The 90,103-nt window shown below is 29.6% G+C and carries 92 protein-coding genes and 1 tRNA gene (1 of these 93 cut by a window edge); 36 read left to right on the forward strand and 57 right to left on the reverse strand.

The features are described from left to right. From HGPB_RS03140 to HGPB_RS03175, 8 genes are all read right to left on the reverse strand, one after another. A protein-coding gene (locus tag HGPB_RS03140) for a V-type ATP synthase subunit A (protein WP_019132237.1) crosses the window boundary here: on the reverse strand, nucleotides 1-526 show its start. 1,241 nt of this gene lie to the left of the window's left edge; only the first 526 of its 1,767 coding nucleotides appear in the window; its start codon is at nucleotides 524-526; its stop codon lies beyond the left edge, outside the window. A gap of 4 nt (nucleotides 527-530) precedes the next feature. Then, the gene (locus tag HGPB_RS03145) at nucleotides 531-1,145 is read right to left on the reverse strand and encodes a V-type ATP synthase subunit E family protein (protein WP_019132238.1); all 615 of its coding nucleotides are present in this window, start codon (nucleotides 1,143-1,145) and stop codon (nucleotides 531-533) included. A 4-nt stretch (nucleotides 1,146-1,149) separates the two neighbouring features. After that, complete coding sequence (locus tag HGPB_RS03150) at nucleotides 1,150-1,455, reverse strand: V-type ATP synthase subunit F (RefSeq protein WP_019132239.1); 306 nt, start codon at nucleotides 1,453-1,455, stop codon at nucleotides 1,150-1,152. After that, nucleotides 1,455-1,874 carry an ATP synthase subunit C gene (locus tag HGPB_RS03155; RefSeq protein ID WP_019132240.1) on the reverse strand — a complete coding sequence of 140 codons (420 nt, stop codon included), beginning with the start codon at nucleotides 1,872-1,874 and terminating at the stop codon, nucleotides 1,455-1,457. Before HGPB_RS03155 ends, HGPB_RS03150 begins: the two co-directional genes overlap by 1 nt. Before the next feature lies 1 nt (nucleotide 1,875). Next, a complete protein-coding gene (locus HGPB_RS03160; RefSeq protein WP_019132241.1) occupies nucleotides 1,876-3,822 on the reverse strand; it encodes a V-type ATP synthase subunit I in 1,947 nt (648 codons plus the stop codon). Then, complete coding sequence (locus HGPB_RS03165; RefSeq protein WP_019132242.1) at nucleotides 3,819-4,856, reverse strand: V-type ATPase subunit; 1,038 nt, start codon at nucleotides 4,854-4,856, stop codon at nucleotides 3,819-3,821. Before HGPB_RS03165 ends, HGPB_RS03160 begins: the two co-directional genes overlap by 4 nt. Continuing rightward, a complete protein-coding gene (locus HGPB_RS03170) occupies nucleotides 4,856-5,179 on the reverse strand; it encodes a hypothetical protein (protein WP_019132243.1) in 324 nt (107 codons plus the stop codon). Before HGPB_RS03170 ends, HGPB_RS03165 begins: the two co-directional genes overlap by 1 nt. Before the next feature lie 75 nt (nucleotides 5,180-5,254). Then, the gene (locus tag HGPB_RS03175; protein WP_019132244.1) at nucleotides 5,255-5,818 is read right to left on the reverse strand and encodes a glycoside hydrolase family 73 protein; all 564 of its coding nucleotides are present in this window, start codon (nucleotides 5,816-5,818) and stop codon (nucleotides 5,255-5,257) included. Between the two features lie 176 nt (nucleotides 5,819-5,994). Between HGPB_RS03175 and HGPB_RS03180 the strand changes: the two genes are divergently transcribed. After that, nucleotides 5,995-6,930 carry a restriction endonuclease gene (locus tag HGPB_RS03180; RefSeq protein ID WP_019132245.1) on the forward strand — a complete coding sequence of 312 codons (936 nt, stop codon included), beginning with the start codon at nucleotides 5,995-5,997 and terminating at the stop codon, nucleotides 6,928-6,930. A gap of 673 nt (nucleotides 6,931-7,603) precedes the next feature. Continuing rightward, nucleotides 7,604-8,050, forward strand: coding sequence for a nucleoside deaminase (locus HGPB_RS03185; RefSeq protein ID WP_019132246.1), 447 nt, complete (start codon nucleotides 7,604-7,606; stop codon nucleotides 8,048-8,050). A 63-nt stretch (nucleotides 8,051-8,113) separates the two neighbouring features. On the opposite strand, the gene ppk1 is transcribed toward HGPB_RS03185, so the two are convergent. From ppk1 to HGPB_RS03200, 3 genes are read right to left on the reverse strand one after another with little or no spacing between them, the layout of a single operon-like run. Further along, a complete protein-coding gene (ppk1, locus tag HGPB_RS03190; RefSeq protein ID WP_019132247.1) occupies nucleotides 8,114-10,222 on the reverse strand; it encodes a polyphosphate kinase 1 in 2,109 nt (702 codons plus the stop codon). Beyond that, the gene (locus HGPB_RS03195; RefSeq protein ID WP_019132248.1) at nucleotides 10,215-11,138 is read right to left on the reverse strand and encodes a Ppx/GppA phosphatase family protein; all 924 of its coding nucleotides are present in this window, start codon (nucleotides 11,136-11,138) and stop codon (nucleotides 10,215-10,217) included. The genes ppk1 and HGPB_RS03195 overlap by 8 nt, the downstream gene beginning before the upstream one ends. A 55-nt stretch (nucleotides 11,139-11,193) precedes the next feature. Then, entirely contained in the window at nucleotides 11,194-11,721 is a 528-nt protein-coding gene (locus tag HGPB_RS03200; RefSeq protein WP_019132249.1) for a phosphatase PAP2 family protein, read from the reverse strand. A 113-nt stretch (nucleotides 11,722-11,834) separates the two neighbouring features. Between HGPB_RS03200 and HGPB_RS03205 the strand changes: the two genes are divergently transcribed. The 6 genes from HGPB_RS03205 to HGPB_RS03230 all read left to right on the forward strand — a co-directional run bounded on the left by HGPB_RS03205 (nucleotide 11,835) and on the right by HGPB_RS03230 (nucleotide 18,370). Further along, nucleotides 11,835-13,580, forward strand: coding sequence for an ABC transporter ATP-binding protein (locus tag HGPB_RS03205; RefSeq protein WP_019132250.1), 1,746 nt, complete (start codon nucleotides 11,835-11,837; stop codon nucleotides 13,578-13,580). Continuing rightward, nucleotides 13,561-15,450, forward strand: coding sequence for an ABC transporter ATP-binding protein (locus tag HGPB_RS03210; RefSeq protein WP_019132251.1), 1,890 nt, complete (start codon nucleotides 13,561-13,563; stop codon nucleotides 15,448-15,450). The genes HGPB_RS03205 and HGPB_RS03210 overlap by 20 nt, the downstream gene beginning before the upstream one ends. Nucleotides 15,451-15,461: 11 nt before the next feature. After that, nucleotides 15,462-16,109 (forward strand): DUF1361 domain-containing protein, encoded by a 648-nt coding sequence (locus HGPB_RS03215; RefSeq protein WP_019132252.1) that lies wholly within the window; start codon nucleotides 15,462-15,464, stop codon nucleotides 16,107-16,109. A 69-nt stretch (nucleotides 16,110-16,178) separates the two neighbouring features. Beyond that, nucleotides 16,179-16,523 (forward strand): hypothetical protein, encoded by a 345-nt coding sequence (locus HGPB_RS03220; protein ID WP_019132253.1) that lies wholly within the window; start codon nucleotides 16,179-16,181, stop codon nucleotides 16,521-16,523. Further along, nucleotides 16,523-17,701: a cation:proton antiporter gene (locus tag HGPB_RS03225; RefSeq protein WP_019132254.1), complete on the forward strand. Its 1,179-nt coding sequence runs from the start codon at nucleotides 16,523-16,525 to the stop codon at nucleotides 17,699-17,701. Before HGPB_RS03220 ends, HGPB_RS03225 begins: the two co-directional genes overlap by 1 nt. 30 nt (nucleotides 17,702-17,731) lie before the next feature. Next, nucleotides 17,732-18,370, forward strand: coding sequence for a YoaK family protein (locus HGPB_RS03230; protein ID WP_281032446.1), 639 nt, complete (start codon nucleotides 17,732-17,734; stop codon nucleotides 18,368-18,370). 114 nt (nucleotides 18,371-18,484) lie between these two features. On the opposite strand, the gene rlmH is transcribed toward HGPB_RS03230, so the two are convergent. The 3 genes from rlmH to tpx are packed head-to-tail and all read right to left on the reverse strand — an operon-like array spanning nucleotide 18,485 to nucleotide 20,029. Next, on the reverse strand, nucleotides 18,485-18,961 hold the full coding sequence (rlmH, locus tag HGPB_RS03235) for a 23S rRNA (pseudouridine(1915)-N(3))-methyltransferase RlmH (RefSeq protein ID WP_019132256.1): 477 nt from the start codon (nucleotides 18,959-18,961) through the stop codon (nucleotides 18,485-18,487). Continuing rightward, on the reverse strand, nucleotides 18,958-19,509 hold the full coding sequence (locus tag HGPB_RS03240; protein WP_019132257.1) for an isochorismatase family protein: 552 nt from the start codon (nucleotides 19,507-19,509) through the stop codon (nucleotides 18,958-18,960). The genes rlmH and HGPB_RS03240 overlap by 4 nt, the downstream gene beginning before the upstream one ends. Before the next feature lies 1 nt (nucleotide 19,510). After that, entirely contained in the window at nucleotides 19,511-20,029 is a 519-nt protein-coding gene (gene tpx / locus HGPB_RS03245; protein ID WP_148497889.1) for a thiol peroxidase, read from the reverse strand. A 127-nt stretch (nucleotides 20,030-20,156) separates the two neighbouring features. On the opposite strand from tpx, the gene HGPB_RS03250 reads away from it, so the two are divergent. After that, nucleotides 20,157-21,329: a carboxylate--amine ligase gene (locus tag HGPB_RS03250; protein ID WP_019132259.1), complete on the forward strand. Its 1,173-nt coding sequence runs from the start codon at nucleotides 20,157-20,159 to the stop codon at nucleotides 21,327-21,329. 62 nt (nucleotides 21,330-21,391) lie between these two features. Here HGPB_RS03250 and HGPB_RS03255 read toward each other — a convergent pair whose 3' ends face one another. Genes HGPB_RS03255 through HGPB_RS03280 form a run of 6 tightly spaced genes read right to left on the reverse strand, consistent with a single transcriptional unit; the run spans nucleotide 21,392 to nucleotide 26,826 of the window. Continuing rightward, entirely contained in the window at nucleotides 21,392-21,655 is a 264-nt protein-coding gene (locus HGPB_RS03255) for a hypothetical protein (RefSeq protein ID WP_019132260.1), read from the reverse strand. Nucleotide 21,656: 1 nt separating this feature from the next. After that, the gene (locus tag HGPB_RS03260; protein ID WP_019132261.1) at nucleotides 21,657-22,850 is read right to left on the reverse strand and encodes a pyridoxal phosphate-dependent aminotransferase; all 1,194 of its coding nucleotides are present in this window, start codon (nucleotides 22,848-22,850) and stop codon (nucleotides 21,657-21,659) included. Nucleotides 22,851-22,860: 10 nt separating this feature from the next. Beyond that, on the reverse strand, nucleotides 22,861-23,832 hold the full coding sequence (locus HGPB_RS03265) for an ATP-binding protein (RefSeq protein ID WP_019132262.1): 972 nt from the start codon (nucleotides 23,830-23,832) through the stop codon (nucleotides 22,861-22,863). Between the two features lie 4 nt (nucleotides 23,833-23,836). Next, nucleotides 23,837-24,844 carry a DnaD domain protein gene (locus tag HGPB_RS03270; protein WP_019132263.1) on the reverse strand — a complete coding sequence of 336 codons (1,008 nt, stop codon included), beginning with the start codon at nucleotides 24,842-24,844 and terminating at the stop codon, nucleotides 23,837-23,839. After that, nucleotides 24,829-25,425: a GNAT family N-acetyltransferase gene (locus HGPB_RS03275; protein WP_019132264.1), complete on the reverse strand. Its 597-nt coding sequence runs from the start codon at nucleotides 25,423-25,425 to the stop codon at nucleotides 24,829-24,831. The genes HGPB_RS03270 and HGPB_RS03275 overlap by 16 nt, the downstream gene beginning before the upstream one ends. 30 nt (nucleotides 25,426-25,455) lie before the next feature. Then, nucleotides 25,456-26,826, reverse strand: coding sequence for an MATE family efflux transporter (locus HGPB_RS03280; protein ID WP_019132265.1), 1,371 nt, complete (start codon nucleotides 26,824-26,826; stop codon nucleotides 25,456-25,458). Nucleotides 26,827-26,988: 162 nt separating this feature from the next. Here HGPB_RS03280 and HGPB_RS03285 point away from each other — a divergent pair, with 162 nt between their 5' ends. After that, nucleotides 26,989-28,044 carry a DUF3048 domain-containing protein gene (locus HGPB_RS03285; protein ID WP_019132266.1) on the forward strand — a complete coding sequence of 352 codons (1,056 nt, stop codon included), beginning with the start codon at nucleotides 26,989-26,991 and terminating at the stop codon, nucleotides 28,042-28,044. Nucleotides 28,045-28,155: 111 nt separating this feature from the next. Here HGPB_RS03285 and HGPB_RS03290 read toward each other — a convergent pair whose 3' ends face one another. Genes HGPB_RS03290 through proC form a run of 5 tightly spaced genes read right to left on the reverse strand, consistent with a single transcriptional unit; the run spans nucleotide 28,156 to nucleotide 32,077 of the window. After that, nucleotides 28,156-28,932, reverse strand: coding sequence for a type III pantothenate kinase (locus HGPB_RS03290; protein WP_019132267.1), 777 nt, complete (start codon nucleotides 28,930-28,932; stop codon nucleotides 28,156-28,158). Then, nucleotides 28,904-29,674 (reverse strand): ECF transporter S component, encoded by a 771-nt coding sequence (locus HGPB_RS03295; RefSeq protein WP_019132268.1) that lies wholly within the window; start codon nucleotides 29,672-29,674, stop codon nucleotides 28,904-28,906. Before HGPB_RS03295 ends, HGPB_RS03290 begins: the two co-directional genes overlap by 29 nt. A 57-nt stretch (nucleotides 29,675-29,731) precedes the next feature. Further along, a complete protein-coding gene (locus tag HGPB_RS03300) occupies nucleotides 29,732-30,697 on the reverse strand; it encodes a P1 family peptidase (protein ID WP_019132269.1) in 966 nt (321 codons plus the stop codon). Beyond that, nucleotides 30,697-31,281 (reverse strand): DJ-1 family glyoxalase III, encoded by a 585-nt coding sequence (locus HGPB_RS03305; protein ID WP_019132270.1) that lies wholly within the window; start codon nucleotides 31,279-31,281, stop codon nucleotides 30,697-30,699. Before HGPB_RS03305 ends, HGPB_RS03300 begins: the two co-directional genes overlap by 1 nt. A 13-nt stretch (nucleotides 31,282-31,294) precedes the next feature. Then, on the reverse strand, nucleotides 31,295-32,077 hold the full coding sequence (proC, locus tag HGPB_RS03310; protein ID WP_019132271.1) for a pyrroline-5-carboxylate reductase: 783 nt from the start codon (nucleotides 32,075-32,077) through the stop codon (nucleotides 31,295-31,297). Nucleotides 32,078-32,187: 110 nt separating this feature from the next. Between proC and HGPB_RS03315 the strand changes: the two genes are divergently transcribed. Genes HGPB_RS03315 through HGPB_RS08450 form a run of 3 tightly spaced genes read left to right on the forward strand, consistent with a single transcriptional unit; the run spans nucleotide 32,188 to nucleotide 34,198 of the window. Next, nucleotides 32,188-32,754, forward strand: a complete 567-nt coding sequence (locus tag HGPB_RS03315) for a chromate transporter (RefSeq protein ID WP_019132272.1) — start codon at nucleotides 32,188-32,190, stop codon at nucleotides 32,752-32,754. Then, entirely contained in the window at nucleotides 32,744-33,313 is a 570-nt protein-coding gene (locus HGPB_RS03320) for a chromate transporter (RefSeq protein ID WP_019132273.1), read from the forward strand. The genes HGPB_RS03315 and HGPB_RS03320 overlap by 11 nt, the downstream gene beginning before the upstream one ends. Nucleotides 33,314-33,322: 9 nt before the next feature. Next, entirely contained in the window at nucleotides 33,323-34,198 is an 876-nt protein-coding gene (locus HGPB_RS08450) for a DUF975 family protein (protein WP_019132274.1), read from the forward strand. 144 nt (nucleotides 34,199-34,342) lie between these two features. Here the strand turns inward: HGPB_RS08450 and HGPB_RS03330 are convergent, their stop codons facing one another. The 16 genes from HGPB_RS03330 to dnaA form a co-directional block, all read right to left on the reverse strand. Next, nucleotides 34,343-35,842, reverse strand: a complete 1,500-nt coding sequence (locus HGPB_RS03330) for an alanine/glycine:cation symporter family protein (RefSeq protein WP_019132275.1) — start codon at nucleotides 35,840-35,842, stop codon at nucleotides 34,343-34,345. Nucleotides 35,843-35,937: 95 nt separating this feature from the next. Further along, a complete protein-coding gene (gene hypD / locus HGPB_RS03335) occupies nucleotides 35,938-38,301 on the reverse strand; it encodes a trans-4-hydroxy-L-proline dehydratase (protein WP_019132276.1) in 2,364 nt (787 codons plus the stop codon). Nucleotides 38,302-38,311: 10 nt separating this feature from the next. Continuing rightward, nucleotides 38,312-38,551: a hypothetical protein gene (locus tag HGPB_RS08895; protein WP_148497879.1), complete on the reverse strand. Its 240-nt coding sequence runs from the start codon at nucleotides 38,549-38,551 to the stop codon at nucleotides 38,312-38,314. Between the two features lie 8 nt (nucleotides 38,552-38,559). Then, entirely contained in the window at nucleotides 38,560-39,237 is a 678-nt protein-coding gene (locus HGPB_RS03340) for a glycyl-radical enzyme activating protein (protein ID WP_218915122.1), read from the reverse strand. A 239-nt stretch (nucleotides 39,238-39,476) separates the two neighbouring features. Next, nucleotides 39,477-41,072, reverse strand: a complete 1,596-nt coding sequence (pruA, locus tag HGPB_RS03345) for an L-glutamate gamma-semialdehyde dehydrogenase (RefSeq protein WP_019132277.1) — start codon at nucleotides 41,070-41,072, stop codon at nucleotides 39,477-39,479. A gap of 8 nt (nucleotides 41,073-41,080) precedes the next feature. Further along, entirely contained in the window at nucleotides 41,081-41,560 is a 480-nt protein-coding gene (locus tag HGPB_RS03350; RefSeq protein ID WP_019132278.1) for an Lrp/AsnC family transcriptional regulator, read from the reverse strand. Nucleotides 41,561-41,961: 401 nt separating this feature from the next. Further along, on the reverse strand, nucleotides 41,962-42,597 hold the full coding sequence (locus HGPB_RS03355) for an HlyC/CorC family transporter associated domain-containing protein (RefSeq protein ID WP_019132279.1): 636 nt from the start codon (nucleotides 42,595-42,597) through the stop codon (nucleotides 41,962-41,964). Between the two features lie 11 nt (nucleotides 42,598-42,608). Then, nucleotides 42,609-43,397, reverse strand: a complete 789-nt coding sequence (locus HGPB_RS03360) for a SigB/SigF/SigG family RNA polymerase sigma factor (RefSeq protein WP_019132280.1) — start codon at nucleotides 43,395-43,397, stop codon at nucleotides 42,609-42,611. 10 nt (nucleotides 43,398-43,407) lie between these two features. Continuing rightward, entirely contained in the window at nucleotides 43,408-43,755 is a 348-nt protein-coding gene (locus HGPB_RS03365; protein WP_019132281.1) for an ATP-binding protein, read from the reverse strand. Between the two features lies 1 nt (nucleotide 43,756). Next, nucleotides 43,757-44,062, reverse strand: coding sequence for an STAS domain-containing protein (locus HGPB_RS03370; RefSeq protein ID WP_019132282.1), 306 nt, complete (start codon nucleotides 44,060-44,062; stop codon nucleotides 43,757-43,759). A gap of 9 nt (nucleotides 44,063-44,071) precedes the next feature. Next, the gene (gene gyrA / locus HGPB_RS03375) at nucleotides 44,072-46,492 is read right to left on the reverse strand and encodes a DNA gyrase subunit A (protein ID WP_019132283.1); all 2,421 of its coding nucleotides are present in this window, start codon (nucleotides 46,490-46,492) and stop codon (nucleotides 44,072-44,074) included. Between the two features lie 9 nt (nucleotides 46,493-46,501). Beyond that, a complete protein-coding gene (gene gyrB / locus HGPB_RS03380) occupies nucleotides 46,502-48,421 on the reverse strand; it encodes a DNA topoisomerase (ATP-hydrolyzing) subunit B (protein ID WP_019132284.1) in 1,920 nt (639 codons plus the stop codon). A gap of 9 nt (nucleotides 48,422-48,430) precedes the next feature. Beyond that, nucleotides 48,431-49,519, reverse strand: coding sequence for a DNA replication/repair protein RecF (gene recF / locus HGPB_RS03385; RefSeq protein ID WP_019132285.1), 1,089 nt, complete (start codon nucleotides 49,517-49,519; stop codon nucleotides 48,431-48,433). A 2-nt stretch (nucleotides 49,520-49,521) separates the two neighbouring features. Beyond that, entirely contained in the window at nucleotides 49,522-49,710 is a 189-nt protein-coding gene (locus tag HGPB_RS03390; protein WP_019132286.1) for an RNA-binding S4 domain-containing protein, read from the reverse strand. A gap of 8 nt (nucleotides 49,711-49,718) precedes the next feature. Then, nucleotides 49,719-50,813, reverse strand: coding sequence for a DNA polymerase III subunit beta (gene dnaN, locus HGPB_RS03395; protein ID WP_019132287.1), 1,095 nt, complete (start codon nucleotides 50,811-50,813; stop codon nucleotides 49,719-49,721). 148 nt (nucleotides 50,814-50,961) lie between these two features. Further along, a complete protein-coding gene (gene dnaA / locus HGPB_RS03400) occupies nucleotides 50,962-52,302 on the reverse strand; it encodes a chromosomal replication initiator protein DnaA (protein ID WP_019132288.1) in 1,341 nt (446 codons plus the stop codon). Nucleotides 52,303-52,748: 446 nt separating this feature from the next. Here dnaA and rpmH point away from each other — a divergent pair, with 446 nt between their 5' ends. The 14 genes from rpmH (at nucleotide 52,749) to HGPB_RS03470 (ending at nucleotide 64,431) form a co-directional block, all read left to right on the forward strand. Then, nucleotides 52,749-52,883 (forward strand): 50S ribosomal protein L34, encoded by a 135-nt coding sequence (gene rpmH / locus HGPB_RS03405; protein WP_019132289.1) that lies wholly within the window; start codon nucleotides 52,749-52,751, stop codon nucleotides 52,881-52,883. Nucleotides 52,884-52,891: 8 nt separating this feature from the next. Continuing rightward, complete coding sequence (gene rnpA, locus HGPB_RS03410; protein ID WP_019132290.1) at nucleotides 52,892-53,227, forward strand: ribonuclease P protein component; 336 nt, start codon at nucleotides 52,892-52,894, stop codon at nucleotides 53,225-53,227. After that, the gene (gene yidD, locus HGPB_RS03415) at nucleotides 53,224-53,439 is read left to right on the forward strand and encodes a membrane protein insertion efficiency factor YidD (RefSeq protein ID WP_019132291.1); all 216 of its coding nucleotides are present in this window, start codon (nucleotides 53,224-53,226) and stop codon (nucleotides 53,437-53,439) included. Before rnpA ends, yidD begins: the two co-directional genes overlap by 4 nt. A gap of 11 nt (nucleotides 53,440-53,450) precedes the next feature. Next, entirely contained in the window at nucleotides 53,451-54,173 is a 723-nt protein-coding gene (locus HGPB_RS03420; RefSeq protein WP_019132292.1) for a YidC/Oxa1 family membrane protein insertase, read from the forward strand. Then, a complete protein-coding gene (gene jag, locus HGPB_RS03425) occupies nucleotides 54,170-55,009 on the forward strand; it encodes an RNA-binding cell elongation regulator Jag/EloR (protein WP_019132293.1) in 840 nt (279 codons plus the stop codon). The genes HGPB_RS03420 and jag overlap by 4 nt, the downstream gene beginning before the upstream one ends. 110 nt (nucleotides 55,010-55,119) lie before the next feature. After that, complete coding sequence (locus HGPB_RS03430) at nucleotides 55,120-56,166, forward strand: hypothetical protein (protein ID WP_019132294.1); 1,047 nt, start codon at nucleotides 55,120-55,122, stop codon at nucleotides 56,164-56,166. 14 nt (nucleotides 56,167-56,180) lie between these two features. Then, nucleotides 56,181-57,305, forward strand: a complete 1,125-nt coding sequence (locus HGPB_RS03435; protein ID WP_019132295.1) for a toxic anion resistance protein — start codon at nucleotides 56,181-56,183, stop codon at nucleotides 57,303-57,305. 112 nt (nucleotides 57,306-57,417) lie between these two features. Further along, nucleotides 57,418-58,797, forward strand: coding sequence for a tRNA uridine-5-carboxymethylaminomethyl(34) synthesis GTPase MnmE (mnmE, locus tag HGPB_RS03440; protein ID WP_019132296.1), 1,380 nt, complete (start codon nucleotides 57,418-57,420; stop codon nucleotides 58,795-58,797). Next, entirely contained in the window at nucleotides 58,782-60,716 is a 1,935-nt protein-coding gene (gene mnmG / locus HGPB_RS03445) for a tRNA uridine-5-carboxymethylaminomethyl(34) synthesis enzyme MnmG (RefSeq protein WP_036738059.1), read from the forward strand. Before mnmE ends, mnmG begins: the two co-directional genes overlap by 16 nt. Beyond that, complete coding sequence (rsmG, locus tag HGPB_RS03450; RefSeq protein ID WP_019132298.1) at nucleotides 60,694-61,389, forward strand: 16S rRNA (guanine(527)-N(7))-methyltransferase RsmG; 696 nt, start codon at nucleotides 60,694-60,696, stop codon at nucleotides 61,387-61,389. Before mnmG ends, rsmG begins: the two co-directional genes overlap by 23 nt. Nucleotides 61,390-61,529: 140 nt before the next feature. Continuing rightward, the gene (locus tag HGPB_RS03455) at nucleotides 61,530-62,276 is read left to right on the forward strand and encodes a ParA family protein (protein WP_019132299.1); all 747 of its coding nucleotides are present in this window, start codon (nucleotides 61,530-61,532) and stop codon (nucleotides 62,274-62,276) included. Between the two features lie 4 nt (nucleotides 62,277-62,280). Next, nucleotides 62,281-63,147, forward strand: coding sequence for a ParB/RepB/Spo0J family partition protein (locus HGPB_RS03460; protein ID WP_019132300.1), 867 nt, complete (start codon nucleotides 62,281-62,283; stop codon nucleotides 63,145-63,147). Beyond that, complete coding sequence (locus tag HGPB_RS03465; RefSeq protein WP_019132301.1) at nucleotides 63,134-63,997, forward strand: PhzF family phenazine biosynthesis protein; 864 nt, start codon at nucleotides 63,134-63,136, stop codon at nucleotides 63,995-63,997. Before HGPB_RS03460 ends, HGPB_RS03465 begins: the two co-directional genes overlap by 14 nt. 179 nt (nucleotides 63,998-64,176) lie before the next feature. Further along, on the forward strand, nucleotides 64,177-64,431 hold the full coding sequence (locus HGPB_RS03470) for a hypothetical protein (RefSeq protein WP_148497881.1): 255 nt from the start codon (nucleotides 64,177-64,179) through the stop codon (nucleotides 64,429-64,431). A 27-nt stretch (nucleotides 64,432-64,458) separates the two neighbouring features. Here HGPB_RS03470 and hutG read toward each other — a convergent pair whose 3' ends face one another. Further along, nucleotides 64,459-65,496, reverse strand: coding sequence for a formimidoylglutamase (hutG, locus tag HGPB_RS03475; protein ID WP_019132303.1), 1,038 nt, complete (start codon nucleotides 65,494-65,496; stop codon nucleotides 64,459-64,461). Between the two features lie 208 nt (nucleotides 65,497-65,704). Between hutG and HGPB_RS03480 the strand changes: the two genes are divergently transcribed. Continuing rightward, the gene (locus HGPB_RS03480) at nucleotides 65,705-66,034 is read left to right on the forward strand and encodes a phage holin family protein (protein WP_019132304.1); all 330 of its coding nucleotides are present in this window, start codon (nucleotides 65,705-65,707) and stop codon (nucleotides 66,032-66,034) included. 454 nt (nucleotides 66,035-66,488) lie between these two features. On the opposite strand, the gene HGPB_RS03485 is transcribed toward HGPB_RS03480, so the two are convergent. Beyond that, on the reverse strand, nucleotides 66,489-68,057 hold the full coding sequence (locus tag HGPB_RS03485; protein WP_019132305.1) for an SH3 domain-containing protein: 1,569 nt from the start codon (nucleotides 68,055-68,057) through the stop codon (nucleotides 66,489-66,491). A gap of 80 nt (nucleotides 68,058-68,137) precedes the next feature. Next, nucleotides 68,138-69,211 (reverse strand): pyridoxal phosphate-dependent aminotransferase, encoded by a 1,074-nt coding sequence (locus tag HGPB_RS03490; protein ID WP_019132306.1) that lies wholly within the window; start codon nucleotides 69,209-69,211, stop codon nucleotides 68,138-68,140. Between the two features lie 91 nt (nucleotides 69,212-69,302). On the opposite strand from HGPB_RS03490, the gene HGPB_RS03495 reads away from it, so the two are divergent. Next, a complete protein-coding gene (locus HGPB_RS03495; RefSeq protein ID WP_019132307.1) occupies nucleotides 69,303-70,313 on the forward strand; it encodes a threonine aldolase family protein in 1,011 nt (336 codons plus the stop codon). A gap of 8 nt (nucleotides 70,314-70,321) precedes the next feature. On the opposite strand, the gene HGPB_RS03500 is transcribed toward HGPB_RS03495, so the two are convergent. The 3 genes from HGPB_RS03500 to HGPB_RS03510 all read right to left on the reverse strand — a co-directional run bounded on the left by HGPB_RS03500 (nucleotide 70,322) and on the right by HGPB_RS03510 (nucleotide 72,859). Continuing rightward, nucleotides 70,322-71,215 carry a serine aminopeptidase domain-containing protein gene (locus HGPB_RS03500; RefSeq protein WP_019132308.1) on the reverse strand — a complete coding sequence of 298 codons (894 nt, stop codon included), beginning with the start codon at nucleotides 71,213-71,215 and terminating at the stop codon, nucleotides 70,322-70,324. A gap of 103 nt (nucleotides 71,216-71,318) precedes the next feature. Continuing rightward, nucleotides 71,319-72,065: a 5'/3'-nucleotidase SurE gene (gene surE, locus HGPB_RS03505; RefSeq protein WP_019132309.1), complete on the reverse strand. Its 747-nt coding sequence runs from the start codon at nucleotides 72,063-72,065 to the stop codon at nucleotides 71,319-71,321. Between the two features lie 8 nt (nucleotides 72,066-72,073). After that, complete coding sequence (locus HGPB_RS03510; RefSeq protein WP_019132310.1) at nucleotides 72,074-72,859, reverse strand: MBL fold metallo-hydrolase; 786 nt, start codon at nucleotides 72,857-72,859, stop codon at nucleotides 72,074-72,076. 148 nt (nucleotides 72,860-73,007) lie between these two features. Between HGPB_RS03510 and HGPB_RS03515 the strand changes: the two genes are divergently transcribed. After that, entirely contained in the window at nucleotides 73,008-73,946 is a 939-nt protein-coding gene (locus HGPB_RS03515; RefSeq protein WP_019132311.1) for a D-2-hydroxyacid dehydrogenase, read from the forward strand. Between the two features lie 12 nt (nucleotides 73,947-73,958). On the opposite strand, the gene HGPB_RS03520 is transcribed toward HGPB_RS03515, so the two are convergent. From HGPB_RS03520 to HGPB_RS03535, 4 genes are read right to left on the reverse strand one after another with little or no spacing between them, the layout of a single operon-like run. Then, nucleotides 73,959-74,810, reverse strand: a complete 852-nt coding sequence (locus HGPB_RS03520) for a two-component system regulatory protein YycI (RefSeq protein ID WP_019132312.1) — start codon at nucleotides 74,808-74,810, stop codon at nucleotides 73,959-73,961. Between the two features lies 1 nt (nucleotide 74,811). Next, nucleotides 74,812-76,161 carry a hypothetical protein gene (locus HGPB_RS03525; RefSeq protein ID WP_019132313.1) on the reverse strand — a complete coding sequence of 450 codons (1,350 nt, stop codon included), beginning with the start codon at nucleotides 76,159-76,161 and terminating at the stop codon, nucleotides 74,812-74,814. Nucleotides 76,162-76,169: 8 nt separating this feature from the next. Continuing rightward, nucleotides 76,170-77,951, reverse strand: a complete 1,782-nt coding sequence (locus HGPB_RS03530; RefSeq protein WP_019132314.1) for a sensor histidine kinase — start codon at nucleotides 77,949-77,951, stop codon at nucleotides 76,170-76,172. A gap of 1 nt (nucleotide 77,952) precedes the next feature. Beyond that, a complete protein-coding gene (locus HGPB_RS03535) occupies nucleotides 77,953-78,639 on the reverse strand; it encodes a response regulator (RefSeq protein WP_019132315.1) in 687 nt (228 codons plus the stop codon). A gap of 117 nt (nucleotides 78,640-78,756) precedes the next feature. On the opposite strand from HGPB_RS03535, the gene HGPB_RS03540 reads away from it, so the two are divergent. Beyond that, complete coding sequence (locus HGPB_RS03540) at nucleotides 78,757-79,494, forward strand: acetyltransferase domain-containing protein (RefSeq protein WP_019132316.1); 738 nt, start codon at nucleotides 78,757-78,759, stop codon at nucleotides 79,492-79,494. 42 nt (nucleotides 79,495-79,536) lie between these two features. On the opposite strand, the gene HGPB_RS03545 is transcribed toward HGPB_RS03540, so the two are convergent. From HGPB_RS03545 to sdaAB, 3 genes are read right to left on the reverse strand one after another with little or no spacing between them, the layout of a single operon-like run. Then, nucleotides 79,537-80,751, reverse strand: a complete 1,215-nt coding sequence (locus HGPB_RS03545; protein ID WP_019132317.1) for a dicarboxylate/amino acid:cation symporter — start codon at nucleotides 80,749-80,751, stop codon at nucleotides 79,537-79,539. A 1-nt stretch (nucleotide 80,752) separates the two neighbouring features. After that, nucleotides 80,753-81,631, reverse strand: coding sequence for an L-serine ammonia-lyase, iron-sulfur-dependent, subunit alpha (gene sdaAA / locus HGPB_RS03550; RefSeq protein WP_019132318.1), 879 nt, complete (start codon nucleotides 81,629-81,631; stop codon nucleotides 80,753-80,755). Next, a complete protein-coding gene (gene sdaAB, locus HGPB_RS03555) occupies nucleotides 81,632-82,300 on the reverse strand; it encodes an L-serine ammonia-lyase, iron-sulfur-dependent subunit beta (protein ID WP_019132319.1) in 669 nt (222 codons plus the stop codon). A gap of 136 nt (nucleotides 82,301-82,436) precedes the next feature. On the opposite strand from sdaAB, the gene HGPB_RS03560 reads away from it, so the two are divergent. Both HGPB_RS03560 and HGPB_RS09060 read left to right on the forward strand, forming a co-directional pair. Further along, entirely contained in the window at nucleotides 82,437-83,561 is a 1,125-nt protein-coding gene (locus tag HGPB_RS03560) for a dihydroorotase (protein WP_019132320.1), read from the forward strand. Continuing rightward, complete coding sequence (locus tag HGPB_RS09060) at nucleotides 83,543-83,695, forward strand: hypothetical protein (RefSeq protein ID WP_019132321.1); 153 nt, start codon at nucleotides 83,543-83,545, stop codon at nucleotides 83,693-83,695. The genes HGPB_RS03560 and HGPB_RS09060 overlap by 19 nt, the downstream gene beginning before the upstream one ends. 73 nt (nucleotides 83,696-83,768) lie before the next feature. Here the strand turns inward: HGPB_RS09060 and HGPB_RS03565 are convergent. From HGPB_RS03565 to hutI, 3 genes are all read right to left on the reverse strand, one after another. Continuing rightward, a tRNA-Arg gene (locus HGPB_RS03565) sits at nucleotides 83,769-83,845 on the reverse strand. 200 nt (nucleotides 83,846-84,045) lie between these two features. Next, complete coding sequence (locus HGPB_RS03570) at nucleotides 84,046-84,549, reverse strand: type 1 glutamine amidotransferase domain-containing protein (protein ID WP_019132322.1); 504 nt, start codon at nucleotides 84,547-84,549, stop codon at nucleotides 84,046-84,048. Between the two features lie 71 nt (nucleotides 84,550-84,620). Further along, nucleotides 84,621-85,883 (reverse strand): imidazolonepropionase, encoded by a 1,263-nt coding sequence (hutI, locus tag HGPB_RS03575; RefSeq protein WP_019132323.1) that lies wholly within the window; start codon nucleotides 85,881-85,883, stop codon nucleotides 84,621-84,623. A 272-nt stretch (nucleotides 85,884-86,155) separates the two neighbouring features. On the opposite strand from hutI, the gene HGPB_RS03580 reads away from it, so the two are divergent. The 3 genes from HGPB_RS03580 to HGPB_RS03590 all read left to right on the forward strand — a co-directional run bounded on the left by HGPB_RS03580 (nucleotide 86,156) and on the right by HGPB_RS03590 (nucleotide 89,964). After that, on the forward strand, nucleotides 86,156-88,186 hold the full coding sequence (locus HGPB_RS03580) for a urocanate hydratase (protein WP_019132324.1): 2,031 nt from the start codon (nucleotides 86,156-86,158) through the stop codon (nucleotides 88,184-88,186). A gap of 273 nt (nucleotides 88,187-88,459) precedes the next feature. Beyond that, nucleotides 88,460-88,966, forward strand: coding sequence for an ECF transporter S component (locus tag HGPB_RS03585; RefSeq protein ID WP_019132325.1), 507 nt, complete (start codon nucleotides 88,460-88,462; stop codon nucleotides 88,964-88,966). A gap of 116 nt (nucleotides 88,967-89,082) precedes the next feature. Then, nucleotides 89,083-89,964 (forward strand): DegV family protein, encoded by an 882-nt coding sequence (locus tag HGPB_RS03590; RefSeq protein WP_019132326.1) that lies wholly within the window; start codon nucleotides 89,083-89,085, stop codon nucleotides 89,962-89,964. Nucleotides 89,965-90,103: the final 139 nt, after the last annotated feature.

Below are 90,103 nucleotides of genomic sequence, written 5' to 3' on the forward strand. Positions count from 1 at the left end.
CTTTTGCAATTACTGTTTCTATATTGTAGGAACCATCTTCAAGAACTTCTACAACTTCTCCTTCTACTCCAATTGGTACAAGGATTTTATGTTCAATGATTTCTGTTTCTTGAACTCTTGCTATGATTTGTCCTTCTTCTACATGATCGCCTTTTTTTATAAGAAATTTTGTTTGCCAAAGTTTTTCTTCATCCAAAGAAATTAATCCTATTCCTTCTGGAATAAAGTTTCCATATTTATCTTTTATTTTTTCTAGTGGTCTTTGGATCCCATCAAATATATTTGATATTATGCCAGGACCAAGTTTTACAGATAGGGCAGATCCTGTTGAAATTATTTCTTCATCTCTTTTTAGTCCAGTTGTTTCTTCGTATATTTGTATTGTAGCAAGATCATTTTCAATTTTTACTACTTCACCGATTAGTTTTTTTTCACCAACTAAAACCATTTCTCTTAGTTTGAACTTTGCCATGTTTTTACCGATGACAACTGGTCCGTTTATGGATAAAATTTTTCCTTTTTCCATCTGCTCACACTCTTTCCTTTAGGGCAAATCTAAGCATTTTACCTATCTCATATTTTTTATCTTCAACTCTTGCTCTTAATGAGCAGTTTAGGTTGTAAGATCTAGCAATATCAGAAATTATAAATCCCCCTAGGTAAAATTCGTCTAGGCTTTTAAATTGAAGGTGGATGTCTTTTCTTTCTGCGATTTCTCTGAAGCCACTTTTTAATTTAACATCCCTATTTAAAACATAGACAATATATTCGCCCTCATCCATATCCGCAATAACTCTTGCGAATCTTTTTAATTCAAAGTCGATATATTCTTCTGTTTCAGAAAATTCTTCAAGCTTTTTATATAAATCATTTAAAAATCCAAGCAAGACAGATTCGTTTTTTTGAAGTTCTCTAATTCTTCTTTCTTCAGTTTCATTGCTTAGCATTTCATATGATTTTTGCTTAGCTAATTTAACTCTTCTGTCTATAATTTCTTGGCTTTTTCTTTCTATTTCTTCTGATTTTTCCTTAAGAATTTCCTGGCATTCTATTTTGTTTTTCTTTAATCTTTTTGCACATTCTTTTTGTTTATCTTGGTAAACAATCCTATTGAATATATCGATTTTATTTTCTAGTAATATCATTTGCTCACCCTATTTTTACTCCTAGTGCTTCTTTAACATATCTCAATAAGAAGTCCTTATCTTTTAAGCCATCTTTTCCAGGTATTGTAACTACAAGAGGCCTTACTGCATTTAGTTTTAAATAAGTAACCTCTTCTTCTATTTTTTCAAAATCTTCTTCATTAAGAATTATTATTCCAATATCCTTGTCTTTTGCTTTTTCTCTAAATGTAGATAAAAGACTTTTATCATCTACAATCTCTCCCTCAATACCTGCAAGTCTTAAGCCGGTAAGAGTGTCCATGCTTCTTGTTATCAAAAAAGATCTCATTATAATCTACCTAGGATCATAATTGAAATAATAAGTCCATAAATTGCAATACCTTCTGCTAGTCCAAGGAAAATCATTGATTTACCAAGTATTTTTGGATCTTCTGATACTGCTCCGATTGCAGAAGATCCTACACTAGAAACTGCAACGCCTGCTCCAAGTGCTGCAAGTCCTGTTGAAAGTCCTGCTGCAATAAATCCAAGTCCTGAAGAACTATCTCCTGCTGCTTGTGCGTGTACAAATTCTGGAACTATTGTTACTGCTATTAGTGAGATGATAGGAATAAAGAATAAAAGGTTGAGTCTAAGTACTGCTTTTAATTTTTTTCTGCTTGCTGGTGTATCTTTGTAGATACAATAAACGCCTGCAAATATAAGTGATAATACTTCTATGATTGATAATGTTAAAACAATTTTCATTTTAATTTTCCTCCAAAACAATTTTTTCTGTTTTAAATTCGTAACCTTCGCCTAAAAAGTATTTACTAAACATTTCATAATATTCAAGTCTTAAACTTTGAATAAATACTATTAGACCTTCTAGGGATATGATTACAATATTTCCAATAATTAATGCGACTATATTCCAAAAGCCTGATCCAGTCATTTGACCGACCGTTTTAAAGGCTAAAAACAAACCAACGTGGTTTATTGCAAAGGCTCCTACCCTGATAAAAGATATTATGTTACTTAGGATTGTAAGTAAGGCTTCTAGCAAAGAGAAGGCTCCTTGTATATAGTAACCTGTGGCATCTGAGTCTTCATAGGCTACTTTTTGTCCACTAAGTAGTTGATAGATTGGTCTTTTAAATATCATTAAAAGTAAAGCCATAAGCATCGCTATTGTTGCAATTTTATTTGGTAAAAATCCATTTCCACCCATAAAATTTAAACCTAGGTCTAGCATAGAAATAAAAACAACAAATCCTGCTAGACCTTCTTTTGAAAATAGGGCTTCTTCGTATTCCTTTATTCTTATCTTATTTATAAATCCGATAATATAAGAGAATACTAAAAGCACTAGACCAAATCCTATTGCATATACAAGGGTTTGATCTATAGTTTCAAAGGGTCTGATCCAGATGGCTGGTAAGAGTTTTTCGTTTCCAAAAACTGATCCATACATTAGTCCAAAAAAGGATGATGCAAGACCCATTCTCTTTAAGAGTTCTCCAAAGTCTTTATTTTTATTTTTCGCAAGGTAAAAACCAAGCAAGATAAATACCAGACCTTGTCCTAAATCTCCAAACATTGATCCAAAAAGTAACATATAGGATATGCCAAAAAAGACTGTAGGATCTACTTCGTCATAACTGGGTATCCCATACATTTGAACTAGTTGCTCGAAAGGCCTAAAAAAAAAGTTATTTTTTAATTTTGTTGGTGGTTTTAAGTTTAGGTCTTTAGGGTCTAAGAATTCTACTTTTAAGCCTTTATACTTGCTAAGTCTTTCCTTCATATCATCTATATCGCTTACTCCTATATAGGCTGATAGATAAAAGTAATTTTTAGATCTTAGCATATATTTTTTAACATTTTCTATATTTTCTTCTACTAGGGTTCTAGCTAGTATTTTCTTTATAATCTCGCTGTCATTTTTTATTAAATTATCTCTATATTCTAGAATATTAGCTTTTTTATCTTGTAAGAATTTCTTTTCTTTTTCAAAATTTTCTATTGTTTCTTTTAGGGTTCCGCTTCCACCCTTTAAAATGTCAACTTCCCTAAAGTTTACGGATTTCAAGATAGTCTCCATACTATTAGCTGCATCTTTTGGATAGATTGCCATGTAAATTTCGTCATCTCCAGAGCTGCTTACATGGAAGATTACAGATAAAAGGTTGCTGTAATTTTTCTTTATCCTGTATCTACCAGCCTTATCCAAGATTCCGAATTTTACATCAAAGTATTCAAGTCTTGAAAGTTCCGTTAAATCAACATTTATATTAGAAAATAGTTCATAATTTTTTTCTATATTTTCTAATTTACTTAGTTTTTCGTTAACTTCTTTTAGCTTATTAATTTTTTCTTTTAAATCTTGATAGAATTTGTCAAAATTTAAGTCTAAATCGACTTCTTCAAAATATTTATCGTCGAGTTTTTCTATATCAAAAAATTTAAGAAGCTCTTTTGCATGTTCTACATCTTCATATTTTTCCTTGTCCTTATCAAATGAAGAAATATAGTTAAGTTCAATATTTCTTTGTAAATTTTCATCATTATTTAAATCTACACTAAAAGCATCGATTTCAAGATCGGTTTTAGCATTTATAAGATTGACAGATTTTGATTTTAAAATATCAAGTATTGCATTGTTGATGTAGTTTAGATTTCCAACCACATTCATCAATTTTATTTTTTCTATCAAATTCTCACTTCCTCAATTTTTCTAATCATATATTTTATAGTTTGATCAAAAGTCAAATTATAGCGAATTGATTCCATCAAAGCACTTATGTCTTTTATTTGAAAATTAAGTAGTAAAACAAAGCTTAGATACTTGCCTATATCGTTGTTATTTTTGTGCATGTATTTTTTTGCTAGGTAATATAGGTATCTATCAGCCCTCCTATTTAAAAATAGGTCTGTGTTTTCTCCTTCAAATAAAAATCCATAGGAGCTCTTTTTAATTTTTTCTATAAATTTATCCATTTCTTCTGTGTAGCAAAGATCTCTTAAATCTTCGTAGGAAAATTCATATCCTGCAAATACACAAAAGTTTATTCTCTCTTCTGGTAATAATTTATAAAATTTATAGGACCTATAAAGCCATATTATGTTTAATAGGTCGATTTTTCTTCCTAATATTTCTTTTAATATCTTTTTATTGTGCTTGCTAAAATTTTTAGAAGTTTCCATAAGGTCTGTATAGTAGAGCCTGTCAAGATTCATTTCCATATAAAAAAGTATTACATCGCTTGATCTATCCTCGTACGGTTTCAAAACGTGGTAATACTTTGTATCCTTTATTTTTTCGATAAAGGCGGGGATGGAATAATCCAAATCTATATTGTAGGTCTTATCTCCTATGCCTAATTCCCTATTAAATTTACTAATTACATTATCTTCTGATCTTTGTAGTGATCTTAAAACTCTTTTTATATTGGTATTTTCATATTCTTCAAGAATAAATTTTGCAAATTCCTTATAAGAAGAGTCGAGATAATGGCTGAGTTTTTTTAGTTTGTTCTCCCTGTATTTTTCTAAAAGAGATGATACTTCATAGATATTTTCATATCCAGTAAAATATTCTCCAACCTCTAAATTATTTTTTAAATAATCTATTATTTCTTCTAGGCTATCCTTGTGAGCCATGTTTATAAAATCTTTATCACTTGCTAACTTTGCGGACATGGCTTGAATTTTTGCATTAATTGCTGAAAAATCTTTTCCTAAAATCATCAGTCATCATCCACATCTAATATAATGTCTTTAAAAACATCTTCTATTAATTTATCTTTTTTATCCAGATAGTTTTTTTCTATTCTCTCTAATTCTTTTAAATTAGAGGCTTTTCTATCTTCGATAATAGACTCTGCATCAGCTATAATTTTATCAAACTCTTGCTGAGCTTCTTTTTTTGCTCTTTCGCTTGATTCTTTTTCTAGCTTTGCAATATTGTCCCTTAGCACTTCTCTTTGTCTAGCAATTTCTTCTTCTGTGTTTGAAACTAGGGTCTTGGTCTTGTTATCGATTTCTATAATTTGATCAATGAGTTCCTTCATATTTAACCCCCCATCTGATTAAATAAAATATAACACTTTTTTTAAAAAATACTAGTCTTTTTTTAATTATTTTTTCTAAAAATCAAGCTCATATAATTCGTATTTTTCAATTATTGAAATAATTTTATCTGCATAGTTTGGGTCGGTTGCATATCCGCATTCTTGAAGACTTTTGCAAGCTTCTTTATAGTCGTTTGCCTGTCTTACTTTTTCATATCTTTTTGCCTTTGTGATTAATTTTGCATAGTCTGTAAATGAATCAACTTTTGATTTATATGATCTAAAGTTTTCATTGTAGACTCCTCCCTTATTATTTACATATTCTATAGTATCAAGTCTAACTCCATCATTTGAATTGGACTTTATCCCAAAATAATTGTTGTAAGTAGAACTAAGTTCTGAACTTCCGTAATTACTTTCTAGGGCGGATTGGGCAATTATTACTGATGGGAAAAGTTTATATTTCTTGGCGATTTTATTTGCCAAGGGTTTTGTCGTTTCTATGTATTCTAATTTTTTATCTGCATATTGGTGTTTATCGACATTATCATTTTTTGTTAAGAATATAAAAATAATAACTATAAATAAAAATATACAAAATAAAAATACAGTATTATTATTTTTCGATCTCCTTGCCATATTTTCTCCTCTTTTTATAAAAATCTTATCTTAATGAGAATATAATTTATTATTATGTAAAATGTATGAAATTGAACTAATTTATTACTTATTTATCCTAGTTTTAATATATTAAGCATTATTTAAAATAATGTTATAATGTATTAAAGATCTTATTTTTATGCTGGAGGGAAATTATGGCTACAGTTAAAATTACAAATAAATTTGAACAAGAAAGTTGCTCCAACAAGGTTAAATATAGTCTTATACATAAAAAAATACCCCTAGAAATAAGTCCTGAACTTATGAGGTCTATTGAGTATTTGCTTTGGTATGTGCCTGATATATCTTCAATCCAATCCCGAGATAATGAAATGGTATCAAATTATCTTTATGATGATTTTACTTTTGAAAATATAGCAGAATTTATGAATTTAAATGATGAAGATGTTTTATTTACAGATGAAATATCAAAAGGACTTGAAAATTTTTATAAATATGAAATATGTCCCCATAAACAAAAAATTATTATGACCAAGTCTAGCTCGGAAACAAAAACATCCGCTACTTTAAGACATATTAGAAATGCAATAGCTCATGGATCTTTTACAATTGTTGGCGATCTTTTAGTCGGTTTTGATTACAGGAATACTTTTGGAGAAGATGATGACGAGTGCACTGCTATATTTAAGATAGATCCAAAAAACCTTTTAAAGGCTTTAGAAAATTTAGACAGTCAACTAACTTCAGAAGCTCTTGTTAAAAGAGCCTTGGAAACTTGTGATTATACTGTTAAAAATTGGCAAAATAAAAAAGATAAAAAACACAGTTTTGATTTATTTGCAGAAAAAGGTGAAAATAAATTCGCAATTGAAATAAAAAAATATAAGTCTGATGTCTATTCTGAGGGTGACTACATAACTCAAAAGCAGGTTGAAGAACTTGTCGATAAATTTAAGGGAATTTTTAAAAATATAAATATGCTTTTAGTCATAAACACCTCTTTATTATCTGATGATAGCAAGGACTATTTGCTTAACCACTCCGTCATAATTATGGACCCAAAAAATATAAAAAAGCTCCTAGCTGGAAGAGATATACTAGGAGAAATAATAAGAGACAGAAAGTATTAAATCTTATCCACAGAATTTGCATTTTTGTTAAGATCTGTGGATATTTTTATATGAAAATTGGCAATAAAAAAAGATAGTGAACTAATATTTCTAAATCCACTATCTTTTATAAGCTATTCAAATCCATCCAAGGAAAATGTTTTGGTTCAATCACTACTCTATCAACCTCTGTTCTTAATTAAAATTTTAAAAAACTTTTAACATAAATTATCTTAAGCATTCGACAATCTAATTTTAATAAACTTATCAACTTCAATAAACTTACAATCTACAAAAATCAAATACTTTTAATTTTACATAAGCAAATAAATTCCGAACTATTTGCTAAACAATAAACTTAATCTTTAAACTAAATCTTTGCCTAAAAAATCATTTCTAAACTCATACTCCAAAATCCAACTCTTAAACTTTGGTAAGATTAAAAACAAATCTTAAGCAGATGCAAATAACTAGATGATATTACAAATACTACAAACTTTCGTACTATAAAAATCTTCCTGTATCTTACATCTATATAAACGCCTTGTTAGCGGTCCGAGACTTGGATGAATTTGTCAAGCTCCAACCAAGTTATATAATTTTTACTTGGTATTACTATATTACCCAGCTAAAACAATAATAAACATATTTTTTAAAATTTTTTATTAAATGTTAATATATATTTGGTGATTAGATGAAAGAAGAAAAATTTATGCAAAAGGCACTAGATCTTGCAAAAATATCTTATAAAAATGGAGACATTCCTGTTGGATGTGTGATAGTTAAAGACGGAAAAATTATAGGTCAGGGTTATAACCAGAAAGAAGAAAAAAATGATGCCAGCATGCACGCAGAAATGCTTGCTCTAAAAGATGCCTGCAAAAATTTATCTAGCTATCATCTAGAAGATTGTCAGATGTATGTAAGTCTTGAACCTTGTGCCATGTGCGCTGGTGCAATTATTAATTTTAGATTAGAAAAAGTCTATATAGCTACAGAAAATAAAAGATTCGGCTGCTGCGGATCAAAAATAAATTTACTTGATTACGGTTTTAACCACACTTGCCAAGTAGAATTTGGTCTTTTAAAAGATCAGGCTTCTAAATTAATTTCTGATTTTTTTGCTGAGATTAGAAAATAATTTTATATTTAAATCTTTGTAAATAAAAAAAGTTGATCTATCAAATCAACTTTTCTTTTTTGCTTATCTAAAAAGATTTTTAATTATATTAATAACAGATTTAAAGATTGATGATTTTTCTTTTTCATCTTCTACAAATTCTCTTTCTTCTTCCATAAAATATTCTTGAGCATTGATTTCTTCTTCGCCTTCTATTTTGTACAAATTTCCGTCTGGTCCAAACTTTCTGCCCTTTACATTATCTTTAAACTGAATATCCATATATTCAAGAATTCTTTTTCTGATTGATTCTTGGTAAATTGGACAAAGAATTTCAACCCTGTGTTCAGTGTTTCTTGTCATAAGGTCTGCAGATCCTATATATATTTTTGGATTTTCTCTGCCGAAAATATATATTCTAGCATGTTCAAGAAATCTACCAACTATTGAATGGGCTTGTATATTTTCAGTTTTTCCTTCAATTCCAGGAAGTATACAACAAATTCCCCTTATTATAAGTTTTACTTCAAGATCCTTATCTGATGCTTCTTTTAACTTATCGATAAAATCCCTATCTGTTAAAGAATTCATCTTAAAAAATATATAGCCATCTTTTCCCTTTTTAATTTCTTCATCCATCAATCTTAGTAGGGTTGGTTTTAAGCTTGAAGGAGATTGGAGGAGGTGTTTATAGGTTCCATTTAAATTTCCTGTTGATAGGTTTTTAAAAAAATCAACTGCATCTTTTCCTATTTCATAATTTGATGTCATAAGGGATAAATCACAATATCCATTGGCTGTTTGTTCATTATAGTTTCCTGTTCCTATTTGTGTTATGTAATTCCATGAATTTTTATCTTTTAAGGTTATTAAACAAATTTTAGAATGGACTTTAAAACCAGCCATGCCATATATAATGTTGCAGCCTGCATCAAATAAAATTTTTGAATAATCAAGATTGTTTTGTTCATCAAATCTCGCCCTAAGTTCCATTAGGACTAAAACTTCCTTGCCATTTTCTGCAGCCCTGCAAAGTAAATCTACTAATCTAGAGTTTTTTGCAAGTCTATATATTGTAATTTTTATACTAACAACTCTTGGATCTGTAGATGCTTGTTCTATTAATTTCAAAAAAGAATCCATGCTGTCATAAGGATATGAAAGTAGATAATCTCTTTTATTTAATTTTTCTATAAGATCATCTGTAAATCCAAATTTTTGTCCAAGTTTTGGCAAGTAATTGCTGTAAGAATTGTTCGCTATAAAGTCTTCACTTAGATAGTCCTTAAGTTCTGATACATAATCCATATCTAGTGGCGATTCGCTTTCTATTATTTGTATTGGGTCTATATTTAATTCTTGGCAAATTAGTTTTTCAAATTTTTTCTTAGCTTTTTTATCGACTTCTACCCTAACCGCTTGTAATCTTTTTCTTTTCTTAAGTATTTTTTTCATTTGTGACCTATAATCGACTTCATCATATAAAATCTCATCATCAATTGATAGGTCTGTGTTTCTTGTTACTCTTATTATTGTTTTTGATAATACTTTTGATTTAGGATAGCATTCTTCAACATATTCAAGGATTACTCTTGATGATCTAGTGTAATAATTACCTGTTGAACTAGGAAGCTTTATAATTTTTGAAATGAATTTTGGAACAGCAACTATTCCATAAGACATTGCATCTTCTTTTTCGAGTTCTAGTAAAATATATTCTGATCCATTTTCCATAAAAGGAATTGGTCTATGGCTATTGATTGTTATTGGGTTTAATATTGGCAACAAATACTCTTTAAAGTGTTTATAAAGAGCGCTCTTTTGTGCCTTGGAAAGTTCTCCGATTTCTAAATTATAATAGCCATTTTCCCTAAATTGTTTTTCTACTTTTTTAAATATTTGGTCTTTTTTGCCATAAAGGTCCATGCTTTGAATTGATTCAAAAATTAATTGCAATTGTTCTGCTGCTGTAAGACCACTCTTATTATCTTCTTGGCCTTCTTTTAGCATGCTCAAATCAGTGAGTCCACCAACTCTTACCATCATAAATTCATCTAAGTTTGAACAAAATATTTGCAAAAATTTTAGTTTTTCAAAAAGTGGAACACTTTCATCCAAAGCTTCTTCCATAACTCTTAAATTAAATTTAAGCCAGGATAATTCTCGGTTTTGCGTGTAACTATAATCAGTCATAGTCTATCTCCTTTAGTTTAAGATTCAAATATCCTTCTCTTACACCATTTTTTGATATATCTATGTCCTTTATGTCTAAAAGTTTCAAAACTCTTCTTAAAATTAACATTCCCGTTACTTGGGTGTGTATACGTTCTGGAACTATTTGCAGTGTTTTCTTTAAAAGATTTGGGTCATTGTTTATAAAACCTAAAATAAGCTTTTCAAGTTCTTGATCACTCACATGCTTATTTGTATCTTTTCCATAAAATTCTTGGGAAATATTTCCACTTGCACGTATAGTTCCACCAATTCCATAAAGTTTATCTACTTTTTCTATTTTTATTGGATATTCTTTCAAAAGTTTTGTAACTTGTTCTTCTATAATATAACTTTCTTCAAAGGTTGGAATTATTGATGCTACATTTTTCTTATAGATAGAAAGTGATCCTTCCGGAAGCGATATAGAATCTACATATTCACCGTCTTTTATATAAATAATTTCTGTAGAACCTCCACCTATATCAACAATATAGGCATCTTCTCCTTTTATATCCCTTTCCATCAAAAGTCCATGGTAGTCGCAAAAACCTTCCATCTTGCCACTAAGTAGGTCAAGTTTAAATGATGTTTCATCTTCTAATCTTTTGATAATATCTTTTGAATTTTTAGCATTTCTTATTGCGGCTGTTGCAAATACAAAATAATCTTCTATTTCAAATTCATTCATGATTTTTTTGTACTTTTTAAGTATTTTTATTGCCTTATTGATACCAAAGTCGCTCATTATATCGTCTTCTACGTAAGAACTAAGACCAGCAAAAGTTTTTTTTGTTGAAATTGTCTTATATTTTTTCTTGTTCATCTTATAAATATTAAATCTTATTGTATTTGATCCAATATCTATAACTGCATATTTTCTTATTTCTATAGACATAAAGACCCTCCAGCTCCTCTTTTATATCATTTAATAGTAAAATTTATGTAAAATCTTAGCATAATTTGTGTTTAAGTTTCTTATTTATATATTTATCCATTAATATATCTGCTAATTTATAACATATATATCCAAGAATTATGCCTCCTAATACATCTGTTGGAAAATGTACATATAAATATAATCTTGTTATTCCCATAATTATTGCAAAAACAAACATAAATTTTCCGAATTTTTTCATATATTTATTTACTGTAAAGGCAGTTGCAAATGCAGAAAAAGTGTGGCCCGATGGAAAAGAATAGTCCTTTAGTTCTTTTACTATAATATCTACATTATAGAGATCATAAGGTCTTATTCTTGCAAAAATTGGTTTTAAAAGTAAATTTCCAAGTAATAAACAAAATATAAGTGAAAGCAAGATATGAATGCCAAGTTGTCTGGTATCTTTTTTTATAAAAAAGAATAATCCAATAATAATAAAAACTATGCCGGCCTTTCCCATATAATTAAATGCCATGGCAATTTTGTCAAAGATTGGATTTTGAAAATTAGAAATAAAATCAAGTATAGTTTTTTCCATAATTACTCCTTTATATATTTTAAATAAGTTAAATTAATAAATTATTTTTATATTTTATATAGTATATAATAAATACATCATATAAATTAAATCTAATTTAGAAAAGGTGAACTATGCTTAAAAAAATTTTATCATATGTAAAAGAATATAAAAAATATGCCCTGCTTTCACCTGTTTTTGTTGTTGTGGAAGTAATTATGGACATTATTATTCCCTATCTGATGAGCTTAATAATAGATATGGGAATAGAGACTAAATCTCAAACTGCTATTTTAAAAATTGGCGGCCTTTTGATAATTTCTGTTCTTATCGCCCTTGGAACTGGAATTTTATCTGGCTATTTTGCCACAAAGGCATCAGCTGGTTTTGCGAAAAACTTAAGGCTTGGAATCTACAAAAAAATCCAATCTTTTGCCTTTAAAGATATTGAAGAATTTTCAACTGGTAGTCTTATGACCAGGATGTCAACAGATGTGCAAAATGTTCAAATGTCTTTTCAAATGTCGACAAGGCTGGCTATAAGATCTCCTCTTATGATAGCTTTTTCTTTATTTATGGCACTTAGGATAAATAGGGGACTTGCTTTTAACTTTTTAATTATTTTTCCTATTATAGGTTTGGGTATAGCCTTCATATTTTTTAATGCCTACCCAATATTTAAAAAACTTTTTAAAATTATAGACAAGATGAACACTATTATCTCAGAAAACTTATCTGGAATAAGGGTAGTTAAAAACTTCAACAAGATGGACCACGAAAGTGAAAAGTTTGATGAGACTGCCTATGATTTATATCTAAAAAGTAAAAGAGTTTCAAAACTTATGGCTCTGCAAAATCCTTTGATGCAATTTTGTATCTATATAGTTTCTTTGATTATTGCCTGGCTTGGAACCAAGTATATTTTAGTTGGATCTTTAAAAACTGGTCAGCTTTTAAGTATGCTTACTTACTCTTTCCAAATCCAAATATCACTTATGCTTTTATCTTTTGTCCTTATTCAAATTATTATTTCAGCAAACTCAGTGACCCGTATATATGAAGTCTTAGATCATGAGACATCAATGTCTGAAAACAAAGATGGGATAAAAGATGTTAAAAATGGAGAAATTATTTTTGATAATGTTAATTTTTCTTATATCGATGATGAAAATAAATGTGCTATAAAAAATATCAATTTAAAAATAAAATCTGGAGACAAGCTTGGAATAATAGGTGCTACTGGATCTGGTAAATCCTCTCTTGTTAGTTTAATTCCAAGACTTTATGATGTAAGTTCTGGATCTGTTAAGGTTGGTGGATTTGATGTAAAAGATTACAATCTAAAAGCCTTAAGAGATAGTGTTTCTATGGTTTTACAGAAAAACCAACTTTTCTCCGGAACTGTAAAAGAAAATCTAAAGTGGGGCGATGAAAATGCTAGCGATCAAGAAATAATCCATGCAGCAAAAATTGCCCAAGCCCACGATTTTATTATGGAAGCAGAAGATGGATATGACAGACCTGTTCAAAGAGGTGGAAGCAACTTCTCTGGTGGTCAAAGACAAAGGCTTTGTATAGCTAGGTCTTTACTAAAGGACCCAAAAATTCTCATCCTAGATGATTCAACATCTGCGCTTGATACGCAAACTGAAGCAAATATAATAAAAGAACTTAATAAAACTCGTCCTGATATGACAAGAATTATAATTTCTCAAAGAATCAAATCAATAAAAGATTCTGATTATATACTTGTCATGGACAAGGGAGAAATCATTGATATAGGAAGTCATGAAGATCTTATTAAGACTAGTCCTATTTATAGAGAAATAAGTGAAACTCAAAGTGAAGGAGGAGATTTTGATGAGCCAAAAAAAGACTAAAGCAAAAATCACATCTCCTGAAAATATTAAAGCTTTAAAAAAGATTATGAGCTTGTTTTTTAAAGAATCTAAGTTCAAATTTATATTTATAGTTTTTCTTGTTTTATTTTCAGGTTTTGTCGGCATTCTTCCGTCTATATTTTTAAAAATACTAATAGATGAATATATTATTCCAATGATGCAGATGGCTAATCCTAGTTTTGCTCCTTTATTTAAACTATTAAGTATTTTTGGTCTTATATATTTTGCAGGAGTTTCTGCAACTTTTATCTATTCAAGAATGATGATTAATATATCAGAAAATATATTAAAAGACCTAAGGTCAAATCTTTTTAGGCATATGGAATTTTTCCCAATATCTTATTTTGATAATAGGTCCCACGGAGATATTATGAGTGTTTATACAAATGATATTTCCACCCTGCAACAATTAATGACAAATACAATACCTGGTTTATTATCATCTATTGTTACTCTTGTCGCGGTTATTGTTGCCATGATAATAACATCTCCTGTCCTATTTATAGTAGTTATAGTTTCTGTAATAGTGCTTTTATATACTTTAAATAATGTTGGGGGTAAGTCATCAGAATATTATTTTAAATTGCAACAATCTCTAGGCAAGCAAAACGGCTTTGTCGAAGAAACTATCGACGGTCAAAAAGTAATCAAGGTCTTTTCTCATGAAGAAAATATTATAAAGGACTTCGAAAAAATTAATACTGAACTTGCAAAAAATACAACACTTGCAAATAGGTATTCTCTTTTCTTGCTTCCTATTGTATTTAATATAGGAAACTTGCAATATGCTTTTCTTGCAATTATTGGAGGTCTATTTGCAATCAATGGATCTTTTGGCATAACAATTGGTACAATTGCATCCTATTTACAATTATCAAAAGTATTTTCCGGACCAATAAGAAATATATCTCAACAGATGAACATGGTTGCATCTGCACTTGGTGGATCCATTCGTATCTTTGATATGTTGGATGTTGAAAAAGAAATTGATGATGGTTTTGTAGAACTTATATCTGCAAGATACGACCAAGATAATAATTTAGTAGAAGTCTTAGAAGAAAGTGAAGATTCTTTTAAGGCATGGAAAAATACAAAGACTGGTGAAATCAAAAAGTTGAGAGGAGAAATAATTTTTGACCATGTTTCTTTTTCATATGATGGGAAAAATACAGTCCTTCACGATATTTCTATCCATGCAAAGCCTGGACAAAAAATCGCCCTTGTCGGAGAAACTGGTGCAGGAAAAACTACAATCACAAATCTTTTAAATAGGTTTTATGAAATTGATTCTGGAAAAATAACTTATGATGGAATCGATATAAAAGATATTAAAAAGAAGGATTTAAGAAGCTCACTTGGCATAGTCCTTCAAGATATAAATTTATTTACTGGAAGCATAAATTATAACCTGGCTTATGGAGTTGGAAAAATAGACCAAGAAGAAATTATCGATTCAGCTAAAAAATCTCAAGCACATGATTTTATTTCTCTTTTACCAGATGGATATGACACAATGATATCTGGAACAAATTTAGATATTTCCCAAGGTCAAGCACAACTTCTTTCCATAGCTAGAACAGAGATTTATGATCCGGCAGTCTTGATTTTAGATGAGGCAACATCTTCTATCGACTCTCGTACTGAGAAACTTGTTCAAGATTCTATGGACCAAGTTATGAAAGGAAGAACTAGTTTTGTAATTGCCCACAGGCTTTCAACTGTAAAAAACTCAGATGCCATAATAGTTTTATCTAAGGGTAGAATTATTGAAAGAGGAAATCACGAAGAACTTCTTGAACAAAAGGGAGTTTATTACAAGTTATATACTGGTGGATTTGAAGATAATTAATTGGGTGAAATATGAATATAAAAACTCTTAATAATTTTAAAAAAATAATAATTTATTTGGCATTTTATATTATCTTAAGTGCCTTGATAGTATATTTTAATTTAAATAGAAGGTATTTAATTTTTAATCTGGGCTTAAGTTTTATAGCCTATATATTTTCAAACCTAGCCCTAATTAAAAAATACAAATTCTTGACACTATTTTCACTTTTGGCTTGCTTTGTCTTTTTTCCAAATGCTATTTATATGTTTACAGATTTTATCCATATAAAAACTGCTGAATTTTATCAAATTAACTCTGGAAAAGTCATTTACAATATGGATTATATAAATTGGATAAAGCTTGCCCTAGATAATCTTATGATTTTACTCTCCTTAGTTTTGAGTTTTGAAACTTTTGTAAATATTCTAAAATCTCTACATTGCTATGGCTATAAGTTTGCAAGTTTTGTTTTACTTTTATTTTTTAGTTTGGTAAATGGTTTTGCAGTCTATATTGGAAGGTTTTTAAGGTTTAATTCTTGGGATATTTTTAAAATCCATAAGATTATGCTAGGTCTTATTAATAATCTGACTATAAACGACTATTATCTTTTGGGAACTTTTTGTCTCTTCCAATTTCTTGTGATTATTTTGTTTGCAAACCTAAAAAGTAATTAATAGTCTCAATTATTTTTGATTTAGATGATATTAGTTATATAATGTAGTTAAAAGATAGGGAGTGATTATTTGGAAAAGAAAGAATTATTATTTATCATCTTAAATGACGAGGCTCATGTAGATGATCTTTTGATTGAACTTGATAAGGCTGGTATAAGGGGAGGAACTATACTCGATTCACAAGGTATGGCTCAAACTCTTGTAGAACATTCCATAGGCGTTTCTTATAAAAATTTAAGAACCATGCTTAGTGGTGGAAGACCTTACAATAAGACAATGTTCTTGCTGCTTGATGGCGATAGAGTTGAACTGGCAAAAGATTGCGTGAGAAAAGTTGTTGGAGATATTGATGATGAAAATGTAGGCATAATGTTTACAGTGCCTGTTAGCAGTGTAGAAGGATTGACAAAATAATGAGTATATTTTATGTAGCGATATTATTATTTAGTGGACTTATATTTGCCCGTATTTTTTCAAAAATTCATTTCCCAGAAGTTACAGGATTTTTGATTGCGGGTATTATTATAGGTCCTTCTGTGTTAGGAATAATTTCCGAAGAAGGGGTTAAAAATCTTGAAATTATAAGTAGTGTGGCTCTTAGTTTTATAGCCTTTTCTATCGGAGCAGAGATGAAAATCTCAGTACTTAAAAATTTAGGCGAAAAAATTATATTAATAACAATATTTGAAGCTTTGACCGCTTTATTGGTTGTACTTCTTGGATGTCTATTTATATTTAAATATGACCTTCCATTTTCATTAAGTCTTGCGAGTATAGCTTGTGCAACAGCACCTGCTGCAACTCTTATGGTTATTAGACAATACAAGGCCAAGGGCGAAATGGTAGATATTTTGCTACCAGTTGTTGCTCTTGATGATGCAGTTTGTATTATAGCTTTTGGTATTTGTTCTTCAATGGCTGTTAGTATTCTTCAAGGTGGAGACTTAAGTGTTTTCTCTATGTTTATTTATCCAATTATTGAAATACTAGAATCTATTGCCTTGGGGCTTGCTGGTGGTTTTGTTTTCGTTATTTTATCTAAAAAAATGAGAACAGATAATGAATTATTATCTTTTATAATTGCAGTTATTTTTATGTTATCAGCAGTCAGTGATATGCTTAATTTATCTGGACTATTAACTCTTATGTCAGCAAGTGTTTTAATTGCAAACCTAGGAGCTACTCCAAGAAGATATTTTGATATGGTTGATAGGATTACACCACCAATATTTATGTCATTTTTCGTAATTTCTGGTGCCGATCTAAATCTTGCAGGTTTAAAAGCAGTTGGAGCAGTTGGCGTATTTTATATTCTTGCTAGGGCCCTTGGTAAATACCTTGGAGCTTTTACAGCAGCAAAAATTTCAGGACTTTCAAAAAAGGTTCAAAATTATCTTGGACTTACTCTTATCCCACAAGCTGGGGTTGCAATTGGTTTGTCTTTAATTGCAAGTAGAGAAATTCCAGATCCGCACGGAGCAATGATAAGAACTATAATCCTTGGTGCTACTATTGTTTACGAACTTGTAGGACCACTTTTAGCTAAGTTTTCCCTAACAAAAACAGGTTGTATAGAGGTTCATAAAAATTAAAATATGAGAAGTAAAAATATTATTGAATCAATGAGAATTGGAGCTATCCTCGCAATAGCAGGTGGCTTTATGGATACTTATTCCTATTTGGTTAGAGACCATGTTTTTGCAAATGCTCAAACGGGAAATATAATTTTACTTGGAATTAATTTATCTGAAAAGAACTTTTCTCAAGCTATCAATTATTTATTTCCAATTCTTGCTTTTATTTTAGGTGTCGCCTTTGCAGATTTAATTAAGTTTAAGATAGGTGAAAAAAATATTGTTAATTGGAGACAAATTTCTCTTTTGATAGAAGCTTTGGTTTTATTTTTTGTCGCTTTTATTCCGACAAGCTTAAACCTACTTGCAAATTCTCTTACTTCATTTTCCTGCGCTATGCAGGTTGAAAGTTTTAGACAAATTCATGGAAATAGTATAGCAACAACCATGTGCATAGGTAACCTCAGATCTGCAACTTCACATATTTGTTTGTATTTTTACGAAGAAGATTTTTCAAATGCAAAGAGAGGATTTATCTACTACTCAATTATTTTATTTTTTATACTAGGAGCAATAATTGGAAAGTTCTTTATTGAGCTTTTGGGACAAAAATCAATAATTGTATGCTCGATCATACTTATTATTGCAGATCTTATTATCCATATTAATAACAAAAGTTTAGAATAAAATTTATTTAAATAGGATACATTTCTTTGTATCCTATTTTTATTAAAATTAAATCTGATAAAAATAAAAAATAGTAACTTACAAGAATTTTAATCTTACAAGTTACTATTTTTCTTATTTATGGTAGGGGAAATTATTTATTATCCTAAAGGCTCTGTAAATTTGCTCTAGTAATATCAATCTCATAAGCTGGTGTGGAAAGGTCATGTCTGAAAATGATAATCTAAAATCAGACTTTTTTAAAATTTCATCAGAAAGACCTAAAGATCCCCCGATTATAAAATTAATATCAGATATTCCATCTAACATAAGATTATCTAGCTTGTCTGCAAATTTTATAGAGTCCATTTTTTTGCCCTTGATATCTAAGGCTATATTATAAAAACCATCCAGATAAGGCTCAATCCTGGATCCTTCCTTATCCAGAACCAGGTCAATTTCTTTTTGAGATGCATTTTCCTTAGTCTTTTCATCTGCAAGTTCAATTATTTGTAGCTTGCAGTGAGCAGACAATCTTTTTTCAAATTCTTTTATCCCTTGTTTTATATAATTTTCCTTAATTTTACCAACTGCAATTATATTTATATTCATATAAAGTTAATTCCCATATCTTTAAGTTCTTCAATATTTTTCTTGTGATCTTCATAGTCTACATAAGCTATGCCATCCAAAAATACGGATACATTTTTATTGTTTTTTTTCAGTTCAAGAATAGTTTCTCTTACACAGTATTCACTGGCAAAGCCACAAACTATAAACTCATCGCTGTCTATTTCATATATGGCTTGCTTATCTTTATTTTTTGCAAAGTAAGCAGAATATTCTTCCACTTCATCATCAAGACCTTTTTTATATTCATTTTCTTCATTCGGTCTTAGTTTTTCATCTTCTATTTTTTGAAATTCAGCTGATAATTCTGCTCCTTCTTCAGAAGCGACGCAGTGATCAGGCCATATTCCACCATTTCTTTTAAAAGATTTATTTTCTTTGCTGTGCCAATCCATTGAATAAACTGCCCTATCAGTTTTTTTATCATTTAAAAATTCTACAATGTTTTTTAGGGCATTTTCTGAATTTTGGCAGGCAAGTGATCCATCTATAAAATCATTTTGTGCATCTACAACTACTAAAGTTTTCATTTTATTTAAGTTTTTTCACCGCTTCTATTGCTTTTTCAAAGTCAACTTCATTAGTCACTTCTTCAACATATTCTACATAGGAAATATTTCCTTCTTTATCTACTACGACAACTCCTCTTGCTAAAAGCATAAGTTCTTTCATCAAGAAACCATATTTTTCGCCAAATTCGTGGTCCTTGTAGTCAGATATAATCATAGAATTATCTATTCCTTCTGTTGCACAAAATCTTTTTTGAGCAAATGGAAGGTCGTTTGAAATTGTAACAACTACTACATCATCACCAAGTTTTGTTGCATCTTCATTAAAAGTTCTTGCTTGTAATGAGCAAACTCCTGTATCAATTGATGGAACTACAGAATAAACAAGGATTTTTCCCTTATAATCTTCTGAATTAAATTCTGATAAATCATTTTTTACTGCCTTAAAAGGTTTTGCCTTTTCGCCTACTTTTACTTGACTACCTACAAGTGTTACTGGTTCTTTGTTAAATTTTATATTCAAATCTATTCCTCCATTCATTTTCTTATTTAAAATAATAAAATTATTTACTATCATTATATTGATATCCAAAATAAACTACAATTAACTATTATTCTTAGCCCATAATGATATAATATTTTTATCAAAGACTGGAGGAAAACTATTAATGAAATATAAAAACAAGGCTGTAGTTCTTGGAACTAACTACTACATAGGTTTATCTGTTGTTAGAAATCTAGGAAGAGCTGGAGTTCATGTTGTAACTGTTGACTATGAGGACCACAACTACGGAGTTTCAAAGTATGTTAAGGAAAGACTGATTGGCCCTCACTATAAAAATCAAGAAAAAGAATTTGTTAAATTTTTAATAGATTATGCTAAAAAACAAGATGAAAAACCTGTCCTTTTTCCTACTGCTGATCTTTATGTTGAATTTATGGAAGATAATTTCGATGAATTAAAAGAATATTATCTGTGGCCAAACGATAAAAAGGGTCTTTACAGAGAATTGATGGACAAGCAAAGCCTGCTTAAATATACAAAACCACTTGGCATAAAAACTCCTGAAATTATTGGCATGGACGAAGAAAATCTTTATCAAAGAGTTACAGAAGAGCTTGGCTATCCTTGTATAGTAAAACCAAAGGACTCTATGCCTTTTGTAAACAAGTATAGGTCCAAGGTCTTTATGATTAAAGATGAAAATATGCTAAAAGAAAAAATTGAAATGTGCAAAAGAGACGGCCAAGATGTATTTGTTCAAAGGATAATTAAGGGACCAGAAACAAATTGTTATTCTTTTGATATGTATATGAACAAAGACAAGGAAGTTGTTTCATATATGACAACTCACAAGATCAGACAATGGCCTATTAATTTTGGTGCTTCAACTTATGCTAAACAATATTATGTCAAAGAACTTTATGATATTTGTGTTCCACTTTTTAAGAGTGTTGGATACAGAGGATTTGCAGAGGTTGAACTTAAAAGAGATGAAAAGACTGGAACAATTTATTTGGTTGAGGTCAATGTAAGATTTGTAAACTTTACAGAACTTCAATGTCATATGAAGATGAACACTCCAATGATGTATTTTAAAGATTCTATTGGAAGACCTTTTTCCGGACCAAAGATTACAGAAAATAAGGATGTATATTGGAAATATAAATACGAAGACCTTCCAGCTATTAGACAATATGTAAAAACTGGACAATATAGTGTCCTAGATGTTATAAAAGATTACCGTTTTAAAAAAGTATCTTCAACTTGGGCTTGGGATGATCCAGGTCCTGGATTTAAATTTTTTAATTGGGCAATCTTTCATAGATTTAAAAGATAAGATTTTAATAAAAAATACCCTAGACATAGATTTTTTCTATACTAGGGTATTTTATTTAGATTTTATATAACGCCTCTAAATTTAAACAAGGCATATAATGGAATCAAAACTAAATAAGCTATTACAAGTTTTTTTAATAATTCCTTGCTTTCAAGCTTGGCATAGATAAGGCTAACTAGTATGACAAGTCCAAAAAGAATATTTTTTATCAAATCAACATTTCCTTTAAGGCTTGCATCGACCTTATCTCCTGATGTAAAAAACTGAAATATTACAAAGACAGATACTGTTATGATTAAAAGTTTTTGTAAAGTTTCCTTTTTCATATTAATTCTTCTTATTGTATTCTTCTAAAGCCACTTTCAAAAGATTTATGGTCTTTGGAATTTCATCTACATTTACAACATAGGCTATTCTTGCATGTTTTTTGCCTATTTCATTGTTGTAATAGAATCCATTTCCTGGAGCTATCATAACTGTTTCATTGTCGATAGAAAAATCTGTTAAAAGCCATTTAGCAAATTCTTCAGCATCATCAACTGGTAGCTCTGGCATAACATAAAAGGCACCTTCTGGTTTATAAACTTTTATACCATCTATCTTTGCAAGTTCTTTAAGAATTGTATCTCTTCTTTCTTGGAATTGTTCTTTTACATCATTAAAATATTTGTCGTTTACTCTATAAAGAGCTGCTGCTCCAATTTGATCAACTGTTGATACTGCAAGTCTTGATGTTGCAAGTTTAACAAGCTCTTTGTAAACTTCTTTGTTCTTTGTAGATACTGATCCAATTCTTGCTCCGCAAGCTCCAAATCTCTTAGAGATTGAATCAACTAAGATCAACCTATCTTGAATTTCTTCTATTTCTCCAAATGAGAAGAAATCATGATTATCAAAGGCAAATTCTCTATAAACTTCATCTGCAATAATATATAAATCATAATCTATTGCAATTTGTGCAATAAGTCTTACTTCTTCTTCTGTATATACAACACCAGTTGGATTAGAAGGATTAGAAAGTAAAATTGCCTTAGTTCTATCATCAATATTTTCAACTATTTTTTCATAGCTAGGAAGTCTGTATCCATTATCTACAAAAGTATCAAAGGCTCTTGCTCCAATTGCACATTGTCTAAAGCCTGTGTAATAGTTTGAGTAGAAAGGATTTGATGTAAGTATATTGTCTCCTTGATCTGTGATTGTTGTAAAAGCAAATATTAAAGCTTCACTCGCTCCGTTTGTTATTACAATCTCATCAGGATTTATGTCTATATTTTTTTCTTTATAATAATTTGATATCTCATTTCTTAAGTCTTCTCTGCCTTTTGAAGGAGCATATGGCAATACATGACTATCTATATTTGCTATTGCCTTGAAAAATTCTTCAGGCACACTAGTATCTGGTGCTCCTATGTTTAAATGATATATCTTTTTTCCATCTTTTTTTGCTTTTTCAGCGTATGGTCCAAGAACCCTTGTAGCTGAATAAGGAATTTCCTTAACTCTTACTGAAACATCCATAATTTTCACCTCAATTAATTTTTAATCTTAAATCTTCTCCAAAAAATTTTAGTGGATAGAATCTTTGAAAAACTCTTGAAAAAACTCTGTCCGTATAAGTTTGTGATAATTCTTTTGGCGATAGATTTGTAGATATAAGTGTTTTTCTTCCTCTTAAAATTCTAGTATTTACTATATTAAATATTTCTGATGTTGTAAATGAATTTGACATTTCAATCCCAAGATCATCAATTATTAATAAGTCACATGAAAATAATAAATCATATTTGCTCTGATTTAAATCATTTCTTCTAAATTTTCTATCTTCTAGCACATCAAGCAGGTTAAAGGCTGTTTGGTAAACAACTCCCTTGTTCTCATTGATTAAATAATTTGCTATACAATTTAAAAGAAAAGTTTTGCCTTGGCCAGTTGGCCCATAAAAAAGCAGGTTCATATCATTTTTTTCATCAAATGTATCAAGGAATTTTTTTACTGCTTTTAGTATCATATTCATATTTTGCCGCGGTGATATTCCTTCTTTTTCATTTTTTTCATCTGAAAATATATTTAAATCAAATGTATCGAAGTTTTCCTTGCTTAAAACGTAGGAAATGTTAGAAATTTCAAATAATTCTTGACTCAGTTTTTTCTTTAAGCAGGAACACCTTGTACCATCTTCTAAGTAGCCAGTATCTTTACAGGCATCGCAATTATAGTGCATTTCTAAATAATCTTTTGGATAATTGTTTTCTTCAAGTAGTTTTTCTTTTTCTTCTTTAAGCTCATAAATATCCTGGTTAATCTTTAATAATTTTTGGCTAGATGGTGCATTTATTTGTTCTCTTGCTGCAGAAATAGCAAGTTTAATTATAAGAGAATCTATTTTTTTTATTTTAGGTATTTTGTCATAAATAAGATTTTGTCTTTCTTCAAGCTGCAATTTGTTTAAATCCTGCTGCTTTTCATAATCTTTTTCTATTTCTCTAAAGATTTCTTTCATTTTATCACCTTAGTTTTTTAAAAAAAGCATCTCTTTTTTTCTTGGCTAATTCTTCTAAGTCTTCTTCTGTTAAATCGTCTGTTTGTTGTTTAAAGTTATGAAATTTAGTTTTTCTATAATTTCTAGTTTTCCTATCTTTATCTTCAATGTCCTCTAATTTTTCTATGCCCTTTTCGTGCCAAGATTTTAAAATCTTATCCACATATCCAAGGTTTGGGTTGTTAATATTTATACACCTTTTGCAGGCTGCCATAACAAGGTCCATAGAGAAATTTAATTCATCAAACCAATAATTTACAGTATCAAAATCCGTATGATTGAAAGCCTTGTTTGATATGCCAATTGCATCTTTTACCTTCATAAACCTATAGTAGTTTTTATCATGTTCTATATATGATCTTTCTATATCTTCTCTGGTCCTTATGTTTCTTTCAGACCAATTTCTAACAACTGCCTCAACATATTGAATAGAATCTTTTTTCATTCTCTCTGTTGAATACCAAAAAGCTTCTTCTATTATTTCTGTTGGCATATTGTAGGTATCTCTCCAGCTAGCTATATCCTGTTTTTGAGCTATGCTAAGTCTGCCTCTCATATAATAATCAGCTATAGACAATAGATTTGCAATCTTTTTATCATCTAGGATTTCATTTCTGTCAACTTCTTTGTTTTCAGTATTTTTAGCTGCATAGATATTTTCTATATAGAGTTGTTTTAAGCTTAAAAATATTATATTAAAACTTCCATCTTCTTGGTATTCTTTTTTTATTACTCCTACCTTTTCCCAATAATCCCAGGCTCTTAAAAGATCTGACTCTATAAGTCCTAAGAGGTCTGCAATTACATTAAAATCAAAAGACTTTAGGCCTCCTGATTCTTTGGCAAATTTATAGCCCAAAAGGTAGATTTTTACAAAATTTCCATCAGCTTGAGGCATGTAGTCATTTAAAAATATATTTTCTACAGGAGTATCTCCCATATCCATTGTCATCTGTTCTAATTTGAAATACATTTTACCACCTCGTTAAAAGTATCCTTTTCAAGATACATCTTATAGCAATAGAAAAAGGGTTTGCCAAATAAGATAAAGAAATCATCCTTATTTTCTAAATATTCTAAATCATCTTCTTCTGGCTCTGGATTTATATAGGCTTGGAAATAGCTTGAATATTCTTCAAAGGCAAAAGTTTTATAGAGATTTAGAGCTCTTTTATTAAATTTTGCAACTCTTAGATATAATTTTTTAAAATTCCACTTGTTAAAAAATACATCAAGCATTGTAAGAAGTGTCTCCTTGCCATAACCTTGAGAAAGGTAGGCAGGATCAAAAACTATACCAAGAACTGCAGTTTTTAACAATTTGTTGATATTTTTAAATGATATATAGCCAATCGCCTTATCTCCTAAAAAGATTGAATAATACTTGCAAAAAGCCTTGTTTTTCCATTTATACCAAGCTAGGATATCTTCGTCACTTTCTTCAAAAAAATTATAGTCATAGTAGAGATTGCTCTTGTGCTTAGACCAGTTTTTAAAATCATAAACATCACTAAGTTGCATTGGCGAAAATCTGAGTCTTTTACTATTTATCATATTTGCACCTTATAAAAAAGACAAAGAGACTTAATAAGCCTCTTTGAAACTACTCCTCCAATTACCAAATTTAAAATATAATACATTTAGTAAAAGAGTTGTCGTCCAAGATATTGGATAAGATAAAAATACAACATCTATCTTGAACCAAATATTAAGAGCTACAAAGATCCAAACAAGTCTTAATATACACATAGAAAAAACTGATATCACCATAGGGGGAACTGCATAGCCTGCCCCTCTTACAAAGCCTCCTAAGATCTCACTAATACCAAATATAAAGTATCCCGCTGATAAATATCTAAAGGCTGTTGCTCCAACTTCTATAACATCTGGCTCATTACTAAATATGCTCATAAGTTCTATTATAAAAACCCTTCCCAAAACAGACAAGGTTATACTTACTACTAAAGATAGGGCTATAGATAATCTTACCCCTGATTTTAATCTCTCTACTTTTCCTGCTCCTATATTTTGTCCAGAAAAGGTTGTTGCTGCAAGTGAAAGAGCATTCAAGGACATAAATATAAATCCATCAAGTCTTTCTTGAGCTGCATAGCCTGCAATAGCTGATGCACCAAAAAGGTTTACCTTAGATTGAATTATAACATTTGAAAAAGAGATAACACTTGATTGGACACCTGTTGGTATTCCTATTTGAAAAATTCTAACCATTATATGTTTATGGAATTTAATTTGTTTTAAATCAAGCTTAAATTCTCTTTCTGATTTCATTAAGTTGTAAGTTACTAATATAGCAGATACAGTTTGTGCAACAAGTGTAGCTATACCTACTCCAAGAACTGATAGCTTAAATATAATTACAAAAACTAAGTCTAGAATTATATTTATTGCTGCTGCTACGCACAAAAAGTTAAAAGGTCTTCTAGAGTCTCCAATAGATCTTAGAATACCTGATCCCATATTAAAAACCAAAATCGGTGTCATTCCTAAAAATAAAATTCTCATATATACAGTAGCATGTGTAAGAATTTCATCTGGAGTGTTTAGAAAACCAAGTATTGTCGGTGCGACTAAGACACCTATAATCGATATAATTATACCTCCGACAATAGCAATAGCATAAGAAGTGTGAACAGCATCTTGGATTTCTTCTCTGTCTCCCTTTCCATAGACTTGAGCCACAACTACCGATGCACCAGTTGTTAAACCTAAAAATAATCCTATTAGTAAATTCGATAAAGCACCCGATGCTCCAACTGCAGCCATAGGGTTTTTGCCTGCAAATTTACCAACAATCATAAGGTCGGCAGTATTATAAAATTGTTGTAGTAAACTAGATAATAAAAGTGGTATAGAAAATATTACAAGACCTTGTAAAATTGAACCTTCGGTTAAATTTACTTCGCCACTGCTTGCTTTTTTTAATTTGACTTTCATTAACACACCTCCAAAACTATTCATCTATATATCTTATCAAATAAAGTGGTAAAATTTCTATTTTTTAATAAAATTTTCCCTCAAGTATACAATATTTAGCTTAAATATATACTATAATATAATTAATATAGTACAAAAATTTTACATAATATAGGAGAAAAAATGAAAAAATTAAAAATTATTTTTACAATCTTAATTATCAGCTTGCTTTGTGCTTGTTCTAGTTCAAATAACCAAGCAACAAATCAAGAAAAAAAAGTAGTTGAAGAAAAAGTATTTTATTCAAGCTTAGACGGCAAAGAAGTCAAAGAAGAAGACCTTGATAGACCAATTTTTGCAATTATGTTTGATAACCACCCAGATGCAAGACCTCAATCAAGCATAGAAGATGCAGAAATAATCTATGAATATAAAGTTGAAGGAGAATTTACAAGATTTTTGGGTCTTTTCCAAAGAAATGAAGCTAGTGTTATAGGACCGATAAGGTCTGCTAGACCTTATTTTGTAAACACAGCAAAAGAATATGATGCAATTTATGTTCACTGGGGTGGTTCAGAAGCTGGCTATGACCAAATAAAAGTAGATGGGGTAAATGATATAGACGGTATAGCCTACGAAGGCTCAACTTTTTATAGAAATAAGGAAGTTAATAAAAAAAGACCTCATGATGGTTATTCATCTTATGACTTATTGTTTGATAGGGCAAAAGAATTGTCTTACCTAGATGGTATAAAAAATGGTGAATATTTTAAATTTGATACTAACAAGGACCTAGCAGATTTAAAGAAACAAATGCAAGATACTCCTTGTGATGATTTAAAAATTAATTTCTTCCCTAGCTACAATACAGACTTTGTATATGATAAGGAAAAAGGAATGTATCTTGTTGTAGTTAATGGGGAAAATTTAATCGATGAAGCTAGCAATAATGATATTTTTGCAAGTAACATAATTGTACAATTTGCAAATTCAAAGGTTGCTGGACCAAATGGAACTTTAAAAATTGATAATATTGGACAAGGCAGCGGAAAACTTATAAGTGATGGAAAGATTATAGATATAAAATGGGAAAAAGCTGATGAAAATTCAAAAACAAAATTTTATACTCTAGATGATAAGGAAATCATACTTAAGCCAGGTAAAACTTTTATAGAAACAACAGATGCAGAAGAAGATCTTGAAATTCTACCTCTTAGCCCTGACCAAAAAGAAGAATAAGTTGATTTCTGAATATAAAAAATATAGCAAGACTTTTATAAATCAGCTTGCTATATAAGTTAGAAATTTTAAATTAAGAAACCGGTATAGAAAAAATCTATACCGGTTTTATTATTTATTCTTGTTTATCTTATAGATAATATTTAATCCCTTTAGGTTTAAATTCTTATCAATTATTATTTTGTGATTAGTTTTCTTTGTTATAAGCTCTGCCTGACTACCTGTTGCTATTATATTTATCTCGTCTTTGTCAAAGCCTGTTTCACTTATAATTTTGTCTAAATTTCCATCGAAAATACTAAGATAGGAATTTATAAGACCAGATTGAATAGCTTTTACTGTTGTATTTCCAACAACATCTTTTGTATATTCAATATCTACTTGAGGAAGTTTAGCAGAAAAATTTACGAGTGCATTTTTTGCCAAATTAATTCCTGGAAATATTAATCCGCCCTTAAATTCTTTTCTATCTGTTATAAAATCAAATGTCATTATATGGTCAAGATTTGTAACAATTGCAGGTCCTCCATACAGGTTAACTGCTGCGACTGCATTGACTATTCGGTCTGATCCTACTTCTTTTGGATTTTCACACTTAATGTTTAGACCAGTTTTTAATCCCACTCCAACCATATGAGCATCTATATTCAGATATTTTTTCAAAGTATTTTTCATAGTTAAGCCAAGTTCTGGCACGACTGATGAAATAATTACATCTTTTATACTAGATTTAGAAAAATCTTCTTCTAATAGAAGTTTCATAAGTATATATATTTCATCTTCTGAACTATTTATATCACTTTTTATTTTATAAGAATTTAATAATTTATCTTTATCAAAGATTCCAAAAAAAATATTTTTATTCGTTATGTTGACTGCTAGTAACACTCTTACCTCTACTTAAATTTACAGCGTTTACAACAGCTGTTGTAATTATTACACTTATTATCGCCTCAGGTATACCTGATGTGACAACAACACTCATTACTGCTGCGCCTGCTTCTTCTAGTGGTCTTCCTACTATTTCTGCGTATTTAGCAGCATATAGAAAATAAATCCCACCCATTACAAAAATTGTATTGGTCATTGAACCTACAAATGCTCCAAGAGTTATAGCAAGGTTTGAATCTTTTCTGTTTAATAGATATACCATTACTATTGCAATTATTAAAAGCACTACGTTAAGTGATATAGCTAAAACTGTAGATTCTCCTGAGCTTATGTTTTTAAATAATAAATAGCAAAGTAAAGCTATTATTACTGCCCAAACTCCATAAGATAATTTTTTTGATTTTTGATAATCAATCTTGCTTGCTGCCTTGTAAACGTAGTAAGAAAATAAACCAATCAATATTCTTGGTAGAATTGATATTAATGGATTATAAAATACTACTGATATAGGTGTTGGTCTTGTTATTGCATTAAAAAGACTGGATAAACCAAAAATTAAACCTACTGCCATACCTACCACTGGTCCTTCAAGTATAGCCCCAATAATTACTGGGATGTGCATTGTAGTTGCACTAATAAAGCCTAGTGGTATAAATCCTAGTGGAGTCAATCCAAGTACAACTGTGATTGCTCCTAGCATTGATGCGATAACTAACTTTCTGTTTTTTTGTTTATTCATTTTTACCTCCTGATAGAGTTCTTTTAAAAAGATACCCTTCAATATAAACTACGTTTTTTATTTTATATCATTATAGGAGATAAGTCCATAAGAAGAATTAGAAGAATATATAGCATTTGCTATAGCTCTTGATACGGCCTTTGCAGCTAGTGATCCAACTAAGGATATATCTGCATCTACTTTATTTGTTGCCATAGAAAAAATTGTATCGCCATCAAACATTGTATGAACAGGTATTATACTTCTTGCATAGCCATCATGGGCCATTTGAGCTACCTTGTTTGCATTTGCCTTAGTTAGTCTTGCATTGGTTGCGACAATTGATATTGTTGTGTTTGTGGACCTGTTAAAGGCATTATAATCACTATTTTTTTCTTCATATAATTTCATTGTATCTAAAAACTTTTTATTTTCTTTATCATAAGGAGCTGCAATTAATTTTCCTGCTTCGTGGTCAAATATATCTCCAAAAGCATTAAGACTTGTTATAGCTGCAACTTTTAAATCCCCAAGGCTAATAGATGCTTGGCCCAGTCCTGATTTTATAGCATAATCATTGCCAAGAATTTTTGCTACACTTGCTCCTGTTCCTGCTCCAACAAGTCCCATTGACTTGTCTTCATTTTTTGCATTTTTTGCAGCTTCATATCCCATTTTAAAATCTGGTCTTACAAATGGATTTCCAACAGATAAATCAAAAATAACTGCCCCAACAACTATTGGAACCTTGCAAACTGTAACATCCATTCCTATATCTTTTTCTTCTAGATATTTCATAACCCCTGATGCTGCATCAAGTCCGTAGGCTGATCCACCAGCTAGCATTACTCCATGCACTTTTTCTACTAGGTTTTCTGCTTTTAATAAATCAGTCTCTCTTGTTCCTGGAGCTGATCCTCTTACATCAACTCCGCAAACTGCTCCTTCTTCACAAACAGCAAGGCTAACACCTGTAAGGGCACTATCATCTGTATAGTGCCCTAATTTTATCCCTTCTATATCTGTTAAATAACCTGAATACATTATTTTATTTTACCTTCCTTTATAAAATCTACTAAGTTTACAAATAAAGTAGATTTTTTAACTTCTTCTGCCACACCTTCACCCTTAAATAATTTAATTAATTCAAAAGCAAGAACTTGGGCAAAGGATGGTCCCATAGCTGTAATCATATTTTCATCAAAAACTACTGGCTCATCTAGTCTATCTTGTACTGATAAGTTTTGTTCAAATCCTGGAAAACAAGTAAATTTTTTATTTTTTAATAACTCAGCCTTATCTAAAACTATTGGACCTGCACAAATTGCAGCAACGTATTTATCTTCTTTTAGATACATTTCAGCTGCTTCGACAATTTTTTCATCTTTTGCAAGATTTGTTGCACCTGGAAGTCCACCAGGAATATAAAGTCCCTTGTAATCTTCAAAATTAATTTCGATAAAAGTCTTATCAGCTAGAACTTTTACTCCATGAGCTGATTTAACAACATTGTTATCAGATATACTTACTAGATCAACATCTAGTTCTGCCCTTCTTAAATAATCAGCAACTGTAAGTGCCTCTATATCTTCAAATCCATCTGCTAATAATATTAATAGATCTTTCATATGTAATCCCCTCTCACATTTTTCTATACTTATCAGAAACTGCATCTATTGCATCCATTATAGCCGCCCTAAATCCATGATTTTCTAAGCTTTTTAAACCTTCTATTGAAGTTCCTGCAGGAGAAGTAACATCGTCTTTTAATTTTGCTGGATGATCTTTTGTTTTTAGTAAAAGTTCAGCAGAACCCTTAACTGTTTGAGCTATATATTCATAGCTATCTTTTCTTTTCATACCATTTTTTACAGCAGCATCAGATGCAGCCTCTATAAACATATAAATATAAGTTGGTAAAGAGCCACAAATTGCTGTAAAAGCAGCAAAATTATCTTCTGGAAGTTTAGCAACCTTGCCAAAATAAGAAAATATTTCTAATATGTCATCAGTTTCCTCTTTGCTTACCTTATCATTTGGACAAATTGCACTCATAGCTTCTTTAACAAGTGCAGGTGTATTAGACATGCTCATTACATACTTCCTGTTAGGATAAATTTCTTCAAGCTTATTCATTGTATACCCTGCAGCTATGGAAATAATAACAGAATCTTCATTTAAATAATCATAAATTTCACTTGCTATTAGTGGATAATTTATTGGTTTTACACAAACTATTATATATTTTGCTTCTTGTGCAAGTTTTGCATTTGATTCTGCTATCTCAACATTTTTATACTTCCTATATTTTTGTAAAACACCTTTCGATCTATTTGATATTATTATTTCTTTATCACTATCTATCAAAGACTCTGTAATTGCTGCTCCTATATTTCCTATTCCAATTATTCCTATTTTATCCATTCTATCCCCCATAAGACTTATTTTTTAGCTATTCTTACACCTTATTATATATAATAATATGCTTTTTTAAAATAATTTAATGTGATATATTGGTTGTAGTTGGTGGTTAGATGAAGAAAATATCGTATTTAGATTTATTTATTACTTTTTTTAAAATTAATTCAGTAACCTTTGGCGGAGGCTATACAATTGTTACTGTTGTAAAAGATGTTTTTGTTAATCAAAAAAAAATATTAGACAATGATGAGATGATTGATATACTTGCCCTTGCGCAAGGTGGACCAGGAGCAATGGCAATCTCAACATCAATCTTAACAGGTTACAGATTAAGAGGCCCTATTGGTGCCCTAGTAGCACTACTTGCCTCAGCTCTTCCATGTCTTATAATACTATCCTTAGTGGCAATTTTTTATAGCAAGTTCAGACAAAACTTTTTTGTAAGTTCAGCACTTGATGGCATATCTGGTATGGTTTCAGCTGCACTTTTACTTACTGTTTTTAATATGGGGAAAAATTCTTATAAAAAATATCCAATATTTACTGTAATAATGGTCCTTTTAATTTTCATTTTAGGATATTTCCTAAATGTTAAAACTTCCTACTTAATAATTTTATGTGCACTTTCAGGTATTATAGTATTTTATATAGCAAATAGGGGTAACAAAAATGTTGACTGAATTATTTAATCTGTATCTTATATTTTTAAAAATTGGAGCACTTTCCTTTGGTGGAGGTTATGCATCAATTCCACTAATTGAAAAGTACATAGTTGAGCAAAATGGATGGATAACAAGGCTTGAATTTCGTGATTTAGTTTCTATATCACAAATGACACCAGGTCCTATTGCAATAAATTCTGCAACCTTTGTTGGACAAAAAGTTAACGGGCTAATTGGTTCTATTGTTGCAACTCTTGGCTTTGTAACTCCTCAACTAATACTTATGATGCTTCTTGGATATTTTTTATTTACAAAAAATAAAAAGTTTAAGGTCCTAGACTGGATGTTAAATGGAATAAAGGCAGGTATAGTTTCTTTAATATTTATTTCTGCTATCGACCTTATAAAGACCAGTGTTTTCCCAAAGGGTTTTGCTCTAAATTCTATAAATATATCTGCCCTAATATGCTTTTTGCTTGGTATAATTATGTATATGAAAAAATTTAGTCTATTTAGGATGATATTTACTGGAATAGTTTTGGGTATAGTTTTGAACTTAGCTTTTATTTATATTTAGGAGGAAGATATGTGGACAAGAGAAGTTTTAAAAAATAATGCTAAAGAATTTTTAAGAAAATATTTAAAAGTTGCAGTCCTAGTATGCCTTGTATACTTTGGACTTTCATCAATTTTTTCTACAGACTCAAGTTTTGTTACAATTAGAGAAAAAAATTCATATATACAAGAATATGAAGAAGAAAACAATGTTAAGTTTTCAGTAAGTCTTTATAATAATCAATTTTTACAAAGTGCAAAAAATGTATTTACTAAGGATGATATAGTTTTAAGTGATTGGATGTTAGGTCAACATACCTTCTTATTATCCAAAAAAGCTTTTGCTGTTGTTTCTGTTATCTTTGCACTAGTGAATATATTTATTATGCTGCCGATGTCTGTCGGGCTAAAAAGATTTTTTATTAGGGGCTATAAATATGATGTTAAGTTTAATTATTTATTTTCTCCTTTTAAAGATGGAACTTGGAATAAGATTGTTGGAAAATTATTTTTAAAAAATATATATTTATTTCTATGGACCCTACTTTTGATAATTCCAGGAATTGTTAAATCCTACCAATATTATTTTGTAGAATATATTTTAGCAGAAAATCCAGAAATGCCTTTATCTGATGCAATACAAATCAGTAAAGAAATGACCGATGATGATAAATTCAGTATTTTTGCACTAGAGATATCATTCTTTGGTTGGGCACTGCTTGCATCTTTATTATTAAATCTTGGTTTTATATTACTTAACCCTTATACCGAAGCAACTTATTCTTCTCTTTATATAACTAAGAAGGAAATAATTAGAGAAAGATATGAAAATCTTGGTGGTTTTGTAGATCCTTTCTACACAGAAAATTATGCAGATTATTATGTTGAACATTTTCAAGAAGTTTAATAAAATTATTTAATTTGTAAGTAAAATAGATTTTTATTAATACTATTTGTGAATTTTATACTTTAAAAAATAAAATACATTTAAATAGAATTTTAATCACAAAAAGGGAGATAGTAAAAACTATCCCCCTTATTTTTATCTTAATTATTTATTTTTATTTTCTTCTATTCTCTTCTTATTTATGTCTTTCCACATTTCAACATCTACGCCCTTCCAAGAAAGTCTGTCAGGATCATAGTAAGGATCTATACCTTTTTTCATTTGTTCATCATAATCTTTGTAAAGACTTATAGATTTTGATGATAGCATCATAACAACTAACATATTTACCCAAGTACAAGTTCCAAGAGCAAGGTCTGATAAGTCCCAAGCTACTGAAGATTCTATATTACCCCAGATAAAGATAAGTATTGGCATACCTATTCTCATTATCCAAGTTACAACTTTTCTTGTAGATTTTTGAGATTCTTTTTGGAATAGGTACATTGCTGCTGTTTCTGCTTCGTAGTAGTAAGAAATTAAGCAAGTAAATGAGAATAAAGCAAGCATTATAGCTATGAATATGTGTGATAGATTTCCAAGTACAGTTTGTGTTGCAAGTTGAACAAATATTACACCATTTGTTCCAGCTTCTGCAAGTGCTGCAAGTTCTGCAGAACCAGATCCTACATAACCAAAAGAAGTATTGAAACAATCAGTAAGTAACATCATAAGTCCTGATGCTGTACAAACTATAACTGTATCTAACCAAACACCTGCTGCATTTGCCATACCTTGTTTAACAGGGTGAGTTGTTTCAGCTGCAGCTGCTGTTGGAGAAGATTCTCCCATACCAGATGCACTTGAGAATGTTCCTCTCTTTATACCTTGTTGAATTATAACACCAATTGTTCCACCAAAGATTGCATTTTTAGCAAAGGCATGAGTTACAACATCATATAAAACACCTGGAAGAATTTTTATATTAACAATAAGAATTATAATAGTTACAATTAAGTACACTGTTACCATAAATGGAACTATAAGAGATGCAACTTGTGAAATTCTCTTAACCCCACCAATTACTACTATTGCCATTACAATAGCTATAATTAATGCACTAACCCACATTTCTACGCCAAGAGCATTATTAAATCCATCACAAATTGTATATGTAGCTGCTGCTGGCATAAATGCAGATGTTCCTATCATAAATATAAGAGCCATAAATGCCCCATATTTTTTCCAACCAAGTCCTCTTTCTGCACAGTAAGGACCTCCACCACGGTATTGACCGTCTATTCTTGTTTTATATAAAACTCCAAGAGTACACTCAGTAAAACAAACTGCTGAGTTAGTCATACCTGCTACTATCATCCAGAATAGGGCTCCTGGTCCACCGTAATAAATTGCTACTGCAACACCGGCGACGTTTCCTGTCCCTACACGCATTGCCATGGTTGTACAAAATGATGCAAAGGCTGATATACCAGAGTCTGAATCTCCTGGTTCAAAAATTCTGCTCCACATATCTTTTTGTTTTCTAAATTGAAAACCGCCCATTCTAATAGTCAAATAAAGACCAGAACCAACTATCATTATTAGCATCGCAGGACCCCAAATAAATCCATTTAATGATCCAACAATTTTTACTAATGAATCCATAATTTACCTCCTTGTGAATTAAAAATTTATGTATATTTAATAATAGGGAAGATTTAACTTCCCTATTAATTAAACACTATTTATTAAACTATGTCTTAATTAAAATTTTGTTCTGTTCTAGCTATTATTTCATCTTGAAGTGGTTTATCAATGTTATTGAAATAATCACTATATCCAGCAACTCTTACTATTAAGTTTTTATAATTTTCTGGATGCTTTTGAGCATCTTTTAAAGTATCTCTGCTTACTACGTTGTATTGGATATGGTGTCCGCCTAGTTTGAAATAGGCTCTTACTAAACCAGTCATACCATCAAGTCCTTTTTCACCATATGCTACAGATGGAGTGAATTTTTGATTTAGTAGACATCCACCAGTTCTTGATTGGTCCATCTTTGCACAAGATTTAACAACTGCTGTAGGTCCATTCGTATCTGCTCCCTTTGATGGAGAAATACCATCGTTAAGTGGTAGACCTTTCTTCCTTCCTTGAGGAGATGCTCCCATTACCTTACCAAAATAAACGTGGCATGTTGTTGGTAGCATATTGATTCTGTGTTTTCCACCTCTGCCAGCAGGTCTTCCTGTTACTTCGTCATAATACATATTGAATATATTAGTTGTAATATCATCTGCATAGTCATCATCATTACCAAATTTTGGTGTTCTGTTTGCTACAAGATGATATAAATCGTCATATCCTTCAAAGTTATTATCTAAGGCTTTTAGAAGATCATCCATAGTGAATTTTTTATTATCAAAGATATTGTATTTAATAGCTGATAAGTCATCAGTTATATTACCAATTCCAACTCCTTGGATGTAGGTAATATTGTATCTTGCTCCACCTTGGTTGTAGTCCATACCTTTTTTAATACAGTCATCAATAATAACTGATAAGAATGGTGCTTGCATATATTTATAGAATATGCCAGAAATAATATTATTTCCTTTAACTTTTATATCTATAAAGTGATGCATTTGTTTCTTGTAGGCATCTAATAATTCTTCATAGCTTGTGAAGTCTCTTGGATCTCCAGTTTCTAATCCGATCATCTTGCCAGTATATGGATCTCTTCCGTTATTTAGTGTTATTTCTAATACTTTTGGTAGGTTGAAATAACCTGTTAAGATGTATGCTTCTTTACCAAAGGCTCCAGTTTCTGTACATCCACTAGTACCTCCGTCTCTTGCATCTTCTATTGATTTTCCAGCATTTAGAAGCTCTTTTATGATTGTGTCTGCATTAAATATTGATGGTCTTCCTGTACCTACTCTTGTTACATCCACAGCTCTTCTTAAGAATTTTTCAGGAGTTTTTTCACTAATTTGAACGTTACTACCTGGTTGTAAAATTCTCATTTCTTCAACTATATCAAGAAGCATGTAGGAAAGATCGTTTACTCCATCTTCTCCATTTGTTTTTAGTCCACCTATATTAAGTGTACAGAAATCGAAGTAAGTTCCTGATTCTTCAAGTGTTACTCCAACTTTTGGAGGAGCTGGGTTATTATTAAATTTAATCCATAAACATTCTAAGAATTCTTTAGCTTCTTCTTCAGTAATTTTTCCTTCTTCTAAATCTTTTTTATAGAAAGGATACCAATGTTGGTCAAGTCTACCTGGGTTAAATGAATCCCAAGGGTTCATTTCAGATACTACTCCAAGGTGAACAAACCAATACATTTGTATAGCTTCTCTAAATGTTCTTGGTGCATTTTCTGGTACCCAATCACAAATTTCAGCAATTTCTAAGAGTTCTTTCTTTCTTTTTTCATTGCTTTCTTTTTCTGCCATTTGTCTAGCTAGTTCAGCATGTCTTTTACCTTGGATTATCATAGCATCGCAAGATATTAACATTGCTCTTAGATTTTCTCTTTTATCAAAGGCTTTTGGATCATTTAAAAAGTCTAGTTTATCAATTTCATCTTGAATATCCTTTTTAAAGTCTTTCATACCTTTTTCATAGATTTTTTTGTCTCCTGCTGTATGTCCTGGTCCTCTTTGTTCCATAAATTCAGTCCACATTCCAGCTTCATAACAATCAATCCACTCTTGGTCTAATTCATTAAACATCTTATATCTTGTAGATTTATTTTCCCAATAAGGAATGATTTCTTTTTCTTGAATTTCATATGCTGATTCTGGAACTTTAAATGGTACTTTGTGTCTATCATTCATTAGATGATAGTCTTCTAGGGTGTGACAGCATAGTTCTGGGAAAGTTGATGTTGCAAGTGGTGCTTCTCCTCTTTCTCCAACAATTAATTCATCTTCGCCAATATATAGCGTTTTTTCTTGCATCAATTCTTTAAAAGAAAGTGCTCTAAGTTCTGGGTATGATACAGATCCTAAATATTTCTTATAAGCTCTTGTTACTATTTGAGCTCTTTCCATTGAAATATATGGAGTTGTATTTATACTCTTTTCTTCTAACCTTTTTATTCTATCAGTTTTCATATAATCACTCCTACCCCCCTATAACAGTTAAATATTTGTTTCTTTCGAATTTTGCTTTTATGTCTTTTAATTTATTATCATCAGGTTTTTCTTCACCACTCATTTTATATTCTAAATTTAATCTTTGGTATTTTTCTCTACCCATTTTGTGGTAAGGAAGAAGATTTACCTGTTGTATGTTTTTTAAATCCTTTATAAAATCAAGTATTAAATCTATATCTTGGTCGCTATCGTTAATTCCTTCTAACAATATTAACCTTAAAAAGATTTTTCCTTTTTTCCTTCTAATTCTTGGTCTAATTTTTTTAGATTATCAAGTATAAGACCATTATCAAGTCCTGTATACTTTTTATGTTTTTCTCTATCCATCATTTTTAAATCATATAGATAGTAGTCTACATAATCTGTAGTTTTTTGTATGTTTTCCCAAAAAGTCATTCCACTTGTATCAACTGCTACGCTTATATCTTTATTTTTTGATTCTTTTATAAGCTCTAGTAAAAATTCAGTTTGGTTAAATGGTTCTCCTCCTGAAAATGTAACTCCACCTTCTGTGGTTTCGTAAAAGACTTTATCTTTTTCTATTTCCTTCATAACTTCTTCAAGACTTTTTACTTCTCCAACAATTTCTATTGCATCAGTTGGACAATAATATGCACATTGTCCTTCAAAGTTACACTTATTTTTAAGATATATAAGCTCTTTTTCATTTTTTATTTTAAAAGCTGAGTTAGGGCAAACTTCAACGCATTTACCACATAGAGTACATTTACTAGAGTTAATCATCAATTGAACTTTATTAGAAAGGCTTTCTGGATTATGACACCACCAGCATCTCAAAGGACAACCTTTAAAAAATACTGTTGTTCTTATTCCTGGTCCGTCATGTATAGAAAATTTTTGTATATTAAATATTGTTCCTTGCATTTTTTCCATAATTTACTCCTTAATATTGTCTTAACTGCTTAATTTAGATGATTTATAGTATTATCCAAAAAAATCAATATCATTAATATACAGTTTTAGTTATTTAATAAAATAAAGTTGTATTATCAAATAATAGCAAAAATATATCATTTTGTTAATACATTTTTGCTATTATTTGATAAAAAGAGAGAATATTACATTCCCTCTTTTATCAAGTATATTATTCAAATAAAATATTATTAAAATTCTTATTTGATAAATTCTTCCTTAACTACTCTAGGGCTTACCCATCTATACATATTGTTAATTGCTCCTGCTTTGTCGTTTGTTCCTGATAATCTTGCTCCACCAAATGGTTGTTGTCCAACAACAGCTCCTGTTGGTCTAACATTTATATAGAAGTTACCAGCTGCATCTTCAAGCATATCTGTTGCTTTGTTGATTGCATATCTACATTCTGCAAATATTGAGCCAGTAAGTCCATATGGAGATGTTTCATCAGCAAGTTTTAGAACTTCTTCATATTTATCGTCATCATATAGATAAACAGTTAAAACAGGTCCAAAAATTTCTTCTTCCATAGTTTTGAAATGAGGATCTTTTGTAAGAATTATTGTTGGGTCAATAAAGAATCCTTTTTCATCGCTATAATTTCCACCGTATATAATTTCTGCATCAGCTGAATCTTTTGCATATTTTATATAATCAGTGATGCTATTGTAAGCTGATTGATCTATTACAGCTCCCATAAATGTATCAAATTCTTCAACTGATCCAACTTTAACCTTCTTCATATCTTCGAATAAAGCTTCTTTTACATCTTCCCACATTGATTTAGGAATATATGCCCTAGATGCAGCTGAACATTTTTGTCCTTGATATTCAAAAGCTCCATCTCTTAAAGCTCTAACTAAAAGTTTTATATCAGCAGTTTTATGAGCTATAACGAAGTTTTTACCACCAGTTTCTCCAACTAGACGTGGGAAAGTTTTATAGTTTTTAATATTTTCTCCAACAGTCTTAAACATAGTTTGGAAAGTATCTGTTGATCCTGTAAAGTGGATTCCAGCTAAATGTTCATTTGTTAATATTGGTTCTCCAATTTCTCCAGATCTACCTGGTAAGAAGTTAATTACTCCTTTTGGTAGTCCTGCTTCTTCTAACATTTGATATACAATATAGTTTGAATAAACTGCTGAAGAAGATGGTTTCCAAAGAACAACATTACCTGCCATAGCTGGTGCAGTTGGTAAGTTTAGACAAATTGATGTAAAGTTAAAAGGTGTTACTGCAAATATAAAACCTTCAAGCGGTCTAAAACTTTGTCTATTCCAAGTTGTGTCTGTGTTAAGTGGTTGAGTTGCATAAATTTGAGATAATAAAGAAGCATTAGATTTTAAGAAATCTACAAGTTCTGCTGCTGAGTCAATTTCTGCTTGTTTGTAAGTTTTTGATTGAGAAAGCATAGTTGCTGCATTTAATTTATTTCTCCATGGACCAGCTGCAAGTGCTGCTGCTCTTAAGAAAATAGAAACTCTATCATCCCAATCAAGTTTAGCCCAAGCCTTTCTTGCTTCAATAGCTTTTTCAATTGCTTTTTCGGCATCTTCTTTGCTTGCAAGATGATATTTACCAATTACTTTTTTATTATCGTGAGGTATTACCATATCTTGAGTATTACCTGTGAAAACTTTTTCCCCACCAATAATAAGAGGCACTTCTAAAAATTCTTCTTTTAATTTTTTATATTCTGCCATTAAATCTTTGTATTCTTTGCTATCTTTTGTGTAAGTGATAACCTTTTCATTCTTAAAAGGTATAACTTTTGCTGCAATATTTTTCATTTCCTGCCTCAATCCTCCATTTTCTCAAAAATATATTCTTCTTTTAGTTCATTGTCTTCTTCTTGCATAACAACCATAGTATCTGTTTCAATAAGACCATCCAGTTTTAAGATTTCATCGTGGAATATCCTTAGATTTTCTGTAGATGAAACAAAAAGTTTAACTATTATACACTTCTGACCAGTTATCCTGTAGGCTTTTTTTACATATATGCCTTCTCTTGATAAATCCAATATACTCTGTATGCAAGAGTTGTAATCAAGAGTATGTATATTTACTAAAACAAAAGCTTCTATGCCAAATCCTAGTTTAGAATAATCTATATCAGCTGTGTATCCATTAATTATTCCATTTTTTTCAAGTTTATTAATTCTTTGATGAATTGCTGGTCTTGAATAACTAAGTTCATTAGCAAGAGATTGGTGAGTTTTTCTGCCATCAATTAATAATTTGTTTATTATTCTTAAACTCATCCGATCAAATTTCATAATATCACTTCTTTCAAATATTTTAACATATAGTAACTTATTTTTCAATATTTCGAATAAATACATCGAATAGTAACTATTTTTTTAATTTTTTATCATTTTTATATATTTTTATCTTATTAAATCTAAAAATTGATAAATTGATTACGCTTTTGTAATTTTATTAAATTAATTTAATAAAATTAATACTATCTGTAATTTATTTTTTATATACCTTTTATTAAGTAGCTTTAAACCAAAATTAATTTTATAATTTAATAATTGTAAAATTAAATTAAACAACTATATAAATACATTAAATTCTGAAACTTTTTATATAATAACTTGTCATAATTTTATAATTATTCAATAAATTAAAATATAAAATTTATTTTAGGCAAAAAAAAAGACCCTTAGGTCTTTTAATCTTTTGATGATACGGCAACTTCTTCTATAAGTCCACCATTAATTTTTATTATTGTATATATATACTTATCATCTTCTATCAGTTCATCTTCTTTTAAATCTCTAGCTTCATTTTCAAATAGATTAGAAACAAGTCCACCCAATGTGTGGAATCCCTTATCATCTATTTGCAAATTGTAAAGCATATTTATTTCTTCAATTTTTGATACTGCAGAAAATATTTTATTACTATCTTGATTTAAGTATTCTACAGTTGAACTTTTTAATAAAAACTTTCTTGTTATAAATAATATGGTTATAGCTATTACTCCTATTAATATATCTGTCATACTTTGTGATTGGATAAGTAGTTTTCTAGATATAACAAGTGTGATTAAATAAACAATTGTAGAATCTGTTTGTGTTACTAAAAGTAGTATAAACTCCATGGCTATAACTAGCATCATAATATGTGCTAACAAATCATTAAATAGCTTTATTGAGACCTCTTTTGATGATCCAAGTATATCTATATAATAATGTATTATATCTGGAATTGATATTAATATTGCTATTATAAGCATGATTGATATTAGGATTTCAAATAAATGTATTAATTTACTTAGGAATAGCAGGTACTTTTTTCTATTCATCTTCTTCTCCTTTATCCTTCCAAAGATCTTTTCATTTCCTTTCTCATTTTTGTAAGCACTATTTTTTCTATTCTAGATACTGTCATCTGAGATATATCAAGTTTTTCTGCTATTGATATCTGTGTGCTGTTATTGAAATATCTTTCGATTAATATTGTTTTTTCTACTTCATTAAGATTAGCCATAGATTTTTGTAGAAATTCTTTTAATTCAATTTTATCGAAGTATTTTTCTTCTACTCCTATTAAATCCCCTAGATTAATTTCTTTATCTTCTCCATTAAGATCATAAACAACATCTAATGATTGAGGTGAATATACTTTTGATGCTTCTAGAGTTTCTAGAATTTCTTCTGGACTTGTGTTTAAATATTCTGCTATTTCATTTACTGTCGGTGATTTTTGTTGGGTTTGAGATAAATGAATTCTTGCATTATTGATTTTTTTTGAAAGATCTTGAATTCTTCTTGGAACTCTAATTGTCCAACCCTTATCTCTGAAGTATTTTTTTATTTCACCTATTATAGTCGGAGTAGCAAAAGAAGAAAATTCATAACCTTTTGACAGATCGTATCTTTCAATTGCATATATTAAACCAATTGATGCTACTTGGTATATGTCATCATAGTCTATACCTCTTCCTGCATATTTTTTAGATAATATTTCTGCTATATATAGGTGCTCTTTTATTAAAATATCTCTTATTTCATTGTCTTTTGTCTCAGCATATTCTTTGAAGAGTTCTTTTCTTTCTTCCTTGCTAAGTTTTCTGTTTAAACTATGATATTGTTCTAAGTTCATTTTATCTTTCCTATAATTCTACTATTATTGATAATTTTTCATCTTCCAGACTACTTTTGTCTACCAAGCAATCAATAATTGTCAATGATAGTGATAGTTCGTCATCTTCGTCTATATCTTTTTTACAAATTTTTCCTATTTCAATTTCAAATTTGTCTTCATCAATGCAAAATTTCACATCAATTTCGTCTTCACATTTTAATTTTAAAGCAATGTTTAAACATTCAGAAAGTGCAATTTTAAAATCTTCTATTTTTTCTATATCAAAATCTAGATTTGTAAGCAGTCCAGATAAAAATAATCTTATTGAAGAAAAATATTTTGCATTTGATGGAATTTTTAGTTCTATAATCTCCATATTAATCCCTCATTTCAAAAATACTATCTAGTTTTGTTATAGAAAATAACTTCATAATATTCTTTTTAATATTTACTAGGGCTATTTTATGATCATTTTTTTCTATTTCATTCAATATATACATTAAAGCTCCTAAACCTGTTGAATCAATATATTCAAGTTCTTTTCCATCTATTAAAATATTCTTTTTATATTCATTATATTTATTTAATGTATCTTTTTTAAAATCTTCTGTTGTGTAAAGATCAAGTTCACCTTTTGGATATATAACAAGTTCATCTTTATTTTCATAAGAAACTTCAAACATAGAATCCTCCTAGTCTCCAATATACTTAGCAATAGCTACTACTTTTGAATCTTTTATATTCATAAGTTTAACTCCTGATGTAGCTCTTCCCATTTTTGATATTTGATCAACTCTTATTCTTATTATGATTCCACCTGATGTAATAATCATAATGTCATCATCTTTATCTACTACCTTAGCTGCTACAAGATTGCCAGTTTTCTTATTTGGTCTGTAGGTAATTATTCCTGAACCGGCTCTTCCTTGGGTCCTATATTCTTCAAGTGCTGTTATTTTTCCAAATCCTCCTTCTGATATTACTAAGAAGTATTTATTATCTTCAGCTATATCACAGCCTACAAGCTCATCATCACTATCAAGTTTTATAGCTGTAACACCCATGGAATTTCTTCCTGTGCTTCTTACATCTTTTTCAGAGAACCTAATACTTTTACCTTTTTTAGTTGCAAGTATTAAATCTTCTTCTCCATTTGTAAGTCTTGATGATATTATTCTATCACCTTCTTTAAGTTTCATAGAAATAATACCATTTTTTCTTATATTTTTATAATCTTCAAAAGATGTTTTCTTAACTATTCCATTTTTAGTTGCCATCAATACATAAAGATTTGGATCAAAATCTTTTACATGTATAATTGATTCTATTTGCTCATCTGATGATAAGTTTAATAAATTAACAACCGCCATTCCCCTAGCTTGCCTTGAACTTTCTGGTATTTCATAAGCTTTTAGAGTGTAAACTTTTCCAAGATTTGTGAAAAATAATATTGAATCATGGCTTGATGTTACAAATAAATCACATACAAAGTCCCCATCTTTTGTTGACAAGGCTTGAATTCCTCTTCCACCTCTTTTTTGAGGTTTATATGTTCCTTCTGGCATTCTTTTTATATAACCTGATTTTGTAAGTGTTACTACAACATCTTCTTCTTTTATTACATCTTCTATATCTATTTCTGATTCAGATGGTCTTATAACAGTTCTTCTTAAATCTGAATACTTATCTTTTATTTCATTTAGTTCATCTTTAATTATGCTCATAAGTAGACCATGATCTTCTAATATACTTCTAAGATATTTTATTGTTTCTTCTAGTTCTTTAAATTCATCTTCTAGTTTTTCTCTTTCCAAACCAGTTAATCTTTTAATTCTCATATCAAGAATTGCTTGGCCTTGGATATCTGTTAAACCAAATTCTTCAGTAAATTTTTGTTTTGCATCTTTATCATCTTGAGATGATCTTACAATTTTAATTATTCTGTCTATATTATCAATTGCAACTAAAAGACCTTCAACTATATGAGCTCTTTTTTCTGATTTATCAAGATCAAATTTTGTTCTTCTTGTTACTACTTCTATTTGATGATCAACATAGTGAGATATTAATTTTTTAAGGCTTAATACTTTCGGAACACCATTAACTAGTGCAAGATTTATTACACCAAATGTTATTTGCATTTGAGTTTCTTTATATAATTTATTTAAAACTATATTAGCATGTGCATCTTTTTTTAAATCAATTACAATTCTAATTCCTTTTCTTGTTGATTCATCTCTAATTGAACTTATTCCATCAATTACCTTATCTCTAACAAGTTGAGCAATTTTTATAACCAAGTTTGATTTATTTACTTGGTAAGGAATTTCTTTTATTATTATTCTTTGTCTTTTCTTAAATTCTTCAATTTCTGCAACTGCTCTTATTTGGATTTTACCCCTGCCTGTTTCATAGGCTTTTTTTATTCCTTGCTTGCCCATTATATATGCGCCTGTTGGAAAATCTGGTCCTTTTATATATTGCATCAATTCTTCAGTGCTTATATCTTCGTTGTCTATGTAGGCATTTACTCCTTCAATTACCTCTTTTAAATTGTGAGGAGGCATATTTGTTGCCATACCTACTGCAATACCAGCAGATCCATTTACAAGTAAATTTGGAAATCTTGAAGGTAGTACTGTTGGTTCAAAATCTTCTTCATCAAAGTTTGGAACCATATCAACGGTATCTTTATTTATATCCCTTAACATTTCAAGACATAGTCTTGTCATCTTAAGCTCTGTATAACGCATGGCTGCTGCTCCATAGCCATCAATATTACCAAAGTTACCTTGACCATCAACAAGAGGATATCTTGTATTAAATGGTTGAGCAAGCCTTACTGTAGCATCATATATTGAGGAGTCACCATGAGGGTGAAATTTACTCATTACATCTCCTACAAGTCTTGCAGATTTTCTATAAGGTCCTCCTGGGTTAAGTCCTACAACCTGCATACCATATATTATTCTTCTATGTACAGGTTTTAGACCATCTCGTACATCTGGAAGTGCACGAGATACAATTACACTCATGGAATAATCAAGATAAGAATCTCTCATCTTTTTGGAAAGATTTACATTTACTATTCCACTGTTATTAAATTCGTCCATATCTTCCTCCTATGCATCTATATAATCTACATATAAAGCATTTTCTTGAATGAATTCTCTTCTTGGTTCAACTTCTGAACCCATAAGCATAGAGAAAGTTTCATCAGCATATACTAAGTCTTCTATTTCTATTTTTAAAAGAATTCTGTGGTCCGGATTCATTGTTGTCTCCCAAAGTTCTTCTGGGTTCATTTCACCAAGACCCTTGTATCTTTTAATTTCATATTTTGAATCTTTTTTAAGTTCTTTAAGAGCCAATTTTAATTCTTTGTCATCATAACAATATCTAACAACTTTATTTCTTTGAATTATTCCATAAAGTGGTGGCTTTGCAACATACACATGTCCTTTTTCTATTAACTCTCTCATATATCTAAATAAGAAGGTTAATAATAATGTCATTATATGGGCCCCATCTATATCGGCATCTGTCATGATAATTATTTTATTATATCTCAATTTTTCTATATCAAACTCTTCGCCTATACCTGCTCCAAAAGCTGTTATCATAGCTTTTATTTCATTTGAATTAAGCATTTTATCAAGTCTTGCTTTTTCAACATTCATTATCTTACCTCTTAGAGGAAGTATAGCTTGAAAAACAGAATCTCTTGCATCTATTGCAGATCCACCTGCTGAGTCACCTTCTACTAAGAAGATTTCTGTTGTTTCATTATCTTTATTTTGACAATCTGCAAGTTTTCCAGGAAGTGCTGTTGAATCTAAAACATTTCTTTTTCTTGATAAGTCTCTTGCCTTCCTTGCTGCTTCTCTTGCGCGCCTTGCAGATAAGGCTTTGTTAAGTATAATTTTTCCAATTTTTGGATTTTCTTCTAGGAAACTTTCTAGATGTTCAGTTATTACAGAATCAACAACTCCTCTAGTTTCTGAATTTCCAAGTTTTGCTTTTGTTTGTCCTTCAAATTGAGGATTTGGAAGTTTTACAGAAATTACAGCAGTAAGTCCCTCTCTTACATCATCTCCAGAAAGATTTTCTTCTTTTTCTTTTATTATATTATACTTTCTTCCATAATCATTGATTGTCCTTGTTAAAGAGCTTCTAAATCCTGAAAGATGAGTACCACCTTCTTCAGTATTTATATTATTTGCAAAAGTAAGAACTGTTTCTGAATAAGAATCAGTATATTGTAAAGCAACTTCAACTTTTGTATTTTCTTTAAATACATCTATATAAACAATTTCATCATGAATTGGTTTTTTCTTTTTATTTATAAATTCAACAAAAGACTTAATTCCACCTTCATAGTAGTAGACTTCTCTTTTGTCATGTCTTTCGTCTATAAATTCAATTTTTATACCCTTATTCAAAAATGCCATTTCTCTAAATCTTTTTGATAGAGTTTCAAAATTAAATTCAGTTGTTTCAAATATTTCAGCATCTGGTTTAAAATAAATTTTTGTACCAGTTTCAACTTTTTCTAAATCTCCAAGAACTTTAAGATCTGATATTGCCTTTCCTCTTGAAAATTCTTGTTCATAAATTTTTCCGTTTCTTTTTATAGTAGCTACAAGATGTTCTGAAAGAGCATTTACAACTGACACCCCAACTCCGTGCAAACCACCTGATACAGAGTAGGCTTTGTTATTAAATTTACCACCTGCATGCAGTATTGTAAGTACAGTTTCAACTGTGCTTTTCTTTGTCTTAGGATGTATTTCAACTGGTATACCTGATCCATTATCAGTTACACTTACCGAACCATCCTTATAAATTTTTACTATAATATGGTCACATATTCCAGCAAGAGCCTCATCAATAGAGTTATCCATAACTTCATAAACCAAATGATGAAGTCCTCTTTCTCCTGTGGAACCAATATACATTCCGGGTCTTTTTCTTACAGGATCAAGACCTGTTAATACTTGAATATCCTCAGCACCATAGTGTCTGTCATTATTCTTAGTCATTATATTCTCCTAATCTATACTTATAATCCTATTTTCTTTTACCTCATAAAAGTCTCCATCTAAAAGATTGGAACTTTCTAGGTCATAGTCTGTAGAGCTTATAAATGTTTGAATATCACCTATACTTTTGATTAAGTAAGACGACCTATTTTTATCAAGTTCTGAAAAAACATCATCTAATAAAAGTATGGGTTCACTTTTTTTATTTTCTTTAATTAAATCTATCTCTGCTAATTTCAAAGATAGGATAATTGTCCTTATTTCACCTTGAGAAGCATACAATTTTGATGAAAGATTATTTATTTTAAAATCTATATCATCCCTATGAATCCCAATTGTAGTATATTTTTTTGATATATCGTCCTCATAAGCATCATCTAATTTCTTTAAAAATAACCTAGATAAATCAAGGTCTAATTTTGAAATTGGTATTGTACTTAAATAGGTTATTTTAAATTTATCTCCACCTGAAATTCTATAAAAATGATTTATACAGTATTTTTCAAGTTTTCTCAAAGTGCTAATTCTTTTTTTTAATATTTTCGATCCATATTCTGCCAATTGATAGTTGTATACTTCAAGAAGATCTTTGCTTAAATTTTGTTTTAGTAATTTATTTCTTTGAAATATTATTTTTCTATATACAGATAAATTATATTCATAAACTGGATCAATAATTGAAATTAAATCATCTATATATCTTCTTCTGTAGTTTGGATATTGTTTTACTAAATTAATATCTGCAGGAGAAAAAATCACACAGGATAGGTCTTTTTTGTAATTTCTTAAAGTTTTTTCTTCAGAATTTATCTTATATATATTCTTATCAAACCTATTAATTTGAATTTCAAGATTATCCTCATATGAAAAATTTTCTATTTTAGCAAAAAGTTCTGATTTATTTTTATCTATCATTATATTATCTGTATCTTTAGTGTTTCTAAATGATTTTCCATTTAATAGTGTATAGATTGAGTCTAGAAAATTAGTTTTTCCTGCTGCATTTTTTCCAAAAAATAAATTTAGATTGCTTTTTACTTCAAAATTTAAATTTTCATAATTTCTGAAATTAATAAGTTTTAAATCCAGTATTTTCATAACTAGTAGATATACTCTTTACCGTCTATTGTGATCCTATCTCCTTTTGAGAGTTTTTTTCCCCTTCTTGTTTCAATTTCTCCATTTAATTTTACCTGGCCTGATTGGATCAACATTTTTGCTTCTCCACCACTTTGACAAATATTTTCTAATTTTAAGAAATCTCCTAATTTAATTGTATCTTCTTTCATAAAATCACCTAATTAGCTAGTCTTACAGGAAGAACTAGGTATATATAGTCCTTATCATCTTCTTCTTTTATTATGCAAGGATTAACTGAATCTGTAAAATTAAGCTCAATTTTTTCACTTGTCATATTTCTTATACCTTCAAGTAGATATTTTGAGTTAAAAGCAATTTTTAAATCATGATCATTATTTTCAGATTCAACATTTTCTTCAACTGATCCAATTTCAGAATTTGATGATATAAGAATACTATTTTCACAAACTTCTAGCTTTATAAGATTTGCTCTTTCTTCTTTTGCTAAAAGTGAAGCTCTTTCAAGTGCATTTTGAAATTCTTCTCTATTTGTATTACAAATAAAGCTATGGTCATTTCTGATTAATCCTTCATAGTTAAAGAATTCACCGCTTATTCTTGTTGAATAAACTTCTGTATTTTTTAGTACAAATTTTATTTGATTGTCATTAACAACTATTTCAACAAATTCTTCATCTTCTATAATTTTTACAATTTCATTTAGGGCTCTTGCTGGTATAATTGCTGATATTTCTTTATCTGTTTCATTTTTTATACTTTTAAGTGCCATCCTGAATCCATCAAGTGCTACAAAACTAATTGATCCTGATTCAACATTCATAAATACACCTGTGAAATTTTTTCTTGTTTCGTCTAAAGAAACTGCAAATGAAGTTTTTCTTATAGCATCTATAAAGCTTTCAGAATTGATTTTTATAGATGATTCATCATCTATATCAGGTAAATTAGGAAATTCATTTGCATTTTGTACTTGAATATTAAAATTAGATCTTTCTGCTTTTATATTCATATTGTAGTTTTGAACGCTGATATCTAATGTATCATCTGTTAATTTTCTAATTATTTCTCCAAATAGTCTTGCATTTACTACGCAAGAACCTTCTTCATTTATTATTGTAGAAAGATTTGTTTTTATAGATAGTTTTTCATCGGAAGAAATAAGTGTTAACATATTATCTTTTGCTATTAACAATATTCCTTCAAGTATTTGCATGGTTGTTCTTGTTGAAATAGCTTTTTGAACTATAGAAATATGTTTAGCTAAATCTTTTCTATTTATTTTTAATTTCATTTTTTCCTCCCTATATATAGTTTAGATAGATTAATAATAGTAGTAAGGACTGTGAATTTGTAGATAAGTTGTCTAAATATTCAAATATAGTATTTATTTTAAATAACATATTGTGGATAACTTTTATATTTATTAAAACTTATAAACATTAATTTTCTATTTCCTTAATAATATTATTGATTTTTATCTTTAAAGAAGTATGTTTTTTCATTTCTTCTATTACTTTTTTCTCAGCATGTAAAACTGTTGTATGGTCTCTGCCACCAAACTCATTACCTACTTGAGGAAGCGATAGACCTATTAGTTGTCTTGTTATATACATGGCAACTTGTCTAGCAAAGGCTATATTTTTTGTTCTTTTTCTAGAGTCCATTTCGCTAATGCTGATATTGTAATGCTTACAGACTACTTCCTTTATTGTTTCTACATCAATAGGTTTTTCTTCTTCTTTTTTACTATATATGTCTTTTAATATAATAGCTGCATTTTCAGCTGTCATAGGATTGGATGTAAGTTTTGAATACGCCATTATTCTAGATAAAGAGCCTTCTAGTTCTCTTATATTAGATTTTACATTTTCAGCTATATAATTTATAACATCATCGCTTACATTGTATCCCTCAGAATCAGCTTTTGACCTAAGTATAGCTATTCTGGTTTCAAGATCTGGAGCTGATATATCTACTACAAGCCCCCAGGCAAATCTTGATATTAGTCTTTCCTCAAGTGATTTTATTTCTTGAGGAGGTTTATCAGATGTCAGTACAATCTGTTTATTTTGACCATGAAGTTCATTAAAAGTATGAAAAAATTCTTCCATAGTTCTGTCTTTATCTGCAATAAATTGAATATCGTCTATTAAGAGTAAATCAACTTTCCTATATTTATTTCTAAATTTTTCATTTTGATTTGTTTTAATAGAATTAATTAGTTCATTTGTAAATTGCTCACTAGTTACATATAAAATTTTCTTTTCTTCATCTAAGTTATGGACATAGTGACCTACTGCTTGCATTAAATGCGTCTTTCCTAGTCCAACACCTCCATATATAAATAATGGATTTGAATGAGCCTCAGATGGATCTTCATTATTTTCAGCAACAGAAAGAGCTGCTGCATGAGCAAATTCATTACTTTTGCCAACAACAAAATTTTCAAATGTATATTTTGGATTTAGCCTTGTTTTTGGTCTATATTCAGGCTTTTGTACGTTTGGAGTGATTTCATCTTCAGTTAATATTACTACTTCGAAATCTTCATTCATTACTTGCTTAATACATTTTTTAATTATTCTTAGTTGAGATGGATTGTTAGTGAGTCTTGCTTTAATAAAGTCTATTGGAACGGTTACATAAAAAATATTTTTTTCATAATTTATTTCTTTTAACTTCATATCTTTAAACCAGGTGTCAAAAGAAACAGAGGTTATGGATTGCATCTGAATTTTTTGCATAATTTCTTTCCAAATATCATTTAATTCTCGATCCATAAATTCCTCCTATTTATTAACAAGAATAAATTGTTAATAAAATTCTATGTATAAATATATTAACAATATTTAATAACAAGTGGATAAGTTTTTAATTAATATAAATATTGTGGATAACTAATAGATATAAATAACTATTTAACAATAATTTTTATAAAAATATAAAACTATACACAAATTATTAACATAATGTGGATAATTTTATTTATTAACATTTTATATTTTTATTCACAAGTTCTTTTAATAATACAAGTACATTTTAACAAATAAATAATAACTTATCAACAAGCTCAAATGTGTTAATATAAATATATATAGCTATTTTTTTATAAATCTTAAATAAATAAATTATTTATATAAATATTTCTTAAAATTTCAAAATTCTTGACTTTTAGCCGATATTTCAATATAATTTGCTAGATAACTAATGAAAGTAGGTGAAAAAAATGAAAAGAACTTATCAACCTAAAAATAGACAAAGAAAAAGAGAACATGGTTTTAGAGCTAGAATGAGAACTAAATCTGGAAGAGCTGTATTAAAAAGAAGAAGAGCTAAAGGAAGAAAGATTCTTTCTGCTTAATAATTATAATGAGGGATTGTTATTTAAAGAAAAACATTGATTTTCAAAGAGTATACAAAAAAAGAAATATAACTGGAAATAGAAATATTACTGCTTTTTATAAAAAAAATAATTTAGATAATAAAAGACTTGGCTTTACTATAACTAAAAAAGTTGGTAATGCTGTTACTAGAAATAGGCTAAAAAGACAATTTAAAGATATATATTATAATAATTTTAATTTATTAAAAGATGGATATGATTATGTCTTTGTTATAAAAAAATCCTGCCTTGATCTTTCATACAAGGAACTTGAAGCTAGTTTTGGACATATTTGCCGAAAATTAAATAAGGTGATTAAGTGAGAAAAATAGCTATATTATTAATTAATTTTTATCAAAAAGTAATATCTAGATATATTTTTGTAGGAGCTCATTGTAGGTTTTATCCTACATGCTCTGAGTATGCCAAAGAAGCTTATGAAAAATATAATTTTTTTAAAGCAACATTCTTAACTATCAAAAGAATCTTAAAATGTCATCCTTTTCACAAGGGTGGATACGATCCTCTAAAATAAGGAGGCATATATTGCTAAGTGGAATTAGTAAGCTTTTGGGATCTTTTTTAAAATTTATTTATGATTTTATGGTACAAGCATTCCCAAATGAACCTGAAAGTATTTCCTTTTTTGCACTCTCAATAATTATTGCTACTGTAATCATTAGAGTTGCGGTTTTACCTGTAAATATTTCTATGATGAAAAATCAAAAGAAAATGGCTGAACTGCAACCTGAAATCGAAAAGTTACAAAGAAAGTATAAAAATGATCCTCAAACCTTAGCTGTTAAGCAACAAAAGCTTTATAAGGAAGCAAATTATAATATTTTTGCTGGTTGCTTACCTATGATTATACAAATGGTTGTATTGATTGCTTTTTATAGGGTCTTTTTAGAACCTGCAAAGTATGCTTTTACTGACAAGGCATTTTTTGAAAGTATAAATAAAAACTTTTTTTATTTAAAAAATCTTGAATTTAAAGATACTACAATGATTCTTCCAGCAATGGCTGGTATCACTACATTTATTACATCATATCTTAGCTCAAAGAATCCTGCTAACCAAGGAAACCAACAAGCAAATTCTATGATGAAATCTATGACAATAATGATGCCACTTCTTATATTCTGGATGAGTAGAAATTTTCAAGCAGGTCTTGCTTTATACTGGGTTGTAGGAAACATTGTTTCAATAATTCAACAATTGATTACTAATGCAATTATTGCTAAGGATGTATCGGAGGAAGTAAAATGAGTTATGTAATCAAAAGAGCAAAAACTGTAGATGAAGCTGTAAGAGAGGCTCTAAAAGAATTAAATTTAGAAAAAGACCAGGTAAAGATTGAGGTTATAGAAGAACCTTCAAAAGGTTTTTTAGGACTAATCGGTTCTAAAGAAGCAACTGTTAAAGTTTCTAAAAAAGAAGATACTTCAGAAATTTTAAGACAAATTCTAGATGATTCTTATACAGAGAAGAGCCAAGAAATTCCTGTAAGGGAAACAGAATTAGAAAATAAAGAAAATTATATAGATAATACTAGCGAAAGTGTAGAATTTTTCGAAGAAAAAATTGAAATTGAAGAAGAAATTATAGAAGAAAGTTCTAACAAAAATTCAGAAGAAATAGACCAAAGAATTGATGAAATTATTCACGAATTTCTAGGAAAAATCCTTGATGAACTTGATATAGAATATGATTTGGTTATTGAAAAAGTTGAAAATCAAATCAACATAGAAATCAAGGGCGATGAAAAGAAACTTGGCATTGTTATAGGAAAAAGAGGAGTAACTCTTGATTCTATTCAATATATTTTGAGTTTACTTATAAATAAAGTTTCTGATTCATATATAAGAGTTCTTCTTGATTCTTCTAATTATAGACAAAGAAGAAGAGAAACACTTAAAGAGTTAGCTGAAAAAATGGCTGCTAAAGTTCTTTCTACAAACAGATCTATAAGACTTGAGCCAATGAGTGCTCTTGATAGAAAAATAATACACGAAGCTTTACAAGACTATAAAGGAGTAATAACCCATTCTGAGGGTAGAGATCCTTATAGAAAAGTTGTAATCCAAAAGGAAAGAAAATATTAAAATTTATCAAAAGGACTATCTAAAATAGATAGTCTTTTTTTTATTTGTGAATATATATTATAATGATAATTAGCAGCTTATAGTAATTATAAAATTACAAGGAGGGAAAAATGACTCCAAAAAAAGATGTAGAAGATCAGTTGGATCAATTTTTAGAAAGTGAACAATTTTATAAAATAAAAAATATAGCTGGAAATCTTGTAAAATTATCCGTAGATAAGCTTGATAATTTTGTAGAAGGAATGAAAGAAAAAAGACAAAAAAAATTACCAGTTATAAAGAATGAAAATATAGTTACTAGTAATAAAAAAGATTTAGCATATTATAAATTTTTATCTACAATATTCACTATATTTATTTGGTTAAATGTATTTATTGCTTTGTTAACTTTAGCAGGATTTTTAATATCCCAAGAGATAGAAGCTTTAAAAGTAGTATTATTCTTTTTCTTGCCTATTATTTTATTATTTTATTTTGGAAACACTTACAGCAAAAAAAAGTCAAAGCAACTAATAAGATATAAAAAATATTTAAATGCTTTTGGAAATGCATCTGTTGCGACTCTTGAAAACTTGGCGATATCGGCAAATACCGATAAAGATACAGCCTTAAAAGATTTACAACATTTCATAAATAATAACTATCTTAAGGAAGCAAGACTTGTGGAAAATAATCAAATTTTAATATTAGATAATAAAAGTTATGTAGACTATAAAAATTATCTTAAAATTTCTGATTTAAATGAAGCTAGTGATAAAGATTCAAATTACATTACAAAGCTTATTTATTACAAGCAAAATTTAAAAAGCCCAATGAAAGACTATGCAAGTGAGCTTTTAGAGATAATATCTAAATTTAAATCAAATGTGGATAAAGATCTAAATAAGTCATCATATGAAAAATTTAGGTCTTATTATATACCAGAAACTATAAATTTATTTGACCAATACAGTAAAATAGAAAATTCTAAGATAAAAACTAATGATGAAATCGAAGTAAAAAAAGAAATCGAAGCTTCATTAAAGGATATAATATCTGGTTTAAAAAAATTACTTGAGGCTACTTTTGAGATGAATTATATAAATATTAAGTCTGATATATCTGTTTTAAAATCAATGCTTAAAAATGATGGATATATAGACGAAGATTTTAATTAGGAGAGTATTATTAAATGGATAAAGATATAAAATTAACTCTTGGAAATGAAAATAATGAAGAAGTAAAAAATCTTAATTTGCTAGAAAATTATCAAATTGAAGAAAAAGAAGAGATTAATGAAGAAATTGAATTATCAGAAGAAGAAAGAAAACAAATAGAAGATTTTTCTAAAAAAATAAACTTAAATGATTCTTCAAATGTTCTTGAATATGGTTCGGCAGCTCAAAAAAAGATAGCAAACTTTTCTGAAAGCACTTTAAACAAGGTAAGAAGTAAAGATATTGGAGAAGCTGGTGAGCTTTTAAACAATGTTTTATTGAGTCTAAAAAATTTTGATGTATCTGAAAAAGATAAGGGTTTGTTTTCATTTTTTAAGAAAAGTTCCAACAAGATAAACAGTCTTATGGCAAAATATAATAAGGTTGAAGACAGCATAGAAGAAGTAAAAGACCAGCTGATCAGCCACCAACTAAGGCTTATGAAAGATATATCAACTCTTGATTATATGTATGATTTAAATAGAGATTATTATAAAGAATTAATAATGTATATAAAGGCTGGCGAGTTGAAATTAAAAGAAGCAAGAGAAGTTGAACTTGTAAAATTAAAAGCAGATTTTGAAAAAAGCAAAAATCCAGTCGATGCACAAAAAGTTAATGATTATACAAATATGATAAATAGGTTTGAGAAAAAACTTCATGATCTAGAAATCACAAGAACTATCGCCCTACAAATGGCACCACAAATTAGGATGGTCCAAGCTTCTAATACTTTGATGGTTCAAAAGATTCAATCGACAATAGTTCATACTATACCTCTTTGGAAATCACAAATGGTTTTAGCTCTTGGCTCAGAACATTCGCTTGAAGCAGCTAGGGTGCAAAAAGAGGTTAGCGATTATACAAATGAACTTTTAAAGAAAAATGCTGATACTATAAAGCAAGCTACGATTGAAACGGCCAAGGAATCTGAAAGAGCAATAGTTGATATAGAAACTATAAAATACACTAATCAAGCTTTAATAGATGCCCTTACAGAGGTCAGAAATATACAAATCGAAGGAAGTAAAAGAAGAGAAGAAGCAAGTAATGAGCTTTTAAAAATAGAAAAAAATTTAAAGAATTCATTAATGGGCTAATGGCTTAATATTAATAAAGCATCTAAGTTTGAAATTAGGTGCTTTTTAGTTTATTTTCTTTTATTTATGCTTAAATTGGTATATCATAGTAGATTAGGAAAAAGGTGAAAAAATGTATGATAATGAAACTATAGCAGCTATTTCAACTGCTAATGGAGAAGCAGGTATAGGAATAGTCCGTATTAGTGGGGACGATTCTGTAAAAATTGCAGATAAAATTTTTAAATCTGTTTCTAAAAAAAGTTTATTTGATATAGAAAATAGAAAAATGGCTTATGGACACATTTATGATGGAGACAAATTAGTTGATGAAGTATTAATAGTAAAAATGCTTGCTCCACATACTTATACCAGAGAAGATGTTGTTGAAATATATTGCCACGGCGGAATTATTTCTGTAAGAAAAATCTTAAATCTTTTACTAGATAAGGGGGCTATTCTTGCAGAAAGAGGAGAATTTACAAAAAGAGCCTTTTTAAATGGAAGGTTAGACCTTACTCAGGCTGAGGCTGTAATAGATATAATAAAATCAAAATCAGACCTATCTTATGATATGAGTATAAAACAGTTAGAAGGTTCTTTAAAAGGAAAATTAGATGAGGTTAAAGAAAATTTAATCTCTATAAGTTCTCTAATAGTTGCAAACATTGATTTTCCTGAAGATGAAATAGAAGAAGCAACCTTTGATAAGCTCAGATCTTACACAGAAGATGCTTTAGAAATAGTAGAAAAATTGCTTGAAAATTCCAATAGAGGAATGCTACTTCGTGATGGAATAAATACTATAATTTTAGGAAAACCAAATGTTGGAAAATCAACACTTTTAAACAAACTTTTAAGGTTTGATAAAGCAATAGTAACAGATGTTGCAGGAACAACAAGGGATATAATTAGTGATTATATAAATCTAGACGGCATCTTGCTTAAATTAACAGATACTGCAGGCATAAGAGATACTAAAGATTTAGTTGAAAAGATAGGCGTAGACAGAGCAAAATCTGAAATTGATAGTGCAGATCTTATAATTGCAATTTTTGATGGATCTAGAAAAATTGATCAAGATGATTATGAAATTATTGATCTTATAAAAAACAAAAAATCAATTATTATATTTAATAAAGATGACTTAGACCAGGCTGTGAGCGAGGAAGAAATAGAAAAACTTATAGATGGAAAAGATTATTTAAGAACTTCCATGCAGGATGCTCAAGATATATCAAAAATAGAAAGTATTATTAAAGATATGTTTTTTGAGGGAGAAATATCAACTACAAGCGATGTATATGTTAACAATGTAAGACATATAAGAGCCTTGGAAACAACAAAAAAAGCTTTATTAGATGTTATAGAAGATATAAACAATGAAATGTTTTTAGACTTAATGGAAGTTAATGTTAATAATGCCTTAATGTCTCTTGGAGAAATAACAGGAGAAACAAATACAGAAGACATTTTAGACAGAGTATTTAGTGAATTTTGTATAGGAAAGTAGGAATTTTTTTGGAAGTAAAAAGATATATACAAGGAGACTATGATGTTGTAGTTGTAGGAGCGGGCCATGCTGGAAGTGAAGCTGCTCTTGCTAGTGCTAGAATGGGTTTAAAAACTGCCCTATTATGCATAAATTTAGATTCAATATCAGCAATGAGTTGTAATCCTAATATTGGTGGCACTGGAAAAGGCCATTTAGTTAGAGAAATTGATGCTCTTGGCGGAGAAATGGCAAAAGTTATAGACCAAACCTTTATTCAATCTAGGATGTTAAATACATCAAAGGGTCCAGCTGTCCATTCACTTAGAGTGCAAGCAGATAAAAGAAAATATCATGAAGTAATGAAGAGAGTTTTGGAAAATCAAGAAAATCTCTACTTGCATGAAGCAGAAGCTACAGACATGATTGTTGAAGATAATAAAATTAAAGCAGTTGTTACTCAAACAGGAGCTATCTACAATACAAAAGCCTTGGTATTAGCAACAGGAACTTATTTAAGAGGAAGAATTTATATTGGAGAATTAAATTATTCTTCTGGACCACAAGGATTTAGACCAGCAAATACTCTTTCATCTTCTCTAGAAAATGAAGGTTTTAGTTTGATGAGATTAAAGACAGGAACGCCTGCTAGGGTTTTAAAGTCTTCTATAAATTATGAAGGAATGGAAGTTCAAAAGGGTGATCCTGAAGTTATACCATTTTCATTTGAAAATATAGATAAGGATTTAAATAAAGACCAAGAAGATTGCTATCTAACATACACGACACAAGAGTGTCATCAAATAATTAGGGATAATTTAAATAGGTCTGCCTTATATCTTGGAGACATAGAAGGAGTGGGACCAAGATACTGCCCTTCTATAGAAGATAAGGTTGTTAGGTTTAGTGATAAAAATTCTCACCAAGTTTTCATTGAACCAGAAGGCTTAACTACTGATGAAATGTATATACAAGGAGTTAGCTCATCTCTTCCAGAAGAAATTCAAGCAAAATTCTACAAACATATAGAAGGTTTAGAAAATGCAAAAATTTTAAGGCCAGCCTATGCAATAGAATATGATGCAATCGATGCAACATCTTTAAAAATAAATCTTGAACACATGACAATTAGCGGATTATTTTTTGCAGGACAAATAAATGGATCTTCCGGATATGAAGAAGCTGCCGCGCAAGGAATTGTTGCTGGAATAAATGCAGCTTTAAAAGTTCAAAATAAAGAAGCTTTAGTTTTAAAAAGATCAGAAGCCTACATTGGAGTATTAATAGATGATTTAGTAACAAAAGGAACAAAAGAACCTTACAGGATGATGACATCAAGAGCTGAATACAGGCTAACTTTAAGACAAGACAATGCTGATTTAAGGCTAACAGATATAGGAAGAAAAGTAGGTCTTGTTGATGACAAAAGATATGAAGCTTATTTATATAGAAAAGAAAATATAGAAAAAGAATTAAAAAGATTAGAAAAGGTTAAAGTTAATCCTAGTGAAGAAAATAATAAATTAATTGAAGAATTAGGATCAACTAAAATAAATAAGACCCTATCTTTAAAGGAATTAATTAGAAGGCCAGAACTCAATTATGAAAAAGTTAAACAATTCGATCCAGAAAGAAAAGAATTAAGAAAAGATATAATTGATACGGTTGAGATTGAAATAAAATATGAAGGATATATTAAAAAACAACAAATACAGATAAATCAATTTAAAAAACTTGAAAATAAAAAATTAGATCCACACATGGATTATTCTCATATAGATGGACTAAGACTTGAAGCTAGAGAAAAGCTAGCAGAAATCAAACCTGAATCTTTAGGTCAAGCATCGAGAATCACAGGTGTTTCACCTGCTGATATAAATGTACTTTTAATATACCTGGAACAACAAAGGAGAAAGAATGAGCCTGAAAGAACAAATTGAGGAATTTGGACTAGACTCCTCATGTTACGAAAAGCTAGAAAGATATAAAGAAATATTATTAGACTATAATGAAAAAGTAAATCTTACATCTATAACAGATAGTGATGAAGTAAATATAAAACATTTTTTAGATTCACTTTCACTTTTTAAAACAAATTATTTAATTGGTAATAAAAAAATAATAGATATAGGAAGTGGAGCAGGATTTCCTGGCATGGTCATAAAAATATATAATCCAGATTTAAAATTAAGCCTAGTGGATTCTTTAAATAAGAGAATTAAATTTCTAGATAAAGTTAAAGAAGAATTAGACTTAGAAGGTATAGAAAATTTACATGCTAGGGCTGAAGAATTAGCAAGAAATAAAGATTACAGAGAAAACTTTGATATAGCAACATCAAGAGCAGTTGCTAATTTAGCAACCCTTTGTGAATATTGTCTGCCTTTTGTAAAAGTTGGTGGATATTTTATAGCCATGAAAGGACCAGGCTACAAAGAAGAATTAGAAGAAGCTAAATCTGCAATAGAAATTTTAGGATCAAGCTTAAAAGAAGTAATTGAAATTAAACTACCAGACGATATAGAGCATTATTTATTAATAATAAAAAAAGAAAGAACAATGAGCTCTAAATATCCAAGGACTGGTGGAAAACCAAGAAGTAAACCTTTATAAATAATGAATTTAGAGAATAAATGCTCCACGTGGAGCATTTATTTTTTTGCATTAATATATATTAATTAGTATAATATTAATGTCAAATGCTCCACGTAGAGCATTCTTATTGTATGTTTTATTTTTGTTTGGAGGAAAGCATGGGAAAAATCATTAGTGTATTTAATCAAAAGGGTGGAGTTGGGAAAACCACAACAGTTGTAAATCTATCAGCAGCGCTTTCTAAGAAAAAGCAAAAAATACTAGTAGTTGACTTAGATCCTCAAGCCAACACCACTTCAGCCATATTTGAGGATAAAGAAAAAAATATTTATGACCTTCTTATCAATGATGAAGTTTTATTTTATCCTACAAGAAATAAAAATATAGATATAATACCATCTTCAAATGAACTTGCCGGTGCAGAAATAGAGTTGTCAACTCGTGATAATTGGCAGTACTTATTAAAGAATATTCTCGACCAAATAAAAGAAAATTATGATTATATAATAATTGATGCTCCACCATCTTTAGGAGTTCTATCTATGATAGCTTTAACCAGCTCAGATAGTATCATAATTCCAGTTCAATCTGAGTACTATGCCCTAGAAGGCGTAGGACAATTAATGAATACTATCACTATGGTTAAAGACAATTTCAATCCAAATTTAAAAATAGAAGGAGTTTTACTCTGCATGTATGATGCGAGAACAAAGCTATCTTCAAATGTGAAAAAAGAAGTTGTGGAATTCTTTGGAGATTTAGTTTATCAAACAGATATTCCTAGAAATATCAGATTAGCAGAAGCACCAAGTTTTGGAATGGATATATTTGAATATGATAAATTTTCAAGAGGAGCAAGAGCTTATAGTAAGCTTGCAAAAGAGTTTTTAAGTAGGAATAGGTGAACTTATGAAAAAGACGACAGGACTAGGTAGAGGAATAAATAACTTTATAAAAGATTCAAGTGCTGTTGAGAAATTATTAAAACAAGAAGATAATAGCAATTTAGAAGATCTTAATATAGAAGATATTAATCCAAATGAAGAGCAAGCTAGAAAGCACTTTGATGAGCAAGCAATTAAAGAACTTGCAGAGTCTATTAAAGAGCACGGACTTATACAACCTATAATTGTAAGAAAAGATGGAGATAAATATACAATTATAGCTGGAGAAAGAAGGTATCGTGCGGCCAAAAGCATAAATTTAAAAACAATACCAGCTATTATAAAAGATATAAGCGAAGAAAATGCTGATAAGATATCTTTAATAGAAAATATACAAAGACAAGATTTAAATTCAATCGAAGAGGCTCAAGGTTATAAGAGAGTTCTTGACTTATATGATATGACTCAGGAAGAACTATCTAAAACAATTGGAAAAAGTAGGCAATATATAGGAAATACTATAAGACTTTTAAAATTAGATGAAAGGGTTATAGAATATATGGAAAAAGGCCTGCTCACAACATCTCATGGTAAACTTCTTCTCTCTATAAAAAATAAAGATGAGCAATATAAGCAAGCAAAAAAAATTGTCGAATCCGGAAAAACAGTTAAACAAACAAGGGCCAGCTTTGATAATAAAAAGAAAGACAAAAAAGAAGGCAATATATTTATGGACAGGGCCATGAGGGATTTATCAGATGCTCTTGGAACAAAAGTAGTTTTTAACGATAGGGGCAAGAAAAAGAATATAGTAATAGAATATTATAATGATGATGATTTACAAAGAATATACGAAAAGATAATTGGTAGTGATATAGATGAAATATTATAATGTATATTTTGTAAATGTATATTCAGATGAAGCTTTGCAAGGGCTAAATGTAGCCACTGTTTTGATGCCTGATAAGATATCTAAAGATAAAATTAAAAAGATAGCGAAAAATCTTAACCAGGCTAGTTTGGTATTTTTGACAAAACTGGATTCTGAGATATATGAAGCTTATTATTACTGTTACGATGAAGAAGTGAATTTTTCATCCTATGCTACAATTGGACTTTTTTATACACTAGCAGATAAGGGATATATACAAGCTTTAGAAAATGGTAAGAAAGAAATAATACTTCACACCAAGTATGGCAAAGTTTATGTCGAATTAAATTATATAAATTATGAAATCGATAGTGTTTATATAAGATTTTCAGTTAAACAAGTTGATGCAAAACTAAACAGTGAAGAATTAATCAGGGCATTTAATATCGATAAGTCTGGATTAGCAGGACTTAGCCATATCAAAGCTTATAAAGATAATATATCAAGTCCGTCAATTCTAATTGAATTTGAAAACAAAGAAAGTTTACAGGGGATTGTTCCGAATTTAGAAATAATAAAAGAAATTTCTAATAGGGAAAATGTAAATTTAATTAATTTAGTATCTATAACTGGCGAGAATGAAATAGAACAAAGAAGTTTTAAAATAAGCAATGATATTTATGAAGTATATGATTTAAAAGCTTCAATTTATAGTTTTTTATTTTACCTTTCAAAAGAAGGCAGGATAAATTTTGATAAAGAAATAAGAGTTAATAAAGATATAGTCTTTAGCCTAAGCAGCCTAGAAGATGGAACTATAAGAATAGGCGGTAAGGCTCATGTATATCTAAGTGGTGTTTTAAGCATATAGGGGTGTTTAAAATTAGTAGCAGAAAGAATAAGAAAAGTAAGGGAAGATTATTTGTGCTTTTCTTTTTTATACTATTATTGCTTCTTTCATATAAAGTGCTTTCTAATAGAAATAAAATATTTAATTTTGAACAAAAAAATGTATCTTACATTGAGTTAATTCAATATAATGTCGACACAATGACAAATATAAATAATCCTGCAAAAGTTAAGGAAATTTTATTAATACTTAACTCTTTAAAAGGAGAAAGAGTTGAAGTAGATAATAGTGAGATACAAGCTTTAAATTTTATAAATGTTTATGATAAAAGTTCTAACAGTATTGGAATAGCAAAATCTGATAAATTTATTAGAATTAAAAATAATTGGTATAAATTAGATAGTTCAAGCAGTAAAAAATTTGATAGTATATTTGAAAAATATGATAAAAAGTAAATAAAATAGATAAGGAGTAGTAAAAAACTACTCCTTGTCTATTTTTTTATTTCTTCTTTTATTATTCATTTCTATAATATTAGCGACCTTGGTAACAACTGTAAATATAAGCAAGGAAGCAAGAGATGCAGTTGTTGAGTCCTTGTCAAAACGAGGAGATACTTCACAAATATCAAAACTAACTGCCTTGTCATGGGATAGAATGTGTTTTATTAAAACAATTGCAGTTTCTGGATCAACGCCAAGAGGAGTAGGTGCAGAAACGCCTGGAGCAAAGGCTGTAGAGAAAACATCAGAACAAATTGTTATATAAACATGGTCCACTCCACTTATAAATTCATCTATTTGTTCAAAAAGAGATGGAATAGAAGAATTTACAGTTTCTCTTGAAAGAATATACTTTATACCATTTTCTTTTGCATAATTAAATAAGCTTTTTGTATTAGAATGCTTTTGAATACCGATGACCATAAAATTAAAATCTTCATCATTTTCTAAATTTAAATCATGTATTTGCCTAAACATGGTGCCTGATGTTCCACCATTTTCCTTGTAAGGTCTAGTATCAAAATGAGCATCAAAGCTAATAATTCCAATATTTTCTTTTTTAGGATGGAAATTCTTGAAAAGTCCCTTGTAGTGACCAAAAGCAGTTTCATGTCCACCGCCAAGGACTATAGGAAACATATTAAGCTCTAAAACCCTATTAACAGCCTCAGAAAGGCAATCTTGAGCCTGATCGAGAGTAAGACCATAAGTAACTATATTTCCTGCATCAAATAATTTTATATCTTGTGAAAATTGGCAAGGTAAATTTGAAAGCTCACGTCTGATGCTTTCTGGTCCCATAGCTGCACCAACCCTGCCCTTGTTAAGTCCTATGCCATGATCACATTCAAATCCAATAAAGGCAAAGGCAAATTTACCATCAAAAGCTTTTAAACTTGTGTCATTTAAATCTATAATTTTTATCCATTGATGCCATCTCAAAGAATCAAAATCTGTGGATGAATCAACTCTACCTGTCCAAGTGTGGGCAGATTCAACTTCATAATTTTTTAGCAATTATAACCACCTCTAGTTTAATATAAAGAATTTATACTATATATTATTATACCCATTTAATATTTTTGATAATAAGGTGTATAATAATATACTATAAAATATATCAAAGATATAGATAAAATTTGTACAAATTGTTTATCCTGGATAAATTCGGGATAAATATTAATATGTAAGACTTAATATCTATATTTTTATGGGAGGGAAAAATATGATAAGTTTATTATTAAAGGTGTTAGCTTCTGCAGTAGCAGTATTTGTAGCAGCATTCTTAGCACCAGGAATGGAAGTAACAAATTTTTCAGCTGCAATATCAGCTGCAATAGCAATGGGGATCATTGACTGGGCAATTTTAAAATTTACAGGATATGATGGATCACCAAAAGGAAAAGGTGCTATTGGATTTATAACAGCAGCTGTTGTTATTTATTTAACAGGCGTTATTGTAGATGGATTTACAGTAAGCATTATTGGAGCACTTATCGGTGCTGCAGTTCTTGGTATTGTTGATATGATTATACCAGGAGAAAGAACTTACTAATAATTTTATATTTTTAGAATAAAAGAGCCTTTGGGCTCTTTTTATTTTGTCTAAAGTTATCAACAAGGAGTAAAAATATGTGGATAACTTTACAGTTTTAAATTTAATTTATATAATTAGAGGGATTAAAGCTATTCTTTAACTCTGTTTTAGGCAATGATAGACCTATCTAACTTATTTTATAAGAAGATTGATAAGAAAAGATATCCACATTAACAAATAATCTGTGGATATCTTTTCTTATTTTTAATTAAATTTTCTATATTATCTATTTTTATTTTAAACTTCCCTAATATTAAAATTATTTTAAATTTCAAATCAAATATTATCGTCTAAATAAGTTTATTTTTCTTTAAATTTTAAAGGCAAATCGAATTATTAATTTGATTGTTGGATTTAAAAACAAGTTATCGAAATTAATTTGTTTATAAATTATTTTTTATATAATTTATCCTTAGTCTGTTTTATTTTGGAAAGAGCCTGAACTTATCCAACCTTCGTAGGACTTGCCATCTTCTGGGTCTTGAGTTTTTACCCTGCACCAAATTCTTTCTATCCCCTCAATTTTTGTATTAACAATATAAACTTCAGTATCAACAGGAAGTTTTTTTATTAATTTTGCTTTTAAGGAAGGTTCTTCTCTTAAATTGGCATTATCACTGACTACAACTTGAAAAGTGTTGATTAAAGATTCGGCCTTGTCATTTATATCGGCTCTGTTTTTTGCCATTTCATAATCTTCGTTGTATTTTTCGTCGTCTATATATTTATTTCTATTGTATTTTAAAAGAGAATCCCTGAGAGTTTGAGCCTTGGCTGATTCATCAACTACAGATAAATATTCATCGAGCAAGTAAATTGCACTGTTGTAGTTTTTGTAGTCTATATGATTTTGTGCTTGGTTTAAGATAAGACTTTCAATTTCTGTAATCTGACTTTGAGATTTTTGGTAGTTCGACTTATCTTCTGGGATAACTTTTTTAAAATATTTAATAGCTTCTATATATTCATAGTTAGAAAACATTTCAAGACCATTTTTATAATCAAGCTCAGATTGGATCAACTTATTAGTTTTATCTATAAATGGCGTGATCTCGTATTTATCATTGTATTTTAAGTCTGTTAAATTCTTTAAGGCTTTTTCATATTGACCATTTTCTATATAGACTTGAGCATTTTCAAACTTTTTCTTGTCACTGTAATCATTTAAAAAATTAAATGAAAATATAATAAGAGTAACGGCAAGAAGTCCTAAAATTGCATAAAGACTTACTTTAAAAGTTTTTGATCTCGCCTTAGCTTCTTCATTTGTCAAATCATTTATCCTACTTTTTTCTAGGGTTTTTGTATCTGGTGCAATTTTTACCATCTGAGTTTGGGTTAGCTGATTTAGGGCTTTTTTGTCTTTTTTATTTATAGTTCCAGATTCATTCATCAAATTTAAAAGTTTTAGATTAATTAAGGGTTCTGTTAAATTTGATAAAACAAAGTCTTTATTCCTTGAACACTTTTTACATTCATATTGGTCTTTTGCATTGAAGGCACCACAAACACATCTCCAGCCGTTGGGAGTATTTTCTCCGTAGGCAATAAATTGTTCTCCGAAAGTTTCTTTTAATTTTTTTATCTTGCTTTCAGAAATTATTGGTAATAAAAATTTATATTTATTTGAATAGACAACATTTTTAGAGTCTTCGAGATATATTTCAGTAATTTTTATAGAAATAAACCTGGCTGATTTATATTTTTCATCAATTTTAATTGATTTTAAATAGAATATTTGACCAGCCTGTATATTTAAGTTTTTAATTTCATATATTACTGAGTTTCCATTAAAAAGTGGATTGTAGTTTTCATCATAAAAGACAACTGAAAAGTTGACCCCTGTTACAGCTTGCTCACCTAAATTTAAAAGATCAACAGCTATTCCTAAATCATTTGTAAGTTCTGCTCTTATAATCTGCAAATCGTCTTTTGGGTCTAGATAGACGATTGTCGGTAGAGTATTAAAGATTCCGCTCATCAATCTTCCTCCTTAAGTAGATTATAGTTCAATAATTTATATAAATGTATACAAAGTTATTTAAATATTAGTATAAATAATTAATTAAAATATTCTTCTATATGGTCTAGTAATTTTTTATTTTCTTTAGCATTTAATATGCAAAATCTAAAATATTTTTCATCAAGATTATTAAAATTTGAACAATCTCTAATTACCATAGCCTTAGTTAAAAGATAATCTCTTAGATCTTTTGCTTTTTTGTCGTTTAAAATCTTGCATAAAATAAAGTTTCCATAAGATTTGTAGTATTTTATATCTTTTATCTTATCCAATCTAGAAAAAATTTCTTGTCTCTGCTCGCTTATAAAATCAAAAACACTTTTTCTATATTCCTTATCTGCAAAAGATTTTTCTGCAAGGATTGCTGCTAGGATATTTATATTCCAAAGCATTTGTTTATTTGAAATTAGGTCTTTTAAATTTTTGGATGAGTTTATAGAATAACCAAGTCTTATACCAGGCATAGCAAAAAACTTACTAAGGCCTCTTAGTACAATTAAATTTTCGTATTTTTTGCAAAGACTGCTGGCAGAAAACTTTTCTTGGTCTGTAAATTCTATATAGGTTTCGTCTATTAGGATTTTGCACCTTGTGTTTGTTAATAATTTTTCTATTTGGTCTTTGTCTAAGATTGTTCCTGTTGGATTGTTTGGGTTGGCAAAGATAAATAGTTCTATATTAAACCTGTTTATTATACTTATTAATTTATCTAAATCAATTTCAAAATTATTTTCTTCTAGCAAATTATAATAAAATATTTTAGAAGATATTTTATTTAATTCATTTTCATATTCAGAATAGCAAGGAGATAGGATCAAAGAATTCATAGGATTGATCAGTTTAATGTAATTGATTAAGCCTTCTGTTGTTCCATTAAATAATAAAAGGTCATCCATGTCTAAGTTTATATAGTCTGCTATTTCTTTTTTTAAATTTATATAATCAGTATCAGGATAAGAACTTATTAGTTCCATGTGGTCTATTAGATACTGTTTTGCCGTCTCGCTTGGTCCAAGTGGATTTATATTAGATGAAAAGTCTACAATATCTTCTATATCAAAACCGTAAACTCTTGATATTTCGAAAATATTTGCTCCGTGTTTGTTTTTCATTTGGCACTTCCTTTTACTAATTTTATAATATATATTAATTATATCATTAAGATGAAAGGTTAATTTATTAAGATTTATATAGGGTGGTAATATGAATATTTTTGTGAATGATTATAATGATTTGGCACATGAAAAAGTTTTAGAAAAGTTAAATATTGTAAATAAAAAGGGAAATTTAGGTTATGGCTACGATGATTATACAAAAAAAGCCAAAGAACTTATAAAAAGAGATTTAAAAAATGAAAATGTAGAAATTGAATTTCTAGCTGGTGGAACAATAGCAAATATAATAGCAGTTACAGCAAACTTATTTCCATATGAAGGAATAATAGCTGCAAATAGTGGACATATCAACGCTCATGAAGCTGGATCTATAGAAGCTACTGGCAAAAAAATCGAAACAATTTATTCAAAAGATGGGAAAATTTATGCAGACGAGCTTGAATTATTTTTAGATAAATTTTCTGAAGAGCATACAATTTCACCAAAGATAGTTTATATTTCCCAAACTACTGAAATGGGAACTGTATATACTTATGATGAGATAAAAAACATATATGATGTTTGTCTAGAATATGGTGTTTATCTATACATAGACGGGGCTAGGATGGCTGTTGGTCTTGCTGCATCTGATATTGAAGTTTCAGACCTTGTAAATATTTGTGATATGTTTACCCTAGGAGGAACAAAAAACGGAGCCCTTTATGGCGAAGCTCTAGTTATTGTTAGTGATGAACTAAAGCAAAATGTAAGAAGGTATATGAAACAAAGAGGGGCAACCATTGCAAAGGGTTTTGTCTTTGGAGCTCAATTTATTGGCCTATTTGAAGATGGTTTATATTATGAACTTGGCAAAAAATCTTATGAAATGAGTAGATATTTAGCCGATAGATTAAAGGAAGTAGACCTTGATTTTTATCAAGAGCCAGAAAGCAACCAGATATTTCTCCTATTAGATAGAGAATGGATAGATAAACTTTTAAAAAATAATTTGTTTGAAATTATGGACTATAATGATGAGAAAAAAATTATTAGACTAGTTACAAGTTACAGAACTAGCAAGGAAGAAATAGATAGTTTAATAGAAGATATAAAAAGATAAAAGAGCCTTTATTTAGGCTCTTTTAAAAATTTATATATATATTCATAGACTTTAATATTGTCTGTTTCGTTTAAGATTTCATGTCTCATATTTTCAAAAAACTTAATTGATAGGTTTTTATATCCAAGCTCTTGGTAAAGCTTATAGACCTTCTTAACTCCCTTGGTCTTATCGCCAACGCTATCTAGTGCGCCTGATACAAACAAGATATCAGTGTCCTTATTTGTATTTTTAATTAGATTCTTGTCTTTAATTTTTTCTAAAAGACAAGCAAGATGATAATAGGCATTATTGGTAAAAGGACTTTGGCAAAGCTCATCTTTTTTCCAATTCTCAACATTCTTTTTATTATTGCTAATCCAAGAATGATTAGGAGGAGTTTTTAGCTGGTATATACCAATAGTTCTTAGGAATATAAGCTTAGATCTTTGTTCTTCTCCTAGTATCTTAGAAAAAAGTCTAGATAAATTTTTTAGAAGCTGTATGTCAAAATTTGATACATAGCCTGTTCCCATAATTACAGCTTTTTCTGTGTCATATTTAGTTAAAAAGTAGCGTAAGATAAAAGAGCCCATGGAGTGGCCGAGATAGTAAATTGGAAGATCATATTTATCTTTTAAATAATCACTCAAGTGATGCATATCTGAAATTATATATTCTAAAACATCGCCTTCTCCGAAATACCCGAGTTTTCTTGCACTTGCGCCGTGGCCAAGATGGTTATTTCCTGCAACTATAATATTTTTGCTATTTAAATATTTTGCAAAATCATCATACCTATCCATGTGTTCAGACATGCCGTGGGCAATTTGCAATATAAATTTAGGTTTTTCACAGTCCCAAATTCTTGCATAAATCTTATCTTTTTTATTGCTGGACATATAGTCTATGCTATAGCTCATCAAATCAGCTCCTAAAATTCTATTTGTAATTTAAATATAAAAAAGAGGATTTAAAATTTTAAATCCATCTTAATTACTATATTATATTATTTTTTAGTTAAATTTAGAAAAATTTACTAAGTTTTTCTATTTCTTCCATGTTATTAAGGTCATAAATCAGTGGTGTAACTGTTGCATAGCCTTTTTCTAGATAAAGTCTGTCGCTTTTATCAATATCACTTGATGGTTTTCTCATTGTTAGGCTTAGGGCAAGTCCATTTTCAGTTTCTTCTGCCTTATATTGGTCCATTACAGAACCTCCAACTCTACAAACCTTTATTCCTTTTACTTCTTCGTAAGAAAGTTTTGGAACGTTTATATTTAAAACTTCAACCCTATCTGTCTTATCATGTAATTTATTAAAAACGTCAATAGCAATCTTAGCAGCTGCTTTAAATTGAGTTTGATCTCTTGCATATTCTGCTGATACAGCAATTGAATTTAAACCAAATACATTGGCTTCTACTGCTGCAGATACGGTTCCTGAATATAGGATATCCATCCCAGCATTGTAACCTAGATTTACACCTGAAAAACAATAGTCAAAATAATCATGACCAAACACATGCAAGGCTGCTCTTACAGAGTCGGCTGGTGTTCCAGAAACACTGTAACAAGGGCAATCTATGCCTTTTATTTTAACCTTATTAAAGTTTAATTTTTCAGTAAGTGTTATAGAGTGGCTCTTGCCTGAATTTTCAAATTCTGGAGCAACCATAATTACCTCATGATTTTCTTTAATAAGTGCTTTTGCCATTGCCTTTATGCCAGGTGCAAAAAATCCATCATCATTCGTAAGAAGTATTTTCATTTTTCCTCCTATAATTCATACATTTTAGAAGTAGCGTCTTTTGGAGAAACCTCCATTATATAATCAATTCCCTCTTTAATATTATTTTCATCTAGACTGTCTCTAATAGTCCTAGCTGCAAGTTTCGGGTCATTGTTATCCTTTGAAAGATGTGCAAGCATTACAATTTCATTTTTTTTATTTAGTAATTTTTTTAAAATTTCTGCAGCATTATCATTTGACAAGTGACCAAAATTTGACATTATTCTTTGCTTAGTTGACCATGGATAAATGCCATTGATAAGCATATCTTTATCGTGATTTGCTTCTATATAATAAAGATTTGAGTCTTTCATCTTTTCAAGAATATTTTGATCAACTATGCCTGTGTCGGTAACAAGAGATATTTTTTTATCTCCAATGATATTATAACAAGAACCATCTACACAATCGTGAAAGCTCTTTATAGGTTCTATATAAAGGTCTTTGAAAGTAAAGGACCTATCATTTTCAAAAAAATATAAATTTTCAGACTTTATATCTTTTGTTATTTTTTGCATTGCCTGGTAGCTTTCTTGTGTAGTAAAGACTTTTAGATTATGCCTTCTAGATAAAACTCCAGCACCCTTGACATGGTCTAGGTGTTCATGGGTTAGAAAAATTGCATCTATATCTTTGATATCAACATCAATAGAGTCTAAAAGTTTTTCGATTTGTTTGCCAGATTTTCCAGCATCTATTAAAATTTTTGTATTATTATACTCTAGATATTGACAGTTACCTGATGAACTACTTGATAATGAACAAAATTTCATTTAATTACCTCCACCAGATAATTTTAACATAGATTTCAACTTTAATAAATAAATGAGTTTTATTATCAGGGAACTTATAAATTATGATATTTGATAATATATAATATATAATGTAATTGATGTAAAAATTTTATAAAAAGGAGTGCTTATGAAAGTAGTTGTATTAGACTTTGGAAATTTAAGTAATAAAGATTTAAATATAGAAGCCCTAAATGCTCTTGGAGATGTTACTATCTATGAGCATAATCCACAAACAAGCAAGGAAACTATAGAACTTATTGGAGATAGCCAAATTGTTTTATCAAATTATACAATAATAGATAAAGAAGTAATAGATGCTTGCAAAAATATAAAATATATTGGCCTATTATCAACAGGTTACAACACTGTCGATGTAAAATATGCAAAAGAAAAAAACATTGTTGTTACAAATGTTCCTGTTTATGGATCTGAAATTGTTGGCCAATTTGCAATAGCCATGCTTTTAGAAATTTGCCACAGGGTTGGCTACCATGCAGAAAAGGTTCAAGAAGGAGAATGGTCTTTTTGGGAATATCCATTGATTGAACTTAATAACAAAACAATGGGCATAGTTGGTTATGGAAATATTGGAGCAGTTACAGCAAATATAGCTAGGGCTCTTGGTATGAAAATTATTTCCTATACAGCTCATCCAAAAGAAGGAATTGAAGGGGTAGAATTTGTAAGCCTTGATGAACTTTATAAAAGATCTGATGTAATTTCTCTTCACCTACCTTTATTTGAATCAACTGAAAAGATGATAAACAAGGAATCAATTTCTAAGATGAAAGATGGAGCAATCCTTATAAATGTTTCAAGGGGAGGACTTGTAAATGAAGAAGATCTTGCAGATGCTTTAAATTCTGGAAAATTATTCGCAGCAGGTCTTGATGTAGTTAGCAAGGAGCCAATCGAAAAAGTCAATCCTCTTTTAAAGGCTAAAAACTGTATAATAACTCCTCACATGGCATGGGCAGCAAAAGAAGCAAGACAAAGATTATTAGATACAGCAGTTGATAATGTTGAAAAATTTTATAAGGGTCATTTAGTAAATACTGTAAATTAAAAAAGTGGTGGACTAAAAACTGTCCACCACTATATTTGTGCCATTATCAAATTGTATTTTCCAAGCAGGAATCGCCCTTCCCTGCATTACTTTTGTTATATCATCTACATAACCTTGTTCTTCTGGGTCAAAGTAGAAACACTCTTCAATTTTTTTAATTTTTTTACCATAAAAATCTTCACTCATGTCCAATAGTTTAAGAAGTGCTTTTGGAGCAGAGTCTATAAGAAGGTCATTTTTTGACTTATCTAAAACCCTTATCCAGAGCCTATCCATAGAAACTATAACCCCATTTTTAATAATAAAGTTGCAATAAGATCTCTCAATAACAAGTCCATTATATAATTTTGAATAATTTATATAGACTGTATCTCCACTTTTTTGATAGTAGTCACATTTCATATTATTAGTATCAAAACCACGGTCAATTAAAAACATTTCTACCAGATTTTGTGCTTGATTGAAGTCAATATCTTTTTTCTCAGTTATATTTATTGAGTTTTCATATATCAATCTTCTAGTATTTATAATACTTAAACTTTCTTTATTAAAATTTATCCTTGTAAATTCACTATTTGGATCTTCTATTTTTCCATTCCTATCAAAAAATCTCTTGTTTAAATTTTCCTTATCATAATTTTCAAATTCAACAAGCATAGTTGGAAGCTTGATTTTTTTTCTTGGAATTTTGGTATCTACTTCTATGCCAGACTGTTTTAAAAGGCTCACTGTTTCTTTTACAAATTCATCAGAATTAGTCTTATCTTTTAGGGCAAAATAATTTCCAAGAACATAAAACAATAATATTAAATTTGTAATTACTAAAGCTATTATTAATATTATTTTAGATTTTGACCAATCCATACTATCTCTCCATTATAAATTTCCCAGTTTTTAGTGAAAAGAAAAATTCTCTTTGCATAAAATCAATTCTTATAGCCTTGGTTAAAACTTGCTTACTTTCATCGTTTATATTTTCGATATAAACTTCTGTAATAGAATCAATATTATTTAAAATATAATTTATTGACTCAGCATTTGGATTTTCTATAAATTTATCTTGGTTCCTATAGACAATTTCTTCCAGAGGAACGATACTTATTAAATCAAAATTTTCTTGGTTTTTATCCTTTACTTTCCTATATTCCTGCCTAAAAGACTTTACATGGTTGGAAAAAATTTCAATTTCTAAATAGGCCTTTGTTTTTTCTGATGCAGGATAGACCAGCATATTATTTTCTTTATAGATAAAAGAAATTTTGTAGCCATTTTTGGCATTATCTTCAATTTCTTCGACATCGACAAGTTTTAAATTTTCAACTGTGCCGAGTTTTGAAATAATAAAATCAATCGAATTACTTAGAGATGAAAAAAGATTTTGATTATTTGCTTGAAAATCTCCATTATTTACATATTCTATTAATCCATCATCATTAAAGCTTATATACTTATCTCCATAACTATAGATTGTGCCACCAGGTCTTGTTATTTGATTTACATAATCTATATCAATATTTAAAAATCTTGTTACTAGACTTGTCTTATATTTTTTATCCATGCCAGATATATCTTTTGAATAAGTTAATTTCTCAGATATTATATGGCTATCAAGCCTTGTTAAAACATTTTTATCTATATCATATTTTTCCTTAAAATTTAAATAAGGAATATACTCATCTAGATTATCCTTGAAAGATTCAATAGTATTTTTGATTTCTAAAAATCCAATATCTTTTTTTATAAAATACCTGTCATTTCTTTCATAGGCAAGGCAATCTTCTGCTATATAAATCTCTTGCAAATTATTACTATCATCAGAATTTGTAATAATACCAAATAAGTTTGTAGAAGAAAGCAAGTTATTAGTAAATTGAAATACAATTGATGGTTTGTTCATAAGATTCATATAGGCTTCTGCTGTGATTTCTTCGAAGTCATCTTCTTTTAAATTATTAAAATTTTCAAAGATAGAATTTCTATACTGCTTGTAAAGATCATTTGAATCATAAATTACGGTATGGTCATTTTTGGAAAAATTAATGACAGTTTTTTCTGGATTAAATAATCTCTTTACTAGACTTTGCCTGTCCTCTTTTGGACTAGAGTAAGACCTAGATAGCTTTGGAAATTTAATCCAAAGTAGGCTTGACTGAAATATAGCTAGAGCCACTAAAAAAATTAATAATATATTTAATATAAAATCTTTTTTCTTCATAAGACCACCTATATAGCTAAAAAGCTCAAGTATACATCAGTTCCTATACCAAACTTTGATTCAAGTTTAAGATCTCCGCCCATAGATTTAGTAAGATCTCTTGCAATTGATAGACCCAGTCCTGTACCACCCATTTCACGCGACCTTGATTTTTCAACCCTGTAAAATCTCTCAAAAATCAGATCAAGATCTTTTTTTGGAATTCCTATTCCATTATCAGAAACGCTGATATAAACATTTTTAAAATCAGAGTGAGCAGCAATCTTTATTACGCCAAATGGTTTGGTGTATTTTATAGCATTTGAGATAATATTAATTAAAACCCTATCAAGGCTATCCATATCTGCTAGGATATTTTTTATATCCATATCAACATCGAGAATAATCTTGTGGTGTTTATTTCTGATTAAAAGATCTAGATGGTCTAAAGCTAAACTTATAGCTTCATAAGTATCTATTGATTCTTTTTTGATTTTATAAGAACCATAGTCTATATCTGATAATTGTAGCAGGTCAGTTACAAGATTTGACATCCTGTTACTTTCGTTGTTTATGACTTCTAGAAATTTTATCTCTTGTGGATTTAAATTACTTTGATCTAGCAAGGTTTCTGAATATGTTTTTATAGAAGTTATTGGTGTTTTTAGTTCGTGAGAAACATTGGCAACAAAATCTTTTCTCATATTATCTAGATTATGTTCTTTTGTAATATCTTGAAAAACGATAATTATACCAAGATCAGAATAATTTTCTAGCCTGTAAGGAGCATATTTTATCTTATAGAATTTATTATCAATTTCTAGTTCGCTCTCGCCTTCTAAACTTTCAAGTTTTGCATAATCAACAAAGATATTTAATTTAGAAAGGTCAAAAAACCTATTTTCAAAATTTTCATCAAGATTTAAAATTTTTCTTGCTATTGGATTTGCATGGATGAGTTTGTTTTCATTATTTATTGCAAGAACACCCTCTGCCATGTAATTAAAAATTGTATTTAATTTAGATTTTTCTAATTCAGTTTGAGAAATTGTTTTATTTAATTCCTTGGTCAAATAGTTAAACATGTGGCCCAGGTTACCAATTTCATCATTAGATTTTACATCTACTCTTTGATTAAAATCACCCTTTGCCATCAAGGAGGCTTTTTTAGTTACTGTTCTAATTGGTTCTGTAATAGACTTGGCTATAAAATAACCAAGAATGCTTGTAATAACTAAGGCAATCAAGGTAGCATATGTAAGAATTGACCTGGCCTTATCGACGACATCATAAACTTCAGAAAGATTTGATGTCATGTATAAAATCCCTTGTATATGACCACTAGATGAAAAAATTGGCTTTACCAAATGTTTTGCATTCAACTCATCAATACCACCAATAACAATAGTTTCATCTTCATTTCCCTTAAAGGCATTTAGGATCAAATTTGGCTGCAAGGCCTTGTGAGTTAAGGCAGATCTTGCCGTATTAATATTTTCAGCATTAGAAGTTGATGAAATAATCACTGGCTTATTATCAACCATAGCTATTGCATAGATGGTATCAGATTGAGAAATTTGCCAGGCATTTATAGTCCTATATATCTCATCTTTTTTGGACTGCCAATCTTCATTAGATAAGTAAGCAGAAGTGTTTTCAATAGAGTCCAAACTTTGTTTCATTTGAGAAGTAACTCTTTGAATTTGAACAACTTCTAACCTATTAATAATAAAGGCACCGACTATTGTCATACAGATTAAGACTAGTAAAAAATATATACTTATAAATCTAAATCTTATACTATTAAACATCTTAGCCTCCAAAATAGTAGCCTACGCCACGTTTTGTTAATATATATTTATAGTCTTTTCCCTTGTCTTCTATCTTTTCTCTAAGTCTTCTGATTGTAACATCGACAGTTCTTATATCTCCGTAGTATTCGTAGTCCCAGACTTCACTTAAAAGTTCTTCTCTAGATATAACTTGTCCTTTTCTTTCAACAAGATATTTTAATAATTCATATTCTCTTAAAGTTAGATTTATATCTTTACCATCTTTTTTTAGAGAATATTTATCTAAATCAAGGACAAGGTCTTTTATTTTAATTGTGTTTTGGCCCTTAGTTTCACTCTCAAGACCATTTCTTCTTAAGATAGCCTTAATTCTTGCAGTAAGTTCCCTAATAGAAAATGGTTTTACCACATAGTCATCTGCTCCAAGTTCAAGCCCCAAAACCTTATCAACTTCCTCTTGTTTTGCTGTAAGCATAATTACAGGTGTTTGTGATGTTTTTCTAATTTCTCTTAAAACAGAGAAGCCATCTAGTTTTGGCATCATTATATCTAAAATTATAAGGTCAAACTTTTGACTTTTAAAAATATCAAGGCACTCTTGTCCGTCATAAGCTGATGTAATTTCGTAGCCTTCGCCTTCTAAATTATATTGGATAATATCATTTATAGCTTTTTCATCGTCGACTACTAATATTTTTCCCATCATAAAGTATCACTCCTAGTGGATATATTATATCAAAGATGGAAAAATTTTTTTAGTTTACTTAAGTCATAAATGGCAATTAAGATGTTAGAATGTTTATAATAAGATTTGAGGGATAAAATGAAAAGAATACACTACCTAGATAGTCTCAGAGGACTTACAATAATTTCTATGATTTTCTACCATCTTTTTTATGATTTGGTTTATATTTTTAATGTAGATATAGATTTTTATAAAATAGAAAAAGTTTGGATTTGGCAATTATCAATAGCTATTAGCTTTTTCTTGATATCAGGTTTTTCTAGCTATCTAACCAAAAAAGATAAATTACTAAAAAGAGGAATAATATTAAGCCTGATAGGTTTTTTATTTACGCTTGCAACATATATTTTTGTAAGAGATGAATTAATAATATTTGGAGTCTTAAATGGACTTGGAATTTCTATGATTTTTTGTGGTCTTTTTAAAGACCAGCTTGATAGGATAGACTATAAATTTTCAATTTTCATTTTTCTTATTTTATTTATAGTGTTTTATAATATTTCATTTGGCTATATAAATTTATTTTTTAGAAAAATTAGTTTACCAGATTTTTTATATGAGATGAATTTGTTTTTTATTGGATTTAAAGGAAAAGATTTTTATTCATCTGATTACTTTCCATTTTTACCTTGGAGTTTTATTTATCTAACTGGTTTCTATCTCGGCAAGTGGTTAAAAGAAAAAGATTTTTATAACATATGTGGCAAAGAAAATATAATTTCAAAAATAGGAAGGCAGTCTTTAAAGATATATATCTTGCATCAAATTGTAATTTTTGGAGCTTTAAGCCTAATCTTTAAAATTTTGGACAAATAAAAAAGGAGCAGATTTTTCTGCTCCTTAATTTTTTACTATTAATTAATCTTCACTAGGAATTGGTCTTTTTACTATATGTTTGTAGTAAATTTTTTCAACTGCCATTGATATAGCATTATCGCCAGTAACATTTGCAGCTGTACCAAATGAATCTTGGGTTATATAAAGTGATATTAAAATTGTAGCAATTGTACTTTCTGGATCAACTCCAACAACTGGTAGGAATGGAAGTGCAGACATTACTGCTCCACCAGGAGCTCCTGGTGCTGCTACCATTGCTATACCAAGAATTGATATAAATTTAATAATTAAGCCGTAGCTATGTGGAAGATCATACATAAATAAAAGTGTAAATACACAAGATGTAAGTGTGATCATTGAACCTGGCATATGACAAGTTGCACATAGAGGCATAACAAATTCTCTAATTTGTTTTGAAACTCCAATATTTTTATTACAATTAATATTTACAGGAATTGTTGCAGCACTTGATTGTGTACCAACAGCTGTAAAGTAAGCAGGAGTTGCTTTTTTGAATGATGTAAAAGGATTTCTACCAGTGTATGTACCAGTAATAATAAACATTGCTAGTAGGTAAAGTAGGTGAAGTAATATTATACATCCAAATATTTTTATAAATACATTTAATATTGCAAATACAGATCCTGAATAAGCCATGTGGGCAAAGTTTGTAAAGATATAAAAAGGAAGAGCTGGTATAATTGCTTTTGATAAAACCATAACTATAATTTCATTAAATTCATCTATTATATTATAAAAATATTCTCCCTTATTATGTTGTCTTAAGATTGATACACATAGACCAAGTATAAAAGCAAAGACTAAAGCAGATGTTACTTCTAAAATTGGTTCTAGTGGAATTGTAAAGAATGGATCAAGTGAATTAGCAGATGCATCTTGAACATTTTTTACCATTTCAGCTGATATAAAGCTTGGGAAAATATTTGATGCCATAGTATAAGATAAAGTTCCTGCTATAAGTGTTGAACCATAAGATAAAAGCAAAGTTACAAGCAATAATTTTCCAGCACCTTCAGAAAGATCTGCTATACCTTTTGTAACAAAAGCTAGAATCATTAGTGGTATTATGAAACCTAAAAATTTACCAAATAAGCCACCAACAGTTACAAGTATTCGAACTCCAACTTCTGGTAAGACTCTACCTACTACAATACCGAGTATTATAGCAATGATTAATTTAGGGATAAGACCCATATTAAAATTTTTCTTACTCATTTTAATCCTCCAAATTTAAAAAATTTTTTCTAATTTTTTGGCCAGTTTCTGTTCCTGCAAGACCACCAATACCGGTTTCTCTTAAGGATTCATGTAAACTGTGACCAACTTCTCCCATGGCTTGAACAACTTCTTCAAAAGGAACAATCGATTTTGCACCTGCAAGAGCAAGGTCTGCAGATAAAAATGCATTCATTACACCAGATGCATTTCTGAAGTTACAAGGATATTGAACAAGTCCAGCTATAGGGTCACAAACAAGACCAAGTACATTTATTAAAGTAATGCTAGCAGCCGTTAAAATTTGTTCCGGGCTGGCATCAAGCATTTCTAAAAGTCCTGCACTCGCCATAGCAGAAGCTGATCCACATTCAGCTTGACATCCTCCTTCAGCTCCTGCAAAAGTGGCATATTTAGAAATAATATGTCCAATAGCATTTGCAGTGAGTAGTCCATTTTGTAAAGTAAAATTATCAAGACCATATCTATTTTTAGCAGACACTAACATAGCTGGAATTATACCAGCAGAGCCTGCAGTGGGAGCTGCAATTATTTTGCCCATGGAACTGTTTATTTCAGAAGTAGAAAGAGCCATGGCCATAGCTTCAGTACAAAATTTTCCTGTTATAGTTTCATTATTTTGTGCATAAGCATAAGTTAATTTTGAATATCCGTCTATCATTTTATGTGTAGTTTGGCTAGATTTATTAAGATTAGACTCAGCAGATTCAATCATTACATTTATAGCTTGGTCTAGATAAGATCTTATTTCATCTTCAGTCTTTTTTGTATTTTTCATTTCTTCATTTAAAACAAGTTGATAGATAGAAATATTATTTTTTTTGCATGCATCAATTATTTCTTGAGCTTTATTATACATTTAAACCTCCACATATTTAGAAAATAAAAATCTATCAGAATTAAGAATTTTTTCTTGTAAATCTGGATCAAGACTCCTATCAATTTCTACAGTCAAAGTAACTATATTTTTTAAGTTATCTTTACTTGTAGTCATAGACTCAATATTATAATCCCTATCGGATAATAAAGTAGATACCATAGCTATGACACCTGTTTGTTCGTGGTATTGTAGCAAAATAACAGGAAACTCTCCCCTGAAATTTAAAGCAACGCCATTAATATTTACTATATTAATAGCTCCACCACCAATAGAACTAGCGATTATATATTCAGAAGAACCATCTTCATATGTGAAAATAATTTTTACAGTATTTGGATGATAATTTTCTCCAAGATCTTGTTTTTTAAATTCATAATCTATTCCTAAATCATCAGCAATTTGAATAGAATCTTTTATTCTAGGATCATAAGTTTCAAAACCCATAATACCAGCCAGCAAAGCCCGGTCAGTACCGTGTCCTTGATAAGTCATAGCAAAAGAACCATGTAGGATAAACTCAACTTTTTTAAATTTTCTAGGACAAATTTTAATAGCTGTGTTTCCGATCCTACAAGCACCTGCTGTATGAGATGAACTAGGTCCAACCATAATCGGACCTATGATATCAAAAATTGTATAATCAGACATAAATTACCTCTTTTAAAAATTTCTGCACTAATATATAAAATATAGTATTATATAAATAATCAGATTATTACTATAAAAGCTACCATAAAATACATCATATTGCAATAAATATGCTCATAAATAAAAGGAGTAGAATATGCTAATTAAAAATATTAGGTTAATGGATCCTGCCAGCAAAAGAGACGAAATAGTGGATATATTAATTGAAGATGAAAAGATTAAATCCATAGGAAAAAATATTAATATCGAAGATAAAGATATAATTGATGGAAAAAATTTAATAATAAGTCCAGGCTTTATAGATGTTCATGTCCACTTTAGAGATCCAGGTCAAGAATACAAGGAAGATTTAACAACAGGATCCCAAGCAGCAGCTGCAGGCGGATACACAAGTGTGATATGTATGGCAAACACAAAACCTGTTATGGATAATGAAAATCTTATCAAAGATTTTGTAAAAAGAGCAAAAGAACAAATAATAAATGTTTATACAATAAGCTCTTTGACAAAAGAAATGAAAGGCCAAGAACTTGTCGATATGGAAAAAGTTTTGGAAGCCGGTGCTCTTGCCTTTTCTGATGATGGAATACCAAACACGAGAAATGATATAGTACTTGAGGCTATGGAAAAAGTGAAAGAACTAGACAGCTTGATTTCATTTCACGAAGAAGACCCTAGCCTAAATAAAGAAAATGGAATAAATCATGGAAAAGTAGCTGAAGAAATGGGACTTTACGGAGCTCCTGCTATATCAGAAGAAATAATGGTTGCAAGAGATTGTTATTTTGCCTATAAAACTGGAGCAAAAGTAAATATACAACATATTTCAGCAGCTGGTTCTTTGGATATAATCAGGGAATATAAAAAATTAGGTGCAAAAGTTTATTGTGAAGTAACACCACACCACTTCTCTTCAACTGAAGATTTAATAAGAGAAAAAGCAAGCCTTGCAAAAATGAATCCACCACTTAGGACTGAAGAAGATAGACAAGCAATAATTAAAGCTTTAAAAGATGGAACAATAGACTTTATTGCAACAGACCATGCTCCTCACTCAAGCAAAGAGAAAAATCAAGAATTTACCAAGGCGCCATCTGGAATAATAGGACTTGAAACAGCACTTGGACTAGGAATAACAAATCTTGTAAGAGAAAACAAACTAAGTCTTATGGAACTTTTAGAAAAATTGACAATAAACCCAGCAAAGCTGTATAAATTAGAAAGAGGCAGGATAAAGAAGGCTTGCCAGCAGACCTTGTAATATTTGATGAAAACGAAGAATACACTGTTGAAAAATTTAAATCAAAATCTTCAAACTCACCATATATAGGAAAGAAACTTTATGGCAAGGTAAAATATACAATCTGTAATGGAAAAATAGTATACAAAGATTAAGAAATAAAGCTGTGGCAATTTGCTACAGCTTATTAAATATAAAAAAAGACTATGGATTCCATAGTCTAAAAAATGGTGCACACAAGAGGAATCGAACCCCCGGCCTAGGCTTTAGGAGAGCCTCGCTCTATCCTACTGAGCTATGTGTGCATGTAAATAAATTTTATATCAAGATAAAATCTATGTCAATTAAGAATAAAAATCTATAAATTTTATTTTAAGTTATTAAATAATAGAAAATAATATTCTAAATATGATATAAATAAAACCTCCTTGTTAAATTTTGGAATTTATCAAAATAACAGGAGGTTTTATTATTTTAAATTATTTACAAAAAATCTTTACTATAATTATGATAATTTTTCAACAAAGGCCTTTACAAGACTTGAAAGATCTTTAGGTATTCTTGCAGTTAAAATATTTTCTGAAACTACAGTTTCTTCATCTATCCAATTAGCTCCTGCATTTACTAAATCATCTTTTATGCTGTAAAAAGAAGTAACATCTTTGCCCTTAAGGTCAATACAAGATGCAAGCATCCAAGGGCCATGGCAAATTGCAGCTATAGTTTTATTTTCTTTATCAACTTCCTTAACTAAATCAATAGTCGCTTGACACCTTCTCATATAATCTGGAGAATATCCCCCAGGAATAAATAAGGCATCTAGGTCTTGAGGGTCTACATCTTTTGAAGCGATATCAGAAGTAAATTTAACCCCATTTTCAGAAGTATAAGTTTTATCTTTTTCACTTCCTATTATAATAACTTCAAAATCTTCCTTTAATCTATGATAAGGATAAATAAACTCTTCTTCATTAAATAAATTTTCTAAAAGAATTCCGACTTTTTTCATAATTGTCTACTACCTCCTAAATATTTGTATAAAAAAAGCGAGACAATAAGTCCCGCTTTATATTATTAATCTTAGATTCTTTGTCTATCTTTGATAACGTGTTTACCATCTTTGAATACATCTGAGCAAAGATTTGTTGCAAAGAAGTAAATAGTGTAATCAAGATTTGGTGCATCAAATACTGTGATGTCAGCTTTTTTACCTTCTTTGAAACTTCCTATGCTGTCTCCTCTATTTACAGAGTAAGCAGCGTTGATAGTTACAGCATTGTAAACTTCAACTGGAGTAAGTTTCATCATAAAGCAACCAAGTTGCATAATGAATTGAAGGTTAGCAGTTGGACAAGAACCTGGGTTTGAGTCAGTTGTTAAAGTGATTGACATATCATTATCAAGCATCTTTCTTGCAGGAGCATAAGTGTCTTCCATTAAAGAGAAAGTTGTTCCTGGAAGAAGGTTTCCTATAACTCCAGATTCAGAAAGTTTTTTGATATCTTCATCAGTAATCATCATTAAGTGTTCTGCAGAAGTTGTGTGAAGTTCAGCAGCAACTGATGATCCACCAATTGATTCAATTTCATCAGCGTGGATTCTAGTTCTTAATCCGTGTTCTTGAGCAGCTTTTAAAAGTCTTTTTGATTGTTCAGCATTAAAGACTCCTTTTTCACAGAAAACGTCACAGAATTCTGCAAGATCTTCTTCTACTACTTTTGGAAGCATGTCAATAACTATATCAATAAATTTATCAGGATCTTCTTTATATTCTTCAGGAATAGCATGAGCTGCCATGAAAGTTGATACAAGATCGATTGGAAGATCTTCATTTAATTTTTTAACAACTTCCATTTGTCTTTTTTCAACATCCCAAGTTAAACCATAACCAGATTTTGCTTCAACAGTTGTTACACCGTGAATCATCATATGGTCAAGTAATTCTTCAGTTTTATTATAAAGTTCTTCGAAAGAAGCTGATCTAGTTGCTTTTTGTGTAGAAAGAATTCCACCACCTTGAGCAAGAATATCTAGGTAGCTAACTCCATTTAATTTTTTAGAAAATTCATGTTCTCTTGATCCACCATATACAAGGTGAGTATGAGCATCAATTAAACCAGGAACAGCTACTTTACCTTTCATATCTATAAGTTCAGTCTTATCTGATTTTAATTCTTCTGGAACTTCGCCTTCGCCAACTTTAAGAATTTTTCCATCAGCTATTGCTATATAACCATTTTTTAATAAATTAGCTTCATTCATTTCCTTACCACGTAATGCACGACCTTTGTCATTAGGTGAAAAGATTTCACTAAAATTATATAAAATTTTATCTGCTGTCATTTTAAACCTCCATTATTTAAATATTTTTTAAAATATAACTCTACTATAATAAATCATAACATAAAAAACTAGATTATTTACATATAATATTATATACTATATGAGTAAATTAAATTAAATTCATGTCTAATTATCATCTAAGGCGTCGAAAAAAGGAAATAAAACGAATTTTTTTAAAAAATTATAACGTTTTCTTTATATCGACTTTTTAAAGACGAAAAATAAATACAATCAGACGTGAAAGATACCATAATTTTTAAGGAGGAATATAAATGAAAATTAGCAATGAAGACATTGCAAATGCAATGAAAGTTAAGTTAGAATTCGACGAACTTCCAGAAGCTCCTAAATTCGAAGAAGGAATTCGTAGAGCTCCAGACAGAGGATTCAGACTATCTCAAGCACAAACTGAACTTGCACTTAAAAATGCACTTAGATATATCCCAGAAAAATTCCATGAAGAATTAATTCCAGAATTTCTTGAAGAATTAACTACAAGAGGAAGAATCTATGGATACAGATTTAGACCAGAAGGAAGACTATACGGTAAACCAATTGATGAATACAAAGGTAACTGTGAAGCTGGTAAAGCTTGTCAAGTTATGATTGAAAACAACCTTGACTTTGACGTAGCTCTTTATCCATATGAATTAGTTACATACGGAGAAACAGGATCTGTATGTCACAACTGGATGCAATATAGACTAATCAAAAAATACCTAGAAATCATGACTGATGAACAAACACTTGTTGTTGAATCAGGACATCCACTAGGATTATTTAGATCAAGAAAGAACTCTCCAAGAGTTATAATCACTAATGGTTTATTAGTTGGTGAATATGACAACCATGACGATTGGGAAATCGCAGAAGAAATGGGAGTTACTAACTACGGACAAATGACAGCTGGTGGCTGGATGTACATTGGACCTCAAGGTATCGTTCACGGTACATTCAATACTCTACTAAACGCTGGTAGATTAAAATTAGGTCTTAAAGCTGAAGACGATTTAAGAGGTAAATTATTTGTTACTTCTGGTCTAGGTGGAATGAGTGGTGCTCAAGGTAAAGCAGCAGAAATCGCTCATGCAGTTGGTATCGTTGCTGAAGTTGACTACTCAAGAATTGAAACAAGACTTGAACAAGGTTGGATTTCAAAAGTAACTGAAACTCCAGAAGAAACAATGAAATTAGCTAAAGAATATCTAGAAAAAGAAGAAGCAATGTCAATCGCTTATCACGGAAACATTGTAGACCTTCTACACTACATTGACAAAAACGACATTCATGTAGACCTACTTTCTGACCAAACTTCATGCCATAACGCATATGATGGTGGATATTGTCCAGTAGGAATCAGCTTTGAAGAAAGAACAAGACTTCTTGCTGAAGATCATGACAAATTCGTTAAACTTGTTGATGAAACATTAAAACAACACTATGAAGTTATCAAATCATTAGTAGCTAAGGGAACTTACTTCTTTGACTATGGTAACTCATTCATGAAAGCTATCTACGATGCAGGCGTTAAAGAAATTTCTAAAAACGGCGTAGATGATAAAGACGGATTCATTTGGCCTTCATACGTTGAAGACATCATGGGACCACTTCTATTTGACTATGGATATGGACCATTCAGATGGGTATGCCTAAGCAGAAAACACGAAGACCTAATCGCAACTGATAAAGCTGCAATGGAAGCTATTGATCCAGACAGAAGATACCAAGATAGAGATAACTACAACTGGATTAGAGACGCTGAAAAGAACCAATTAGTAGTTGGTACTGAAGCAAGAATTCTTTACCAAGACGAAGAAGGAAGAGTAAGAATTGCTCTTGCATTCAACAAACTTGTTAGAGAAGGAAAAATTGGCCCTGTAATGATGGGTCGTGACCACCATGACGTATCTGGTGTAGACTCTCCATTCAGAGAAACTTCAAACATCAGAGACGGCTCTAACGTATGTGCTGACATGGCTGTTCAATGTTACGCAGGTAACGCAGCTAGAGGTATGACAGTAGTAGCTCTTCACAATGGTGGTGGAGTTGGTATTGGTAAATCTATCAACGGTGGATTCGGACTTCTACTTGACGGTTCAGAAAGAGCTGATGAAATTGTTAAATTATCACTTAGCTGGGACGTTATGGGCGGCGTAGCTAGAAGAAGCTGGGCTAGAAACGAACACGCTGTTGAAACTGCAGTTGAATTCAACAAAAACCGTGAAGACGGACACATCACTATTCCTTATATAGCTGATGACAAAAAAGTTTCAGATGCAGTTGCTAAAATTTTCAACAAATAATTTAATTAATAATTAAAATTAAGAAATAACCTTTCACATATGTGGAAGGTTATTTTTTTACTATAAAATAATATTATAAGACCTGGGATAAGTGCCTACATATCAAATACTAATTAAAAACAAAACCTGTAAAAAGATATATAGAAATATATAAGTAGAAAAAGCAATATGTAGTACAAAAATAACTAAAAAACTACTATAATAGATATTAAATTTATATAGATATCTATATAAAACAGTGAATTTGATATACTTAACTAGGGAGGCAGAAAGATGAAAAAAATACAAACAAAAGATTTAACCATAATAGCTATGTTTATAGCACTAACAACAGTTGCAACAATGTCAATTCAAATACCAATTCCAGCAACTAAAGGTTACATAAATATAGGGGATACAGTACTAATATGTGCAGGACTTCTATTAGGAAGAACAGCTGGAGGATTAGCTGGGTCAATAGGATCAGCCTTGGCAGATCTATTATCAGGTTATGGATACTATGCACCTATAACCTTTGTAGTAAAAGGAATTGAAGGATTTCTTGCAGGATATTTAAAAGAAAAAACAAAAATAAACTTTATAATATGCGGACTTATAGCAGGACTTGTAATGGCACTTGGATATTTTATAGCAGAAGGAACAATACTTTATAACTTTCAAGCAGCTGCAGCTAGCTTGCCAGCAAATATAATGCAAGGTATAGGAGGTAGTATACTAGCAAGTATCCTATACAAAGCAATAGAAAAGACAAAAGTACTAGAAAAAATAAACGACAATTAAAAAATAGAAATGAAAACATAGCTAAATATTTAGCTATGTTTTTTTGTATGTCAATCTATATTGCTAGTAAAAAATAATGTAATAATATACAATTATTATATTAGAAGGGAGTAGCAATGACAGTAAAAATAATTACAGATACGAGTAGTGACTTTAGCCTTGAGCAAGCAAAAGAGTATGGCGTAGAACTACTAAGCATATATATTTCCGATGGAGAAAAAGAATATAAAGATTTAATAGATATAAATAGTCAAGATATATTTAAAGGACAGGAAAAAAATATAAAATTTACCACTTCTCAAATACCAGTATTTGAATACTATACTAATTTTAAAAAAGTTCTAGATGAAGGAAATGATTTTATTTATATAAGTTTATCTTCAGGAATGTCTGGATCCTATAATAATTCTTTACTAGCAATAGAAGAACTAAAAAAAGAATATAAGCAAAATTTTATAGCTCTAGATTCAAAAGCAGCATCTGTTGGACTAGGATTAATTGTTAGATATTTGGCAGAAGCAGCAAAAAAAGGATTAAATTATAATGATCTTATTGAATTTGCAGAATTTCTAATAGAAAATGTTGTCCACCTGTTTACAGTATTCAACCTAGACGAACTTTATAGGGGAGGAAGGCTTAGGAAAAGTACAGCCAATATAGGAAACCTCTTAAGTATAAGACCTATCATCCATGTAGTAGATGGGGAGTTGAAACTTAGAGAAATATCTAAGGGTAACAAGATGGTATATAAAAAGATAAGCAATGAAATTATAAAGACAATGAAAAGCTATGGAGAAGATGAATTAATATATTTAGTCTATGGCAAAGAAAGAAACTATATAGATCCACTTTTTGAAAAATACAAAAAAGAAAGTAACTTAAAAAGAATAGATACAAACCCTGTCGGATGTACAATATCAATACATACAGGAAGTGAGTTTTTTGGAAATGCTTTTTTAAAAAAAGAAATTCCAGAAAAATTTAAAAAATATTCTTGACAAGATTAAAATAAATATAGTAGTATATAGAAGTTGCAAAACAAACAAGTCGAATTTTTTAAAAATAAATTAAAAAAAGGCTTGACAAGGTATACAGATTAATTGTATACTATATAAGCTGTCTCAATGAGACGGCGTT

Origin of the sequence: Peptoniphilus obesi ph1 (assembly GCF_000311865.1) — a bacterium.
Lineage (GTDB): Bacteria > Bacillota > Clostridia > Tissierellales > Peptoniphilaceae > Peptoniphilus_E > Peptoniphilus_E obesi.

Coding starts and splice junctions, on each gene's coding strand:
- HGPB_RS03465 (WP_019132301.1), top strand. CDS start 63,134: ATGAAATATTATAATGTATATTTTGTAAATGTATATTCAGATGAAGCT.
- HGPB_RS03145 (WP_019132238.1), bottom strand. CDS start 1,145: ATGATATTACTAGAAAATAAAATCGATATATTCAATAGGATTGTTTAC.
- HGPB_RS03185 (WP_019132246.1), top strand. CDS start 7,604: ATGAAAGAAGAAAAATTTATGCAAAAGGCACTAGATCTTGCAAAAATA.
- HGPB_RS03560 (WP_019132320.1), top strand. CDS start 82,437: ATGCTAATTAAAAATATTAGGTTAATGGATCCTGCCAGCAAAAGAGAC.
- tpx (WP_148497889.1), bottom strand. CDS start 20,029: ATGAATGGAGGAATAGATTTGAATATAAAATTTAACAAAGAACCAGTA.
- HGPB_RS03500 (WP_019132308.1), bottom strand. CDS start 71,215: ATGAGCTATAGCATAGACTATATGTCCAGCAATAAAAAAGATAAGATT.
- HGPB_RS03165 (WP_019132242.1), bottom strand. CDS start 4,856: ATGATTTTAGGAAAAGATTTTTCAGCAATTAATGCAAAAATTCAAGCC.
- HGPB_RS03340 (WP_218915122.1), bottom strand. CDS start 39,237: ATGGAAAAAATGCAAGGAACAATATTTAATATACAAAAATTTTCTATA.
- HGPB_RS03480 (WP_019132304.1), top strand. CDS start 65,705: ATGATAAGTTTATTATTAAAGGTGTTAGCTTCTGCAGTAGCAGTATTT.
- mnmE (WP_019132296.1), top strand. CDS start 57,418: ATGTATGATAATGAAACTATAGCAGCTATTTCAACTGCTAATGGAGAA.
- HGPB_RS03545 (WP_019132317.1), bottom strand. CDS start 80,751: ATGAGTAAGAAAAATTTTAATATGGGTCTTATCCCTAAATTAATCATT.
- gyrA (WP_019132283.1), bottom strand. CDS start 46,492: ATGGACGAATTTAATAACAGTGGAATAGTAAATGTAAATCTTTCCAAA.
- HGPB_RS03530 (WP_019132314.1), bottom strand. CDS start 77,951: ATGTTTAATAGTATAAGATTTAGATTTATAAGTATATATTTTTTACTA.
- HGPB_RS03195 (WP_019132248.1), bottom strand. CDS start 11,138: ATGTCTATAGAAATAAGAAAATATGCAGTTATAGATATTGGATCAAAT.
- HGPB_RS03170 (WP_019132243.1), bottom strand. CDS start 5,179: ATGAAGGAACTCATTGATCAAATTATAGAAATCGATAACAAGACCAAG.
- gyrB (WP_019132284.1), bottom strand. CDS start 48,421: ATGACTAAGAATAATGACAGACACTATGGTGCTGAGGATATTCAAGTA.
- HGPB_RS03540 (WP_019132316.1), top strand. CDS start 78,757: ATGAAAAGAATACACTACCTAGATAGTCTCAGAGGACTTACAATAATT.
- HGPB_RS03485 (WP_019132305.1), bottom strand. CDS start 68,057: ATGAGCGGAATCTTTAATACTCTACCGACAATCGTCTATCTAGACCCA.
- HGPB_RS03360 (WP_019132280.1), bottom strand. CDS start 43,397: ATGAACTTAGAACAATATCATAGTTTAAACAGAAAACTTAGCAAGGAA.
- HGPB_RS03155 (WP_019132240.1), bottom strand. CDS start 1,874: ATGAAAATTGTTTTAACATTATCAATCATAGAAGTATTATCACTTATA.
- ppk1 (WP_019132247.1), bottom strand. CDS start 10,222: ATGACTGATTATAGTTACACGCAAAACCGAGAATTATCCTGGCTTAAA.
- HGPB_RS03535 (WP_019132315.1), bottom strand. CDS start 78,639: ATGATGGGAAAAATATTAGTAGTCGACGATGAAAAAGCTATAAATGAT.
- recF (WP_019132285.1), bottom strand. CDS start 49,519: ATGAAAATACTGGATTTAAAACTTATTAATTTCAGAAATTATGAAAAT.
- dnaN (WP_019132287.1), bottom strand. CDS start 50,813: ATGAAATTAAAAATAAATAGAAAAGATTTAGCTAAACATATTTCTATA.
- HGPB_RS03260 (WP_019132261.1), bottom strand. CDS start 22,850: ATGGATGTTTCAGTAAGAGTTAAGGAAATTCCTTATTCAGCTACAAGG.
- HGPB_RS03180 (WP_019132245.1), top strand. CDS start 5,995: ATGGCTACAGTTAAAATTACAAATAAATTTGAACAAGAAAGTTGCTCC.
- HGPB_RS03150 (WP_019132239.1), bottom strand. CDS start 1,455: ATGAGATCTTTTTTGATAACAAGAAGCATGGACACTCTTACCGGCTTA.
- rlmH (WP_019132256.1), bottom strand. CDS start 18,961: ATGAATATAAATATAATTGCAGTTGGTAAAATTAAGGAAAATTATATA.
- hutI (WP_019132323.1), bottom strand. CDS start 85,883: ATGACAGCAGATAAAATTTTATATAATTTTAGTGAAATCTTTTCACCT.
- HGPB_RS03570 (WP_019132322.1), bottom strand. CDS start 84,549: ATGAAAAAAGTCGGAATTCTTTTAGAAAATTTATTTAATGAAGAAGAG.
- rpmH (WP_019132289.1), top strand. CDS start 52,749: ATGAAAAGAACTTATCAACCTAAAAATAGACAAAGAAAAAGAGAACAT.
- rnpA (WP_019132290.1), top strand. CDS start 52,892: ATGAGGGATTGTTATTTAAAGAAAAACATTGATTTTCAAAGAGTATAC.
- HGPB_RS03390 (WP_019132286.1), bottom strand. CDS start 49,710: ATGAAAGAAGATACAATTAAATTAGGAGATTTCTTAAAATTAGAAAAT.
- HGPB_RS03230 (WP_281032446.1), top strand. CDS start 17,732: ATGAGAATTGGAGCTATCCTCGCAATAGCAGGTGGCTTTATGGATACT.
- sdaAA (WP_019132318.1), bottom strand. CDS start 81,631: ATGTATAATAAAGCTCAAGAAATAATTGATGCATGCAAAAAAAATAAT.
- HGPB_RS03370 (WP_019132282.1), bottom strand. CDS start 44,062: ATGTTTGAAGTTTCTTATGAAAATAAAGATGAACTTGTTATATATCCA.
- hypD (WP_019132276.1), bottom strand. CDS start 38,301: ATGAAAACTGATAGAATAAAAAGGTTAGAAGAAAAGAGTATAAATACA.
- HGPB_RS03305 (WP_019132270.1), bottom strand. CDS start 31,281: ATGAAAGATCTATTAATATTATTAGCAGATGGATTTGAAGATATAGAG.
- HGPB_RS03300 (WP_019132269.1), bottom strand. CDS start 30,697: ATGTATTCAGGTTATTTAACAGATATAGAAGGGATAAAATTAGGGCAC.
- HGPB_RS03580 (WP_019132324.1), top strand. CDS start 86,156: ATGAAAATTAGCAATGAAGACATTGCAAATGCAATGAAAGTTAAGTTA.
- HGPB_RS03455 (WP_019132299.1), top strand. CDS start 61,530: ATGGGAAAAATCATTAGTGTATTTAATCAAAAGGGTGGAGTTGGGAAA.
- HGPB_RS03365 (WP_019132281.1), bottom strand. CDS start 43,755: ATGGAGATTATAGAACTAAAAATTCCATCAAATGCAAAATATTTTTCT.
- HGPB_RS03460 (WP_019132300.1), top strand. CDS start 62,281: ATGAAAAAGACGACAGGACTAGGTAGAGGAATAAATAACTTTATAAAA.
- jag (WP_019132293.1), top strand. CDS start 54,170: ATGAGTTATGTAATCAAAAGAGCAAAAACTGTAGATGAAGCTGTAAGA.
- HGPB_RS03215 (WP_019132252.1), top strand. CDS start 15,462: ATGAATATAAAAACTCTTAATAATTTTAAAAAAATAATAATTTATTTG.
- HGPB_RS03225 (WP_019132254.1), top strand. CDS start 16,523: ATGAGTATATTTTATGTAGCGATATTATTATTTAGTGGACTTATATTT.
- HGPB_RS03320 (WP_019132273.1), top strand. CDS start 32,744: ATGTTGACTGAATTATTTAATCTGTATCTTATATTTTTAAAAATTGGA.
- HGPB_RS03330 (WP_019132275.1), bottom strand. CDS start 35,842: ATGGATTCATTAGTAAAAATTGTTGGATCATTAAATGGATTTATTTGG.
- HGPB_RS03430 (WP_019132294.1), top strand. CDS start 55,120: ATGACTCCAAAAAAAGATGTAGAAGATCAGTTGGATCAATTTTTAGAA.
- proC (WP_019132271.1), bottom strand. CDS start 32,077: ATGGATAAAATAGGAATAATTGGAATAGGAAATATAGGAGCAGCAATT.
- HGPB_RS03435 (WP_019132295.1), top strand. CDS start 56,181: ATGGATAAAGATATAAAATTAACTCTTGGAAATGAAAATAATGAAGAA.
- HGPB_RS03205 (WP_019132250.1), top strand. CDS start 11,835: ATGCTTAAAAAAATTTTATCATATGTAAAAGAATATAAAAAATATGCC.
- HGPB_RS03200 (WP_019132249.1), bottom strand. CDS start 11,721: ATGGAAAAAACTATACTTGATTTTATTTCTAATTTTCAAAATCCAATC.
- HGPB_RS03515 (WP_019132311.1), top strand. CDS start 73,008: ATGAAAGTAGTTGTATTAGACTTTGGAAATTTAAGTAATAAAGATTTA.
- HGPB_RS03470 (WP_148497881.1), top strand. CDS start 64,177: ATGACAAATATAAATAATCCTGCAAAAGTTAAGGAAATTTTATTAATA.
- HGPB_RS03520 (WP_019132312.1), bottom strand. CDS start 74,810: ATGGATTGGTCAAAATCTAAAATAATATTAATAATAGCTTTAGTAATT.
- HGPB_RS03495 (WP_019132307.1), top strand. CDS start 69,303: ATGAATATTTTTGTGAATGATTATAATGATTTGGCACATGAAAAAGTT.
- HGPB_RS03490 (WP_019132306.1), bottom strand. CDS start 69,211: ATGAAAAACAAACACGGAGCAAATATTTTCGAAATATCAAGAGTTTAC.
- HGPB_RS03275 (WP_019132264.1), bottom strand. CDS start 25,425: ATGATAAATAGTAAAAGACTCAGATTTTCGCCAATGCAACTTAGTGAT.
- pruA (WP_019132277.1), bottom strand. CDS start 41,072: ATGAAAAATATTGCAGCAAAAGTTATACCTTTTAAGAATGAAAAGGTT.
- HGPB_RS03510 (WP_019132310.1), bottom strand. CDS start 72,859: ATGAAATTTTGTTCATTATCAAGTAGTTCATCAGGTAACTGTCAATAT.
- HGPB_RS03210 (WP_019132251.1), top strand. CDS start 13,561: ATGAGCCAAAAAAAGACTAAAGCAAAAATCACATCTCCTGAAAATATT.
- surE (WP_019132309.1), bottom strand. CDS start 72,065: ATGAAAATACTTCTTACGAATGATGATGGATTTTTTGCACCTGGCATA.
- sdaAB (WP_019132319.1), bottom strand. CDS start 82,300: ATGTCTGATTATACAATTTTTGATATCATAGGTCCGATTATGGTTGGA.
- HGPB_RS03285 (WP_019132266.1), top strand. CDS start 26,989: ATGAAAAAATTAAAAATTATTTTTACAATCTTAATTATCAGCTTGCTT.
- HGPB_RS03315 (WP_019132272.1), top strand. CDS start 32,188: ATGAAGAAAATATCGTATTTAGATTTATTTATTACTTTTTTTAAAATT.
- HGPB_RS03280 (WP_019132265.1), bottom strand. CDS start 26,826: ATGAAAGTCAAATTAAAAAAAGCAAGCAGTGGCGAAGTAAATTTAACC.
- HGPB_RS03240 (WP_019132257.1), bottom strand. CDS start 19,509: ATGAAAACTTTAGTAGTTGTAGATGCACAAAATGATTTTATAGATGGA.
- HGPB_RS03590 (WP_019132326.1), top strand. CDS start 89,083: ATGACAGTAAAAATAATTACAGATACGAGTAGTGACTTTAGCCTTGAG.
- HGPB_RS03525 (WP_019132313.1), bottom strand. CDS start 76,161: ATGAAGAAAAAAGATTTTATATTAAATATATTATTAATTTTTTTAGTG.
- HGPB_RS03585 (WP_019132325.1), top strand. CDS start 88,460: ATGAAAAAAATACAAACAAAAGATTTAACCATAATAGCTATGTTTATA.
- HGPB_RS03295 (WP_019132268.1), bottom strand. CDS start 29,674: ATGAATAAACAAAAAAACAGAAAGTTAGTTATCGCATCAATGCTAGGA.
- HGPB_RS03255 (WP_019132260.1), bottom strand. CDS start 21,655: ATGAAAAAGGAAACTTTACAAAAACTTTTAATCATAACAGTATCTGTC.
- rsmG (WP_019132298.1), top strand. CDS start 60,694: ATGAGCCTGAAAGAACAAATTGAGGAATTTGGACTAGACTCCTCATGT.
- HGPB_RS03355 (WP_019132279.1), bottom strand. CDS start 42,597: ATGAATAGAAAAAAGTACCTGCTATTCCTAAGTAAATTAATACATTTA.
- dnaA (WP_019132288.1), bottom strand. CDS start 52,302: ATGGATCGAGAATTAAATGATATTTGGAAAGAAATTATGCAAAAAATT.
- HGPB_RS03270 (WP_019132263.1), bottom strand. CDS start 24,844: ATGTATTTCAAATTAGAACAGATGACAATGGATATGGGAGATACTCCT.
- HGPB_RS03265 (WP_019132262.1), bottom strand. CDS start 23,832: ATGAAAGAAATCTTTAGAGAAATAGAAAAAGATTATGAAAAGCAGCAG.
- HGPB_RS03350 (WP_019132278.1), bottom strand. CDS start 41,560: ATGAAATTTGATCGGATGAGTTTAAGAATAATAAACAAATTATTAATT.
- HGPB_RS03175 (WP_019132244.1), bottom strand. CDS start 5,818: ATGGCAAGGAGATCGAAAAATAATAATACTGTATTTTTATTTTGTATA.
- HGPB_RS08450 (WP_019132274.1), top strand. CDS start 33,323: ATGTGGACAAGAGAAGTTTTAAAAAATAATGCTAAAGAATTTTTAAGA.
- HGPB_RS03250 (WP_019132259.1), top strand. CDS start 20,157: ATGAAATATAAAAACAAGGCTGTAGTTCTTGGAACTAACTACTACATA.